This is a genomic window from Streptomyces sp. NPDC107559 (genome assembly GCF_055657365.1).
In genome coordinates, this window is record NZ_JBVKBD010000005.1 from 55,558 (window position 1) to 167,657 (window position 112,100).

The 112,100-nt window shown below is 70.3% G+C and carries 107 protein-coding genes (2 of these 107 only partly in view); 73 read left to right on the forward strand and 34 right to left on the reverse strand.

Features of this window, described 5'->3' with window-relative positions:
• From resB to ACZ7OY_RS17290, 3 genes are all read left to right on the forward strand, one after another.
• A protein-coding gene (gene resB, locus ACZ7OY_RS17280; protein ID WP_471912155.1) for a cytochrome c biogenesis protein ResB crosses the window boundary here: on the forward strand, positions 1-504 show its end. Its footprint begins 1,215 nt before the window's first position; 504 of the gene's 1,719 nt are visible here — the last part of the coding sequence; its start codon lies off the left edge, out of view; the stop codon is at positions 502-504.
• Positions 501-1,580: a c-type cytochrome biogenesis protein CcsB gene (ccsB, locus tag ACZ7OY_RS17285; protein WP_471912156.1), complete on the forward strand. Its 1,080-nt coding sequence runs from the start codon at positions 501-503 to the stop codon at positions 1,578-1,580. The genes resB and ccsB overlap by 4 nt, the downstream gene beginning before the upstream one ends.
• A 219-nt stretch (positions 1,581-1,799) precedes the next feature.
• A complete protein-coding gene (locus tag ACZ7OY_RS17290; RefSeq protein WP_471912157.1) occupies positions 1,800-2,201 on the forward strand; it encodes an SRPBCC domain-containing protein in 402 nt (133 codons plus the stop codon).
• Positions 2,202-2,462: 261 nt separating this feature from the next.
• Here the strand turns inward: ACZ7OY_RS17290 and ACZ7OY_RS17295 are convergent, their stop codons facing one another.
• Positions 2,463-3,437: an isopenicillin N synthase family dioxygenase gene (locus ACZ7OY_RS17295; protein ID WP_471912158.1), complete on the reverse strand. Its 975-nt coding sequence runs from the start codon at positions 3,435-3,437 to the stop codon at positions 2,463-2,465.
• Entirely contained in the window at positions 3,430-3,879 is a 450-nt protein-coding gene (locus ACZ7OY_RS17300) for a nucleoside deaminase (protein WP_471912441.1), read from the reverse strand. Before ACZ7OY_RS17300 ends, ACZ7OY_RS17295 begins: the two co-directional genes overlap by 8 nt.
• Positions 3,880-4,129: 250 nt before the next feature.
• Between ACZ7OY_RS17300 and ACZ7OY_RS17305 the strand changes: the two genes are divergently transcribed.
• Entirely contained in the window at positions 4,130-4,897 is a 768-nt protein-coding gene (locus ACZ7OY_RS17305; RefSeq protein ID WP_471912159.1) for a CDP-alcohol phosphatidyltransferase family protein, read from the forward strand.
• Between the two features lie 45 nt (positions 4,898-4,942).
• Here the strand turns inward: ACZ7OY_RS17305 and ACZ7OY_RS17310 are convergent, their stop codons facing one another.
• Together ACZ7OY_RS17310 and ACZ7OY_RS17315 are read right to left on the reverse strand one after the other, a co-directional pair.
• Entirely contained in the window at positions 4,943-5,395 is a 453-nt protein-coding gene (locus ACZ7OY_RS17310; protein WP_471912160.1) for a hypothetical protein, read from the reverse strand.
• A 10-nt stretch (positions 5,396-5,405) separates the two neighbouring features.
• Positions 5,406-5,804 carry a PLD nuclease N-terminal domain-containing protein gene (locus ACZ7OY_RS17315; protein WP_471912161.1) on the reverse strand — a complete coding sequence of 133 codons (399 nt, stop codon included), beginning with the start codon at positions 5,802-5,804 and terminating at the stop codon, positions 5,406-5,408.
• An 88-nt stretch (positions 5,805-5,892) separates the two neighbouring features.
• Between ACZ7OY_RS17315 and ACZ7OY_RS17320 the strand changes: the two genes are divergently transcribed.
• The 8 genes from ACZ7OY_RS17320 (at position 5,893) to ACZ7OY_RS17355 (ending at position 12,695) form a co-directional block, all read left to right on the forward strand.
• Entirely contained in the window at positions 5,893-7,344 is a 1,452-nt protein-coding gene (locus ACZ7OY_RS17320) for a menaquinone biosynthesis decarboxylase (RefSeq protein WP_152892284.1), read from the forward strand.
• Entirely contained in the window at positions 7,341-8,243 is a 903-nt protein-coding gene (gene mqnP / locus ACZ7OY_RS17325) for a menaquinone biosynthesis prenyltransferase MqnP (protein WP_384727270.1), read from the forward strand. The genes ACZ7OY_RS17320 and mqnP overlap by 4 nt, the downstream gene beginning before the upstream one ends.
• A gap of 142 nt (positions 8,244-8,385) precedes the next feature.
• Complete coding sequence (locus ACZ7OY_RS17330) at positions 8,386-9,033, forward strand: UbiX family flavin prenyltransferase (RefSeq protein WP_351615538.1); 648 nt, start codon at positions 8,386-8,388, stop codon at positions 9,031-9,033.
• A 92-nt stretch (positions 9,034-9,125) separates the two neighbouring features.
• A complete protein-coding gene (locus ACZ7OY_RS17335; protein ID WP_152892286.1) occupies positions 9,126-9,581 on the forward strand; it encodes an Lrp/AsnC family transcriptional regulator in 456 nt (151 codons plus the stop codon).
• A gap of 60 nt (positions 9,582-9,641) precedes the next feature.
• Entirely contained in the window at positions 9,642-10,805 is a 1,164-nt protein-coding gene (mqnE, locus tag ACZ7OY_RS17340; protein ID WP_351143161.1) for an aminofutalosine synthase MqnE, read from the forward strand.
• Between the two features lie 87 nt (positions 10,806-10,892).
• On the forward strand, positions 10,893-11,417 hold the full coding sequence (locus ACZ7OY_RS17345; RefSeq protein ID WP_471912162.1) for a GNAT family N-acetyltransferase: 525 nt from the start codon (positions 10,893-10,895) through the stop codon (positions 11,415-11,417).
• A gap of 99 nt (positions 11,418-11,516) precedes the next feature.
• A complete protein-coding gene (locus tag ACZ7OY_RS17350; protein ID WP_471912163.1) occupies positions 11,517-11,840 on the forward strand; it encodes a DUF4229 domain-containing protein in 324 nt (107 codons plus the stop codon).
• A gap of 99 nt (positions 11,841-11,939) precedes the next feature.
• On the forward strand, positions 11,940-12,695 hold the full coding sequence (locus ACZ7OY_RS17355) for a TetR/AcrR family transcriptional regulator (RefSeq protein WP_471912164.1): 756 nt from the start codon (positions 11,940-11,942) through the stop codon (positions 12,693-12,695).
• On the opposite strand, the gene ACZ7OY_RS17360 is transcribed toward ACZ7OY_RS17355, so the two are convergent.
• The gene (locus ACZ7OY_RS17360; protein ID WP_471912165.1) at positions 12,692-13,597 is read right to left on the reverse strand and encodes a MaoC family dehydratase; all 906 of its coding nucleotides are present in this window, start codon (positions 13,595-13,597) and stop codon (positions 12,692-12,694) included. The genes ACZ7OY_RS17355 and ACZ7OY_RS17360 overlap by 4 nt on opposite strands.
• A gap of 348 nt (positions 13,598-13,945) precedes the next feature.
• Here ACZ7OY_RS17360 and ACZ7OY_RS17365 point away from each other — a divergent pair, with 348 nt between their 5' ends.
• On the forward strand, positions 13,946-15,868 hold the full coding sequence (locus ACZ7OY_RS17365) for an AMP-dependent synthetase/ligase (RefSeq protein ID WP_471912166.1): 1,923 nt from the start codon (positions 13,946-13,948) through the stop codon (positions 15,866-15,868).
• Between the two features lie 9 nt (positions 15,869-15,877).
• Here the strand turns inward: ACZ7OY_RS17365 and ACZ7OY_RS17370 are convergent, their stop codons facing one another.
• Positions 15,878-16,597, reverse strand: a complete 720-nt coding sequence (locus ACZ7OY_RS17370) for a class I SAM-dependent DNA methyltransferase (RefSeq protein ID WP_471912167.1) — start codon at positions 16,595-16,597, stop codon at positions 15,878-15,880.
• A 169-nt stretch (positions 16,598-16,766) separates the two neighbouring features.
• The gene (locus ACZ7OY_RS17375) at positions 16,767-16,970 is read right to left on the reverse strand and encodes a cold-shock protein (protein WP_037627265.1); all 204 of its coding nucleotides are present in this window, start codon (positions 16,968-16,970) and stop codon (positions 16,767-16,769) included.
• A 297-nt stretch (positions 16,971-17,267) separates the two neighbouring features.
• On the opposite strand from ACZ7OY_RS17375, the gene ACZ7OY_RS17380 reads away from it, so the two are divergent.
• From ACZ7OY_RS17380 to ACZ7OY_RS17390, 3 genes are all read left to right on the forward strand, one after another.
• Positions 17,268-18,116, forward strand: coding sequence for a menaquinone biosynthetic enzyme MqnA/MqnD family protein (locus tag ACZ7OY_RS17380; RefSeq protein ID WP_471912168.1), 849 nt, complete (start codon positions 17,268-17,270; stop codon positions 18,114-18,116).
• Positions 18,117-18,310: 194 nt separating this feature from the next.
• Positions 18,311-20,092, forward strand: a complete 1,782-nt coding sequence (locus ACZ7OY_RS17385) for a serine/threonine-protein kinase (protein WP_471912169.1) — start codon at positions 18,311-18,313, stop codon at positions 20,090-20,092.
• A gap of 96 nt (positions 20,093-20,188) precedes the next feature.
• Entirely contained in the window at positions 20,189-24,844 is a 4,656-nt protein-coding gene (locus ACZ7OY_RS17390) for an FtsK/SpoIIIE domain-containing protein (RefSeq protein WP_471912170.1), read from the forward strand.
• A 121-nt stretch (positions 24,845-24,965) separates the two neighbouring features.
• Here the strand turns inward: ACZ7OY_RS17390 and ACZ7OY_RS17395 are convergent, their stop codons facing one another.
• Positions 24,966-25,226 carry a WXG100 family type VII secretion target gene (locus ACZ7OY_RS17395; RefSeq protein ID WP_152885541.1) on the reverse strand — a complete coding sequence of 87 codons (261 nt, stop codon included), beginning with the start codon at positions 25,224-25,226 and terminating at the stop codon, positions 24,966-24,968.
• A 228-nt stretch (positions 25,227-25,454) separates the two neighbouring features.
• Here ACZ7OY_RS17395 and ACZ7OY_RS17400 point away from each other — a divergent pair, with 228 nt between their 5' ends.
• From ACZ7OY_RS17400 to ACZ7OY_RS17415, 4 genes are read left to right on the forward strand one after another with little or no spacing between them, the layout of a single operon-like run.
• Positions 25,455-25,715, forward strand: coding sequence for a hypothetical protein (locus tag ACZ7OY_RS17400; RefSeq protein WP_385522212.1), 261 nt, complete (start codon positions 25,455-25,457; stop codon positions 25,713-25,715).
• A 49-nt stretch (positions 25,716-25,764) separates the two neighbouring features.
• Positions 25,765-26,604 (forward strand): hypothetical protein, encoded by an 840-nt coding sequence (locus ACZ7OY_RS17405; RefSeq protein WP_471912171.1) that lies wholly within the window; start codon positions 25,765-25,767, stop codon positions 26,602-26,604.
• Positions 26,605-26,627: 23 nt separating this feature from the next.
• Entirely contained in the window at positions 26,628-28,079 is a 1,452-nt protein-coding gene (locus tag ACZ7OY_RS17410; protein ID WP_471912172.1) for a PE-PGRS family protein, read from the forward strand.
• 14 nt (positions 28,080-28,093) lie between these two features.
• The gene (locus ACZ7OY_RS17415; RefSeq protein ID WP_471912173.1) at positions 28,094-28,693 is read left to right on the forward strand and encodes a hypothetical protein; all 600 of its coding nucleotides are present in this window, start codon (positions 28,094-28,096) and stop codon (positions 28,691-28,693) included.
• A 7-nt stretch (positions 28,694-28,700) separates the two neighbouring features.
• On the opposite strand, the gene ACZ7OY_RS17420 is transcribed toward ACZ7OY_RS17415, so the two are convergent.
• From ACZ7OY_RS17420 to ACZ7OY_RS17460, 9 genes are all read right to left on the reverse strand, one after another.
• Positions 28,701-30,092, reverse strand: coding sequence for a PE-PGRS family protein (locus tag ACZ7OY_RS17420; protein WP_471912442.1), 1,392 nt, complete (start codon positions 30,090-30,092; stop codon positions 28,701-28,703).
• Between the two features lie 199 nt (positions 30,093-30,291).
• Positions 30,292-30,984, reverse strand: a complete 693-nt coding sequence (locus ACZ7OY_RS17425) for a hypothetical protein (protein WP_471912174.1) — start codon at positions 30,982-30,984, stop codon at positions 30,292-30,294.
• A gap of 203 nt (positions 30,985-31,187) precedes the next feature.
• Positions 31,188-32,618 carry a PE-PGRS family protein gene (locus ACZ7OY_RS17430; protein ID WP_471912175.1) on the reverse strand — a complete coding sequence of 477 codons (1,431 nt, stop codon included), beginning with the start codon at positions 32,616-32,618 and terminating at the stop codon, positions 31,188-31,190.
• A 136-nt stretch (positions 32,619-32,754) separates the two neighbouring features.
• Positions 32,755-33,165 (reverse strand): hypothetical protein, encoded by a 411-nt coding sequence (locus tag ACZ7OY_RS17435; RefSeq protein ID WP_471912176.1) that lies wholly within the window; start codon positions 33,163-33,165, stop codon positions 32,755-32,757.
• A 475-nt stretch (positions 33,166-33,640) separates the two neighbouring features.
• A complete protein-coding gene (locus tag ACZ7OY_RS17440) occupies positions 33,641-34,402 on the reverse strand; it encodes a hypothetical protein (protein WP_471912177.1) in 762 nt (253 codons plus the stop codon).
• Entirely contained in the window at positions 34,383-34,727 is a 345-nt protein-coding gene (locus tag ACZ7OY_RS17445; protein ID WP_471912178.1) for a hypothetical protein, read from the reverse strand. Before ACZ7OY_RS17445 ends, ACZ7OY_RS17440 begins: the two co-directional genes overlap by 20 nt.
• A 19-nt stretch (positions 34,728-34,746) precedes the next feature.
• Positions 34,747-36,246 carry a C2 family cysteine protease gene (locus tag ACZ7OY_RS17450; protein WP_471912179.1) on the reverse strand — a complete coding sequence of 500 codons (1,500 nt, stop codon included), beginning with the start codon at positions 36,244-36,246 and terminating at the stop codon, positions 34,747-34,749.
• Complete coding sequence (locus ACZ7OY_RS17455; protein WP_471912180.1) at positions 36,246-36,614, reverse strand: hypothetical protein; 369 nt, start codon at positions 36,612-36,614, stop codon at positions 36,246-36,248. The genes ACZ7OY_RS17450 and ACZ7OY_RS17455 overlap by 1 nt, the downstream gene beginning before the upstream one ends.
• Before the next feature lie 87 nt (positions 36,615-36,701).
• Positions 36,702-37,199: a hypothetical protein gene (locus ACZ7OY_RS17460; protein WP_471912181.1), complete on the reverse strand. Its 498-nt coding sequence runs from the start codon at positions 37,197-37,199 to the stop codon at positions 36,702-36,704.
• A 142-nt stretch (positions 37,200-37,341) separates the two neighbouring features.
• On the opposite strand from ACZ7OY_RS17460, the gene ACZ7OY_RS17465 reads away from it, so the two are divergent.
• The 3 genes from ACZ7OY_RS17465 (at position 37,342) to ACZ7OY_RS17475 (ending at position 40,404) form a co-directional block, all read left to right on the forward strand.
• On the forward strand, positions 37,342-37,674 hold the full coding sequence (locus ACZ7OY_RS17465) for a hypothetical protein (protein ID WP_471912182.1): 333 nt from the start codon (positions 37,342-37,344) through the stop codon (positions 37,672-37,674).
• 71 nt (positions 37,675-37,745) lie between these two features.
• Positions 37,746-39,749: a hypothetical protein gene (locus ACZ7OY_RS17470; RefSeq protein ID WP_471912183.1), complete on the forward strand. Its 2,004-nt coding sequence runs from the start codon at positions 37,746-37,748 to the stop codon at positions 39,747-39,749.
• Positions 39,750-39,765: 16 nt separating this feature from the next.
• Complete coding sequence (locus tag ACZ7OY_RS17475) at positions 39,766-40,404, forward strand: hypothetical protein (protein WP_471912184.1); 639 nt, start codon at positions 39,766-39,768, stop codon at positions 40,402-40,404.
• A gap of 81 nt (positions 40,405-40,485) precedes the next feature.
• Here the strand turns inward: ACZ7OY_RS17475 and ACZ7OY_RS17480 are convergent, their stop codons facing one another.
• Together ACZ7OY_RS17480 and ACZ7OY_RS17485 are read right to left on the reverse strand one after the other, a co-directional pair.
• A complete protein-coding gene (locus ACZ7OY_RS17480) occupies positions 40,486-41,571 on the reverse strand; it encodes a hypothetical protein (protein WP_471912185.1) in 1,086 nt (361 codons plus the stop codon).
• On the reverse strand, positions 41,568-42,239 hold the full coding sequence (locus tag ACZ7OY_RS17485) for a hypothetical protein (RefSeq protein WP_471912186.1): 672 nt from the start codon (positions 42,237-42,239) through the stop codon (positions 41,568-41,570). The genes ACZ7OY_RS17480 and ACZ7OY_RS17485 overlap by 4 nt, the downstream gene beginning before the upstream one ends.
• A gap of 626 nt (positions 42,240-42,865) precedes the next feature.
• Here ACZ7OY_RS17485 and ACZ7OY_RS17490 point away from each other — a divergent pair.
• From ACZ7OY_RS17490 to ACZ7OY_RS17520, 7 genes are all read left to right on the forward strand, one after another.
• The gene (locus tag ACZ7OY_RS17490) at positions 42,866-42,997 is read left to right on the forward strand and encodes a hypothetical protein (RefSeq protein WP_471912187.1); all 132 of its coding nucleotides are present in this window, start codon (positions 42,866-42,868) and stop codon (positions 42,995-42,997) included.
• Positions 42,998-43,395: 398 nt separating this feature from the next.
• Positions 43,396-43,977, forward strand: a complete 582-nt coding sequence (locus ACZ7OY_RS17495) for a hypothetical protein (protein ID WP_384731385.1) — start codon at positions 43,396-43,398, stop codon at positions 43,975-43,977.
• Positions 43,978-43,998: 21 nt separating this feature from the next.
• Positions 43,999-44,802 (forward strand): hypothetical protein, encoded by an 804-nt coding sequence (locus ACZ7OY_RS17500; protein ID WP_384731387.1) that lies wholly within the window; start codon positions 43,999-44,001, stop codon positions 44,800-44,802.
• Positions 44,803-44,861: 59 nt separating this feature from the next.
• Positions 44,862-46,103, forward strand: coding sequence for a mucin-2 (locus ACZ7OY_RS17505; RefSeq protein WP_471912188.1), 1,242 nt, complete (start codon positions 44,862-44,864; stop codon positions 46,101-46,103).
• Between the two features lie 67 nt (positions 46,104-46,170).
• Entirely contained in the window at positions 46,171-46,710 is a 540-nt protein-coding gene (locus ACZ7OY_RS17510; protein ID WP_471912189.1) for a hypothetical protein, read from the forward strand.
• Between the two features lie 171 nt (positions 46,711-46,881).
• Positions 46,882-47,550, forward strand: a complete 669-nt coding sequence (locus tag ACZ7OY_RS17515; protein ID WP_471912190.1) for a hypothetical protein — start codon at positions 46,882-46,884, stop codon at positions 47,548-47,550.
• A 71-nt stretch (positions 47,551-47,621) separates the two neighbouring features.
• Positions 47,622-48,596, forward strand: a complete 975-nt coding sequence (locus tag ACZ7OY_RS17520) for a hypothetical protein (protein WP_471912191.1) — start codon at positions 47,622-47,624, stop codon at positions 48,594-48,596.
• A 94-nt stretch (positions 48,597-48,690) separates the two neighbouring features.
• On the opposite strand, the gene ACZ7OY_RS17525 is transcribed toward ACZ7OY_RS17520, so the two are convergent.
• Positions 48,691-49,593 (reverse strand): RpnC/YadD family protein, encoded by a 903-nt coding sequence (locus ACZ7OY_RS17525; protein WP_471912192.1) that lies wholly within the window; start codon positions 49,591-49,593, stop codon positions 48,691-48,693.
• A 514-nt stretch (positions 49,594-50,107) separates the two neighbouring features.
• On the opposite strand from ACZ7OY_RS17525, the gene ACZ7OY_RS17530 reads away from it, so the two are divergent.
• The 14 genes from ACZ7OY_RS17530 to ACZ7OY_RS17595 all read left to right on the forward strand — a co-directional run bounded on the left by ACZ7OY_RS17530 (position 50,108) and on the right by ACZ7OY_RS17595 (position 63,297).
• Positions 50,108-50,821 (forward strand): hypothetical protein, encoded by a 714-nt coding sequence (locus ACZ7OY_RS17530; protein WP_471912193.1) that lies wholly within the window; start codon positions 50,108-50,110, stop codon positions 50,819-50,821.
• A 16-nt stretch (positions 50,822-50,837) separates the two neighbouring features.
• Complete coding sequence (locus ACZ7OY_RS17535; protein WP_384725656.1) at positions 50,838-51,686, forward strand: hypothetical protein; 849 nt, start codon at positions 50,838-50,840, stop codon at positions 51,684-51,686.
• Positions 51,683-52,990 carry a CpaF family protein gene (locus tag ACZ7OY_RS17540; RefSeq protein ID WP_351606781.1) on the forward strand — a complete coding sequence of 436 codons (1,308 nt, stop codon included), beginning with the start codon at positions 51,683-51,685 and terminating at the stop codon, positions 52,988-52,990. Before ACZ7OY_RS17535 ends, ACZ7OY_RS17540 begins: the two co-directional genes overlap by 4 nt.
• 5 nt (positions 52,991-52,995) lie before the next feature.
• Complete coding sequence (locus ACZ7OY_RS17545) at positions 52,996-54,033, forward strand: type II secretion system F family protein (RefSeq protein ID WP_471912194.1); 1,038 nt, start codon at positions 52,996-52,998, stop codon at positions 54,031-54,033.
• Positions 54,030-54,950 carry a type II secretion system F family protein gene (locus ACZ7OY_RS17550; protein WP_471912195.1) on the forward strand — a complete coding sequence of 307 codons (921 nt, stop codon included), beginning with the start codon at positions 54,030-54,032 and terminating at the stop codon, positions 54,948-54,950. The genes ACZ7OY_RS17545 and ACZ7OY_RS17550 overlap by 4 nt, the downstream gene beginning before the upstream one ends.
• 89 nt (positions 54,951-55,039) lie before the next feature.
• The gene (locus ACZ7OY_RS17555) at positions 55,040-55,291 is read left to right on the forward strand and encodes a hypothetical protein (protein ID WP_471912196.1); all 252 of its coding nucleotides are present in this window, start codon (positions 55,040-55,042) and stop codon (positions 55,289-55,291) included.
• A gap of 93 nt (positions 55,292-55,384) precedes the next feature.
• The gene (locus ACZ7OY_RS17560) at positions 55,385-55,804 is read left to right on the forward strand and encodes a TadE family protein (protein ID WP_351606803.1); all 420 of its coding nucleotides are present in this window, start codon (positions 55,385-55,387) and stop codon (positions 55,802-55,804) included.
• 117 nt (positions 55,805-55,921) lie between these two features.
• Complete coding sequence (locus ACZ7OY_RS17565) at positions 55,922-56,356, forward strand: TadE/TadG family type IV pilus assembly protein (protein ID WP_471912443.1); 435 nt, start codon at positions 55,922-55,924, stop codon at positions 56,354-56,356.
• Between the two features lie 44 nt (positions 56,357-56,400).
• Complete coding sequence (locus ACZ7OY_RS17570; RefSeq protein WP_471912197.1) at positions 56,401-56,859, forward strand: TadE/TadG family type IV pilus assembly protein; 459 nt, start codon at positions 56,401-56,403, stop codon at positions 56,857-56,859.
• 47 nt (positions 56,860-56,906) lie between these two features.
• Entirely contained in the window at positions 56,907-57,443 is a 537-nt protein-coding gene (locus ACZ7OY_RS17575; protein ID WP_471912198.1) for a hypothetical protein, read from the forward strand.
• Positions 57,444-57,535: 92 nt separating this feature from the next.
• Positions 57,536-60,511: a BTAD domain-containing putative transcriptional regulator gene (locus ACZ7OY_RS17580; RefSeq protein ID WP_471912199.1), complete on the forward strand. Its 2,976-nt coding sequence runs from the start codon at positions 57,536-57,538 to the stop codon at positions 60,509-60,511.
• On the forward strand, positions 60,508-61,242 hold the full coding sequence (locus tag ACZ7OY_RS17585) for a prepilin peptidase (RefSeq protein ID WP_471912200.1): 735 nt from the start codon (positions 60,508-60,510) through the stop codon (positions 61,240-61,242). Before ACZ7OY_RS17580 ends, ACZ7OY_RS17585 begins: the two co-directional genes overlap by 4 nt.
• A 191-nt stretch (positions 61,243-61,433) precedes the next feature.
• Positions 61,434-62,648 carry a cyclic dehypoxanthinyl futalosine synthase gene (gene mqnC, locus ACZ7OY_RS17590; protein ID WP_471912201.1) on the forward strand — a complete coding sequence of 405 codons (1,215 nt, stop codon included), beginning with the start codon at positions 61,434-61,436 and terminating at the stop codon, positions 62,646-62,648.
• A gap of 7 nt (positions 62,649-62,655) precedes the next feature.
• Positions 62,656-63,297 (forward strand): amidohydrolase family protein, encoded by a 642-nt coding sequence (locus ACZ7OY_RS17595; RefSeq protein WP_471912202.1) that lies wholly within the window; start codon positions 62,656-62,658, stop codon positions 63,295-63,297.
• 56 nt (positions 63,298-63,353) lie between these two features.
• Here the strand turns inward: ACZ7OY_RS17595 and ACZ7OY_RS17600 are convergent, their stop codons facing one another.
• On the reverse strand, positions 63,354-64,406 hold the full coding sequence (locus ACZ7OY_RS17600) for a chitinase (RefSeq protein WP_471912203.1): 1,053 nt from the start codon (positions 64,404-64,406) through the stop codon (positions 63,354-63,356).
• 308 nt (positions 64,407-64,714) lie between these two features.
• Here ACZ7OY_RS17600 and ACZ7OY_RS17605 point away from each other — a divergent pair, with 308 nt between their 5' ends.
• The 4 genes from ACZ7OY_RS17605 to ACZ7OY_RS17620 are packed head-to-tail and all read left to right on the forward strand — an operon-like array spanning position 64,715 to position 69,596.
• Positions 64,715-65,116 carry a hypothetical protein gene (locus tag ACZ7OY_RS17605; protein ID WP_471912204.1) on the forward strand — a complete coding sequence of 134 codons (402 nt, stop codon included), beginning with the start codon at positions 64,715-64,717 and terminating at the stop codon, positions 65,114-65,116.
• 19 nt (positions 65,117-65,135) lie between these two features.
• Positions 65,136-67,478, forward strand: coding sequence for a bifunctional polysaccharide deacetylase/glycosyltransferase family 2 protein (locus tag ACZ7OY_RS17610; protein ID WP_471912205.1), 2,343 nt, complete (start codon positions 65,136-65,138; stop codon positions 67,476-67,478).
• Positions 67,475-68,842, forward strand: coding sequence for an acyltransferase family protein (locus tag ACZ7OY_RS17615; RefSeq protein WP_471912206.1), 1,368 nt, complete (start codon positions 67,475-67,477; stop codon positions 68,840-68,842). The genes ACZ7OY_RS17610 and ACZ7OY_RS17615 overlap by 4 nt, the downstream gene beginning before the upstream one ends.
• A gap of 58 nt (positions 68,843-68,900) precedes the next feature.
• Positions 68,901-69,596, forward strand: coding sequence for a demethylmenaquinone methyltransferase (locus ACZ7OY_RS17620; protein WP_471912207.1), 696 nt, complete (start codon positions 68,901-68,903; stop codon positions 69,594-69,596).
• Positions 69,597-69,652: 56 nt separating this feature from the next.
• Here the strand turns inward: ACZ7OY_RS17620 and ACZ7OY_RS17625 are convergent, their stop codons facing one another.
• Positions 69,653-69,991 (reverse strand): PASTA domain-containing protein, encoded by a 339-nt coding sequence (locus ACZ7OY_RS17625; protein ID WP_385522133.1) that lies wholly within the window; start codon positions 69,989-69,991, stop codon positions 69,653-69,655.
• A 113-nt stretch (positions 69,992-70,104) separates the two neighbouring features.
• Positions 70,105-70,611, reverse strand: a complete 507-nt coding sequence (locus ACZ7OY_RS17630; protein ID WP_471912208.1) for a GNAT family N-acetyltransferase — start codon at positions 70,609-70,611, stop codon at positions 70,105-70,107.
• Between the two features lie 47 nt (positions 70,612-70,658).
• Between ACZ7OY_RS17630 and ACZ7OY_RS17635 the strand changes: the two genes are divergently transcribed.
• On the forward strand, positions 70,659-71,996 hold the full coding sequence (locus ACZ7OY_RS17635; RefSeq protein ID WP_471912209.1) for a geranylgeranyl reductase family protein: 1,338 nt from the start codon (positions 70,659-70,661) through the stop codon (positions 71,994-71,996).
• Between the two features lie 131 nt (positions 71,997-72,127).
• On the opposite strand, the gene ACZ7OY_RS17640 is transcribed toward ACZ7OY_RS17635, so the two are convergent.
• Entirely contained in the window at positions 72,128-72,928 is an 801-nt protein-coding gene (locus ACZ7OY_RS17640) for a C40 family peptidase (RefSeq protein WP_471912210.1), read from the reverse strand.
• Between the two features lie 789 nt (positions 72,929-73,717).
• Here ACZ7OY_RS17640 and ACZ7OY_RS17645 point away from each other — a divergent pair.
• Genes ACZ7OY_RS17645 through nuoN form a run of 14 tightly spaced genes read left to right on the forward strand, consistent with a single transcriptional unit; the run spans position 73,718 to position 89,714 of the window.
• Positions 73,718-74,077, forward strand: a complete 360-nt coding sequence (locus ACZ7OY_RS17645; protein WP_007383963.1) for an NADH-quinone oxidoreductase subunit A — start codon at positions 73,718-73,720, stop codon at positions 74,075-74,077.
• Positions 74,078-74,090: 13 nt separating this feature from the next.
• A complete protein-coding gene (locus ACZ7OY_RS17650; protein ID WP_152885510.1) occupies positions 74,091-74,645 on the forward strand; it encodes a NuoB/complex I 20 kDa subunit family protein in 555 nt (184 codons plus the stop codon).
• A complete protein-coding gene (locus ACZ7OY_RS17655) occupies positions 74,642-75,388 on the forward strand; it encodes an NADH-quinone oxidoreductase subunit C (protein ID WP_384725692.1) in 747 nt (248 codons plus the stop codon). The genes ACZ7OY_RS17650 and ACZ7OY_RS17655 overlap by 4 nt, the downstream gene beginning before the upstream one ends.
• Positions 75,385-76,725 (forward strand): NADH-quinone oxidoreductase subunit D, encoded by a 1,341-nt coding sequence (locus ACZ7OY_RS17660; RefSeq protein WP_351607667.1) that lies wholly within the window; start codon positions 75,385-75,387, stop codon positions 76,723-76,725. Before ACZ7OY_RS17655 ends, ACZ7OY_RS17660 begins: the two co-directional genes overlap by 4 nt.
• Positions 76,722-77,594, forward strand: coding sequence for an NADH-quinone oxidoreductase subunit NuoE (gene nuoE, locus ACZ7OY_RS17665; RefSeq protein WP_384725694.1), 873 nt, complete (start codon positions 76,722-76,724; stop codon positions 77,592-77,594). Before ACZ7OY_RS17660 ends, nuoE begins: the two co-directional genes overlap by 4 nt.
• Positions 77,594-78,940, forward strand: coding sequence for an NADH-quinone oxidoreductase subunit NuoF (nuoF, locus tag ACZ7OY_RS17670; RefSeq protein ID WP_471912211.1), 1,347 nt, complete (start codon positions 77,594-77,596; stop codon positions 78,938-78,940). Before nuoE ends, nuoF begins: the two co-directional genes overlap by 1 nt.
• Positions 78,937-81,441, forward strand: a complete 2,505-nt coding sequence (locus ACZ7OY_RS17675; protein ID WP_471912212.1) for an NADH-quinone oxidoreductase subunit G — start codon at positions 78,937-78,939, stop codon at positions 81,439-81,441. The genes nuoF and ACZ7OY_RS17675 overlap by 4 nt, the downstream gene beginning before the upstream one ends.
• Entirely contained in the window at positions 81,438-82,823 is a 1,386-nt protein-coding gene (gene nuoH, locus ACZ7OY_RS17680) for an NADH-quinone oxidoreductase subunit NuoH (protein ID WP_471912213.1), read from the forward strand. Before ACZ7OY_RS17675 ends, nuoH begins: the two co-directional genes overlap by 4 nt.
• Entirely contained in the window at positions 82,816-83,418 is a 603-nt protein-coding gene (nuoI, locus tag ACZ7OY_RS17685; RefSeq protein WP_471912214.1) for an NADH-quinone oxidoreductase subunit NuoI, read from the forward strand. The genes nuoH and nuoI overlap by 8 nt, the downstream gene beginning before the upstream one ends.
• Positions 83,415-84,257, forward strand: a complete 843-nt coding sequence (locus tag ACZ7OY_RS17690; protein WP_471912215.1) for an NADH-quinone oxidoreductase subunit J — start codon at positions 83,415-83,417, stop codon at positions 84,255-84,257. The genes nuoI and ACZ7OY_RS17690 overlap by 4 nt, the downstream gene beginning before the upstream one ends.
• The gene (gene nuoK / locus ACZ7OY_RS17695) at positions 84,254-84,553 is read left to right on the forward strand and encodes an NADH-quinone oxidoreductase subunit NuoK (RefSeq protein ID WP_009190046.1); all 300 of its coding nucleotides are present in this window, start codon (positions 84,254-84,256) and stop codon (positions 84,551-84,553) included. Before ACZ7OY_RS17690 ends, nuoK begins: the two co-directional genes overlap by 4 nt.
• A gap of 15 nt (positions 84,554-84,568) precedes the next feature.
• The gene (gene nuoL, locus ACZ7OY_RS17700; RefSeq protein WP_471912216.1) at positions 84,569-86,482 is read left to right on the forward strand and encodes an NADH-quinone oxidoreductase subunit L; all 1,914 of its coding nucleotides are present in this window, start codon (positions 84,569-84,571) and stop codon (positions 86,480-86,482) included.
• Positions 86,483-86,487: 5 nt separating this feature from the next.
• The gene (locus ACZ7OY_RS17705; RefSeq protein WP_471912217.1) at positions 86,488-88,059 is read left to right on the forward strand and encodes an NADH-quinone oxidoreductase subunit M; all 1,572 of its coding nucleotides are present in this window, start codon (positions 86,488-86,490) and stop codon (positions 88,057-88,059) included.
• Complete coding sequence (gene nuoN, locus ACZ7OY_RS17710) at positions 88,056-89,714, forward strand: NADH-quinone oxidoreductase subunit NuoN (RefSeq protein ID WP_384725709.1); 1,659 nt, start codon at positions 88,056-88,058, stop codon at positions 89,712-89,714. The genes ACZ7OY_RS17705 and nuoN overlap by 4 nt, the downstream gene beginning before the upstream one ends.
• Before the next feature lie 68 nt (positions 89,715-89,782).
• Here nuoN and ACZ7OY_RS17715 read toward each other — a convergent pair whose 3' ends face one another.
• Complete coding sequence (locus tag ACZ7OY_RS17715; RefSeq protein ID WP_471912218.1) at positions 89,783-90,382, reverse strand: Uma2 family endonuclease; 600 nt, start codon at positions 90,380-90,382, stop codon at positions 89,783-89,785.
• Between the two features lie 199 nt (positions 90,383-90,581).
• Here ACZ7OY_RS17715 and recQ point away from each other — a divergent pair, with 199 nt between their 5' ends.
• On the forward strand, positions 90,582-92,573 hold the full coding sequence (gene recQ / locus ACZ7OY_RS17720) for a DNA helicase RecQ (protein ID WP_471912219.1): 1,992 nt from the start codon (positions 90,582-90,584) through the stop codon (positions 92,571-92,573).
• A gap of 133 nt (positions 92,574-92,706) precedes the next feature.
• Here recQ and ACZ7OY_RS17725 read toward each other — a convergent pair whose 3' ends face one another.
• Both ACZ7OY_RS17725 and fahA read right to left on the reverse strand, forming a co-directional pair.
• Complete coding sequence (locus ACZ7OY_RS17725; protein WP_471912220.1) at positions 92,707-93,645, reverse strand: M56 family metallopeptidase; 939 nt, start codon at positions 93,643-93,645, stop codon at positions 92,707-92,709.
• Positions 93,646-93,903: 258 nt separating this feature from the next.
• Positions 93,904-95,124 (reverse strand): fumarylacetoacetase, encoded by a 1,221-nt coding sequence (gene fahA, locus ACZ7OY_RS17730; RefSeq protein WP_471912221.1) that lies wholly within the window; start codon positions 95,122-95,124, stop codon positions 93,904-93,906.
• A gap of 254 nt (positions 95,125-95,378) precedes the next feature.
• Between fahA and ACZ7OY_RS17735 the strand changes: the two genes are divergently transcribed.
• The 3 genes from ACZ7OY_RS17735 to ACZ7OY_RS17745 all read left to right on the forward strand — a co-directional run bounded on the left by ACZ7OY_RS17735 (position 95,379) and on the right by ACZ7OY_RS17745 (position 98,838).
• The gene (locus ACZ7OY_RS17735; protein ID WP_471912444.1) at positions 95,379-96,632 is read left to right on the forward strand and encodes a carboxylate--amine ligase; all 1,254 of its coding nucleotides are present in this window, start codon (positions 95,379-95,381) and stop codon (positions 96,630-96,632) included.
• 27 nt (positions 96,633-96,659) lie between these two features.
• A complete protein-coding gene (locus ACZ7OY_RS17740; RefSeq protein ID WP_471912222.1) occupies positions 96,660-97,874 on the forward strand; it encodes an FAD-dependent oxidoreductase in 1,215 nt (404 codons plus the stop codon).
• 148 nt (positions 97,875-98,022) lie between these two features.
• Positions 98,023-98,838 carry an HAD family hydrolase gene (locus ACZ7OY_RS17745; protein ID WP_471912223.1) on the forward strand — a complete coding sequence of 272 codons (816 nt, stop codon included), beginning with the start codon at positions 98,023-98,025 and terminating at the stop codon, positions 98,836-98,838.
• Between the two features lie 19 nt (positions 98,839-98,857).
• Here the strand turns inward: ACZ7OY_RS17745 and ACZ7OY_RS17750 are convergent, their stop codons facing one another.
• Entirely contained in the window at positions 98,858-99,331 is a 474-nt protein-coding gene (locus ACZ7OY_RS17750) for a transglycosylase SLT domain-containing protein (protein ID WP_471912224.1), read from the reverse strand.
• Positions 99,332-100,339: 1,008 nt separating this feature from the next.
• Here ACZ7OY_RS17750 and ACZ7OY_RS17755 point away from each other — a divergent pair.
• The 4 genes from ACZ7OY_RS17755 to ACZ7OY_RS17770 all read left to right on the forward strand — a co-directional run bounded on the left by ACZ7OY_RS17755 (position 100,340) and on the right by ACZ7OY_RS17770 (position 105,056).
• Complete coding sequence (locus ACZ7OY_RS17755; protein ID WP_351607318.1) at positions 100,340-101,350, forward strand: polyprenyl synthetase family protein; 1,011 nt, start codon at positions 100,340-100,342, stop codon at positions 101,348-101,350.
• Positions 101,351-101,682: 332 nt separating this feature from the next.
• The gene (locus ACZ7OY_RS17760) at positions 101,683-102,987 is read left to right on the forward strand and encodes a LolA family protein (RefSeq protein ID WP_471912225.1); all 1,305 of its coding nucleotides are present in this window, start codon (positions 101,683-101,685) and stop codon (positions 102,985-102,987) included.
• A gap of 181 nt (positions 102,988-103,168) precedes the next feature.
• Complete coding sequence (locus tag ACZ7OY_RS17765) at positions 103,169-104,173, forward strand: ABC transporter ATP-binding protein (RefSeq protein ID WP_471912226.1); 1,005 nt, start codon at positions 103,169-103,171, stop codon at positions 104,171-104,173.
• Positions 104,160-105,056, forward strand: a complete 897-nt coding sequence (locus ACZ7OY_RS17770) for an ABC transporter permease (protein ID WP_471912227.1) — start codon at positions 104,160-104,162, stop codon at positions 105,054-105,056. Before ACZ7OY_RS17765 ends, ACZ7OY_RS17770 begins: the two co-directional genes overlap by 14 nt.
• Before the next feature lie 19 nt (positions 105,057-105,075).
• Here ACZ7OY_RS17770 and ACZ7OY_RS17775 read toward each other — a convergent pair whose 3' ends face one another.
• Positions 105,076-105,690, reverse strand: a complete 615-nt coding sequence (locus tag ACZ7OY_RS17775) for a flavodoxin family protein (protein ID WP_471912228.1) — start codon at positions 105,688-105,690, stop codon at positions 105,076-105,078.
• A 60-nt stretch (positions 105,691-105,750) separates the two neighbouring features.
• Positions 105,751-106,296, reverse strand: a complete 546-nt coding sequence (locus ACZ7OY_RS17780) for a DUF6668 family protein (RefSeq protein ID WP_471912229.1) — start codon at positions 106,294-106,296, stop codon at positions 105,751-105,753.
• Between the two features lie 307 nt (positions 106,297-106,603).
• Here ACZ7OY_RS17780 and ACZ7OY_RS17785 point away from each other — a divergent pair, with 307 nt between their 5' ends.
• Positions 106,604-108,058 (forward strand): tetratricopeptide repeat protein, encoded by a 1,455-nt coding sequence (locus ACZ7OY_RS17785; protein WP_471912230.1) that lies wholly within the window; start codon positions 106,604-106,606, stop codon positions 108,056-108,058.
• Positions 108,059-108,125: 67 nt separating this feature from the next.
• On the opposite strand, the gene ACZ7OY_RS17790 is transcribed toward ACZ7OY_RS17785, so the two are convergent.
• The 3 genes from ACZ7OY_RS17790 to ACZ7OY_RS17800 all read right to left on the reverse strand — a co-directional run bounded on the left by ACZ7OY_RS17790 (position 108,126) and on the right by ACZ7OY_RS17800 (position 110,794).
• Positions 108,126-108,596, reverse strand: coding sequence for a VOC family protein (locus tag ACZ7OY_RS17790; RefSeq protein ID WP_471912231.1), 471 nt, complete (start codon positions 108,594-108,596; stop codon positions 108,126-108,128).
• A gap of 102 nt (positions 108,597-108,698) precedes the next feature.
• Complete coding sequence (rarD, locus tag ACZ7OY_RS17795; RefSeq protein WP_471912232.1) at positions 108,699-109,805, reverse strand: EamA family transporter RarD; 1,107 nt, start codon at positions 109,803-109,805, stop codon at positions 108,699-108,701.
• Between the two features lie 134 nt (positions 109,806-109,939).
• On the reverse strand, positions 109,940-110,794 hold the full coding sequence (locus ACZ7OY_RS17800) for an NAD(P)H-binding protein (protein ID WP_471912233.1): 855 nt from the start codon (positions 110,792-110,794) through the stop codon (positions 109,940-109,942).
• Between the two features lie 192 nt (positions 110,795-110,986).
• On the opposite strand from ACZ7OY_RS17800, the gene ACZ7OY_RS17805 reads away from it, so the two are divergent.
• The gene (locus tag ACZ7OY_RS17805; RefSeq protein ID WP_384730714.1) at positions 110,987-111,322 is read left to right on the forward strand and encodes a winged helix-turn-helix transcriptional regulator; all 336 of its coding nucleotides are present in this window, start codon (positions 110,987-110,989) and stop codon (positions 111,320-111,322) included.
• Positions 111,323-111,355: 33 nt separating this feature from the next.
• Here ACZ7OY_RS17805 and ACZ7OY_RS17810 read toward each other — a convergent pair whose 3' ends face one another.
• Positions 111,356-112,100, reverse strand: the 3' portion of a protein-coding gene (locus ACZ7OY_RS17810) for a 2-oxoacid:ferredoxin oxidoreductase subunit beta (protein WP_471912234.1). Its footprint extends 335 nt past the window's final position; the window shows 745 of its 1,080 coding nt (coding positions 336-1,080); its start codon lies beyond the right edge, outside the window — the gene reads right to left on this strand; its stop codon occupies positions 111,356-111,358.

A 112,100-nucleotide genomic window follows, 5' to 3' on the forward strand; every position in this document is an offset into this window, starting at 1 on the left:
GCGCCGTACCACGGCGACCTCGGGGTCGACTCGGGCATCCCGCAGAGCGTGTACCAGCTCGACAAGACCCACATGAAGTACTTCAAGGACGCCAAGAAGCAGCAGCTGCGGCAGAACCTGAAGCCCGGCGAGACCATGACCCTGCCGAACGGCGCCGGTTCGATCACCTACGACGGCACCAAGGAGTGGGCGAACTTCCAGGTCACGCAGCAGCCCGGCAGCGGCTGGGCCCTGGCCGGCGCGACCGCCGCGATCTTCGGTCTGGCGGGCTCCCTGTTCATCCAGCGCCGCCGGGTGTGGGTCCGCGCCACGCGCGGCGCGGACGGGGTGACCGTCGTCGAGATGGGCGGCCTGGGCCGCAGCGAGTCCGCCAAGCTGCCCGAGGAGCTCGGCGACCTCGCCGGGACCCTGTACGACCAGGCCCCCGGGGCCCCCGACCCCGACGACCCGTCCGAATCCCCCGACACCCCAGCCGTACCTGCCGAAGGGGCTGAGAAGAAGTGACTCTCGCCACCGCGACCAACGAACACCTCGCGAACATCAGCAACACGCTGATCTACTCGGCGATGGCCGTCTACACCCTGGCCTTCTTCGCGTACATCGCCGAATGGCTCTTCGGCAGCCGCAGCAAGGTCGGCCGCACCGCCGCCGCGCTGACCTCCGCGCCGGCCGCCAAGAACGGGCCGGCCGTCACCGTGCAGACGGCCGGCGGCACCGCGGTGCTGGAGCGGCCGAAGGTCGTCGTGCGGTCCGCCACCGGCGCCCGCGACGTGCCGGACGGGCCGGGCGCGCACGGCGGCGACGTACAGGGCGACCTGTACGGGCGGATCGCCATCTCGCTCACCGTGCTCGCCTTCCTCGTCGAGCTGGGCGGCGTGATCGCCCGCGCGGCCTCGGTGGAGCGGGCGCCGTGGGGCAACATGTACGAGTTCAACATCACCTTCTCCACGGTCGCCGTCGGCGTGTACCTCGTGCTGCTCGCGCTGAAGAAGAACGTCCGCTGGCTCGGCCTGTTCCTGATCACCACGGTCCTGCTCGACCTCGGTGTCGCCGTCACGGTGCTGTACACCGCCAGCGACCAGCTGGTGCCCGCGCTGCACTCGTACTGGCTGTACATCCACGTGTCGACGGCGATCCTGTGCGGCGCGGTCTTCTACGTCGGCGCGGTCGGCACGATCCTCTACCTCTTCAAGGACTCCTACGAGAACAAGCTCGCCGAGGGCGGCAAGCCCGGCCGCTTCGCGACCTCGTTCCTGGAGCGGCTGCCCGCCTCGGCGTCCCTCGACAAGTTCTCCTACCGCGTCAACGCGGCCGTCTTCCCGCTGTGGACGTTCACGATCATCGCGGGCGCCATCTGGGCGGGCGACGCCTGGGGCCGCTACTGGGGCTGGGACCCCAAGGAGACCTGGGCGTTCATCACCTGGGTCGCCTACGCCTGCTACCTGCACGCCCGCGCCACGGCCGGCTGGAAGGGCCGCAAGGCCGCCTACATCGCCCTGATCGCCTTCGGCTGCTGGCTCTTCAACTACTACGGGGTCAACATCTTCGTCTCCGGCAAGCACTCGTACGCGGGCGTCTGACGCCCGCGCCCCAGAGGCCGGTTCCGGTGACCCAGGTCACAGGAGCCGGCCTTTGCCGTGCGGACAGGCGGAGGGGTGTGGACATGAATCCGCGAAGACGCATCCGCGCGGGGGGCCACGACGCCTTCGGTGAACCCTTCGACGCGTACGCACGCTCCGTCTGCAACCTCGGCAGCCGTAGCGCGTGCGGGGCTTTCGCCCAGGGGTCACGCTGGTGTCATGACCGGTTCCGTCGAGCAGGGCACCAGCGTGACGCACGGGAACGCGCACATCCTTCACTTCCTGGTGCGGCTGCCGGTGCCGGTGGAGCGGGTCTGGCCGGCGCTGGCCGGGGCGGAGGGGCTCGCGGGCTGGTTCACCGAGGCCGAGGTGCTCGAACCCCGCCTCGACGGGAAAGTCGCCCTGCGCGGGCTGGGCAGCGGGCGGGTCACTGCGTGGGACGTGGAGCGGGTCGCCGAGTACACGGTGGAGGGCGGCGGCCGGATCCGCTTCCATCTGGAGCGGGACGGGGACACCGGGACCTGTCTGCGGTTCCGGCACGAGTTCCGCGGGGAGGGCGGGACCGAGGCGTCCTGGCGGGCCAGATTCGAACGAATGGTCGAAATTCTCGACGGGGCCTAGGGCGGCGACAGGCACTTCCTCCCGGGGGCTTCCGGTGTGTGCCGCGGCCGCCCCTGCTCGCCGGCCCCCTCCTGATGGGCCTTGTGCAGTTCGGCGAGCACCGCGCTCCTGCCCGGTCCGCGCCCGCCGGCGAGCACCGCGCTCCTGCCCGGTCCGCGCCCGCCGGCGAGCACCGCGCTCCTGCCCGGTCCGCGCCCGCCGGAGAGCACCACGAAGGGCAGCCCCCGGCGTCCTCTCCCTCGAGCGGTCGGACCCCGTCGGTCAGTCCACGGTGATCGAGTCCAGCTTCCCCCGCAGATAGACATGCGAGTCCACGGGCTCGTACGTCACCCGTCCCACCGGGGCCGGGACCGACTCGACGAGGGTGCCCGGGGTGCACTCGCCGAAGTAGACCAGCGACATCAGCTCCTCGGCGGGCGCGTCCGAGGGCGGCGGAAGTACCCGGTGGCGGCCCGAGCGCCACCGGTCCCCGGTCCAACGGGCCATCAGATCGCCGATGTTGATGGTGAAGGCGGTCGGGTCGTGCGGCGCGTCCTCCCAGCCGCCCTCGTCCGTCCAGACCTGGAGACCGCCCTTGCCGGCCTGCCGGTCCAGGATGGTGACCGTCCCGAAGTCGGTGTGGGGACCGATGCGGAACTGCCCCGGCCGGGGCTCGCCGGTCACCTCGGTGCCGGGATACCAGTTGATGTTGAAGCCGTACGTGGGATGCGCCATGTGCCGGGTGAAGAAGTCCGGTTCGAGGCCCAGGGCCTCGCCGAGCAGGGTGAGCAGATGGTTCTCCAGCTCCGCCATCCGCGCCAGGTACTCCTCGCACGGCGCCCGCAGCCCGGGCACCTCCTCGGGCCATACGTTGGGCGCGTACCACTCCGCGTTGACGGCCGGGTCCTCGAACGGTTCGTGGGTCGCGAACGTCAGCGACTCCTTGAGGTCCGGCGGGGTCTCGGTGCCCTCCGCGTACCCGTTGGCCTCCGCTCCGGGGCCCAGCCAGCCCCGGCCGCCGACCTTGGCCTCGTAGCGCCGCTTGGTCTTTTCGTCCAGTGCGAAGAAGACGCGGGCCGCCGCCCGGATGCCCGAGCGCAGCGCGGGGTCCACTCCGTGGCCGGTGACGAGAAGGAATCCCGCAGACTGGAGGGCCTGGTCGACGGTACGGGCGATGCCCGCGCGGGCCCCGGGATCGCCGTCGAGCCAGGGTGCGAGGTCGACGGTCGGGATGCGGGGGACCTTGGACTCACTCACCGATGTCCTCGTTCCACAGTTCCGGGCTGCTCTTGATGAAGTCGCGCATCAGTCCGATGCACTCGGGGTCGTCCAGGAGCACGATCTCCACGCCGTGCTCCGCCAGCCAGTCATGGCCGCCGTGGAAGGTGACCGCCTCGCCGACGATCACCCGCGAGATACCGAACTGGCGGACGAGCCCGCTGCAGTACCAGCACGGCGAGAGCGTGGTCACCATCGTCGTCCCGCGGTACGACCGCTGCCGTCCGGCCGCCCGGAACGCGGCCGTCTCCGCGTGCGCCGAGGGGTCGCCGTCCTGGACGCGCCGGTTGTGGCCGCGGCCCAGGACGGACCCGTCGGCGCCGTAGAGGGCGGCGCCGATCGGGATGCCGCCCTGGGCGAGACCGGCGCGCGCCTCGGCGAGGGCGGTGGCGAGCCAGGCGCGGGCGGACGAGGGGTCCATGCGTTCTGCGGACGACGGGTCCACAGGTTCGGCGGACGACGGGTCCATGCGTTCACTCTGCCGGGGATCCATCGCTCCACTCTGCTGGGACCGGGACGCCGGGGCAACGACCGGGAAGCCCCCGCCGGACGGATGGCGCGCGCTTGCACGCCCGGTGCCACCTAGGTAAAGCCCGCGAGAACCCGGTCTGTACCCTGGCCCGATCATTGCCGCGTCAGCGGCAGTTGGGCCCGGTCGGAAGGGAAGTTCCATGGTTGCTGCGCCGGTTCTGGAGGAGCTGCGCGAGGTCTGCCAGCCGCAGGCCAAGCTGGCGAGCCGCAACGGCGAGCACTGGGCGGGCCGGCTGTACATGCGCAGGATCTCGCTGCGGCTGACCCGCCAGCTGGTGCGCACCCCCGTCACCCCGGACCAGCTCACCTGGACGATGGTGGTGTGCGGGGTCGCCGCCGGCGCGGCGCTGATGATCCCCGGCCTGACCGGCGCGGTCCTCGCGGTGGTCCTGATGCAGCTCTTCCTGCTCTTCGACTGTGCCGACGGCGAGGTCGCCCGCTGGAAGGGCCAGAACAGTGCGACCGGCATCTACGTCGACCGGCTCGGCGCCTATCTGGCGGACGCGGCACTGTTCGCGGGCGCCGGCTACCGCGCCGCCGAGTCGGGGTTCGGCGGCTGGCTCTCGGTCGGCATAGCCGCCGCCCTCGGCGTCGTCCTGCTGAAGGCCTCGACCGACCTGGTGGACGTGGCACGCGCCCGGCGCGGGCTGGCCGTCGCCGACGACGAGGCGACCCGGCCGCGCTCGCAGGGCGTGGCCACCGTCCGCCGTCTGGCCGCCGCCTTCAAGATCCACCGGGTCACCAACGGCATCGAGGCGTCCCTGGTCCTGCTGGCCGCGGCCGTCGCCGACGCCGCGACGGGCGGGATCGAACCGACCCGCTGGGCGCTCGGCGCGCTCGCCGTCATCACCTGGGTGATGGTCCCGGCCCACCTGCTGTCGATCCTGTCGTCGTCCCGGCTGCGCTGACCTGGGCGGGACCCGCGGGCCGGGCGGCGCGGGCGCCCGGCCGGGTCACACGTCGAAGGGCGAGAACTCGACGACCGCGGTCGAGGCGTCGGCGTACCGCACGCCGATGTCGATCGCCACCGCCCCGCCCTCGGCGGGCGGGGTCAGCTCGATGTGCGCGCAGACGTCGGTCGCCGGCTCCCCGTCGCACTCCTGCGCCGTGAGCCGGGTGCCGGGATAGGACTCCTTCAGCCAGGCGTCCAGCTTCGGCCGCGCGATCGTGAACCGCACCGTGTACTGGGTGTCCAGCCAGCTCAGCGCGGTGCACTTCGCGTCGTGGGCCCCCTCGGGCAGCCCGTCGCGGTCCACGAAGCGCATGGCGTCCTCGCACGGGACACTCTGCTCCTGGGCCATGGGGTCACTCCGGAGAGCCGCGGCGAACGACCAGGCCCCCCAGCCCAGGAAGGCCACCGGCAACGCCACGACGGCGACGAGCGCCCACTTCCGTACCCTGCTCACCCGCTGCCCGTCAGGACTCGTCGTCGGACCGGGTCTGCTCCTCGCGCCGGCGCAGTTCCTCCTCGCGCCTGCGCAGATCGGCCTCCCAGTCCTTCAGCAGCGCCTCGTCCTTGCGGTTCTCGGCCTTGATGGACTTGAGGAACTCGGGGTTGTCGTCGGGCGCCACGAACGTCGTCCGGTGGTTGCGGTGCCATTCCGAAGGGGTGGAGCCGTCGGCGGGCACCCGGCGGTTGCGGCCCGCGACCAGCCAGGCGATCGGACCGACCAGCACCTCGCCGAAGAGCAGGATGATGATGACCCAGACCACCTTGGGCAGGCCCCTGACCTCTTCCTCGGGTGTGTTCAGGCAGTCGATGAAGGCGTAGATCCACAGGGCCAGCACCAGCAGGAACGGCAGATACCTGAGCATGGTCGAACGATCCCCCAGTGAGCGACGGCGGGGCGGCACGGGGCCCCGGTGACGGGGTCAGAGTAGCCCGTGCCGGATACTGGACCGCATGGCTTACGACGATCTTCGCTCCCTGCTCAGGGCCCTGGAGCGCGAGGGAGACCTCAAGCGCGTCAAGGCCGAGGTCGACCCGTATCTGGAGGTCGGGGAGATCGTCGACCGGGTCCAGAAGGCGGGCGGCCCGGCGCTGCTCTTCGAGAACGTGAAGGGCTCCGACATGCCCCTCGCGATGAACGTCTTCGGCACCGACCGGCGGCTGCTGAAGGCGCTCGGCCTCAAGTCGTACGGCGAGATCTCCGACAAGATCGGCGGCCTGCTGCGGCCCGAGCTGCCGCACGGGTTCGTCGGGGTGCGCGAGGCGTTCGGCAAGCTCGGCGCGATGACGCACGTACCGCCGAAGAAGGTCAAGGACGCCCCCGTGCAGGAGGTCGTCCTGCACGGCGACGACGTCGACCTCGACCGGCTGCCCGCGCTCTTCACCTGGCCGCAGGACGGCGGCTCCTTCTTCAACCTGGGGCTGACCCACACCAAGGACCCGGAGAGCGGGATCCGCAACCTGGGTCTCTACCGCCTCCAGCGCCACGACCGGCGCACGATCGGCATGCACTGGCAGATCCACAAGGACAGCCGCAACCACTACCAGGTGGCGGCCCGGCGCGGCGAGCGGCTGCCGGTCGCGATCGCGTTCGGCTGCCCGCCGGCCGTGACGTACGCGTCCACGGCTCCGCTGCCCGGTGACATCGACGAGTACCTCTTCGCCGGGTTCATCGCGGGCAAGCGGATCGAGATGGTCGACTGCAAGACGGTCCCGCTCCAGGTCCCGGCGCAGGCCGAGGTCGTCCTGGAGGGCTGGCTGGAGCCGGGCGAGATGCTCCCCGAGGGCCCCTTCGGCGACCACACCGGCTTCTACACCCCGCAGGAGCCCTTCCCCGCGCTGAAGATCGACTGCGTGACGATGCGCAAGCGGCCGCTGCTCCAGTCGATCGTCGTGGGGCGGCCCCCGACGGAGGACGGGCCGCTCGGCCGTGCGACGGAACGCTTCTTCCTGCCCCTGCTGAAGATCATCGTCCCGGACATCGTGGACTACCACCTGCCCGAGGCGGGCGGCTTCCACAACTGCGCGATCGTCTCGATCGACAAGAAGTACCCCAAGCACGCCCAGAAGGTGATGCACGCCGTCTGGGGCGCGCACATGATGTCCCTGACCAAGCTGATCGTGGTCGTCGACTCCGACTGCGATGTGCACGACCTGCACGAGGTCGCCTGGCGGGCGCTGGGCAACACCGACTACGCCCGTGACCTCACGGTCGCCGAGGGTCCCGTCGACCACCTCGACCACGCCTCCTACCAGCAGTTCTGGGGCGGCAAGGCGGGCATCGACGCGACCCGGAAGTGGCCCGAGGAGGGCTACACGAGGGATGGCGGATGGCCGGAGATGGTCCTGTCGGACCCCGATACGGCGGCCCTGGTGGACCGCCGCTGGAAGGAATACGGACTGTGAGCAGCGCCTCCGCGGCGATCCCGCAGCCGGGACGCACCAAGGCGTTCCTGCGCCTGGTGATGATCGAGCACTCGGTCTTCGCCCTGCCCTTCGCCTACATCGCCGCACTGACCGCGATGTTCGAGCTGGACGGGAACATCCACTGGGGCCGGCTGCTGCTGGTCACCGTCTGCATGGTGGGCCTGCGCACCTTCGCCATGGCGGTCAACCGGATCATCGACCGCGAGATCGACGCCCGTAACCCCAGGACCGCCCACCGCGAGCTGGTGACCGGCGCGATGTCGGTGCGGCACGCCTGGACGGGCGCCCTGATCGCCCTGGTCGTCTTCCTCGGCTCGGCGGCCCTGCTCAACCCGCTCTGCCTGGCCCTGGCGCCCATCGCGGTGATCCCGATGGTGGTCTACCCCTACGGCAAGCGGTTCACGAACTTCCCGCAGGCCATCCTGGGCCTGGCCCAGGCGATGGGCCCGGTCGGCGGCTGGCTGGCGATCACCGGCGAGTGGTCCTGGGACGCGGTGATCCTCGGTCTCGCCGTCGGCATCTGGATCGGCGGCTTCGACCTGATCTACGCCTGCCAGGACGTCGAGACCGATCGGGAGATCGGCGTCAGGTCGGTCCCGGCCCGCTTCGGCATCCCGGCCGCGATCTGGGGCGCGCGCGCCTGCCACGCGATCACGACGGCACTGTTCGTCTGGTACGCGCTGGCCACGGACGCGGGCGCGTTCTTCTGGCTGGGCCTGGTGATCGTCGCGGGCGCGTTCCTCTACGAGCACACCATCGTCCGGCCGAACGACCTGTCCCGGCTGAACCGGGCGTTCTTCTCGGTCAACGGCTTCATCGGCATCGCCCTGTTCGTGTGCGCGCTCCTCGATCTCCTGGTCCGGGGTCTGACCGTCTGAGTCCGAGCACGGTGCGGCCCGGCCCGGCGATCGCACGATCGGCACCCGCCGCCTGCGGTGGATCCGGAGGTGGCGGACCGGTCCTGAGCACCAACCGTTCCACCGGTACGCTCAAGGTGTGAACGCAGGAGAAACACAGCGCGTGCCTTGGATCGTGGGGGTGTCAGGGGCGTCCGGTACGCCGTATGCCGCCGCCGTCCTGCGTGCGCTGCTCGCCGCGGGCGAGAGCGTCGACCTGGTCGTCAGCCGGGCCTCCCGGCTCACCCTGCTGGACGAGACCGGTATCTCCTTCCGGGACGCGCACTGGCGCGACGACCTGCGGGACTGGCTGGCGCTCGGCGCGGACGGCAAGCCGGACACCTTCGCGACGGACCTCGGCGGGGTGCGCTACTGGAACGCCGGAGACCTGGCCGCGGGCCCGTCCTCGGGGTCGTACCCGGCGAAGGGGATGCTGATCGTGCCGGCCTCGACGGCGTGTGTCGCGGGGGTCGCGCTCGGTCTGTCGAAGGACCTGCTCCAGCGGGTGGCGAGCGTCACGCTCAAGGAGCGCCGCCGCCTGGTCGTGGCCGTCAGGGAGACCCCGCTGAACGGCCAGACCCTGCGGCACCTGGTCGCCCTGGACGACGCGGGCGCCAGTGTCGTACCGGCCTCCCCGGCGTTCTACGCGGGCGCCACCCACATCCAGGACCTGGTGGACTTCGTGGCCGGCCGGGTCCTCGACGCGGCGGGCGTCGGGCACACCCTCTACCGCCGTTGGCAGGGCGAGCTCGGCGGTTCCCGCCCGGCCTGAGCGGCCCACGGCGGCCAGGCAGTACCAGCACCATCCTCGACTTCAGGAGGTCCGGGCCCGCCCGGACCCATTCAGCGGAAGGCTTCGATCGCATGGACGCGGTGGACAGGCAGCTCATCCAGGCCCTGAGGGAGAACGGCCGGGCCTCCTACGCGGAGCTGGGGCGCCTCGTCGGCCTGTCGGGACCCAGCGTCACCGACCGCATCAACCGGCTGGAGGCGGCCGGTGTCATCACCGGATACCGAGCCACCGTGAACGCCGCCAGCCTCGGCCTCGGCGTCATCGCACTGATCGGCATCTCGCTGTCCGACGCGGCCGACCACGAGGACGTGGCCCGGCGGCTGAAGGACCTCGGCGAGATCGAGGACTGCTGGTTCATCGCGGGCGACGACTCGTTCATGCTCAAGGTGCGCGCCAGTGACGTGGACGGCCTGGAGCGGATCATCCGCCGGCTCAGCGGGACCAAGGGCGTCTCCCGGACCCGGACCACCATCGTGCTGTCCACGAAGTGGGAGAACCGGGTGGGTGAGCTGCCGGAAGAGGTCTAGGACCTCGGGCGTACGGTTGGCAGGGTTCGTCGGCAGGTCGAAAGGGAGAGGCAGAAACACATGGACGTCGGGCTCAAGCGCGAGCTGGAGGACAAGGTCCGGGCCGGTGAGCGGCTCACCCGTGAGGACGGCATCGCGCTGTACGAGTCGGACGACCTGGCGTGGCTCGGCGGTCTCGCGCACGAGGTGCGCACCCGCAAGAACGGCGACGTCGTGCACTTCAACGTCAACCGTCATCTCAACATGACGAACGTGTGCACCGCGTCCTGCGCGTACTGCTCCTTCCAGCGCAAGCCGGGCGAGAAGGACGCGTACACGATGCGCATCGAGGAGGCCGTCCGCCTCGCCAAGGCGATGGAGGGCGAGAACCTCACCGAGCTGCACATCGTCAACGGGCTGCACCCGAACCTGCCGTGGCGGTACTACCCGCGCTCCCTGCGCGAGTTGAAGGCCGCCCTGCCGGACGTCTCGCTCAAGGCCTTCACGGCGACCGAGATCCACCACTTCGAGACCATCTCCGGGCTGACCGCCTCCGAGATCCTCGACGAGCTCATCGACGCCGGTCTGGAGTCCCTGACCGGCGGCGGCGCCGAGATCTTCGACTGGGAGGTCCGGCAGCACATCGTCGACCACCGCACCCACTGGGAGGACTGGTCGCGCATCCACCGGCTCGCGCACGAGAAGGGTCTGAAGACCCCGTGCACGATGCTGTACGGGCACATCGAGGAGCCCCGCCACCGGGTCGACCACGTGCTGCGGCTGCGTGAGCTCCAGGACGAGACCGGCGGCTTCCAGGTCTTCATCCCGCTGCGCTACCAGCACGACTTCGTGGACATGAAGGACGGCAAGGTCCGCAACCGCCTCCAGGCGCGCACCCAGATGGCCACCGGTGCCGAGGCGCTGAAGACGTTCGCGGTCTCCCGGCTGCTGTTCGACAACGTGCCGCACGTGAAGGTCTTCTGGGTGATGCACGGTGTGCAGACCGCCCAGCTCGCCCTGCAGCACGGCGCGGACGACATGGACGGCTCGGTCGTCGAGTACAAGATCACCCATGACGCCGACAACTACGGCACGCCGAACAAGCTCACCCGGGACGACCTGCTCGACCTGATCCGTGACGCGGGCTTCCGCCCGGTGGAGCGCAACACGCGCTACGAGATCATCCGCGAGTACGACGGACCGGACCCGGCGCGCCGCGAGTCCCCCCAGCCGATGCGGGTCTGAGACGGTTCCGTGCCGCGGCGGGACGAGGTGGCCGGGGCGGGGCATGCGGCAGTCCGGGTGACGTCATGTAATGCGTACACTCCAGGCATGCCCCTTACCTTCACTCTCGATCCCGCCGTCGATCCCGCCCTGCGCGACGGCGTCCTCGACCTGTGGACCGAAGTCTCCAACGCGGGCGGCTCCGTCGGCTTCGTGCCGCCCGTGGTGCGCGAGGACATACGCCCGGAGCTCGTCAAGCACTTCGTGGCCATGGCCGAGGGCCGTACCCGGCTGCTGGTCGGGCGCGACGAGCGAGGGGGCGTCGCCGCGGCCGCGTTCCTCACCTTCAACACCCACCGGCTGATGAAGCACTGGGTGTGGCTGTACACGGTGATGGTGCACCCGCGGCACCAGGGCAAGGGGTACGGCCGCGACCTGCTCGCGGCCGCCGCGGACTCGGCCCGCACCTTCGCCGGCATCGACGCGATCCGGCTCACCTGCCGCGGCGGCAACGGCCTGGAGCGGTTCTACGGCTCCTGCGGCTACAAGGAGGTCGGGCGGGTGCCCGGCGCGATCCGGGTGGCACCGGGGGACGACCGCGACGACATCACCATGCTGCTGCCCCTGCTGTGACTGCCCGGCCCCGCCGGTGGGGCCGGGGACCCGGCATGCTTCACTGGACGATGCCCTATGGGACGTTCGGAAGTATTCGAGACGGAAGAGTGGATTGAGATGCTCCGCTACACGCTGATGCGCCTCGGCATTTTCGCGGGCTGCTTCGTGGTCGTCTGGGGCCTCGTCTACGCCGGTGTCGTCCCGCACGGCCTCGGCGGCTCCAACATCATGTGGGTCGCCCTGCTGTCCCTGGTGGTCTCGGCGCCCATCAGCTTCGTGGTGCTGCGCAAGGAGCGCGACCGTGCCTCCGTCCAGGTCGCCGGACGGGTGGACCGGATGAAGGCCAACCTCGAGTCCAGCCGGTCCCAGGAGGACGACGCGGTGGACGCCGTGGCGGACGTCACGCAGGACGCCTCCGGCGCACAGCGCCAGGCCTCCTAGGACAGGTCCTGGGCAGTTCGCTGCTCGGCGAGCCGTTTGCCGGGCGACCCGGGTGTCGCGTCCCACGGGACGGCCGCGGCGCCCAACTATCCTTTCCCCATGGGTGCCGTGAAGACCAAGCGGATGCCGCGTGCGGTCCGTGAGCAGCAGATGCTGGACGCCGCTGTGCGGATCTTCGGCCAACGGGGCTACATGGCCGCGTCGATGGACGAGATCGCCGAAGTCGCCGGTGTGTCAAAGCCGTTGGTCTATCTGTACCTGAACTCCAAGGAAGACCTCTTCACCGCCTGCATCCGCCGCGAGGCCGCCGCGCTCACCGAGGCCGTGCAGTCCGGGGTGCGGCCGGGGCTCGGCGCGGACCGTCAGCTCTGGGACGGGCTGCGGGCGTTCTTCACCCACACCGCGCAGCACCCCGACGCCTGGTCCGTGCTGCACCTCCAGGCCCGTACGCACGGGGAGCGGTTCGCCGCCGAGGTCACGGCGATGCGCGAGGAGATCGTCGCGTTCGTGACCCGGCTGATCGAGGCCGCCGCGCGGGAGGCCCGTCCGGGGTCTCTTGGCTGCGCCGGGGCGAGCGGCCGCCGCCGGACTCCCGACGGGCCGGACCTCGACGGGCGGGACCGCGTCGGGCCGGAGCCCGCCCCCGGCCCCGATCTGCCCGAGCGCGAGGCGGCCGGGCTCGCCGAGGCCCTGGTCGGAGCCGCCGAGTCCCTGGCGGCCTGGGCCAACACCACCGAGGGTGTCTCGGCCCGGCAGGCCGCGGCCACCCTGATGAACTTCGCCTGGGCGGGCCTGGGCAACCTGATGGAGGGGCGCCCGTGGTCGCCCACGGACCCCGACCACCCGGGGCACTAGCTCCCGTCCGGGCCGGGCGTCAGCGGGTCCACCTGCCCGCGCACGTGGACGCGCCCGTCCGCTCCCCTCAGTCCGAAGTGTCCGCCCGCCGCCGCGTATTGCACGGTCCCGGGCAGCAGCACCGGTGACCGGAACTCCGCCCGCACCCGGGCGGAGGGCGCGGTGCCGTGTGCGGCGAGACAGCGGGCCACCGTCCACATGCCGTGCGCGACGGTGCGCGGGAAGCCGAACAGGCGGGCGGTGAGCGGGTGCAGATGGATGGGGTTGCGGTCGCCGGAGGCGGCACCGTAGCGCCGCCCCAGATCGGCGGCGAGGCGCCACTCGGCGACCACGGGGAGCGGATCCGGGCCCGGCTCGCCGTCGGCCGGCCGTGACGCGGAGGTGGAGCCGGCCGTGCGGTGCCGCGCCAGATACGTGCTGCGCGACTCCCAGACGACGGCGCCGCCGGCCCGTGCCTCGGTCACCACGGTGGCCTCGGTGCCGCGTCGGTGCGGCGCCAATCCCGCGATGTGCGCGCTGAGTTCGTAGGCGCCCGTGACGGGCAGCGCGGTGTGCCGGACGATCTCGATCGAGGTGTGGACCAGACCCGGCAGCGGCAGCGGGAAGTCCCGGCCGCTCATCAGCCGCATCGCCAGCGGGAAGCCCAGGACGTGCGGGTAGGTGATCGGCAGCGCGTCCTCGCCGGTGGCGAAGCCGCACACCCGCTCGTACGCGGTCAGTCGTACGAGGTCGACGCGCAGGTCCGGCAGCACCAGGCGGGTGCGCGGGAACGCGGCGTCGGGGGCCGGGCGCCGGAAGGCGGAGCGCAGGGTGCCGCGGGCCAGCAGCGGGGTGAGCGCGGGGGCGCGGGTGAGGAGCAGGCCGGGCGCGGGGCCGGCGGCGCGCGCGGTGCGGTCGGTCATGTCTCCCACTCCCCGGCCGGGTCCAAAATGCTTACTCTGGAGTAAGGTTACCGCAGGTAAGTCTAGGTCGGGAGGGGGAAGAGGGATGGGGCGAGACCCTTGGGTCCGACGCCGGACCCGCCGTCGCGCACGGGACGTGAACGTTCCTCACGTCATCGCCGATGTTGCACACCCCTGGCCCCGGACCGACCCGTAACCGGCACAGCCTCATCACAGGAGCCTCGTACGCTTCCTGCCTGACCGCCGGTAACCTCCTCTTCGCGGGCCCTCGCCGGTGACCGCCTCGGCGCGCGAGGCACGTACCAACGCAAGCGGCAGCCCCACCGCCGCACGCCACAGGAGCCGCCCGTGTCCACTGCCTTTCCGACCTCCGCCGCGTTCGCCGACGCCGCAGGGCCGCTGCTCGTGGAGCCCGAGACACGGCGGCTGAACGGTGCCGTACGGGAGGCCTGCGTACCGCCGTTCGCCCCGCCGGTGACCCACGGGTCCCTCGCCGACCTGCCCTTCGAGAACGCGGAGGCGGCACCGGACGCCGTCGTCCTCAGCCGCCGGGCCGGGGGCGACGGGCCCTGGCGGGACGTGACCGCGGCCGGGTTCGCCGCCGAGGTGCAGGCGGTGGCCAAGGGGCTGATCGCCGAGGGCCTGGTGCCGGGCGACCGGATCGCCGTCATGTCCCGGACCCGCTACGAGTGGACCCTGCTCGACTTCGCCGCCTGGGCCGCCGGCCTGGTCACCGTCCCCGTCTACCCCACCTCGTCCGTCTTCCAGACCCGGTGGATCCTCCAGGACTCCGGCGCGGTCGCCCTGGTCGCCGAGACCGCCGCCCAGGCGGCCGCGCTCGGCCCGGAACTGGAGCGGCTGCCCGACCTCAAGCACCTGTGGGTGATCGACAAGGGCCATCTGGACCGCCTGGTGGAACTCGGCGAGGAGGTGCCGGACCAGGAGGTGGCCGTACGGCGGGGGGTGCTCGTCCCCGACACCCTGGCCACCCTGATCTACACCTCCGGCACGACCGGGCGGCCCAAGGGCTGCGTCCTGACCCACGGCAACTTCTTCGCCGAGGTCGACAACGCCATCGAACTGCTCCACCCGATCTTCCGGGCCGGGATGAAGGAGGAGGTCTCCGTCCTGCTCTTCCTGCCCATGTCCCATGTCTTCGGCCGCATGGTGGCGATCGCCTGCGTCCGCGCCCGGGTGCGCCTCGGCCACGCGCCGAGCCTGAAGCCGCAGGACCTGCTGCCGGACCTGGCCGAGTTCCGGCCGACCTGCCTGCTGGCGATCCCGTACATGCTGGAGAAGATCTTCAACACCGCCCGGGCGCGGGCGGAGGCGGGCGGCCGGCTGTCCTCGTTCGACCGCGCGGCGGCCGTGGCCCGCCGCTACGGCGAGGCCCTGGAGGCCAGACAGACCGGTACCGGCCCCGGCCCGTCGACCGCGCTGAAGACGGCCCGCGCCTTCTACGACCCCTTGGTCTACCGCCGCATCCGCAACGCCATGGGCGGCCGCGTGCGCTACGCCATCTGCGGCGGCTCCCCGCTGGGCCGCCGCCTGGCCGCGTTCTACGCGGGTGCCGGCATCGAGATCTTCGAGGGCTACGGGCTGACCGAGACCACCGGGGCGTCGACGGTGACCCCGCCCCTCAGACCCCGGCTGGGCACCGTCGGCTGGCCGTTGCCCGGCACCCGCATCCGGGTCGCCGCCGACGGCGAGATCCTCCTCGGCGGCGACCACGTGCTGCGCGGCTACTGGGACCCGGCGGCCGGCGGCGTCGTCCCCGCGGCCCCGGACGGCTGGCTCGCCACCGGCGACATCGGCGAACTCGACGACGACGGCTACCTCACCATCACCGGCCGCAAGAAGGAGCTGCTGATCACCGCGGGCGGCAAGAGCGTGGCCCCCGCCCCCATGGAGAACTGGCTGCGCTCGCACCCCCTGATCTCGCACTGCATGCTCCTGGGCGACGCCCGTCCCTACGTCACGGCGCTGATCACCCTCGACCAGGACGGCGTCGCCCACTGGCGCCGGATGAACGGCAAGCACCCGGTCCCGCCGGAACTCCTCGTCGACGACGACGAGTTGCGGGCGATCCTGCAACGCGCGCTGGACGAGGCGAACAGACTGGTCTCCCGGCCGGAATCCATCCGCCGCTTCGCCGTCCTGCCCGTCGACTTCACGGAGGAGGCAGGCCACCTCACCCCGTCGATGAAGCTCCGCCGCGAGGCGGTCATGCGGGACTTCGCCCGCGAGGTGGAGGGGCTGTATCCGGGCTGAGGGGCGCAGTCACTTCGAGGCGTTCGCCGCCATCTGGGGCTTGTCGGCGATGAGGAAGGCCTGCGGGACCAACTCCTGGAGGGCGGGGTCGGGCTCGCGTACCGTCCGCGAACGCAGTACGAAACCGGCGTCCGCCAGCAGCCCGGCGATCAGCTCGGGCCGCCGCCGCCGGAAGTCCAGCGACACCGGGTGACCCCAGGGCCGGTCGTGGTGGCGTGGCTCGTCGCCCACCTGGAAGGCGATCAGCAGATGCCCGCCGGGGGCCAGGACGCGGTGGAACTCCGCGAACAGGGCGGGGAGCCGGTCCAGCGGCGTGTGGATGGACGAGTACCAGGAGAGCGCCCCGGCGAGGGCGCCGTCGGGGAGGTCCAGGTCGAGCATCGAGCCCTGCTCGAAACGCAGTCCCGGGTTCTCCCGGCGGGCGATGGCGAGCATCGACTCCGACAGGTCGAGACCGGACATCGAGAGCCCCAGCCGGGCGAGGTGCCCCGTGGTCCGGCCGGGCCCGCAACCGAGGTCCACCACCGGACCGCGGTCGCCCACGAGCTCGGCGTACGCGCCGAGGATCGCCCGCTCCAGGGGCCGGCCGACGAGCTCCTCGCGGAAGCGGTCGGCGTAGTCCTCGGCGATGGCGTCGTAGAAGGTGCGGGTGGTGGCGAGGAAGTCGGTGTCGCTGCCGGTACCGGTCTCGCTGCCGGACACGGGGGGCGTGGTGGCTTCGGAGGTCATGGCCGGGGACCGTAGCGGGCGCCACTGACAACCGGACCGGCCGGCCGTGAAGGGTCGAGCCGGGTGCGCCCCGGGCAAAAGGCAGGAGCCCCGTCGCCGGATGGCGCGGGGCTCCTTGGGTACTGCTATCTGATCCGAATCAAAGCTTCGGGCTCGAAGAGCCTAAGGCTTAGAGCGGGGTGACGTTCTCCGCCTGCGGACCCTTCGGGCCCTGGGTCACGTCGAAGGAGACCGACTGGTTCTCCTCGAGCGAACGGAAACCGTTGGCGTTGATCGCGGAGTAGTGGACGAAGACGTCGGGGCCTCCGCCTTCCTGGGCGATGAAGCCAAAGCCCTTTTCGGCGTTGAACCACTTCACGGTTCCGGTAGCCATAAGCCCTCCTTGGGCCCAAAGGGTCGCCCTGCTCCAGAACCCTGCAAGTGTGAAAACTGTGCCGCACAACTGCATACGTCTGAAAACGACTAGAGCCCGCGGTCACATGCTCCGCAGGCTCTGTACTGCAAGGGAAACCAAACTGCAACTTGCGGCGAGCCTAGCACGCGGTAGGCCGAATGCAATAGAGGTCAAGATCACGTCACTCGGACGTTTGAAGCCGATCGGATGAGGTTGACAAATCGTCCTCGCGGGGGTGCCCGCTGTCCGGCTCGGTCCAGGGTCTAGCCTCCCGATGTGGACAATCCTCGCACCCGGCCGCGTGTCGGCCACATCCAGTTCCTCAACTGCCTGCCCCTGTACTGGGGGCTCGCGAGAACAGGCACGCTTCTCGACTTCGAGCTCACCAAGGACACCCCGGAGAAGCTCAGCGAGCAGCTGGTGCAGGGGGACCTCGACATCGGGCCCATCACCCTCGTCGAGTTCCTGAAGAACGCGGACGACCTGGTCGCCTTCCCCGACATCGCCGTCGGCTGCGACGGCCCGGTGATGTCCTGCGTGATCGTCTCCCAGGTGCCGCTGGACCGGCTCGACGGCCGCCGGGTCGCCCTCGGCTCGACCTCGCGCACCTCGGTCCGGCTGGCCCAGCTGCTCCTGGCCGACCGTTTCGGCGTCCAGCCGGAGTACTACACCTGCCCGCCCGACCTCAGCCTGATGATGCAGGAGGCGGAGGCCGCGGTCCTGATCGGCGACGCGGCGCTGCGCGCCAACCTGCTGGACGGCCCGCGCTACGGCCTCGCCGTGCACGACCTGGGCGCGCTGTGGAAGGAGTGGACGGGCCTGCCGTTCGTCTTCGCGGTCTGGGCGGCCCGGCGGGACTATCTGGAGCGCGAGCCGCTCATCACGCGCCAGGTGCACGAGGCGTTCCTCGCCTCCCGCAACCTCTCCCTGGAGGAGGTCGGCAAGGTCGCCGAGCAGGCGGCCCGCTGGGAGGCCTTCGACGAGCGCGTCCTGGAGCAGTACTTCACCACGCTCGACTTCCGCTTCGGCGACCCGCAGCTCGCGGCGGTCACGGAGTTCGCCCGCCGGGTCGGCCCGACGACCGGCTTCCCGGCGGACGTGAAGGTGGACCTCCTCCAGCCGTAGCGCCTGGCCGGCGGCAGGGGCCGCGGGCGGCGGCCGCACACCGGGGCTGTCCGGCGGACCGAGTCGCAGGAAAGCCTGTCCGGCGGATCGAGGCGCGGAAAGCAACGATGCCGTGCCAGGCCCCGCGTCCGGGGCCTGATCCGCCGGACAGGCCCTAATCTGCTGCTGTGTCCTACGGGGGAGAGGCGGACATCATGCAGCCGCTCGCAGCCGACGAGCCCACTGCCGTCGGGCCCTACCGCCTGCTCGGCCGGCTCGGATCCGGCGGGATGGGCCGGGTCTACCTGGGCCGCAGCGCCGGCGGCCGCACGGTCGCGGTCAAGATCGTGCACCCGCACCTCGCGCTCGACGAGGAGTTCCGTGCCCGCTTCCGGCGCGAGGTCGAGGCCGCCCGGCGGGTCGGCGGTGCCTGGACCGCCTCGGTGCTGGACGCCGACCCGTCCGCGCCGGTCCCCTGGGTGGCGACGGCGTACGCGGCGGGCCCGTCCCTGGCGGCCGCGGTGGCGGACGGCGGCCCGCTGCCCGAGCACTCCGTACGGGCGCTGACCGCGGGCCTCGCCGAGGCGCTGGCCGCCGTGCACGACCTGGGCCTGGTGCACCGGGACGTGAAACCGTCGAACGTCCTGCTCACCCTCGACGGCCCCCTGCTCATCGACTTCGGCATCGCCAGGGCGACCGACGGCACCGCCTCCCTGACCTCGACCGGCGTCTCCGTCGGCTCACCCGGCTACATGGCGCCCGAGCAGATCCTCGGCGGCGGCGTCACCGGCGCCGCCGACGTCTTCTCGCTGGGCGCGGTCCTGGCGTACGCGGCGACCGGCGAGCCGCCGTTCCCCGGGGACTCCTCGGCCGCGCTGCTCTACAAGGTCGTCCACGAGGAGCCGCAACTGGGCGGCCTGGAGGGCGACCTGCGCGCGACGGCGCAGGCGTGCCTGGCCAAGACGCCGGGCGAGCGTCCGGCACCCCGCGAGGTGGCCCGGCGGCTCGCACCGGACGGCGCGGCCCGGCTGATGGCGGGCGGCTGGCTGCCGGGCCCCCTGGTCGAACAGGTCAGCCGCAGCGCCGTACAGCTGCTGAACCTGGAGGCGGCCCAGGCCGCCGAAGCGGTCCCTTCGGGGCCGGTGGGCTTCAGCAGCGCGTCGGTGGAGGCGACGGCCGCGGCGGGCGGGTTCGGGCCGCCGCCCGTGATGCCGCCGTCCGTGACACCGTCGGACGAACGGACCCCGGCCGGGCCCGCCGCGCCGCCCCTGCCCGGACCGCGCGACGCCCACCCGCGGGACACCGCCCCCGCGGCCGCACCGGAACCGTCGTCCCCGGCCCGCCCCGGCAAGGTCTCCGTGACCGTGGCGGCGACGTCGACCCCGGGGGAGCGCGGCCGGGGACGGCGGGTCAGCTGCACGCTGGCCCTCGCGGTGGCCGGGGCGCTGGCCGCGGTGACGGTCGGCTCGGTGTTCGTCCTCGACCTGCTGCCGGACGGCGGCCACGGCTCGTCGGCGAGCAGCGACAGCTCCCGCTCGGCCGCCGCCACCGACCCCGCGACGCCGTCCACCGGCGCCTCGGCGCCCGCCAGCGGCCGCGCGACGCCATCGGCCGAACCGTCTGCCCCCGCCGGTTCGGCCACCGGCACCGTTCCCACCCGCTACCTCGGCACCTGGGAGGGCCAGGGCAGCGGTCTCGACGGCACCGTGCCCATGGGGACCTTCCGGCTCACCGTCCGACGAGCCTCCGTAGGACAGGAGTTGGGCAGGGTCCGGCAGACGGACCTGTTCGGCGGGGTGTGCAACGACATCCTCACCCTGAAGTCGGTGACGGCGACGGAGATCGTGGCGACCTCCGTGGGCGCCGAGGGCAACCACGACGGCTGCAACCCGGCCGCGCACACCGTCCGACTCGCCCGCACCGGCGACGACTTGACGTACACCTCGGACAGCTCGGCCGAGGGCAATCCGGTGGCCCGCATGTCGAAGGTCGGTTAGCCGAGCGGCTGTTGTCTCCGCGTTCCCCCGTCGCTCCCCGGCGCCCCGACTGTCACTACTGTGTCTGCGGAAGCGAACACGGGGAGGACGACCACGATGCGGATGCTGGTCACGCTTGTGCACGAAGGCGGTGCGCCGCAGGACGTCGTCGTCACTGCGGACGACACGGCCACGGCCGGCGACGTCGCCGAGGTGCTGGGGACGGCCGTGGGACGGGCCGCCCCGCCGGCGGGCGGTATGCCGGGCAACGTCGTACCCATGCGCGGTACGTCACTGGTCCCGCCGCCCGGCCAGGGGGCGGCGGGGACCGGGGCGCCGTCCCTGTGGGCGGACGGCATGCTGTGCGACCCGGCGGCCCCGGCGGCCGGGGTGCTGCGCGACGGGATGCGCATCTCCGTCGACGACGCGATAGGCCCGCTGCTGCGCAAGGGCGAGCCGGCCGGGCAGTACGAGCTGAGAGTGGCCGGCGGTCCCGCCGCCGGACGGGTGGTCCGGCTCGGCGTCGGCGTGGCCACGGTGGGCTCGGCGCCGACCTGTTCGCTGCCCCTGCCGGACCCCTCGCTGCCGCCGGTCGCGCTGCGGCTGACCGTCGACCTCCAGGGCAACACCACGCTCGCCGCGGAGGGCGGGGCCGAGGTCCTGCTCGACGACGAGCCGCTGACGGCCGGCGGCGCGGGAACGGCCGCAGCCGCCGGAAAACCGGGCAAGGCGGCCAAGGGGGCCAAGGGAGCCAAGGCGGGTGCCGTCGGCAGGGCGGGCGGTGCGGCCGGTACGCCGTGGCCGCTCGGCGGTGTCGTCCGGGTCGCCGACTCGCTGCTCGTGCTCGACCGGGTGGCCGAGCCCGACGCCCACCTCTCCGCGATGAGCGAGGGCGGCCTCGCCTACAACCGTCCGCCCCGGCTGAACCCGCTGCGGCCCCGGCGGCGCATCGTCGTACCGCTGCCGCCGTCGAAGAACGAGCGGGCGCGGTTCCAGTTCATCATGGCCTTCATCCCGATGCTCTTCGGGCTGACCATGTACTTCGTCACCAAGCAGATCTACATGCTGCTGTTCTGCGCGATGAGCCCGCTGATGATGATCGGCCAGTGGTTCAGCGAGAACCGCGAGGGCAAGAAGAAGCACAAGACCTCCCTCAAGCAGTACAAGAAGGACCTCGCCGAACACCAGGTGGAACTCGCCCAGTTGGCCAAGGAGGAGCAGCACGGCCGCCGCGAGGACAGCCCCGACCCGGCCGAACTCCTCCTCTTCGCCACCGGCCCGCGCCGCCGCCTGTGGGAGCGCCGCCTCACCGACCCGGACGTCATGCAACTGCGCGTCGGCGTCGGCGGCCTGCCCTCCGACGTCGAGATGGTCATGGGCCGCGGCGGCACCTCGTACGACGAGGAGACCCCCGAACCGCCGGTCCTGCCCGACGTCCCGGTCACCCTGCCCTTCGCCCGGCTCGGTGTCGTCGGCATCGCCGGCGACCGGGCCCGCGCCCTGTCCACCGCCCGCTGGCTGAGCGTGCAGGCCGCCGTCCTGCACAGCCCCCGCGACCTCTCCCTCGTCTCCCTGTCCGCCACCCCGGCCGCCGGCGCCGACTGGGACTGGGCGCACTGGCTGCCGCACACCGACCCCGACCAGGGCCAGGACTGTGTCGCGCTGGTCGGCTTCGACTCCGAGGGCATCACCCGCCGGGTCAACGAACTCCTCAACGAACTCGCCCGGCGCAAGGCCGCCCGCGAGCAGAACAACATGATGGGCCAGCTCTACCCGGACCCGAACATCCTCGTGATCCTCGACGGCGCCCGCCTGCTGCGCCGCGTCCCGGGCGTGCCCCAACTCCTCACCGAGGGACCGCAGAACGGCATCATCGCCCTGTGCATCGACGAGGACGAACGGCTGCTCCCGGAGGAGTGCAAGGCCGTCGTCGCCTGGTCCCCGGACGCCGCCCACCACGTCCGCGTACGCGGCTACGGCATGGAGGGCGTCGGCGACATCCTCGCCGACCAGGTCACCCCGGAGTGGTGCGAGCTGCTCGCCCGCTCCCTCGCGCCGGTGCGCGACGTCAGCCGTGACGACGCCGACAGCGCCCTGCCCACCGCCGCCCGGCTGCTGACCCTGATCGGCCTGCCCGACCCGACCGGCGCGGACGTGGAACGGATCTGGCGGGCGGGCGGCTCGACGACGTCCGCGCCGGTCGGCATCGCGGCCGACGGCCCCTTCGTCCTGGACATCCGCCGCGACGGCCCGCACGCGCTGGTCGCGGGCACGACGGGTGCCGGCAAGTCGGAACTCCTCCAGACGATCATCGCCTCGCTGGCCATGGCCAACCGGCCGGACGCCCTGAACTACGTCCTCATCGACTACAAGGGCGGCAGCGCCTTCATGGACTGCGCCCGTCTGCCGCACACCGTCGGCATGGTCAGCGACCTCGACGCCCACCTCACCGAACGGGCCCTGGCCTCGCTCGCCGCCGAACTCCACCGGCGCGAAAGGATTCTGTTCGACGCCGCCGCCAAGGACATCGAGGACTACAACGACACCCGCAAGCTCCGCCCCGAGCTGGAGCCCATGGCCCGACTGGTCCTGGTCATCGACGAGTTCGCGTCCCTGGTCAACGAACTCCCCGACTTCATCGTCGGCTTGGTCGACATCGCCCGCCGAGGCCGCTCCCTCGGGGTCCACCTGGTCCTGGCCACCCAGCGCCCGGCGGGTGTGGTGAGCGCGGACATCCGGGCCAACACCAACCTCCGTATCGCCCTGCGCGTCACGGACGCCGCCGAGTCGACGGACGTCATCGACGCCCCCGACTCCGGCGCGATCGCGAAGTCGACGCCCGGCCGCATGTACGTCCGCTCCGGCGCCCAGTCCCTGGTCGGCGTGCAGTCGGCCCGTATCGGTGGCCGCCGACCGGCCACCGGGCAGACGGGTCCGAAGGCGACGCTGATCCCGTTGCAGTGGAACTCCTACGCCCGCCCCCTGCCCAAGCGGGACGAGGCCGAGGACGACGGCACGATGGTCACCGACCTCGCGGTCCTGGTCGACGCGGTGCGCGACGGCGCGCAGCGGATGGGCTTCGGCGAGCAGCGCAGCCCCTGGCTGCCGCCGCTGGCTGAACTGGTGACCCTGGAGGAACTGGAGTCGTACGGCACACCGGGCGGTGCCGCCACGGGGGAGAGCGCCGGTGCCCCGGCGGGGCAGATCGCCGGTGGCCCGGCGGGGCAGATCGCCGGTGGCCCGGCGGGCGCGGACGTGGCCCCCATTCCGTACGGCCTGATCGACCTGCCCGCCAAGCAGAGCCGCAAGCCGCTGTCCCTGGACCTGGTGCACGGCGAGCACACCCTGCTCCTGGGCGGTGCCCGCTCGGGCCGCTCCACCGCCCTGCGCACCCTCGCGGGCTCCCTGGCCCGCTCGGCCTCCCCGCACGACGTGCACGTCTACGGCATCGACTGCGGCTCCAACGCCCTGCTGCCCCTGATGCGGCTGCCGCACGTCGGCGCCGTCGTCACCCGCGACGAGCCCGACCGGGTCCGCCGGCTCATCGACCGGCTGCTCGCGGAGATCGCCCGGCGTCAGCAACTCCTCGCGATGGAGGGCGCGTCGAGCGCCGCCGAACAGCGTGCCTCGGCCGCCCCGGAGGACCGCCTGCCCTGGATGGTGCTGCTCCTGGACAGCTGGGAGGGCTTCGCCTCCACCTTCGAGGCCTACAACTACGGCCAGTTGCTCGAAGCGGCCCAGCGGATCTTCCGGGAGGGCTCCGCGGTGGGCCTGAAGGTGGTCATGACGGCCGACCGCAGCGGCCTCAGCGGCCATGTCTCCTCCGCCTTCGCCGACCGGCTGGTCATGCGCTTCGCCGACTCCAACGACTACTCCACGGCCGGCCTCCAGGCCCGCGAGGTGCCGAAGAACATGCCTCCCGGCCGCGCCCTGCGCATCACCGACACCGGTGTGGACGAGACCCAGATCGGCCTGCTCGCGGCCGAACCGGCAGGCCAGGCCCAGGTCAGGGCGCTGCGTGAGATCGCCGAGGAGGCGCGCACCCGGTACGGCCGCATCCCGGCCGCCCGCCGGCCGCTGCGCGTGGACGCCCTGCCGACCCGGATCACGGCCACCGAGGCCCTCGCCCTGGACCCGGACTTCACCCCGCCGTCGCCCCTGTGGGCCCTCGTCGGCGTCGGCGGCGACGAACTCCACCCCATCGGCATCGACCTGGAGGAGAACGGCCCCGGCTTCGTCATCGCGGGACCCCCGAAGTCCGGCCGCTCCACCCTGCTGCTGGCCGCGACCGAGTCACTGCTGCGCTCGGGCACCCCGGTGGTCCTGGTCGCCCCGCGCCGCTCGCCGCTGCGCGACCTGGCGGGCCGTCAGGGCGTCCTCGGACTGCTCAACGCCGACAGCCGGGAGGACGACCTGGAGGAACTGACGGGCGCCGCCCCGAACGGCTCCTACGTCGTCGTGGTCGACGACGCCGAACTCCTCTACGACACCCGCCTCGACGAGGCCCTCGAAGCCGTCGTCCGCAAGGGTGCCGACGGCGGCATCGGCCTCCTCGCCGCCGGTGCGACCGACAGCCTCTCCGGCCAGTACCGCGGCTTCTCGGTCGAGGCCCGCAAGTCCCGCAACGGCCTGCTGCTGACCCCGCAGTCCCCTTCGGAGGGCGAGCTCTTCGGCATCCGGCTGCCGGCCAACAGCGGCGGCGGTCCGGCCGGCAGCGGCCTGTTCGTGTCCGGCGGCTCCTACATGCCGGTGCAGGGCGTCATGAACGGCTGAGTCGCCCGTCCCCCTTCGGGGTGATGTACGTCAGTGAACGACCGGGGCGCCCGGCCCGGGATCCGCAGATCCCCGGCCGGGCGCCCCGATGCATCGCGACAATCGCGCGGCTCGCCCGGAATCAGGTGGCGCGCTCGATGTTGTCGGCGCTGGTGTTCGCCGACTTGCTGGCGTCGTTCAGCGTGTCGACCCACTTCTCGAAGGTGGGCTTCACGTCGTGCCAGTCGTCACGGAAGCGATCGGCCTTCGGACCCTTCCAGAAGCCCGTGCTGTCGGCAGTGGCCGCCTGGAGGTCCTTGATCAGAGCCTGCAGGTCGTTGGCCTTGCGCGCATAGAGCTTGGAGAGTTCCCGGAGCCGTCCGAGATCTGCACCGCGATCCATAGCGAATCCTCCCCGTGTAGTCGTCAGAAACAAGCGGACTGTCCGTTTGCAACAGTGGACGCTACCGCACCATGCGCAGTTCCCGTCCAGAGCTGCCGAAGATGCGATCATCCGGTGAACGAACCGTGTTCACCCCGTTCATCCGGTTCATCCGGGCCAGGGGGTTCACTCGGAACGCCCGTGCCGCGCCAGTATGCTGGGGCCCTTGAGACACCGGGGGAGACTGCTATGGCGAATCCAGACATACAGGAACTCAACCAGCGGGCCAGTCAGTTGACGTCTCTGGCCGACCACATCGACTCGCTGGTCGACTCGGCCAGGAACCACAGCACGACGGGGATGAAGACCTGGTCCGGCCCGAACGCGGACGACGTGCGCGGCAGGCTCAAGACCTGGACCACGACGTGCGGGACGGTCGCCAAGGCGCTGCGTGACGAGGCGCATCGGTGCACGCAGGACGCCAACGACCTCAAGGACAACAAGAAGTAAGCGGTGAGAGCCGGCAACACCGCCGGTTTCACGGGAGGATTGCAGACCAGTGCCCTCGTACGACAGCTCCCGAGCCCGTTTCCGGCTGGCCGACCGCCATGTCGCCGTGTTCGCCCACCTCCTGGACGGCGAGACGCCTCCCGAGGAGCTGTGGGAGTCGCTGGTCGAGCTCCAGCGCGTCGGCCTGGTCGGCGAGGAGGGCGAACTGGCCCCGGTGCTGCGGGACCTGCTCGGCGCCCTCGCCGACCCGATGGTGATGATCCAGGTGGAGGTCACCGGCGAGCACGGCGCGGTGAACCACGGTGTGGTCGTGGGCCAGGACGCCGTCATCTCCCACGACGGCTGGCCGGGGGAGGAGGAGTCCGAGTACGTCTCCATCGAACCCAACACCCTCGTCTGGGAGTTGGCCCGCAAGGTCAACCTGCACCGGGGTGAGAAGCCGCAGGAGGGCGCCCCCGGGGTCCGCATCGAGACGACGATGGCCGCGCTGGACGCCGCGTTCGTCGCCCTGGACGAGCCGGGCCCGGACGACGAGGCCACCCTCGCCAACGTCGGCAAGGCCCTGGTGGACGCCGACGCGAGCCTCGCGTCCCCGGCCCTGGAGCAGTTCCGCGACCTGGTGGTCGCCCTCAACGCCACCTGGCGCGTCACCACCGCCTGGGACGGCCTCCACGACGGCAAGCGCTCCGCGATGATCCGCGCCCTCGCCGTCTGGGACTGCGGCCCCCTCGGCTACTGGATCCGCGAGAAGCCCGAGGAGCCCATCCTGCCCGGCCAGGTCGGCCCGGACAGCCCCCTCGTCCTCACCCTCTCCAACTCCGCAGAGGTCTGGGAGAAGCTCACCGACCTCCTCCCGGACAAGGAAGAACTCCTGATCGAAGCCGAGTAGCGATCCGCTGACGGCCACCGCACATGAGGAACGTCGACCCCGAGGACCTCGACCACCTCGCGAGACTGCTCGACGGCCGGGGCGGGGCACGGGACAGGCTCGACGAGGCCTTCACCCGCGCCGCGCGCCTGGGCGTCACCGCGGACCTGACCCCCCTCAAGCCCCTGCGCACCTGGCTCCCCGACACGGCCGCGGACCTGCGCCGACGGGCGGCCATCGCAAGACTGGAGGACGGAGACCTCACGGCGGGCCTGAGGTGGGCCGGGTTCGACGCCGGGGACATCGCCAGGGCGGCCGTCTACACCCAGGCCCCCGGAGTCCTCCTCCTGGCCAACGCCCTGGCGACCGACGACACCCCCGGCACGGACGCGTTCCGACGCCGGAGCGGGGAGTCCCTGGACGACTGGGTCGACCGCATGAGGGCCCACGGCATCGCCGGCATCCCGGCCCTCAAGCCGTACGAGCCGGAGATCGCCGAACTCCTCGGCGACATCAGTGACGTCAGGACCACGCTCCGGCACGGCGGCCTGGCCACCTTCCACGGGGTGAACCTGACGAAGGTCCTGGTGGGGAACTCCGTGACCCAGGGATACTTGAGCGGCCGAAAAATATGGGCCGCGGATCTCCTGAAGCGGCTGCCGGGGCGATACGCCTGGGCTCCCGGGAAGTTCACCGAATGGGGTAACAGGCTGGCCAAATGGGAGCCTCCGGTGCGATCTCTCTCCGCGCCGGGTTCATGGCTTCCGGGGAAGCTGGCGGGTTTCGCATCCCGTAACGGCACATACCAGGATGTCGCACGGGTCCCGTTCGTCAACAATCAGGTGGCCACCCGGGTGGGCGATGCCTTCGACGTCGTTCGACGCAGCCAGGTCATGAACAGTCGCATCCTGTTTGGAATGAGCGGGAACAAGCTCATTGACGGGCTGGTCGGATCGGACAGACTTGCGCGGATGTATGGCGGTTTGACGCATGCCGGAAAGATTCCGGGCCGGGCGGGAAACGCCAGTTACTGGAAGGTCGGCAAGAACGTCTACAACGACGCCCGTCTGTTCGGCAAGGGGCGCTTTGCCGCTGCTGGAGAAGGTTTCAGGGTGGCAGGCAGGATGGGCGGGGCCCTGCGAGCCGTCGGTGTTGTCGGTGGGGTGTTCGCCACGGCGTACAGCGGCGCGAACGTGTGGTCCCAGGGAGATCCGGGACGTCATTTCGGCAGCAGAACCGAAGGGGCCAAGTACGTCGGCGATGTGAGCGAGACCCTGTTCAACGCCTCGTTGACGGCTGCCACGGTCGCTCCCAATCCCTTCACCATCGGTGCTGTCGTGGTGACCGGAGGGGTGTACGCAGGTGCCAAGGTCGTCGAGCACTGGGACGGCATCAAGAAGGGTGCCGGGCAGGTCACCAAATGGGCCGGCGACAAGACCAAGGACTTGGGCAAGAGTGTCGCCAGGTCCAAGGCGAATCCCATGAACTGGTTCTAGCCTCAGGAAATCCCATGCCGAGCGGAGAGCGAATGACGAAGAGTTTCGAATTTGAGCTGGTGCCCGTTCATGACGGCCGGATCGCGAACGGGTATTCCGGTACCGTTGGCGAATTCGGCGGGGTGCGGGTGTACAGCCCGTCCGGAACGACCCTCGACGGCCCCCTGAGGCAAGCAGTCGTGCAGGGCGATCAGTTTCCGGAGACTCTGTTCAGCGGAGGCAGCGGTGTACTCCCCTCGCTGGACGGGGGATGGCTGAAGGTCGACCAGACGCTTGTCCGGATGGATCTCAAGGTCAAAGGGGTTCGCAAGGGATCCCGCCGGCTGGAGATGACGTACCGCGAGCGAAGCTACACCTACACGTCCTACGGGCCCATGAAACAGGCCCGGCTCAAGCGCGAGGGCGTGACCGTCACGATCGACCGGGGCCGCTACATCCCCAAGGTCGGCGGCACCCGGGCCGGCAAGGCCGAGGGCGAGGCCGACGCCACGGATCTCGCCATCGCGATCGTGCTGGAGGAGGTCGACAGGTCCGCCCTGACGACCAGCGGCGCCCTGCTGGCGATCCCGGCGAACTTCCTCTTCGGCCGGGGCCGGGACGAGGGGACACCGTGACCGCCGGTCAGAACCAGTTCATCGGATTCGCCTTCGACTTGGCGATGCTCTTGCCCAGGTCGCTCGCCTTGTTGCCCACCCAGTCGGCCGCCTTGCCGGCCCCCTTGGTGATGTCGTCCCAGTGCTCGACGACCTTGGCGCCGCCGTAGATGAGGCCCGTGCCGACGGCGAGGCCGATGGTGATCGGGTTGGGGGCGATCATGGCAGCGGTGAGGGACGCGTTGAAGCCGACCTCGGCGACGTCGGCGACGTACCCCGCGCCGTTGCGCTTGAAGGCCTCGATCGGGTTGCCCTGCGAGATGACGTTGGCGGCGCTGAACCCCGTCGACACCACACCGCCGACGATGCCCGCGCCACGCAGGAACCCGGCGGTCTTGGCGGCGGCGCCGAAACCGGCCCGCAGGGCGCCCGTGTCGCCCGCCGCGCTGGAGGCGTTGGAGAAGACCTTGACGAGGCTCGCGCCGCCGGCCCGGGTGACCGGCGTCCCCGCGTGGCTGAGCCCGCCGAACGTCTTGGCCACCTCGTCGGAACCGACCACGAAGTCGATGGCGTTGTTGAGACCGAAGCTGCGCATGAGGGGCGTGCTGCGCACCCAGTTGTACCCGTCGCCGATGAGGTCGGCGCGCACGCCGCCGGACATCGGGATACGGCTGGCGTTCTGGTACAGGGAGCTGCCGGAGGCCAACCGGCCGAGCTGGCCGGGCAGCCAACTGCCGGGAGCGCTCAGGGAGCGGATCTTCGGCGACCACTTGATGAGGCCGTTTCCGGCCGAGCGTATGAGTCCGTTGTCGGAGCCGCGCAGGACCACGCCGAGCCGGGTCTTCCAGGTGCGCAGGGCCCCGGCCTTCAGGGAGTTGCCCAGCAGCACCTTGGTGAGCGAGGCTCCCTGGATGGTGACGAACGCCGAGGCGGTGGTGACGGCACCCCAGTCGCCGAACAGGCCGATCATGGTGGCGATCGTCTCTTCGTGCGGCTTGAGCCCCGGTATCTCCGAGATCGCGTGCGCCTTGAGCCGGTCGAGGTAGTCGGCGAGGGACTCGTCAGGGCGGCGCTTGAAGACGTCGGTGCCCGGATCGTCGCTGGCCGCCACCGAGTTGGCGAGCAGCATCTCGTCGGGCGAGAGCCCCTTGTACGCCTCGATGTCCTTGGCGCTGAACCCCGCCCAGCGCAGCCCCGCCTCCGGATCCCCGCTCTCCAGCCGGGCGTAGATCGCCCGCTTGCGCAGATCGGGAGCCGTGTCCTTCACCCATGAACGCATGGGGTTGAGCGAGGCGAGCTTGCTGGAGACGCCGAGCCGCGAAGCCCGGGTGAACGCCTCGTCCAGCTTGTCCTGCACTCCACCGCGACCGTCCAGCAGTTTCGCGAGCTGGTCGAGATCGTCAGGATTGACGTTGCGCATCCCCATGCTTCATCCCCCTAGAGCACTCCCACACGGACCGGCGAGGACGGCCGCGAGTCGGCGCACCATGATACGGGCGGGGTGGTGAGGGTGCGGAGGATCAGATGTGCTGAAGCGATGCGCAAGCGAACACGCAACGCTGGCCGCCCAGTTGCCGCACCGCACTGCCCGCTGGCGTCCTGTGTTCCGCGAGTTGGGCTCAACGATCGCCGATGAGCGCGAACGCGAAGGCCAGACGCCGGTCCACCCAGCCGGCCCGGACGCTCATCCGCCCGTCGCCCTCCGAGACCATCACCACCTTGTCCTGCGAACGCCACTCCAGCGAGCGCGACTTGGCGAGCTGGTCGCCGCCTTCCGCGCCCAGGTCGCCGATGGCGTTGAACACACCCCCGAGGAACTTGCCCGCCACCCGGCCGGCGATCTCCTTGGCGTCCCCGCTCACCCACTCGTTGCGTCCCACGATCTCCGGGTGCCCCGGCTGGTCGATGCGCCAAGTGTGCTTGAACGGCCGGTGCTTGGGCGGTACGCGGGTGAGCGTCCCGATGGCCTGCCCGGCACCGTCACGCACCACATGCCGCAGTTCACCGTCGACGTCCACGGCCGGTTCGACGTAACAGAGCAGCTTCTGGGCGTAGATGTCCTCGTACAGCGTGTGTTCGGGGAGCGACGGCAGACCCGGCCGCTGGGTGTAGGTCATTCCGAGGAAGGCGCAGGGTGCGAGCACCCGCAGATCCTTGGACCCGCGGGCCACGCGCACGGCCGGCGGGCCGCCCGTGGCACGGCTGCGCTTGACCGTGACCGGTCGTTCCACCGAGGAGACGACGAACGTCTGGACGTCGGACCAGCCGACCTGTTCAACCGGCGGCTCCTGCGCCTTCTGCCTGCCGAACACCACAACACCCCTCCCTGCCCACGCCTCAAGCCCTGCCACCTCGACTGTACCCAGCCGCGCGTACGACGACAGGGCGCGGGGAGCCCCGGATCAGCCTGCGCGCAGGAGGGCGAACGCGAACGCCGGCCGGCGTTCGAACCATGCCGCCACGACCATGACCACTGCCGCGGATCCGGTCGGAGGGGGTGAGCGGGCGGCAGGCTTCAGAACCAGTTCATCGGATTCGCCTTCGACTTGGCGATGCTCTTGCCCAGGTCGCTCGCCTTGTTGCCCACCCAGTCGGCCGCCTTGCCGGCCCCCTTGGTGATGTCGTCCCAGTGCTCGACGACCTTGGCGCCGCCGTAGATCAGGCCCGTGCCGACGGCGAGGCCGATGGTGACCGGGTTGGGGGCGATCATGGCAGCGGTGAGGGACGCGTTGAAGCCGACCTCGGCGACATCGGCGACGTACCCCGCCCCGTTGCGCTTGAAGGCCTCGATCGGGTTGCCCTGCGAGATGACGTTGGCGGCGCTGAACCCCGTCGACACCACACCGCCGACGATGCCCGCGCCACGCAGGAACCCGGCGGTCTTGGCGGCGGCGCCGAAACCGGCCCGCAGGGCGCCCGTTCCGCGCGCGGCATTCGTGGCCTCTGCAAAAGAGTTGGCGAATCGCTGGCTGTTCGCGGCCTTGGTGAACACCTTGATGAGGCTGGCATTGCCGGCACGGGTGACGGGCTGGCCCGAGTGTGTGAAACCGGCGTACATCTTGGCGACGTCGTCCGACCCGACCACGAAGTCGACGGCGCTGTTGATGCCGGAGCTCTCCATGAATTCCGCTTCGCGGACCCAGTTGTACGCGTCGCCGAACAGGTCGCCGCGCACGCCGCTGGTCAGCGGAATACGGCTGGCGTTCCGGTAGAGGCTGCTGCCGGAGAACATCCGGCCGAGCTGGCCGGGCAGCCAGCTTCCGGGCGCGTTCAGGGAGCGGATCTTCGGCGTCCACTTGATGAGGCCGTTTCCGGCCGAGCGTATGAGTCCGTTGTCGGAGCCGCGCAGGACCACGCCGAGCCGGGTCTTCCAGGTGCGCAGGGCCCCGGCCTTCAGGGAGTTGCCCAGCAGCACCTTGGTGAGCGAGGTTCCCTGGATGGTGACGAACGCCGAGGCGGTGGTGACGGCACCCCAGTCGCCGAACAGGCCGATCATGGTGGCGATCGTCTCTTCGTGCGGCTTGAGCCCCGGTATCTCGGAGATCGCGTGTGCCTTGAGCCGGTCGAGGTAGTCGGCGAGGGATTCGTCCGGGCGGCGCTTGAAGACGTCGGCGCCCGGATCGTCGCTGGCCGCCACCGAGTTGGCGAGCAGCATCTCGTCGGGCGAGAGCCCCTTGTACGCCTCGATGTCCTTGGCGCTGAAGCCCGCCCAGCGCAGCCCCGCCTCCGGATCCCCGCTCTCCAGCCGGGCGTAGATCGCCCGCTTGCGCAGATCGGGGGCCGTGTCCTTCACCCATGAACGCATGGGGTTGAGCGAGGCGAGCTTGCTGGAGACGCCGAGCCGCGAAGCCCGGGTGAACGCCTCGTCCAGCTTGTCCTGCACACCACCGCGACCGTCCAGCAGCTTCGCCAGATGGTCCAAGTCATCTGGATTGACGTTTCTCATCACCATGCTTCATCCCCCGGAGAAGCTGTGGTCCTGGCTTCACATGACTGGTCGGGACCGATGTACAGGATACGGAACGGTGTTTTGACGCAGCACTGCATCACAGATGCTTCACGGCGAGGAGAGATGGAGGCCGTCAGCTCGTGCGCAGAAGGGCGTAGGCGAAGACGAGCCGACGGTCCAGCCATGCGGCCCTGACCAGGAATCTGCGGTCGCTCTCCGACGTCAGCACGAGCTCCCCGTCTGCCTTCCATTCCAGCACACGTGACTTGGCCGGCTGGTCACCGCCGTCGGCACCCATGTCGGCGACGGCTTGAACGACCCCCAACAGGACCTTGCCGGCGCCACGCTGGACCAGGTCCTTCGTACCGCCCTTCGCCCACTCCGCGCTGCTCACGATCTCGGCGCGCCCCGGCTGCCCGATCCGCCAGGTCGGCTTGAGGGCGTGCTTGAGCGGTGCGATGCGTCGAATCGTTCCGATGAGCTGCCCCTGTCCGTCCCGTACGTCATGACGGCGTTCGCCGCCATCTCCCTGCGGTTGCTCCACGGAGCACAGGAGCGTGTGACCAGCGGCGTCCTCGTACAGGCGCGGGCCGCCACCCATTGCCGGTGGCGGGAAGTACGCACAGGGGGCATTCACCCGCTGGGCGCCCGAGCCGTGAGGGACGCGGAAAGCGCGGATCCCGAGCACTGGGCGCCTGCGTTGACCACTTGCGGGGCGCTCCTCCTCGCTGACGGCGAACTCCCAGGCGTCAGCCCAGGGCACTGTGAGGACGGGAGGTTCATCGACGTTCTTGCCCTTGCCGAACACGAGTTCCTCTCCATGGCCGCTGTCGGGACGTGCCTAGACCCTAACGGCTCCGGAGGGGGGACATGGCGACCCGAGGCCGGCTCGGAACCGGCGCGACGGGCGAACTCGCACATGCGGGCGCCGAGTCTGTTCACCGCGTCACCGCAGACTCGTCCGTGCCGTCCGCCTCACCGTCCAACGCGCGCGACCATGGGGAAGGATGCACGTGCCCCTACTCGCGCAGCAACTTGACGGCCTTCTCGGTCAGCCCGGACACGGTGAACTGCACCCCCGCGAACTCGACGGTGTCACCGACCCGGACGTTCTCGTAGTCGGCCGTCGTCACCGCCGCGCAGACCCCCTGCACGCGCGCGGTGCCCGTCTTCGTGTCGACGTACGAGACCGTGAGGGACAGGCCGGTGGGGAAGCGCGACACACCGCCGTTGTCGAGGACCGACAAGGTGCCTCCACGCGGCGGGAAGCCCTTCGACGCCGTGGCCAGCACGGCTGGGTTGGTGGTGAAGCAGAAGCCGTCGTCCGCCTCCCCGCCGACCGGGCGCGGGGAACCGGGAGCCGCGGCCGCCGCGGCCCTGTCCCGCTCGGCCGCGGGCTCCAGCACGACCCGGTAGGAGCAGATCTGGCGAACGGTGTAGGCATGCCCGGAGACGGTGATCCGCTGTCCGGCCCTGACGGTCTGCTGCGTTCGGCCCGCCTCGTAGCGGGCCCCGTCGCCCAGTACGGCGGTACGGGTCGAGCCGTCGGCGTGTGCGGCCGCGTACCGCACGCCTCCGCCGCCGGGCAGCCTGAAGCCGCCGCCCCGCAGCACATGCAGTCCGCCCGCGGCCGGGGCCGCGCCCACGCACACCGGGCCGCTGTCCCGGGACGGTGCCGCCGTCGGTTCCCCGCTGCCGCGCGCTGCCCCGCCGCCGCAACCCGCGAGCAGCAGCACAGCGGCGGCGACCGCCCCGGCGCCGCTACCCGACGCCCTCCGCACCGGTCCCCTCCTCCCCGCCGGTACTCGCGCGCTCCAGCACCACACGGGTGCGGTAGTCGACCTCCGCGACCCGCCAGGTGTCTCCGGTGATCTCCACGAGGGAACCCGGGGTCAGGTCGTCGTAGTCCACGCCCGGCCCGTCCTCGCTGCTGACCTGGATCCGGCCGTGCACCGAGGGCCGGGCGAAGACCGTCGCCACGATCCGGTGCGTGCGTCCCTCGTGTTCGACGGTGTACGGAATGTGATAGCGGAGCACCCAGCGGCCGTCGAACTCGAAGGGGTACTTGACGTGCGGGTGCTCCGGCTGGAGCTCGGGCTCGGTCACTGCGCTCACCTGTCGGGCCTCAGGGGACATCGAACGCCTCGGGTCCCTGGAAGTACTTGTCGAACTGATCCTGCGTCACGGTGATCGGCGGATAACCCTTCACACCCCAGGGGTTACCCAGAATGATCTTCCCGTCGTCGGTGAAGCCGCGCACGTAGTAGGCGTGGTTGCTGTGATACGTGCTGCCCCATTCCGAGGGGTGGTTCTTGTCCAGGTCCTCGTCGTCCGGCGTGGAGACGGTGACGACCTTCCCGGAGTCGAAGGCCTTCTTCAGCGAGCCGATGTCCTTGTCGTCGTGTTTGCCGATGCCGAGGAAGCCGCCGGACTCCAGGTCGTCGCCCTCCTTGCCGGTCAGGTAGGGGGCGGACTTCTTCGGGTCGTCGCCCTCGATACCGCCGTAGCCGCGCTCGCCGTCGCCGTCGTCCGAGTAGACCAGCGCGAAGGCCTTCTCGTAGTACGCCGGCCAGGTCTCGCCGTTGCCGTACGTGCTGATCGGGTTGCCGTTCTGGTCGGTCGGCAGATCGGCGGTCATGGTGACCCACTGGTAGTTGCCGTTCTTGTCCCAGACCCGGACGCTGACGGTGCCGTTCGGGTTCTGCCTGATCCCGTCCTGGACGAACTTGGGGTCCTTCTGCGCCAGGCCGGCCAGCGAGGCGACGTACCAGCAGTCGCCGAACTGGTTCTGGTTGACGTCGTCGGCCGACACCCCGTCCTGGAACAGCGGGTCGGAGGGCGGCGCCCAGTGAATACCGTTGTTGGTCTGGCCGTTCTGGTTGTTGCCGCCGCTCTCGTACGCCCCCGTATTGGTGAACGTCGGCTGCGTGCCGGGGAAGGCCGCCTGGAACTTGCCCACGTTCTCCGGGCTGATCTTGGACAGCATCAGGCCCAGGGTGGCCCGCCGTCTGTCCTCGGGCAGACCGTTGTCGTCGAACGGGTTCCAGCCCGAGTCGTCGGTGCTGCTGACCAGCTGGTTGTAGAAGGCGAGGTCCTTCGGGGAGGCCTTCGTCATCAGCGCGTCCAGCTCGGCGCCGGTCAGACCGTCCAGCTCACCGGAGACCTTCTCCAGGTCGTCACGGTTGCCGTCCATCCCGAAGTCCTTGCCCTGGAGGGCCTGGAGATCGCGCAGCGCGTCGTCGATCTTCTGCGCGTCCGGCGCCGACTCGTCCAGGAAGACCATGGAGTCGTTGACCGGGTAGCCGCGTTTCTCCAGCTCCTGCAAGCCCTCCAGCTGCTTGATCCGGCGCTTCATCGACGTCTGGAGGTCGGACAGCTCGCCGCCCAGGGAACCGGGCAGCCGCCTTCGGCCGACACCGAAGATCGACGGCATCGGGATCACGTCGCCGACCAGGTCCTGGAGCTCGGGGTCCCGGGAGGCGTTCTGCCCCGAGGGCAGGTTCTGCTGGGCGGTGGTCAGGACGGTCGCGAGCCGGGAGTGCAGCTTCCCGGAGTTCCGGGAGAGCGCGTCCAGCTGGTTCGCGAGTGCCGTCAGCCCGGTCGCGTCGAAGCCCCTGAACGTCATCAGTGACCGCCTCCCGCAGCGGACTTGGCCTTGTCCTTCGCCTTGGCCTGCCGCTCCAGCTCGTCCGCCTGGGCCTCCCAGCGCGTGGCATCCGCCAGCAGCGCCGTACCCATCCGGTTCAGGCTGCGCTGCCGCTGCTGAAGGGCGGCGGTGGACTCGTCGGCGAACGGCCCCTGCCAGATCGCGCCCTTGTCGCCCCCGGTACGGAACGAGGCCGCGCGCGGCGTCGCCTTCCGCACCGCGTCGTCGAGATACGGCCCCAGCTCACGAGCGAGCGACCGCGCCTCCCGCGCGCACTCCCGCAACTTCTCCGCCCGCCGCTTCAGTTCGGCGCCGTCGCCCCCGCCACCGTCATCCGTGACCGCCATGTGCCACACCTCCCCCGTTGACCGCTTCCGCTCAGCTATGTCCGAAACTGATTACCGGCAACATCGCTGTGCAGCATACGAGGGGCCCTACGGTCCGGAAGCCCATCGGTGGGCAGCGCGGTCGACGGTTACAGGGTCACCGCATTTCGGCCAGCCCTGGGGGCGGGGATCGGTCCGGGCGCGGCGACTGCGATGACGTGCAGCCGCGATGACGACGAACGAGACCAGTGCCGCCAAGGCCAGCACGGCGGCCATCGTCAGCGGCAGTGCGACGGCGGCGTGGTGCTCGGTCACCCCTTCGGTGCGCTCGGCACCGTCCGGCGCGGAGTTGCCGTCCCCGTCCAGGGCAATCTCCCTCCACGGGCTGATCAACTCGTAGACCCCCTTCGCCAGGTACGAGCCGGCGTCCTGCGTCACCGCACGTCCCCACTTCACCGCGGCGAACAGAGCGCACACGAGCGCGAGGCCGAGCAGGGCGCCGGGGAGGGTGTACCAGGCGGCTTGCGGGTGTGCGGAAGGGGACGGGTTGCGCGGAGGGTGTGAGGCGGCGGGGTCACGGGGGTGGGGGCTGGGGTGCGGACGCATGGTCCGATTCTGGAAGAGCCCATGGGGGGTGTCCTGAGTACGGCTACTCATCGGGCTGAGCGATGGAATCCAGCACCGGCCGCCGATTTGCTGCCGCTCACACTTTCGGATCTGTAGGGTGCATGCGGTCGAGGGAGGGGTTATGGCAACCGACGGGGACAAGCTCAAGGTGGACAATCCTGAGCGGGAGCGGCTGAAGGGGCTGAAACGCGACCTTCAACGGGAACACGCTGATCTGGTAGGCGCATTGAAGCGAGCAGCCACGGACATCGGCAAAGGCGGCCGGGACTCCGCGAAGTCGTGGGTCGGCAGGAACGCCGACAAATGGCATGGCGACGTGGCAGGCCACCGCAAGACGGTGCGCGCCCGTATCGACAAGGTGCTTGAGGACATTCAGCGCGAAATCGACAGCATGCCGGAGAAGGTCACACCCGAGGAAGCCAGTTCGATGAACCGGAACAGACGCATGTACTGAGACGGGGATCGAGCCAGTAGCGGGATCTGAAAAGACCAGCGGTATCTGAAACGAACGGGGACTGGTAAGACATGCGACCGGATGACGGCGGTAGCAGCCCAGGCGTCTTCTCGGGCATCGACCCTGACTCTCTCAAGGGCACGATCGACTCCGTACAGCGGGACCAGCAGACGCTCCAGGACCGGGCTTCCTACTACAAGACGCAGCTCGCCTATTACGGCATCGGCGGCGACGAACTCGCGGACGTCCTGCACGTCGCGTCCTGGGCCAGGGACGAACTGCCCATGCTGAAGCGGCGCTACCACCTGGCCATGAACATGGACAACGACCCGTACCCCGGCTTCAAGGGCATGGTCCAGATCAACGAGGCGCGAGTGACCCGGGCCGCGAACGCCGAGGCGGCCAAGGACGCCAAGCGCGCGACCGAGCTCGCGAAGAAGGACCCCGAGGACCTCTCTCCCGAGGAGTTCGACGAGCTGAACGAACTCTTCGCCGAGAACTACGACGAATACCCCTTCGCGGAGAAGGTCGTAGGAGCCCTGGGTGCGAAGAAGACGCTGCGGCTCTGGGACGACATGAGCAACCTCGACCACCCTGCCGGTTACGGCGAGACCTCGGACTTCAAGCGCGCCGACGACCTCGACGAGATGCAGAAGAACCTGAGCCTTACGGTCGCCGCCGCCACCAACTCCGATTCGCCGGCGATGACGAAGTGGAAGAAGGACCTGGTCGCGATCGGCGACGATCCGATCCGGGACGCCGGTCCTTCTCCCTACGGCGGCAACGGCGGCCCCGAGGGCTTCATCGTCATGAGCAACCTCATGCGCTACGGCGACTACGACGACAAGTTCCTCGAGAACTACGGAACGGCGCTCATCAAGGAAGACAAGCGGGTCATGGAGGGCGCCGACAAGCTCTACGGATCCGGCTGGGGAACCGAGGACACGGTCAACCACCTGGGCAACGACCAGGGCAACGACCCCCTCACCGGTTACATGAAGGCCCTCGCCAACAGCCCCGACGCGGCGACCGCGTTCTTCACCGCCAAGCAGAAGGGCGACGACGGCAAGACGGAGCCGAACGCGAACTTCAAGTACCTCTTCGAAGACCGCAAGTGGCCCGACGACAGCATGCCGGGCAAGGAAAGCGTGACCGGTCTGAACTCGATGGGCCATGCCCTGGAGGCGGCCACCACCGGCCACCGCCCGGGTGAGCAGGCGACGGCCGAGGACATCAAGCACTCGAAGGAACAGGCTGGTTTGTTCAGCGCCCTCGTGAAGTCGGTTTCCGAGGATCAGGACCGTTTGCAGGAACACGCGTTCCTGTCGGACAGCTTCGCCAATATTTCGGCCGAGTACATGCCGGATCTGCAACGCAGCCTCGATTCAGACCCCATGTACAAGGACAAACTCTACCCGACTTCGGGGGTCGCAGCCCCTGTCGAAATGTACGATGCGACGCGGTTCCTATACGCGATATCCCGCAACAAGGAAGGGTACGACCGACTCAACGTCTCTGAGCATGTATACGCTGCTGCGTTGATGGAAGAGCACGCAAAACACCCCGATGCTTACCCGCAGTCGACCGATGACACCATCGGCAAAATCGCCTACCAAACCGGCCTTTTTCAGGGTGTAATCGCTAACGGTCAGAAATTCCAAGCCGATAAGGTAAATGCTGACGCGAACGCAAGAGACGGCGCCTGGAAGGAGCATGCGAGCCTGTGGGGTGGTTCCTTGGTCGGTAGCACGGTATCCGTCGCAACCGGATCGTTCACGGGCCCCGCTGGCGTCTATACAGGCGGTCTGGTTGGCACAGCTGCGGGCGAGATCTTCAACGGCATTCTTGACGGCTTCGACGGCGACGGATCAGAGGAGAAGGAGCAGGTCTACCACAACGTAAGGCGCATGGATAAACTCCAGCACTCAGTGTCCCTGACGACCGAGAGGTCCGTCAAAGCCGCCACCGGTGACGATGCAGCCACATCCAAGGCGGGCGATCAGGCAGGCAAGGGATTCAGCGATGCCGACGCCCTGATTAACAACAGCAACGCCGACATGCAGCCGCCCGCCTAGTGCGAGAGCGATTGGAGTGCCCATCTTGACGGAGCTAACGAAACGCAGACTTCTGCGAAACCCGTACATCTATGGCGTGGTGGTCGCGATTGCGGCCGGCGCTGTGCTTACAGCCTACTTCCTCGGAGCCTTCGAAAAGCGCGGATATATCCGTGCCGACGACGTCTGCCTGCATGTTCCAGACCGGCAGGAAGCCGCCAAGATCTTCAATTCCGTGCTGCCCAAGGCCGCCGAATATCACTTCATCGAAACGTGGAGGCCAGACCGAGACTGGGAGTTCAGGAGCGTGTGCGGAGTTAAAGGCGAGAAGGATGAGGCACTCTTCTACCTTCAAGCCGTTGTGGGCTCCGCCAGGCCGTGGCAGCAGTGGGCCAAGACGGAGATCCCGCCCAACTCTGGAGGAGAGACTACCTATTTCAACGCAGGTCTCAAGGGCGTCTCCAACGCGGAGGTGGCCGCGATCTGGGTCCCCTGCTACGCGCACGAGAAGACAAGCAAGCAGCCTTGGAACATGACCGTCTTCGCACATGCCCTGAAGCCACTTGAGGTCTCCGACAAAGAAGCCCGGCAGACCCTCATCGACCTGACAACCTCCTTCGCTCGCCAGGCCCACAAGGATGCCAAGTGTGACCTCCCGTCCAAGCTTCCGGACTGAATCCTGCCTATTCACTATTCAGCCACCGGTTCGAGGGCGCCGCGGTTCGGCGGAGCCCCCACGCGGTCCCTCTCGGCTCCATCACCTGTTGACGGACTGGATCTCCTGGACGACGACATCCTGGTCGTTGCCGAAAGTGCCGTTGGGAAGGTCGCCGCCCGCGCCGCCGGTGCCGGTCCAGGTGATCTCCCAGGTGATGGTGGCCCGGAGCTTGTAGGTGCCGTCGCCGGAGGAGCGCAGGTACCTGAGACCGCACGGCGGGGTCTCGTCGGACTTGCCCTTGGCGTAGGGCTCGCCGATGGAGCCGTCGGCACTGATGGTGCACTCGCCGGAGGCCGGGTAGGTGTCGGCGTCCTTGGTGCCCGGCTCCAGCTTGAGGGACACCGGCTTGGCGGTGGTCGTGGCCTGGATGTTGAAGCCGGGGACGTTGACGGCCGCCGTGGCCTGGACCTCGTCGAAGACGGCCTTGTCGAGCCACGCCCACGTCGGCAGGTTCACTTTGGTGGTGGCCTCGGGAGCGAGCGTGACCTCAGTGTCGGGAAGCTCCATGTGCTGGTACGCGAGGCCGGCGAGGATCTCCGGGTTGATGGCCTCTTCGTACTGCGGCGGTGGGGCTTCGCCGTTGTCGACCCAGAAGGGGATGTCGTTGCACGAGCTCCGCTTGAGCACGTCGGGCTCGTTGGGGTTTTCGACACCGGCCCAGAACATTCCCTCGCCGTCCTTCTCGACGTTGTAGTCCTTGTAGCCGGGGGTGTCGGTCCAGCCGTACTCGTCCTCGTAGTGGCGCTGCAACTCGCCGATCGCCGTGCCCGCGGTTCCACCCATGCCGGGTGTGTTCTGGGCGCTGTCGATCTCCTCGGACATCTTCTTCTTGAAGTCCTTGGCGCCGAGGTAGGGGGCATACCAGCAGGGTGGTGGTGTCCAGTTGACGTCGGAGGACGTCACGTTGCCGATGCTGCCGTTCTTGGCGACGGATCCGGAGTACTGGATCTTTGCGGAGGCGTAGATGCCGGTGTCGTCGCTGCCGCCCGTCTTCTCTGTGCTGGCTCCCTGGGCATTGCCCTTCTGCTCTGCCGCGTAGGCCGGTTCCGCGAGGACGAGGACGCCGAAGGCCAGCGTCAGGGCAGCCGTGCTGGTGCTGAGGGCTGTACGCAGTGATCCATTCACTGGCACTTCTCCGCCTTCGTCTCGACGTATACCTTGGATGCCTGCCACAGACCCTCACCCGTGGGGTACTTGACCATGACAATCTTGAAGTAGTCGAAGTCCGCTGTGCTGGGCTTGGTCTTCACAACCTCCCCGGTCTTGACCTCTTTGCCGTAGAACTTGCTCGAGTCCACGCAGAACGCGACCTCTACCGAGTTGCCGTTCGAGGCGGACCTGGTGGTGGCCTGGTAGTGGCGTCGGGTGCCGGTGGCCGTCCAGCCGTCGTCGACCCTGCTGTCGATCTGGGTCTTCGCGTAGGTCAGCCCCTCGCCCGTGGAGTAGGCGGTCACGGCCGCGTCCTTGGACGTACGCTTGTCGACGCCGTGGTAGATGGCACGGACGAAGTTCGCGGCGTCATCCATCGCGGCCGCTTCGTTCTTGTCCTTCGGCTTGTCCCAGTCGAAGACCAGGTTCATGTCCTTGGGTAGCGACACATCCACACCGTCCGGCTTGTCCTCTGCCAGTGCTCCCGAGGCCGATGCCGACTCCTTCGGCGTCGCCGATCCCTGGTCGGCGCCGGCGATCTTGTCGTTGTCGCTGGCTTCGTCGTCCCCACTGCCGCAGGCCGTCAGCAGCAGGACTGCGGTCGCGGCGAACGCGGTAGCAACGGGCAAAGTGCGGCGCTTCACAGTGGGCTCCCCGTGAGACAAAGGTTCAGTCAGTAGCACAGACGGTATCTGTGGGGTTCCTGGTTTCGCCACCGCGAACTCCCACATGAGTGAGGGCGATTCGGGGCGTATTGGGTTCACGTCGGCGTGGGCTGTGGCCTGATCGTGCCCAAGGAGGCGACAGTCCCGGACGCTTGACCTGGCGCGTCGGGGGCCGTCGTTGTTGCGGGATTCCGTTTGCTTGTCGCAGCGCTTTGCGCCTCGGGCACGCGTACCGCGGATACGCCGACGCTACGGCAGCAAGGGCTCCGCCCAGAGTCAGAGCGGAGCGGTCGACTACCTCGAAGATCAAGCCGAGGGCGAGATCGACGGCTTCCACTGCGCCGACCGCAGTGCAGATGCGTGCGGATCTGTCACGCGGCGATTCCGTCGAGCCGGGACCGACCGTGATCTCCACGCCGTCACGCACTAGCCTCGCCGTTTCACTTGGATCCGACCGCTGTTGAGGCGGAAACACGAAAGTGCCCTCCCCCATTTATTCGACCTGTGCCGGCGCGGGTGGTGGCGATGGGTATCTCCGTGTGTCGGCCTCGCAACTGCCGCCTCCGTTGTCGCGCGCCGGGTGCCGGAGCGAGGGTGCGGTGAGGGTGACAGCAACCGGCAAAGGGTGGCGCCTCGCGGCGAGTTCTCCGTACGGCGCGAATGCTGTTGAGATCGTCGACGGTATCGGCGTGATCGAGGTGTTCACCAGGCTTGCGCTCGCCGATATGATCCGCTAAGTCCGCATTTGGCGCAACAAAGGGATCTGGCTCGGGCGTGCCGTTGTGTAGATCTTGGGATCTTCTTGACCTTGGGGGGGCGGGGTGACGGCCCTGGTGGTGGCGCCAGACCGCTTCGCGGCCGCTGTCGATGCAAGTGGCCCGGAGGGTGAGCGAGAGGGGCTCGGGATGGTGGGGTGGTGCGGTGGTGAGGGGGTCGCGTGAGGGTCGCTATACGTATTGATTACTGTGGCTTTACTGTGGCTTGATGGGAGGCTGCGGCCTGTGCTGCGGTTGCTTACCAGGGGTTCGGGAGTCTTTTCCGGTAAGTCCTTTTCGGGCGCTTCGGCGAGTACGGCGCCGTGTGCCGTATGTCCGCAGTGCGGCCAGGTCGGGAAGAAACGAGAGGCGTCGGGCGTATGAGCGGAGTTTCCTTCGAGCTTCAGCGTGCTGCGGCGTCCGCCAAGGGGCCTCGGGGTGAGGGCTTCTCGTGGGTGGGGCAGGTGGACGGGCTCGGGCGTATCGAGCTGGCCTTCCCCACCGAGCACAGCGACTATCCCGCCGAGTACTGCGAAGTGGCGGTAAGTGGGGAGAGCTTCCCGCTCACCACCTACCTCGGACTGCGGTACCTGCGGCGTCCGTTGCTCGCCAGGGGCGAGTTGCGGGTCGACTGGGATCCCGCGGAGCTCAGCCGGAATGTCTGGTGGCCCGGACGGAAGGGGCGCGCCCTGCGGATCCGGGTCAAGGGCCGGACGTACACCTACGCGCAGCTGGGCAACAAGCGCAGTCACGAGCTGGTCCGGTCCGGTGCCGGTGTGCGGATGGGGCGTTCGAGCTGGACGAATCCGCGGACCATCACAGGCACCTGCCTCGGTGAGGCCGACGCCCTCGACATCAGCCTCGCGCTCGTCCTCGAGGGCGTGTACACCCGCAACCTCTCGACGTCCGGCGCGCTGGTGTCGCTGCCCGGGCGATTCCTCAATCGGTTCAACGATCTCTAGTTTTCAGGGGGACACGACAGAATGCCTTCCCTAGATGCGGCCCGGCGCCGGCTGAGGCTGTCCGATTCCCACGTCAGCGTGCTCGGTCTGCTGGTGGAGGAAGGGCAGGTCCCGGCCGAGCTGGACCAGGCGCACAACGAGTTGCGCGAGGCGGGGATCCTCGATGCCGAGGGCAAGATCTCGGCCGACCTCTATCCGCTCGTCGCCACGCTGATGGAGCCGCGGGTCATCGCCCGGGTCGAGATGACCGGTCCGCAGGGCGTCACGAGCAGCGGTGCCGTCGTCGGCGACGACTTCATCTTCACGCACGAGAACTGGCCCGGCGAGGCAGAGTCGGAGTATGTCCCCGCGGAGCCGGAGACCCTGGTCTGGGCTCTGGCCCGGATGGTTGACCTGCACCGGGACTTCACCGCCGAGGTCGACTCCGGCGAGGTCATCGCCTCGACCATGGGCACCCTCGACGACGTACTCGAGCGCATGGAAGCCGGCGAGTACGAGGAGCCGGAGGCCGTCGCCGAGGCGGCCGGAGCGCCCGTACGGCTGGCCGAGGTGCTGGCCCAGCTGAACTGCATGTGGCGGATCACCGTGGCCTGGCAGGGAGAGGGCCCCACGCGCCGGAGTGGCGGGCTTGCCGTCTCCGCGCTCGCGGTCTGGGACTGCGGGCTCGAGGGGTACTGGCTGCGGGAGCTGCCCGCCGAGCCCGTCATCGAGGGTCAGGTGGATGCCGGCAGTGAGCTGCGGGTGCGGCGGACCTCGGCGAAGGAGCTCTGGCGGATGGTCACGGATCTGCTTCCGGACGGGCGGCAGCTCTCCGAGGCTCCCTGAGGCTCCGCCTCCGGCAGTCGGTCCTTGTACACAGCGCAGCAGTTGATCACGGGGAAAAAATGAGCGACAGTTCCAAGCGCATGGGCAATCCGTCGGACATCGAGCACCTGGCCAAACTGCTCGACGGCAGAGGGAACCTGCGCGACCGGCTGGACGAGGCCTTCACCCGGGCGACCAACCTCGGTGTGCGGGACAAGCTGAGCTCTCTCAAGCCGATGATGCACTGGACTGACGACACCGCCATCGACCTGCGGCGGCGTGCGGCGATCCTGCGGGCCGAGGACGGTGATCCGCGTGCGGCCGCGTTGTACGCCGGCTTCAAGCCGGAGGACCTCAAGGGCGCGACCCTCCCGCCGGAGGCCATGCTCATCGCGAACGCCTCCGTTGCGGGCGGCGACAAGTTCGACGCGGCGTGGCTGAAGCGCAAGCCGGGCGAGACGTACCAGGACTGGCTGCAACGCATTCCGGGTGACGCCGTTGCCAAGATCAGCGGCAACGAGAACCTCGGCGAGGTCGTCGGCGACTACATCAACATCACCGCCCTCGCCTCGACCGTTCCGGGCGCCTTCAAGATGGCCGCCTCGGGAACCATGCACCTCATCAAGTACTTCAAGAACGGCACCTTTCTGAAGGCGCCCGGCACGACCCTCGCCCAGATCCTCAAGGGCCGTGCCCCTTCCTACATTCCGGCCCGAATAGCCAGGCTCGGCGCGGGCATCGGCGCGCGCACCCCCTCCGCCATCCTCAGCGCCCTCGGCGGATCCGACAGTCTCGCCCAGATCCACGGCGGAAAGCTGTGGGCCTGGGAGGCCAACATCCTCAAGGTCGGCAAGAACGCCGGCGCCGCCTCGCGGGTCGTCGGCGCGAGCCGGTTCGGAGCCTTCGCCTCCGGGGCGGGGGCCGCGCTGCGCACCGCCGGCTGGTGGCGTGCGGCGGGCATCGGCGGCAGCATCGTGGCCACGGGTGTCGGCGCGTTCGACGTCTGGCAGGAGGGCAACCCTGTCGAGGCCTTCAAGCGGGACAAGGCCGGCTATGTCGCGAAGGTGTCCGGCGTGGCCTTCAACGCCTCGCTCACCGCCGCCATGATCGCGCCCAACCCCGTCACGATCGGCGCGGCCGTCGTCACCGGCGCGGTCTACGGCGTCGCCACCATCGTCGACAACTGGGACACCGTGAAGAAGTTCCCCGGCAAGGTCGCCGACGCCGGAGCCTGGGCGGGCAAGAAGATCGGCGAGGGGGCCGGGAAACTCGCGGACGGGGCGAAGAGCTTCGGAAAGGCCATCGGCGGGCTCTTCGGCTAGGACGGGTGAGAGAAGCATGAACGGGTTCACGTTCGAGCTTCAACGGTTCACGAACACGGTGACCTCGATGAATCAACGTCATGTGTCCTTCTGGCGTGGCGATGTGGGTCGGCTGGGCCTCGTGGAACTCGTTGTTCCCGCCCTGGAGGTCGTTTCCACCGCCGATCGCAGCCATCTCGACGGCGCGATGGTGACCGGCGAGAACATCCCCGTCTCCACCTTCACGGGGCTGCCGTACGGTGGACGGCCCCGTCTCGCCCGGGGGCGCGTCAGCGTCGCCGGGCAGGATGCGGCCTTCACCTGGAAGACCCTGAGGACGAGCAGAGGCGCCCGGGCCCTGAGGATCTGGGCCGTAGGGCGCGAGTACCGGTACCGGGAGGCCGGAAACCGGCGGCATCACGTGCTGGAGCGCGCCGAGTCCCAGCTCGCCGTGGCGCGTTCCGGTTGGGCGGATCCCAAGAACATCTCCGGTACGGCGCAGGGAGCCGTCGACTCCGTGGACATCAGCCTCGCCATTCTGTTCGAGGGTGTGTACACGCGGAACCTGTCACTGCGCGGGACGCTCATCTCGGCGCCGGGTCGGCTCATGGACCGGCTGGGCGATTAGCGGCTCTTCGATTCTTTGCCGGTGCAGCGGGGTGTTCGTGGGGGGTTGTGTGAAGGGGGCTTCACGAACTTCACAGTGTCGCATCAGTCCACCCGTGAACTTGGTACTCGATTCGTCGCACGTGGGATCATCCCTGGGCAAGCCGATCACCTATCTCTGAGGACGAGCGCCATGCTGACCATGCGACAGAAGACCGCTGCGGCTGGTCTTCTTGCTGCCGTCGCCTTCTCTGTGACCGGTTGCAGCAGCGATTCGGGCGGCGGCTCGGCCAACGACAAGATCAAGGGGGCCGGTTCGGAGGAGAGCGCCTCCGCCTCGCCCTCCGCCTCGGCTTCCGCCGCGGCCGAGAAGAACGCGCCCAAGTTCGCCTTCCCGGCGGACGTCAAGGCGACGGTCGAGCGGGACACGAGCGGGGATGCCGTCAAGGACGCGGTGCTGCGGGACGTGGCGTACTCCGCGCAGGCCAACATCGAGGCCTTTGCGCAGGGCAGGGGCCAGAGCGCCAATCTGAACCGCTACTTCTCCGGATCCGCCTACACCTACTGGGCCAAGCAGGTCGCGGACTTCAAGAAGGACGGGCTCACCCTCACCGGGGAGTACCGGTACTACGACTTCAAGGTGACGGACGTCGCCAACGGCAGGTCCGCTGCCGTCACTTACTGCGAGGACCAGAGCAAGGCGTTCAGCAAGGAGATCAAGACAAAGAAGGTGCTGCGCACCTCGCCGAGCAACAACAGCTACGTCCTGTACACGCTCCAGGCGTCGAAGGACTCCGCCGGCGACTGGCAGGTGACGCGGCAGAGCTGGAAGAAGGGGGACCCCTCGTGTGTGCGGACATAGTTGATATAGCTGACAGGGCTGATGGGGGTAGACCGACACGTAGGGCCGGTCGGCCGGTTGCCTGTGCGCTTGTGGCCGCCGGACTGGTCGTGGCGCTGGGGATGACCGCGCCGGCGTACGCGGACGACACCCGCGGCGGTGGCGGTACCGGGAACACCGACACCGGTACCGACTCCGGTGCCGACTCCGGCGGTGGCACCATCGGTGCCCATATCCAGATCAGGCAGAGCAAGCCCGGCTCGGGTGGTGACAGCACCACCGCCACCTCCTCGAACGCCAACTGGAAGCCCCCGGTGTGCTGGTACGAGCCGATGTACACCTCGGACGAGTACGAGGAGTTCATCAAGTCCGCGTACAACGGCGCGCAGGAGCCCGCGGCGAGCTATGCCAAGAAGCGGGACGAGGAGAAGTACCACAAGGGCGACGACGGCCTGTGGTGGCAGGTGAAGTTCCGCAACGACGACTACACCACCGCCTGTCCGGTCACGACCGACAACTGGGAGATCTGGGTCCCGCCGGCCGATCCGGCGCCCGATCCCAACAAGCTGACGCCGGAGATCCTCTCCCAACTGGCCTACAACTCGACCAAGCTGCCGAAGCCGCCCGTGGTGCTCAGCCCGGGTGCGGACCGGCTCGTGGTGAACCTCGGTACGCGGGTGAAGTTCGAAGGAGACTTCGACCGGGTCTGGACGACTGCGCGGATCGACTACAAGGGCGTTGCGATGGCGGCGACCACGGTCGCGACGCCCGTGGCGCTCAAGGTTGACGCCGGAACCGCCGACGCCGACCCGCAGACCTGCACGTACGACCTGGTCAAGGGCAAGGACGGCTATACGGTCGACAGCGCGGATGCGGGCTGCAATGTCACGTACCGGCGCTCGTCCGGCACCGGCACCTACCCGTTCAAGGCCTCCATCACCTGGAAGGTCACCTGGACCGACTCGGACGACCCGAACGGGCCGGCGCGTCAGCCGGGGCTGCCCGACGGACTGTCGACGATCGAGCAGAACGTGACCGTGCACGAGATCCAGGCCGTCAACCGGTAGAGGATGCGGACAGCGCGTGGCCTCTTCGCCTTCGGTGAGGAGGCCCGTCCGTGTGAGTGCCGCGTTCGAGTCGCCGGTGCTGGGCCGACCGGGGTCAGGCCGGGCCCTCGGTGAACAGGTCCTCGGCGACCGTCGCGGTGAGGGCGTTGGTGAGCCACGTCCCGAGTGTGTCGAGGTCCGTGCACCTGGTGATCCGCTCACGGGCGTGCTCGGGGACCTCGATGCCGCGCGTGGCGAGGATGAGGAGGATGTCCTCGGCCCGGCCTTCGGATCGGCCTTCCGATCGGCCTTCCGCCCGGCCTTCGGCTCGCAGGCGCTCAGAGGTCTCCGAGCGGAAGAAGGAGAGATCGACGGACATCAGTTGCCTCCAGGTCTCGGCCGCGGGGGCGGTTCCCAGGCCGAGTTCGGTGAGCTCGGCGAAGATCCTCGCGGTCTCCTCGTCGATGGTCTTCAGAGCGGTGGCCAGGGCCTTCAGTATGGCAGGAGCATTCGGGTCCTTACCATGCGTGACCGCGCTCAAAGTAGCGAGCGGGATATCCCGGGCGGCGGCGGACGGATCGGTGATGGCGGGCACGTTGTGCGGCCCGAGGACGAGTGCCCGCAGGGTGAGTGCGGGCCATTGGGAGGGGCCGATGGTGAAGGGTTTCGCCGCCCACTCGGCTGTCGTCCTGTCCTGACAGGTGACGAGGAGGACTGGGGGGAGGCGGTACTTCGCGTGCAGGTGTGCCACGTAGTAGGCCCAGGCGGCGGGTTTGCCGGGGTCTTTCTTCCCCTGCGCCTCGACGATCAGCAGGTGACTCTCGCCCGACGTCGTGTCGATCTTCAGGAGGGTGTCCACCCGCCGTTCCGTGGGTCTGGTCTCGGTGAGATCCGTGGGCATCAGGGACACGGCGACGGGGTCGGGAAAGGGCAGGTCGAGGGCCCGGAAGGTCCGGGCGAAGACTCCCGGGTCTTCCTGGAAGATGCGGTGCATCGCCTCGTGGGATGAGCTGACCATGTGGGGGACGGTAGGGCGGTGGACTCCGGATGGTCCGGCATATGCCCGGGGCTCACCCGATGAGGTGAGTTGGAGTGGGGTGGGTGGTGGGTCGTGGGTCATGGGTCGTGGGTGAATCGTGCAGGGGTTATGACCGGGTGGTGACAAAGGGTCTGCAGGCTTGTGAGATCCGCAATATGACGGAGTGGCAGTACAGCTGATTCACAGGCGCACATGGGGCTGGAGTTGTTCGTCGTACGGGCGCAACTGGGTTGACAGTAAAGGCAGTTGCAGTCGGATAACGCCGGAGTGCGGTGCGCTTCGCGGGTCTCGGTTCGCCTTGAGGGGCTTATGCGCGGCTGATACCGTGCGAACGCTTGACACTCGGCACACGACTCCGCGTCGGCCAACTGCCCGCCCGGGGGACCGATGTCCGGCGCGTCCCACATAACGGGACGGCGGGGTGAGTGTCCGGATTTGCGATGAATGCAAAGACGTTGGCAGACGATTTCTTGGGTGTACGGGGAGCGGTGGCGTGAAGATCCAGGAGCGTACGGGGGCGGGCACGGGTCGTCCCGCGGTACCGACTCAGCCGTCGGTCGGTGACCGGCTTCCGACGCCGCCGCGCGAGCGCAAGCCCGCGCTGGCCGCGCTGGCGGTGCTGCTGATCCTGGTCGGGGCGCTCGGCGCGACCATGCTCGTGCTCCAGGCCGGGGACCGCATCGAGGTCGTGAAGATCACGGCGGAGATCCCGGCCGGCGGTTCGGTGTCGAAGTCCAACACGACGTCCGTGCTGGTCGCCGAGGACGCCGGTATCAACTATGTGCCGTGGAGCCAGCTGAAGCAGCTGTCGAAGCTGAAGGCCGTCAGCACCATCCCCAAGGGCGTGGTGGCCGTCGGGGAGATGTTCGGCGACGGAAGCAAGCTCGAAGCCGGCAAGGCGACCGTCGGTCTCTCCCTCAAGGAGGGCCAGTACCCGTCCAATCTGGAGTCCGGGGACATCGTGGCGGCGTACCGCGTCGGCTCCCGCACCAGCTCGGGTTCGGGTGCGAGCGGTTCGGCCACGGACGACAACGCGTTGCTGGTCGACAAGGCGCGGGTCAGCTACGTGCAGCCGTCCAAGAGCGACGACGTGATCAGCAGCACCAGCCTCCCGGTCACGCTGGTCGTGGACAACGACAAGGCCGCCGCGCTGGCCCAGGCCGCGTCCAACGGCGAAGTGGCCCTCGTTCTCGTCCCCAGTAGCTGAAGGCGGCTTCGGACCCATGGCTCTCATCGCTCTGGCCGCCGACAAGGGTTCCCCCGGCGTCACCACCGCGGCCGTCGCCCTCGCGGCGGTCTGGCCGCGGCGTTCCCTGCTGGTCGAGGCCGACCCGGCGGGCGGCGACCTCGTGTACCGCAGTGCCGCCGCGCACGGCGGGCAGCTCAACCCGAACATAGGCATGCTGTCGATCGCCGCGACCGCCCGCCGTGGTCTCGTACCGGATCAACTCTGGGACCACGTGCAGCCGTTGAGCGGCGGTCTGGAGGTGGTGGTCGGGCTCGGGATCGCCGAGCAGGCCGCCGGTCTGGCGGGGCTGTGGCCGACGCTGGGCCAGGCTTTCGCCGCGCTCGCCGACTCCCCGAACGCGCCCGCCGACGTGATCGCCGACTGCGGACGCATCAGCGGTGACACCCCGGCGGTGGAGCTGTTCACGCACGCTGCGCTGGTGCTGCTGATCTCCCGTACCGAGCCCGAGGCCATCGCCCGGGTCCGGGACCGGGCCGCCGCCCTGTCGGCGAAGCTGCACGGCGGTCCGCGCGGTGCCGCGAGCCTGGGCAACCCGGTGATCGGTGTCGTGCTGGTCGCCGACCCGTCCGACGCGGGGAAGCTGGTCAACCAGGTCAACGACATGCTCGTGCACGCCCAGACCGGCGCCCGGGTGGTCGGCACGATCGCCGACGACACAGCGGGTGCCGAGCAGCTGGCGGGCCGCAGGCGCGGCCGGCTCGACAAGTCGCTGCTGATCCGTTCGGCCCGCAAGGTCGCCGCGGACCTGTACCAGCAGTACGGCGCCGCGTGGTCCGTACCGCAGCAGGGTCCGGTCACCGGCCATGCGGGAGCCGGCCGATGACCGCTGTCGACCACCAGCTGGTCAAGCGGTTCCGGCAGGACGCCGGTGACCGCATCGCCGAGCAGCGCCGCCTCGACCAGGTCTCCGGCGTCACGCCGATGTCCAACGAGGACGAACGTCACTACGCGCGCGCCGTCATAGCCCAGATCCTGGAGGACCACGCCCGCACCGAGATCAACGCGGGCCGTACGCCGCTGGACGCGGAGACCGAGGAGCAGTACGCGGCCGCCGTGCACGCCGCGTTGTTCGGCGTCGGCCGGCTCCAGCCGCTGCTGGACGACGCCGAGGTCGAGAACATCGACATCAACGGCTGCGACCAGGTGTTCGTCGGGTACGCGGACGGGCGCGAGGTCAAGGGTGACCCGGTCGCCGAGACCGACGAGGAGCTCATCGAGCTCATCCAGGTCCTGGGCGCGTACTCGGGTCTGTCGTCGCGGCCGTTCGACTCCGCGAACCCCCAGCTCGACCTGCGGCTGCCGGACGGTTCGCGCCTTTCGGCCGTCATGGACGTGGCCCGCCGCCCCGCCCTCTCCATCCGCCGGGCCCGCATGGGCAAGGTGTTCATCTCCGACCTGGTCGGCAACGGCACCATCGCCCCGGAACTCGGACACTTCCTGGCCTGCGCCGTGCGCGCCCGCAAGAACATCATGATCGCGGGGGCCACGAACGCCGGCAAGACGACGCTGCTGCGCGCCCTCGCCAACGAGATCCCGCCACAGGAGCGGCTCATCACCGTCGAGCGCGCACTGGAGCTCGGCCTCGACACGTTCCCCGAACTCCACCCCAACGTGGTGGCGTTCGAGGAGCGGCTGCCCAACTCCGAGGGCCAGGGCGCGATCGCGATGGCCGAGCTGGTGCGCCGGTCGCTGCGTATGAACCCCTCCCGCGTCATCGTGGGCGAGGTGCTCGGCGACGAGATCGTGACGATGCTCAACGCGATGTCGCAGGGCAACGACGGTTCGCTGTCCACGATCCACGCCAACAGCTCGCACGAGGTCTTCAACCGCATCTCGACCTACGCCCTCCAGGCGTCCGAGCGACTGCCCATCGAGGCCAGCCAGATGCTGATCGCGGGCGCGGTGAACTTCGTCGTCTTCATCCAGCGGCGCAACAACTACCAGAGCGGCGGCCGCCTCCAGCGCGTGGTGACCTCCGTACGCGAGGTCAACGGCGTCGACGGCCGCGTGCTGTCCAGCGAGGTGTTCGCCGAGGCGCCGGACGGCCGGGTCGTCCCGCACGCCCCCATAGCCTGCCTGGAGGAACTGATCGCCTACGGCTACCAGCCCCACGGAAGCTGGGGGTGAGCGCGATGACGACCTACACGGCGCTCGGCTCGCTCGGCTCCCTGGGCGGACTGTTCTCCACCACCGTCATGTACGCGATCGGCTCCGGCGTCGCGGTCGGCGGCGGACTCGCGCTGCTCGTCGTCGCGATCCGCGGACTGCCCGCCAAGCCCGCGCACGAGAAGCAGAAGGCCGGTGAGCGGGCGAGCGAGCTGATCCGGTTCGCCGGACAGCGCGGTTCGCTCGCGGCCGTGATCGGCCTGGTCGTACTGCTGCTGACCCGCTGGGCGGTGGCCGGTGTCGCGGCCGGTGTGCTCGTCTTCTTCTGGGACCGCCTGTTCGGCGGCGCCGGCGAGGAGCGGACCGCGATGCGCCGGGTGGAGGCCCTCGCCTCCTGGACGGAGTCGCTGCGGGACACCATCGCCGGCGCGGTCGGCCTGGAGCAGGCCATCCCGGCCTCGGCACGCGCTGCGGCCCCGGTGCTGCGCCCCCATCTGGACGCCCTGGTGGACCGGCTGCGCGCGCGCACCCCGCTGCCCGACGCGCTCCAGATCCTCGCCGACGAGATCGACGACGCCTCCGCGGACATCATCGTCGCGGCGCTGATCCTCAACGCGCGGCTGCGCGGCCCGGGTCTGCGCCAGGTGCTGGGCGCACTGGCGAAGTCGGCGCGCGAGGAGGTCGACATGCGTCAGCGTGTGATGGCCCAGCGTGCCTCGACGCGCCGTTCGGTGCAGATCGTCGTGGCGGTCTCGGTCGCCTTCGTGCTGGGCCTGGCCGTCTTCAACCGGGACTTCGTGGAGCCGTACGGCACCGCCGTCGGCCAGCTGGTCCTCGCCGTCGTCTGCGGCCTGTTCGCGCTGGGCTTCTGGTGGCTGCGCAAGCTGTCCACCATCGAGACGCCGGAGCGCTTCCTGGTGCGCGACGAGTCCGCGGTGCAGTTCGTACGACCCCGGATGCCGGCCCCGCAGTCGGGCCAGGGCGGGCCGGGCCAGCCGCTGCCGGGGCAGGTCCCGCCGGGCCAGTCCCCGCCGCTTCGTCCGGAGGAAGGGGTACGCCGGTGAACCTGACGATGCCGATCACGGTCGGCGCGGTCCTGGGCCTGGGCGTCTACGCCCTCATCCGTGCCCTGATGCCGTCCAGGCGCAGCGCCGTCGCGCAGGTCGCGCGGATCGACGCGCTGCGGGCGCGCGGCACGGCGTACGAGTCGTCCCGCCAGACCCAGGAGAGCGGACGCCTCGGCACCCTGCGCGCCCGGGTCGGCGTCCGCGTCTCCGACTTCTACCTCCAGCAGGGCTGGGAGCAGCGGTCGCTGCGCGCGGACCTCGCCGTACTGGACCGCAGCTGGGAGAACTTCCTGGCCACCAAGGTGCTGCTGGCGGCGGCGGGGCTGTTCTTCGGGCCGTTCCTGTTCGCCATCGTGTGGCAGCTCGGCTTCGGCTCCGGCCCGGTCATCCCGGTCTGGCTGGCGCTGCTGTGCGGGGCGCTGTTCTTCTTCCTGCCGGACCTGGAGGTGCGCCGGGACGCCACCGAGAAGCGCCGCGACCTGCGCCGGGTGATCGGTGCCTACCTCGACCTGGTGTCGATGAGCCTGGCCGGCGGCCGGGGTCTGCCCGAGGCGCTGATGGCGGCGGCGGAGGTGTCCGACGGCTGGGCGACGCAGCGCATCCGCAACGCCCTCGCCGACGCCCGTATCACCGGCATCAGCCAGTGGCAGGCGCTCGGGCAGCTGGGCGAGGAGATCGGTGTGGAGGAACTCAAGGACCTCTCCGCCTCCCTCGCCCTGGTCGCGGACGACGGCGCGAAGGTGCGCGAGTCGCTGGCCTCGCGCGCCGAGACCATGCGGCACCGCGAGCTCGCCGAGATCGAGGGCAGCGCGGGCGAGAAGTCGCAGTCGATGCTCGTCGCCCAACTGCTGCTGTGCGCCGGGTTCCTGGTGTTCCTGATCTTCCCCGCGGCGATGCGGGTGTTCCAGGTGTGACACAGAGCTGACACCGTTTACAGAACCGCCGCGCTTAGCCTCAACTGGCCACACCCGCAGTGAAATCGCATTCGAGAGGACAACTCATCATGAACGGACGGAACTTCACCACGGGGATCCCGGCCGTGGACTTCCTGGTCACCTTCTTCCAGGCCCGCGTCGAGCGCGTCCGCTCCGGCGAACTGGACCGGGGTGCCTCCGCGGTCGAGTGGGTCATCATCTCCGCGGTCGTCGTGGCGATCGTCGGCGTGGTCGCGGCGATCATCAACGCCGCGCTCAGTGACGGTGCCAACAAGGTCGGCGACTGCATCAAGGGTGCGAACGCCAGCGGCACCTGCTGACCGGACGCAGGGGGTCCGGGGTTCGCGATGCGGGGATACGGGGTGACGGGGTTGCTCGTGGGCGTAGGCAGAGGGATACGCCGCAGGGTGGCGATGACGCGTGAGGCGGCATCCACCCGCGGCGACTCCGGCATGACGGCGATCGAGTTCGTGCTGCTCACTCCCGTCCTCTTCTTCATGATCTTCGCAACGGTGCAGTTCGCGCTGTACTTCTTCGCCGACCACGTGGCCCAGGCCGCCGCCCAGGCCGGGGCCCGCAAGGCCCGTGCCACCGCCGACGAGCACCCCGGCGAGTGGCGGGGCGAGGCGCGGGGCGTGGTGGACACCTACATCAGACAGCTCGGCCCGCAGCTCGTGCTCTCGCCCGACGTGTCGCTGCTCCAGCCGGAGCAGAACACCGTGGGCGTGGAGATCACGGCCCGGGTGCCGACGGTGTTCCCGGGGCTGGACCTGACGGTGCACGCGCAGTCGTCGGGACCGGTGGAGCGCTTCGTGCGGGACGGGGGGAACTAGATGGGCTCCTCGGTTCTCCGGCCGGGCAGGCGCCGTACGCAGGTCGCGCGGGGCACGTGGGGTACGCGGGTCGCGCAGGACATGCGGGACGTGCAGGACATGCGGGACGTTCAGGACATGTGGGGTGCGCCGGTCACGCCCGACGCGCCGGACGCGCGGGCCGGCGATCGCGGTCTGTCCACCGTCGAGGTCGTGATCCTGGCCCCGGTGATGATCCTGTTCATCCTGGTGCTGGTGGCCTTCGGGCAGCTGGTCGACGGCCGGGGCGCGCTCGACGGCGCGGCCCGGGACGCCGCCCGCGCGGGGTCGATCCAGAAGGACCACGGGACGGCCATGGCCGAGGCGCGCAGGGCCGCCGAGGCCGACCTGACGGACGTGTGCTCCGGCCCGGTGTCGGTGACCCAGACCAGCGCGGGCTTCGAGCCCGACACCATTTTCACGGTCCGGGTGAGCTGCGAGGTGCGCGGCCTGGCGATGCTGGGCCTGGACGTGCCGACCACGCTGACGGCGAGCTTCAGCTCACCCCTGGACCCGTTCCGGAGGACGGCGTGAGACTCACCCCTGGACCCGTTCCCGAGAGCGGTGTGAGAGGCCTCGTGCGCACAGGCCGCGGCTGGTGGGCCGCCAGGCGCCCGCGGCTGGACGACCGCGGCTCCGGAGCCGGCGCGGTCATTATCTTCGCCCTGGTCTTCCTGTCGCTGTCGGCCTTCGTCATCGACGGCGGCCTGTCCATCTCCAAGCGGGAACGGGCCGCCGACATCGCGGAACAGGCGGCCCGGTTCGCCGCCCAGGACATAGACCGCGGGTCCCTCTACGAGAACGAGAACGGCCCCGCGCCGATCAACTTCCAGAACTGCGACACACGGGTCAAGACCTTCGCCCGCGAGATGGACATGACCGGCGCGGACATCGCCGCCAGCCACTGTGTCGCGGCCGATGCCCAACGGGTGCAGGTCGAGATCCAGTTGACGTACTCGCCGGTCTTCACCGGAATGTTCTACGGCGGGAACGTGGTCGTCCACGGCCAGGCGGTGGCGGAGAACGAGGTCGGCTGACCGGCCCCGCCCCGCCGAGCAGCAGAAGCAGAGGAACGGAATCCCCCATGCGGTACGAAGAGAAGATCCCCAAGACATGGCTGACCGTCACCACGGTCCTCTACGTCGTCGGCATCGCCTGGATGGCCGTGGGCAGCCTGCCCGACGACCTCGGACTGTGGCTCGCGATGTCGGCGATGTTCCTGGTGCTGGTCTGGGTGCCCTTCAACGCGGTCCCGCTGTCGAAGTACGTCTACAACCGCATCCGGATCGACGGCGAGACCCTGCGGGTCGGCCGGGAGCGGATCGCGCTCGCCGACCTCGACCCCGCGTCCGTGCGGGCGGCCGCCGGGCAGCCGCAGCCGGGCCTGGTCCAGCGCCACGTGGCCGCCGCGGGCACCCTCGACGTCCCGGTGCCGGGCCTGCGCGCCGCCGATCTCGGCAACCCCCGTCTGGTGGGCGGCGGTTGGTCCGTCCCGATGGGCATGGACGGTGCGGTGCTCGCGACGCGGGGCGGTGAGGCGCTGATGATCCCGACCCGGGACCGTGCGGCGTTCCTCACCGCGCTCGGCGCGGCGCTCGGTGCCGACCAGGACAGGTCCTAGGGCGTTGTCGCCGCCCTTACCCGGTGTCAGCGGCAGTCCATAAGATTCAACGTAGTTCACCCCCGTCTCCACACCACCCCAGGACACCCGCCATGGCGCGACGCAGTACTCCAAGCTCCACGGGAAGCCCGGCCGGCCCGCGGAACCGCACTCCGCAGCCCGTGCGGCTGCGGCGGCGTACGTTCGGGGACTTCGTGAAGGCGTTCTTCGCCTTCGTCGCCCTGCTCGCGCTGGTCGTCGGCGTGCCCGGGGCGCTGGCCGTGGAGGTCGGGTGGCCGCTGCCCAGCGAGGCACCGAGCCTCGACTGGTTGCAGCAGGAGATAACCGTCACGACGTTCCTGCACATCCTGACCGTCGTGGTCTGGCTGGCCTGGGCGCAGTTCACCGCGTGCGTGCTCGTCGAGGTGAAGGCGGCGGTGTCGGGTGTGGGCGTGCCGGGGCGGGTGCCCGGCTCCGGGCCCAGCCAGCTGCTCGCCCGCCAGCTCGTCGCCGCGCTGCTGCTCGTCGGCGCCACGGCCGCCAGCTTCACCCCGGGCCTCTCGCAGCTCGGGCACGGCATCGAGGGCAACCAGAAGGGGACCGTGGCCGCCGCGCAGGCGACGCCCGGACTGTTCGCGCAGCAGCAGGAGCAGGCCGCGTCCACCGCCGCCGCCCTGGCCGAGCAGGCTTCCCACGCGCAGGCCGACGCCGACAGCGGTACGGCCAAGGCGGGCGCCACGAAGTTCTACCGGATCCAGCCTCCCGAGGGGCGCCACCACGACTCCCTGTGGGAGGTCGCTCAGCGTCACCTCGGCGACGGCCGCCGGTACAAGGAGATCTACCAGCTCAACAAGGACCGTGTGCAGCCGGACGGTTCGCGGCTGTCCGAGGCCAGTCTCATCAGGCCCGGCTGGATCATGGAGATGCCGGGGGACGCGCGGGGCGGTGACCTCGTGGAGATGCCGGACGCCGGGGCGGCGGTCTCGCCCGAGGTCCAGCAGCAGATCCACGACTACGCGAAGTCCGGCGACCACGCGAAGTCCGGGGACCAGGCACAGGGCGGGGACCAGGCACAAGGCGGGGAGCACGGGCCGGGGGCCGGTGGCTCCCAGGTGTCGCTGCCCGCGCAGCGGTCCGCGGGCGACGGCGCGCAGCAGCACGGGCAGACGCCCTCCGCCGACTCCGCCGACTCCGGCGACCAGGCCTTCGGACTGCCCGAGGCACTGCTCGGCGCGCCGCTGCTCGCCGCCGGTCTGCTCGGCGCGCTCGGCCGCCGGCGCCGGCAGGCGCTGTGGCAGTCGGCCATCGGGGCCGTCGGCGGCCGCCGCGGCATGGAGCCGCCGACCCCGACCGGCGACGCCCTGGACGTCCAGGACGCGCTGCTCGTCGGCGCCGACCCCGAGGGCGTACGGCTCCTCGACCGCTCGCTGCGCGGGCTGTCCGCGGCCCTCGCCGACGAGTCGCGCGCCCTGCCCACCGTGTACGCGGCCTGGCTCAGCAACGGTGACCTGCACCTCCAGCTCGCCCAGCCCGCGGGCAAGCCGCCCGCGCCGTGGCAGCTCGGCCAGGACCAGACCTTCTGGGTGCTGACCCGCGCCGACGCCGCGCGGTACGACGACCTCGACACCGCCGCCCCCTACCCCGGCCTGGTCAGCCTCGGCACCATGGACGACTCGCGGCTGCTGCTCAACCTGGAGGCCGTGCCCGGCATCGTCTCCCTGAGCGGCCGCGAGACCGACCGGGCCGCCGTGTTCGCCTCCGTCGCCGCCGAACTCGCCACCAACGGCTGGTCGGACCGGATGACCATCACGCTCGTCGGGTTCGGCGAGGACCTCACTCCGCTCGCGCCCAACCGGCTGCGTCACCTCGACGGCATCGAGGCGCTCGTCGAGGCCATGGAGGCGGAGACCCGGCAGCGCCGGGGCGCGCTCGGTGCCGCCGGGCACGACTCCGTCCTCACCGGGCGCACCGGCCCTGCCCAGCACACCCGTTGGGCTCCGCACCTGGTGCTGCTCGCCGCCCAGCCGTCCGTCGAGGACGCCGTCAAGCTGGCCGAACTGGCCGCCGACGCAAGCCGGCTGGGCATCGGCTATCTCGTCGGCACCGAGACCGGCCATCTGCCCGGTGCCGCCTGGGAGATGGAGATCAGCGGCGACGGCACCCTGCGCGCCCCGCTGCTCGGCCTGGAACTGGCCGCGCAGATGCTGCCGGTGGCCCAACAGCAGGCCGTCGTCGAGCTGTTCGTGCAGGCGGACCCCGAGCACGGCCCGGACGGGCCGACGACGACCCCGCCGTTCCTGGTCGACATCAGCGAGCAGGGCCGCCCGGCCGTGTACGCCCGCCTCGTGGGCTCGTACGAGATCATCGGTCTGGACGCCCCCGAGGACGAGCGCAGCGCGCTGCTGCACGAGGCGCTGGCCCTGTTGCTGCTGCACCGCGAGGGTGTGCACCCGCGGGTGCTGTCCTCCGCGCTGTGGCCGCGCGGGGTCACCGACGACGTGCGCGACGCGCTGATCGAGCGGCTGCGGGCCTGGCTCGGCACCGATCCGGACGGCTCGCCCCGGCTCACCGCCGACGCGACCGGTCGGCTCACCCTCGCCCGGTCCGTCGTCTCCGACCTGGACGTGCTGCGCTCCCTCTACCACGAGGCCACCCAGGGCAAGGGCGTCGACAGCCGGGTCGTGCGCGGCCGACTGCTCACGGACGCGCTGGTGCTGGTGCGCGGTCCGCTGCTCGCCGACCGGGCCGAGGGCCGCTACCGCTGGCTCACCCACGAGATCGTCGACGCCCAGCTGCCGCTGCTCGTCGCCGACATCGGGCTCGCGCTGTCCGAGTTCCACCTGGAGAAGGGCCGCGCGGAGAAGGCCATCGAGGCGCTGGACGCGGCCGTGCGGACCGCCTCGGCCGACGAGCGGCTCTGGCACGAGCTGCTGCGCGCCACGCACGCCGCCGGGGACACGGACCGGCTCACCGCGCTCGCCGCCGACCTCGTCGGGCGCAGCGGCGCGCGCGGTCTGCCGCCGCGCACCGAGGCGCTGCTCGACGAGCTGCTGCCGAGCTGGCGCGACGGCGTCGCCGCGGCGGGATGAGCACCACCGCGCTGGTCCTCGTCGCCGCCCTGTGGGGTGCGGCGACGGGGGCGCTGCTGCCCCGCGCCGCCCATCGCTTCTCCGTGCCGTCGGGTGAACCGTGGCGCCGGGAGTGTCCGGGCGGGCATCCGCTGCGCGGCTGGACCGGACGGGCGCGGTGCGCGCGCTGCCCGGGCGCCGAGGCCCGGTACGGGCCCGGCCCCGTGCTCCTGTCCCTGTCCACCGCCGCTGTCTGTGCCGCCCTCGCGGCCGCCACCGGCACCCGGCCCGAGCTCGCCGTCTGGCTGCTGCTGGCGCCGGTAGGGGTGCTGCTGGCGGTGGTCGACTTCCGGGTGCAGCGGCTGCCCGACGTCCTGACCCTGTCGCTCGCCGCCGCCGCCCTCGCCCTGCTCGGCGCGGCCGCCCTCGCGCCCGAGCACGCGGGCACCTGGCTCACCGCGCTGTACGGCGCCCTCGCCCTGGGCGGCGGCTACTTCGTGCTGTTCCTCGTGAACCCGGCCGGCATGGGCTTCGGCGATGTGAAGCTGGCGCTCGGCGCCGGGGCGGTCCTCGGCTGGTACGGCTGGCCGACGGTGCTGCTCGGCACCTTCGCCGGGTTCCTGTTCGGGGCCGTGTACGGGGGTGCCCTCGTCGTCGCGCGGCGCGCCGGGCGCAAGACGTCCATCGCGTTCGGGCCGTTCCTGATCGCGGGAGCGTTCACCGGGCTGCTGATCGGCGCGTACACGGCTTGAGGGCGAGTGCGTACACGGCTTGAGGGCGAGTGCGTGCGCGTACCGCCCTCGCGGCCACCGTCCTTCGCGGCGGGGCGCGGCTGCGTACGGCTGCGCGCGGCCCCGTACCGGACGGGTGCGGCCAGGGCGGGAAAGGGCCTGGCGTAGGCTGGTTCGGTCCGTCCACAACCCGTGACGAAGGGGATGCTCCGGTGACCGAGAAGGCCGAGCCCACGTCTTTTGATGTCACAGCCGTGCTCGACCGTGCGGCGGCGGGCGGACGCATCACGCCCGAGGAGGCGCTCGTCCTCTACCGCGACGCCCCGCTGCACGCGCTGGGCGCCGCCGCCGACGCCGTACGCCGCCGCCGGTACGCCGGCACCGAGCACATCGCGACGTACATCATCGAGCGCAACATCAACTACACGAACGTGTGCGTCACGGCGTGCCGGTTCTGCGCTTTCTACGCGGCCCCCAAGGACACCGACAAGGGCTGGACCCGCGACCTCGACGACATCCTGCGCCGCTGCGCGGAGACCGTCGAACTGGGCGGCACCCAGATCATGTTCCAGGGCGGCCACCACCCGGACTACGGCGTCGAGTACTACGAGAAGCACTTCTCGGCCATCAAGAAGGAGTTCCCGCAGCTCGTCATCCACAGCCTGGGGGCGAGCGAGGTCGAGCACATGGCCCGGATCTCGAAGGTGTCGGTCGAGGAGGCCATCACCCGCATCCACCAGGCCGGACTCGACTCCTTCGCGGGCGCCGGCGCCGAACTGCTCCCGGAGCGGCCGCGCAAGGCCATCGCCCCGCTGAAGGAGAGCGGCGAGCGCTGGCTGGAGATCATGGAGACCGCGCACAAGCTGGGCGTCGAGTCCACGTCCACGATGCTCATGGGCACCGGCGAGACCAACGCCGAGCGCATCGAGCACCTGCGGATGATCCGTGACGTCCAGGACCGTACGGGCGGCTTCCGGGCCTTCATCCCGTACACCTACCAGCCCGAGAACAACCACCTGAAGGGCCGCACCCAGGCCACGCTCTTCGAGTACCTGCGGATGATCGCCATCGCGCGGCTGTTCATGGACAACGTCGCCCACATCCAGGGCTCGTGGCTGACCACCGGCAAGGAGGTCGGCCAACTGTCCCTGCACTACGGCGCGGACGACCTCGGTTCGATCATGCTGGAGGAGAACGTCGTCTCCTCCGCCGGTGCCAAGCACCGCTCGAACCGCCTGGAGATCATCGACCTGATCCGCAAGGCGGGCCGGGTCCCGGCCCAGCGGACCACGACGTACGAGCACATCGTGGTGCACGACGACCCGGCGAACGACCCCGTGGACGAGCGCGTCATGTCGCACATCTCCTCCACGGCGATCGAGGGCGGCACGGCACATCCCGAGCTGAAGCTGCTCGCCTCCAACTGACCCGCACGTGCTGACGATCCACGCCGCCGATCTGCTGGTCCCGGGGGACCGGCGGCCCGCCCTGCCGGACGGCGCGGTGCTCGTCGACGGCCGGGAGCTGGCGGCCGTCGGCCCGTACGCGGAGCTGGCGGCCGGGCACCCGACGGCCCGCGTCCGCCGCTGGCCGGGACTGCTCATGCCGGGACTGCTGAATCCGTACGGGCCCGAACTGCTGGAGCGGGCCTACCATCCCGACCCGCGCGAGGCCGACGAACTGGGCACCGAGCCGCTCACCGGCGAGGCGCTGGCCGCGCTGGCGCCCACCGACACCCGCTGGGGTGCGAGCGCCCGGCGCGGCGTGCAGCGGATGCTGGCGCACGGAACCGTCGCGGTGGCGGGGGCGTTGACCCGGCCCGCCGTGCTGGACGCGGTGCGCCGGGCGGGGCTGCTCACCGTGCCGCGCCCGGCGCCTCCCGCCGGGGCGCCCTCCCTGGATCCGCTGGCCTGCGCCGGGAGTGCGGCGGAAGCCCGTGTGGGGCCACTGCTGCCCGCCGGTGTCGCGACGTTCGCCGTCTTCGACGTCCCGGACGAGGCCGCGCTGCTGGAGCGCGGGGCCGGGACCTGTGTGGCGACCGTCGTCGCGGGACGGCTGGTACACCGGCGCAGGTGACCTCCGGCGCCCCGGATGGCGCCCACGCCGGTGATCCCGGACCCAGCCCTCAGCCCTCAGCCCGAGAACGCCTCCGCGAACGCCCCCGAACTCTGCTTCACCCCGCTGCAGTCGGTCGCCGCGTCGTCCTGCGCGGCCCGGCCGTCCTCGCACTGCTGGTCGCGGAAGGTGGACCACATGGACACCCAGGCGATCTGCTTCTCCTCGGCGAACGTCCGCACCTGGGCCGCGTCCGACAGCGAGAACGTCTCGTTGGCGACGTCGTTCACGCCGAGCATCGAGGTCAGGGCCATCCCCCGCCAGGCGGCCGCGTCGGACAGCCCGAACACCTCCTTCAGCTGGGTGTGGGTGGCCTTGGCCGAGGTGAGGGCGTAGTCGCCCATGTCGGCGGTGTACGACTCGCCGTAGTTCATCGTCATGATGTTCACGACGGAGACCTGGACGTCGTACTTGTTCGCGGACTTCAGCAGCGCCAGGCCGTCGGCGTCGAGGCCGCTCGGCATGACCGGGAGGGTGAAGGACACCCGCAGGCCGGGCCGGTCCTTCTGCAGCTCGGCGATCGCCCGGGAGCGCAGGGCGACCGAGCCGGAGTCGGCCAGCTGGGTGCCCTCGACGTCGAAGTCGGCCAGGGTCGCCCCCGCCGCGTCCAGCGCCTGGCCGTAGGCGTCCGCCAGCTTCGAGGCGCTGTCGCAGACCGACGCCAGTTCCTTGCCGGAGGCCCCGCCGAAGGAGACGCGCACGCGCGCGCCGGACTTCGTCAGCTTCGCGATCCGGGACTTCACCGCCGGGTCCCCGATGGCCGTGGTGCCGTTCCACTTCGGCGTACAGCTGCTGCCGTCCGAGATCACGAAGGCCAGGTTGTACGTCGTCGGGGAGCCGGCCGAGTCGTTGGCGGAGGCCTCTTCGGCGCTGACGTACGGCTCGTACGACGGGGTCTGTGCGTCACCCCCCGAACCCTTGTCCGAAGTGGCCGCCGAGGGGGAGGAGTCGGACTGTCGCGGCGCCGCGGGTGCCGCGTCCGACGTGCCGCCGGACCCCGCGGAGCAGCCCGCCGTGGCCATGGCAAACAGGCAGGCCAGCCCGGCCATCGGCCGCAGAAAACTCCTCATTGCGTATGCACCCGCTCTCGTGATTTCTGTCTCAGGATGGAAACAAAGCGTGATTGCCGTATGGAAATGTCTCACATCACGCTGTGGTCTTACGCGCACAGTGATCTCACAGGAATTTCATGGAAAGGTCTGGGCAAGCTCCGCGAAACGCCCGTACGAAAGGGGCATTCGAGTCACCCGGACGGATGTAGGGGAGCGCTTGGATTTACGAGTTCTCTTGGCGAAAAGACAGGTTGGAGTGCCTCTCATGGTGGGCTCATAGGGAAGCCAAAGGGGTTGGCACATAAAGCGTCCCTAATATCCGTGGAATGCATTCAGAGACTGCCATCGAAAGTCGTGGCGCCAACCGTGGTCGCCGTCGCAAACGCGGCAACGCCTCCGCCGAGGGGCCCGTGTTCGTTGACAACTCAGGACGCAGATCGAAGCTGCTGCGTCGGATCGGCATCCTCCTCGGCGTGGTCTGCCTCGCGTACGCGGGCGTGCTCGGCGCCGCCTTCATGGGGTGGGGCACCTCGCTGAACCCGTCCTCGCTGCTGCCGTTCGGGGGTACCGCGCAGGGCGTGCAGGGTCCCGGCGGTCTGCGGCCGGACGGCGGCGTCGGCAACCGGATCGACCGCCCCGTCGGCACCCCGTCGGCACTGCCCTCGGGCGCCGCCGACCCGTCCGCGTCCGCGGACCCGACCTCGTCCGCCGTCGCGGCCGCCAACTGACGGGAACGCAGCCAGCCTCATGACGATCACGACTTCCCCCCGCGGCCGGCGCCGCGCCCCCACCCGGATCGAGCGGGCGGCCGGCCGGGCCGCGGCGCTCCAGAAACCCCGCGTCATCCTCGCGCTGCTGCTCCTGCTCGCCCTGACGTGCGTGATGCTGCTCGACGGCTATCTGCGCGCCGAGGTCGGCGGCGACGAGCGGGTGCGTGACGGGGCGAGCGCCAGCAAGGTCCCCGAGAAGATCCTCGACGGCGGCCCCATCCTCACCTTCCGGGGCGGGCAGGCCACGAGCGTCTCGGTGCCCGACAAGACGATCGCCCTCACCTTCGACGACGGCCCGAACCCCACCTGGACGCCCCAGGTCCTGAAGATCCTTCAGGAGAACGACGTGCCCGGCACGTTCTTCCTGGTCGGCTCGATGGTCTCGCGCTATCCGGGCATCGTGAAGACCATGGTCGATCAGGGCAACGAGGTCGGAATCCATACTTTCACCCATGTCGACCTTTCGTACCAGAGTGGCACCCGGGTCGACCGGGAAATGGAACAGACGCAACTCGCCCTGGCGGGTGCGGCCGGCATCACGACGACGTTGTTCCGCGCGCCGTACTCCTCCGAGACGGACGCGATCGACAACTACAGCTGGCCGGTCTACAAGAGGCTCGGCGAGGACGGCTACACCAGCGTCTTCGTCGACACCGACAGCGACGACTGGAAGCGGCCGGGCGTCTCGAAGATCATCCAGTGGGCGACGCCGAGCGGCACCGACGGCGCGTCGGTCCTGTTCCACGACGCGGGTGGCGAGCGCTCCCAGACGATCGAGGCGCTGCCGAAGTACATCAAGAAGATGAAGGCGAAGGGCTACACCTTCACCACCATCAGCGGCGTCATGCAGCAGGACGCCGCGGCGGGGCGGGGGACGACCGCGGGAGCCGGTGCGGGCCGGGAGCAGGCGGCGGGTGCCGCGCAGGCCGGAGCGACCGGTGGGCAGCCGGCCGGGAACCTGCCGAACGGCGACGCCGGCACCACCGGCTCCGGCAGCACCACCACCGGTCTCCAGGCGGCGCACCGGGAAGCCACCGGCGCCACCCTCTACGAGGGCAAGGCCCTGATCGTGGCGGTGGCCGTCGCCGAGTGGACGGTGCCCGTGCTCTCGGTCGGGCTCATGGTCGTGGGCGTCGCCGTCATGGGCCGTTTCGGGATGATGCTGATCCTCGCCCGCCGGCACTACCGGCAGCGCAACAGACGCCGGTTCGGCTGGGGGCCCACGGTGACCCGGCCGGTGAGCGTGATCGTCCCGGCGTACAACGAGAAGGAGTGCATCGCCAACACGCTGAAGTCGCTGGCACAGAGCACCCATCCGATCGAGATCATCGTCGTCGACGACGGTTCCACGGACGGCACCTCCGAGATCGCCCGCGCCGCCGCCGAGTCGCTCGGCATGACGAACGTCCGGGTGGTCCGCCAGGAGAACGCGGGCAAGCCTGCCGCCCTCAACAACGGTGTGCGCAGCGCCAGTCACGACATCGTGGTGATGATGGACGGCGACACCGTCTTCGAGCCGGACGCCGTGCACCAGCTCGTCCAGCCCTTCGCCGACCCGGCGGTCGGCGCGGTCGCGGGCAACGCCAAGGTCGGCAACCGCGACACGGTCATCGGCGCCTGGCAGCACATCGAGTACGTGATGGGCTTCAACCTCGACCGCCGCATGTACGACCTGCTGCGCTGCATGCCCACCATCCCCGGCGCGATCGGCGCGTTCCGCAGGGACGCCGTGCTGGAGGTCGGCGGGATGAGCGAGGACACCCTCGCCGAGGACACCGACATCACCATCGCCATGCACCGCGCCGGCTGGCGGGTCGTCTATCAGGAGCACGCCAAGGCCTGGACGGAGGCGCCCGGTTCGCTCAAGCAGCTGTGGTCCCAGCGCTACCGCTGGTCGTACGGCACCATGCAGGCGCTGTGGAAGCACCGCAAGTCCCTGACGGACAAGGGGCCGTCGGGCCGCTTCGGCAGGGTCGGCATGCCGCTGGTGGTGATCTTCCAGATCGTCACCCCGGTCTTCGCGCCGCTCATCGACGTGTTCACCGCCTACTCGATGATCTTCATCGACTTCCGGGCGGCCCTGCTGGCCTGGCTGGCGGTGCTGGCGGTCCAGCTGACGTGCGCGGCGTACGCGTTCCGTCTCGACCGGGAGAAGTACCGCTACCTGCTGATGATGCCGCTCCAGCAGCTGGCCTACCGCCAGATGATGTACCTCGTCCTCATCCACTCCTGCATCACCGCCCTGACCGGCGGCCGGCTGCGGTGGCAGAAGCTCAAGCGCACCGGCGAGGTCGGCACCCCGGCGGGGGTCGGCCGATGAGCTGGGGAGCGGAGCAGCAGCCGTACCGTCAGGGGTATCCGCAGCAGGGGTACGGGCAGCAGCCGCAGCAGCAGCCCGGGTACGGCTACGGGTACGAGCAGGGCTACGGGCAGGGTTACGGCTACGGCGGTCAGGAGCCGCAGCAGCAGTACGTACGGCAGCCGTACGCCCAGCCGCACACGGGGTACGGGCCGCAGCAGCCGGCGGCCGACCCGACGGCGCCGCCGCCCCCGGTGGAGTCCGGGCCCGAGCCCGAGGCGGACGTGGCGCCGGAGACCGCTGCCGAGGCCCCCGCTGTCGCGGAGGAGCCGCCCCCGCCCGCGCCGAGGCCGGCCGGCCGCGACCGTTACTTCGACACCCTGCGCGCCGTGGCGCTGGTGCGCGTGGTCACCTATCACACCTTCGGGTGGGCCTGGGCGGGGATGGTCTTCCCCTCGATGGGGATCATGTTCGGTCTGGCCGGCACCCTGATGGCGAAGTCCCTGGAGCGCCCCGCGCCCAAGGTGGTGAGGAGCCGGCTGCGCAGGCTGCTGCCGCCGTTCTGGTTCTGGGGCTTCTTCGTGGTCCTCGCGATGCTGGTCCACGACTGGATGCCGGGCTGGCAGATCGTCTACTGGATCGTGCCGCTGGGCGACCCGCCGGGCAACGCCTGGGGCACGCAGGCCTGGGAGATCCTCTGGTACCTGCGGACGTATCTGTGGTTCGTCCTGCTCTCCCCGCTGCTGCTGAAGGTGTTCCGGCTGGCCCCGGTACCGGTCCTGCTGGCCTCCCTCGCCCCGATCGCGGTCCTCCAGCTCGTCTGGACACCGCCCGACGGCCGGTTCGGCAGCGCCCTGTGGGACCTGGCGACGTACCTGTTCTGCTGGATCCTCGGCTTCGCGCACCGCGACGGCGTGCTCCAGCGGCTGCGGCCGGCCGTGGTCGTCGTGCTCTCGCTCGCCGCGATCGGCTTCGGCGGCTGGTACGCCTTCGCGCACCAGGGCGAGTTCGGCACCTACGACCTGGACGAGATACCGCTCGCCCAGGCCTTCTGGTCGGCCGGGTTCGTGACGTTGCTGATGTACTTCAAGGCGCGCTTCGAGGTCGACTTCGCCGGCCTCGCCCGGTTCCGGCGGCTGGACCGGATCGTGACCGTCTTCAACGCCCGCGCGGTGACGATCTACCTGTGGCACGAGATAGCGCTGATCCTCGCCGTCCCGCTGATAGACCGGTTCTGGGACGTGCCCGCGTTCGAGAAGTGGCTGCCGCTGGAGAGCCAGTGGTTCATGTTCGGCGTCGGCTGGATCCTGATAGCGCTCTTCGTGCTGCTCTGCGGGTGGGTCGAGGACGTGGCGGCGAGGAAGAGGCCGAGGCTGCTGCCGTGACACGTCGGAGGGTGGGCCGGGCGCGGGTGTGTCCGGCCCGTACTGCCACAATGGGCCGGTGACCCGCGCATCCTTGGACAAGCAGCCGCACGAAGTCGCCTCGATGTTCGACAACGTGGCGGAACGGTACGACCTCACCAACGACGTGCTGTCCCTCGGCCAGGACCGGCGCTGGCGCAAGGAGGTCGCCAGGGCGGTGGACGCCCGCCCCGCCCAGAAGGTCCTCGACCTGGCCGCCGGTACGGCGACGTCGTCGCTGCCCTTCGCCCGCACCGGCGCCTACGTCGTCCCCTGCGACTTCTCCCTCGGCATGCTCCAGGTCGGCAAGAAGCGCAACGCCTGGCTGCCGTTCACGGCCGGCGACGCGACCCGGCTGCCCTTCAAGGACGACACCTTCGACGCCGTCACGATCTCCTTCGGACTGCGCAACGTGCAGGACACCGACGCCGCCCTGCGCGAGATGTACCGGGTGACCAAGCCCGGTGGCCGCGTGGTGATCTGCGAGTTCTCCCACCCGACCTGGGCGCCGTTCCGTACGGTCTACACCGAGTACCTGATGCGGGCGCTGCCGCCGGTCGCCCGCGCGGTCTCCTCCAACCCCGACGCGTACGTCTACCTCGCCGAGTCCATCCGTGCCTGGCCCGACCAGTCCGGGCTCGCCGCGCGGCTGCGCGGGGCCGGCTGGTCGCAGGTCGCCTGGCGCAACCTGAGCGGTGGCATCGTCGCGCTGCACCGGGGCTTCAAGCAGGCCTGAGGCGGGCGGCCGCTCCCGCCGGGCCGCACGCCACCATGGCGCATCCCGCCCGGCTGCTACCTGGTCACCTCGAAGGCGCCGCCCGGCTCGCCCAACTCGCGCTGCATCCCGCCCCCGGTGGGGTTCGGGATCCGCGGCTCGCGCACGCCCGCGCCTCCGCCGCCCTCGCCCTCGCCGAGGTCGAACCACACGGTCACGACGACGCCGCGCGGCACCTCGACACCGGGCGGCGGGTACTGCCGTACGACGTAGTCGACGACGGTGCGATGGAATTCGGGCCGGTCGGGTGCGGCCAGCAGCAATCCGTGGGCCACGGCGGCCTCGCGGGCGTCCACGGCCATGAGGCCGACGAGCTTGGGCACGCGCACTTCGGGTGTTTTGGGTGTTAAGCGCACAGATGTCACCCCCAGCGGTACTGGCAGAGTAACCGCCCGAGGGTGCCGTCCGGAAGCGTCAAGTGGCTTTCTGTAACGAATACTTACTTAGCGTTACCTGTCGCCACCGGGGCTCACAGCGCGAGCCGGTAGCAGTGCCCCTCCTTCTTCGAGGTCGGGGTCGTGAACACCTCGGCGAGGCTCATGCCCAGCCGCCGGGTGACCGCGATCGACCGGGCGTTCTGGGAGAGCACCATCGCCACCACGTTCGGCACCCCCGCCGCACGCACCCGCTCCAGCGTCATCTGCGCGGCCGCGGTCACGTACCCCTTGCCCCAGTGCTCCCGGCCGAGCCGCCAGCCGATCTCGATCTCGCCCTTCGGCCCCCACTCCTGCGGCCACGGCTGAGCCCCGGTGAAGCCGATGACCCGGCCGGATTCGTCCAGCATCGTCCACAGGCAGAAGCCGCGTTCGGCGTCGTGCCGGCGCTGGCGGGCCGTGAGTTCCTCGTAGACGTACAACTCCGAGGATCTGCCGCCGTGGAACTCCATGACATCGGGGTCGTCGAAGATCCGATGCCAGGCGACGGCGTCCTCGTCGGTGGGGACACGCAGGTGTACGACGGGCAGAGGTCGGTTCACGGGGCAGCCCTTCAGCCGGGTGATCAATTCTGCTGAATAGACTGCCCATGTCCAGTGCCGGTCGGCACGCAGATTTTGAACCTTGGGGAGATCCCGCCGTGACCGAGCCACTCTCCGACAACACCGCCGATGTGATCGTCGTGGGCGCGGGGCCGGCCGGCTCCGCCACCGCCTACCATCTGGCCCAGGCCGGCCTCGACGTACTCCTGCTGGAGAAGACCGAGTTCCCGCGCGAGAAGGTCTGCGGCGACGGACTCACGCCGCGCGCCGTCAAGCAACTCGTCGGGATGGGCATCGACATCTCGGAGGAGGCCGGCTGGCTCCGCAACAAGGGGCTCAGGATCATCGGCGGAGGCGTCCGCCTCCAGCTCGACTGGCCGGAACTCGCCTCCTTCCCCGACTACGGGCTCGTCCGCAAGCGCGACGACTTCGACGAGCAACTCGCCCGCCAGGCCCAGAAGGCGGGCGCCCGCCTGTTCGAGCGCTGCAACGTCTCCGGCCCGGTCGTCGACGACCGCACCGGCCGGATCATCGGCGTGACGGCCAAGCTCGGCGAGGAGAAGCGGGAGGTCACCTTCCACGCCCCGCTGGTGGTGGCCGCGGACGGCAACTCCACCCGGCTGTCCCTGGCGATGGGACTGCACCGCCGCGAGGACCGCCCGATGGGCGTCGCGGTGCGCACGTACTTCACCTCGCCGCGCCACGAGGACGACTACCTGGAGTCCTGGCTGGAACTGTGGGACCGCCGCGGTCCCGGCGAGGACCGGCTGCTGCCCGGCTACGGCTGGATCTTCGGCATGGGCGACGGCACGTCGAACGTCGGTCTGGGCGTGCTCAACACCTCGGACTCCTTCAAGGAACTCGACTGGCGCGAGGTCCTCAAGGCCTGGTGCGCGTCGATGCCCGAGGACTGGGGCTACACCCCGGACAACATGACCGGCCCGATCCGCGGCGCGGCCCTGCCCATGGCCTTCAACCGCCAGCCCCACTACACCAAGGGCCTGCTCCTCGTCGGCGACGCCGGCGGCCTGGTGAACCCCTTCAACGGGGAGGGCATCGCCTACGCCATGGAGTCCGGCCAGATCGCGGCCGACGTCATCGTCCAGGCCCACGCCCGCTCCACCCCCGGGCAGCGCGAGATCGCCCTCCAGCACTACCCGCGCGTCCTCAAGGACACCTACGGCGGCTACTACACGCTGGGCCGCGCCTTCGTGAAGCTCATCGGCAACCCGAAGGTCATGAAGATCGCGGCCCAGCGCGGTCTGACCCACCCGATGCTGATGAAGTTCACTCTCAAGCTCCTCGCCAACCTCACCGACCCGACCGGCGGCGACGCGATGGACCGCATCATCAACGGCCTGAGCAAGGTGGCCCCGAAGGCCTGACCCGGGGGAGAGGGGTCCCGGCCGAGGGCCGGGGCCCCTTCACACGCCGGCGCGCGGTACGGACATGCCGGAAGGGCCGCTGCCCCCGAGCGGCTGCGGCCCTTCACCCCGTACGGCTGTGCGTGCCCGCGTCAGAGCATGCGCACCGCGCCGCTCGGCGGGTCGTACGACAGGGGCTTCATCACGACGCCCGTGGACGGGTTCTGCGCGCCGACGAACATGCCGTCACCGACGTACACCGCCACGTGGTACGCGCTGCCCGCGCTGCCCCAGTACAGGATGTCGCCCGGCTGGAGGTTGCTCAGCGAGACCTGGGTGCCGGCGACCGACTGGTCCTGGGAGACGCGCGGCAGGTCGATGCCGACCTGCTTGAAGGCGGCCTGCACCAGACCCGAGCAGTCCCACGAGTTGGGGCCGGTGCCGCCGGAGACGTAGGCGTCGCCGATCTGGGCCTTGACGAAGGCGATGACGGCCGCGGCCGAACCGGTCGCCGTCGACGTGCTCGCCTGCGTGGCCGTGGAGGCGCTGAGCGTGTCCCGCGCCGAGTCGCGCGAAGCGCGCTCCGCGGCGGCCTTGCGGGCCGTCTCGGCAGCCTTCTTCCTGGCCGCCTCGGCCTTCTGCTTCGCCTGGGCCAGGTCCGCCTTGGCCTGCTTCGCGGCACTCGCCGCGGCAGCGTCACGCTCGGCCTGGAGCTGGTAGTCCGCGGCGGCCTGCTGCGTGGCGTCCGCGGACTGGGCGATCTGGGCGACCAGGTCGCCGGTGAGGGTGGGCATTTCGAAGGTCTGCGTCACCGGCTCGGCCGCGTTGGCCGCGCCCGATGCCGCGACGGCCAGGGTGCCGAGGACGCCGCCGGCGACTCCGGCCCGCATCGCGATCGTCGACGCGCTGCGGCGGGGCTTCCGGTGGCTGCGTATGTGAGCGGTGTGGGACATGGGTACTAGCGGTATCAGGGGCTCCTCCATACCTTCAAGCAACGTGTGCTGCGCCACAATTGTTCAACGGGTCCCCTCAATACCGTTCGCGCCACTCCTTATTGACGCCGTAACGGACATTGTGGACACAGGTGATCAAGCCTGTGATCACGGTCTTTCGCGGTTACGTCCGAATTGCCCGCGACCTACCATCGCCGAAGACCGTTGGCCAAGCCCGGTTCTCATGGATCTTTCATGAATGTGGTGGAGGTCACGGAACGGTCACCGGGGCGGCCGCGTCTCGCGCGGGCACGGCTTCCCCGTGCGCCGGGCGGCGCTCTCCGTACGTCGACGGTTCGCGCCCGGATGAGCTCGTGAACGCATGCACGCGTCCACATCGCGTGACGCAGCTCCCCTGATGTGTGAATGACGCCCTTTATCAAGGGGCCGGACCCGGCGCCAATTTGCATGCAAGGGAAGCCTCTTGATATTGAGACGCCCTCGATCACCTGCGCAGATGCGGGAAAATGTCACCTCTGGTGACCACTCGGACGCTTCACGTGTGAAGATCACCGCTCATCCGACTTCATGATCCTTCGTCAGGTGGTGGAGATCACAAAGCTTGTGCAATACCCCGTGTCGCAGATCACAGACCGGCAGGCATAGGATGCGAGGCGGTTGGGCTTGTGACCTGCTTCACATGTTCGCGATCTTCGCCCGGACGAGCGAGGTTCGCGGGACAGGTGAGGCGGGTTCCCGGGCCCGACGCAACCGCCACCAGTCAGTGCCGACTGAGAGGAGCGAGGAGCGGTGAACGCGTATGCGCCCATCCTCGTACTGGGAGCCCTCGGGGCAGGCTTTGCGATCTTCTCCGTGGTCATGGCCACGCTGATCGGTCCGAAGCGGTACAACCGGGCCAAGCTCGAGGCCTACGAGTGCGGCATCGAGCCGACCCCCACGCCGGCCGGCGGCGGGCGCTTCCCCATCAAGTACTACCTGACGGCGATGCTCTTCATCGTCTTCGACATCGAGATCGTCTTCCTCTACCCGTGGGCCGTCACCTTCGACGCCCTGGGTGTGTTCGGGCTCGTGGAGATGCTGCTCTTCGTGCTCACCGTCTTCGTCGCCTACGCGTATGTGTGGCGGCGCGGCGGCCTGGAATGGGACTGAGGGGCCAAGGGACATGGGACTCGAAGAAAAGCTGCCGAGCGGATTCCTGCTGACCACCGTCGAGCAGGCCGCGGGCTGGGTACGCAAGGCGTCCGTCTTCCCGGCCACGTTCGGCCTGGCCTGCTGCGCCATCGAGATGATGACCACCGGTGCCGGCCGATACGACCTGGCGCGCTTCGGCATGGAGGTCTTCCGGGGCTCTCCGCGCCAGGCGGACCTGATGATCGTCGCCGGCCGGGTGAGCCAGAAGATGGCGCCGGTGCTGCGGCAGGTCTACGACCAGATGCCGAACCCCAAGTGGGTCATCTCCATGGGGGTCTGCGCCTCCTCCGGCGGCATGTTCAACAACTACGCGATCGTCCAGGGTGTCGATCACATCGTCCCCGTCGACATCTATCTGCCCGGCTGCCCGCCGCGGCCGGAGATGCTGATGGACGCGATCCTCAAGCTCCACCAGAAGATCCAGACCTCCAAGCTCGGCGTGAACGCGCGGGAAGCGGCCCGGGAGGCGGAGGAAGCGGCGCTCAAGGCCCTGCCCACGATCGAGATGAAGGGGCTGCTGCGATGAGCGACGCGAACGGCCACGGCGACGGGGTGAACCCCGAGAAGGACCTGGCCGCCGACAACCTTCCCGGCCAGCGCGGCCAGGGCGGTGAGCAGATCCGCGTGCAGCGCGGCATGTTCGGCGCCGACAACGGCGGCGACACCAGCGGCTACGGCGGCCTGGTCCGCTCGGTCAGGCTCCCGGGACCGGCGAACCGCCCCTACGGCGGCTGGTTCGACGAGGTCGCCGACGAGCTGGAGGGCGCCCTGGAGGAGCAGGGACTCCTGCCCGGCAACGCCATCGAGAAGACGATCGTCGACCGCGGCGAACTGACCTTCCACATCGAGCGCGAGCACCTGGTGCGCGTCGCCCGCACCCTGCGCGACGACCCGGCCCTGCGCTTCGAGCTCTGCACCGGCGTGAGCGGGGTCCACTACCCGAGCGACAAGGGCCGTGAGCTGCACGCCGTCTACCACCTGCGCTCGATCACCCACAACAGGCTGATCCGCCTGGAGGTCAGCGCCCCGGACAGCGACCCGCGCATCCCGACCCTGGTCCCCGTCTACCCGACGAACGACTGGCACGAGCGCGAGGCCTACGACTTCTTCGGGATCGTCTTCGACGGTCACCCGGCCCTGACGCGGATCATGATGCCGGACGACTGGCAGGGCCACCCGCAGCGCAAGGACTACCCCCTCGGCGGCATCCCCGTCGAGTACAAGGGCGCCCAGATCCCGGCTCCGGACCAGCGGAGGTCGTACTCGTGAGCACGCAGTCAGCATCCGCGGCGTCGGCCGCATCGGCGCGCGAGACCACCGAGGGCACCGTATATACGGTCACCGGTGGCGACTGGGACGAGGTCGTCCAGTCCGCGGCCCGCGCCGACGACGAACGCATCGTCGTCAACATGGGTCCTCAGCACCCGTCCACCCATGGAGTGCTTCGCCTGATCCTGGAGATCGACGGCGAGACGGTCACCGAGGCCCGCTGCGGCATCGGCTACCTGCACACCGGCATCGAGAAGAACCTCGAGTTCCGGACGTGGACGCAGGGCACCACCTTCGTGACGCGCATGGACTACCTGACGTCCTTCTTCAACGAGACCGCCTACTGTCTCGCCGTCGAGAAGCTCCTCGGCATCGAGGACCAGATCACCGAGCGCGCCAAGATCATCCGGGTCCTCCTGATGGAGCTGAACCGGCTGTCCTCCCATCTGGTGTGCATCGCCACCGGAGGCATGGAGCTCGGCGCCACCACGATCATGATCTACGGATTCCGTGATCGTGAAATGATTCTCGACATCTACGAGCTCATCACGGGCCTGCGGATGAACCACGCGTACATCCGCCCCGGCGGACTCGCCCAGGACCTGCCGCCCGGCGCGGTGGACCAGATCCGCGAGTTCGTGAAGAAGATGAGGAAGAACCTCCCGGAGTACGACAAGCTCGCCACCGGGAACCCCATCTTCAAGGCCCGTATGCAGGACATCGGCTATCTCGACCTGGCCGGCTGCATGGCCCTCGGCGCCACCGGCCCGATCCTGCGCTCCACCGGTCTGCCGCACGACCTGCGCAAGGCGCAGCCGTACTGCGACTACGAGACGTACGACTTCGAGATCCCGACCGCCGACTCCTGCGACGCCTACGGCCGCTTCCTGGTCCGGCTGGAGGAGATGCGCCAGTCGCTCTCGATCGTCGAGCAGTGCCTGGACCGGTTGCAGCCCGGCCCGGTCATGGTCGCCGACAAGAAGATCGCCTGGCCCGCCCAGCTCGCCCTGGGGCCGGACGGACTGGGCAACTCCCTCGACCACATCAAGAAGATCATGGGCACCTCCATGGAGGCCCTGATCCACCACTTCAAGCTGGTCACCGAGGGCTTCCGGGTACCGCCGGGACAGGCGTACGCGGCCGTCGAGTCGCCCAAGGGAGAGCTCGGGGTGCATGTCGTGTCCGACGGCGGCACCCGTCCCTACCGGGTCCACTTCCGTGACCCGTCCTTCACCAACCTTCAGGCCATGGCGGCGATGTGCGAGGGCGGCCAGGTCGCCGACGTCATCGTCGCCGTCGCGTCCATCGACCCCGTGATGGGAGGCGTCGACCGGTGACCACCAGTTCTTCGGAGCGAGGCGTCAGCCTGGGCATGCCCGAACTGCCCGCGCCCGGCTACCCGGACGACGTCCGGGCCCGGCTGGAGGCCGACGCCCGCGAGATCATCGCGCGCTACCCGGACTCCCGGTCGGCCCTTCTGCCGTTGCTGCATCTCGTGCAGTCGGAGGAAGGACACGTCACGCGCACCGGGATGCAGTTCTGCGCGGACGTGCTGGACCTGACCACTGCCGAGGTCACCGCGGTCGCGACCTTCTACACGATGTACCGGCGCAGGCCGAGCGGCGATTACCAGGTGGGCGTCTGCACCAACACCCTGTGTGCGGTGATGGGCGGCGACGCGATCTTCGAGACCCTCCAGGAGCACCTGGGCGTCGGCAACGGCCAGACCACCGAGGACGGCAAGGTCACCCTGGAGCACATCGAGTGCAACGCGGCCTGCGACTTCGCGCCGGTCGTGATGGTCAACTGGGAGTTCTTCGACAACCAGACCCCGGGCAGCGCCAAGCGTCTCGTCGACGACCTGCGCGAGGGACGGCCGGTCGTGCCCACGCGCGGGGCGCCGCTGTGCACCTTCAAGGAGACCGCGCGGATCCTGGCGGGCTTCCCCGACGAGCGGGAGGGGGCCGTCGAGGCCGGCGGCAGTGCGGGACCCGCGTCGCTGGTGGGCCTGCGCCTGGCCAGGGGAGAGGCCGCACCCGCGCGCGTGGTCCATCCGCGCGACGGCGGTCCGCACGACGAGCCGCGGGACAGGGCCGTGCACGAGCCCTCGCCCACCGAGCACCTGAGCTCGCACGACGCGCCGCAGGCCACATCGGCCTCCGACCCGTCCCACCCGGCAGGGCCTGCCGCCGAGGAGGGGGAGTGATGACCTTGGCACCCGAGCTGAAAGACATGAGCCCCGAGAAGCTGCTCGCGCCCGTGCTGTCGGCCTTCTGGGACGAGGACGGGTCCTGGACGCTGGACGTCTACCGAAGGCACGAGGGATACGAGGGGCTGCGCAAGGCGCTCGCGATGTCCCCGGACGACCTGATCGCGTACGTCAAGGACTCCGGTCTGCGCGGCCGCGGCGGCGCGGGATTCCCGACGGGAATGAAATGGCAGTTCATTCCCCAGGGTGATGGAAAGCCGCATTATCTGGTTGTCAACGCCGACGAGTCGGAGCCGGGAACCTGCAAGGACATCCCGCTCCTCTTCGCGAACCCGCACAGCCTCATCGAGGGCATCGTGATCGCGTGTTACGCCATCAGGTCGTCGCATGCCTTCATCTATCTGCGTGGTGAAGTCGTACCGGTGCTGCGGCGGTTGCACGAGGCCGTGCGTGAGGCCTACGCGGCCGGCTACCTCGGCGAGAACATCCTGGGCAGCGGCCTCGACCTCGAACTCACCGTGCACGCGGGCGCGGGCGCGTACATCTGCGGTGAGGAGACCGCACTGCTCGACTCGCTCGAAGGCCGCCGTGGTCAGCCGCGGCTGCGTCCCCCCTTCCCTGCGGTCGCGGGCCTCTATGCGTGCCCGACTGTGGTGAACAACGTCGAGTCGATCGCGTCGGTTCCCGCGATCCTGCAAAAGGGCAAGGAATGGTTCAGGTCGATGGGCAGCGAGAAGTCCCCGGGCTTCACGCTCTACTCGCTCAGCGGCCATGTCGCCAGCCCCGGCCAGTACGAGGCCCCGCTCGGCATCACGCTGCGTCAGCTCCTGGAGATGAGCGGCGGGATGCGCCCGGGGCACCGGCTGAAGTTCTGGACGCCCGGCGGCTCCTCGACTCCGATGTTCACCGACGAGCACCTCGACGTCCCTCTTGATTACGAAGGAGTGGGCGCCGCGGGTTCCATGCTCGGCACAAAGGCTCTCCAGTGCTTCGACGAGACGACCTGTGTCGTGCGAGCCGTGACGCGCTGGACCGAGTTCTACGCCCACGAGTCCTGCGGCAAGTGCACGCCGTGCCGCGAAGGCACCTACTGGCTGGTGCAGCTGCTGCGCGACATCGAAGCGGGCAAGGGCGTCATGTCCGACCTCGACAAGCTGAACGACATCGCCGACAACATCAACGGCAAGTCGTTCTGCGCCCTCGGCGACGGCGCCGCCTCGCCGATCTTCTCCTCGCTCAAGTACTTCCGCTCGGAGTACGAGCAGCACATCACGGGCCGTGGCTGCCCCTTCGACCCGGCCAGGTCGACGGCCTGGGCCGACCGTACGGAGGTGAACGCATGACCGTGACCACCAGCGCTCCCTCCGGAGGGGGAGAGGCGGCACTCCCGCCGGAGGACCTCGTCTCGCTGACCATCGACGGAGTGGAGATCAGCGTGCCCAAGGGCACCTTGGTCATCCGGGCCGCCGAGCAGCTCGGCGTCGAGATCCCGCGCTTCTGCGACCATCCCCTCCTGGATCCGGCCGGCGCCTGTCGGCAGTGCATCGTCGAGGTCGAGGGCCAGCGCAAGCCGATGGCGTCCTGCACGATCACGTGCACGGACGGGATGGTGGTGAAGACCCACCTCACCTCGCCCGCCGCCGAGAAGGCCCAGCACGGTGTGATGGAGCTGCTCCTCATCAACCACCCGCTGGACTGCCCGGTCTGCGACAAGGGCGGCGAGTGCCCCCTGCAGAACCAGGCGATGTCGCACGGCAACGCCGAGTCCCGCTTCGAGGGCCGCAAGCGTACGTACGAGAAGCCCGTCCCGATCTCCACGCAGGTGCTGCTGGACCGCGAGCGGTGCGTGCTGTGCGCGCGCTGCACCCGCTTCTCCAACCAGATCGCCGGCGACCCGATGATCGAGCTGCTCGAACGGGGTGCGCTCCAGCAGGTCGGCACCGGCGAGGGCGACCCGTTCGAGTCGTACTTCTCCGGGAACACCATCCAGATCTGCCCGGTCGGGGCGCTGACCTCGGCGGCGTACCGATTCCGCTCCCGCCCCTTCGACCTGGTCTCCTCGCACTCCGTGTGCGAGCACTGCTCCGGCGGCTGCGCGACGCGCACCGACCACCGGCGCGGCAAGGTCATGCGGCGCCTCGCGGCCCCCGACCCGGAGGTCAACGAGGAGTGGATGTGCGACAAGGGGCGCTTCGCGTTCCGGTACGCGCAGACCCGGGACCGGATCGAGACGCCGCTGGTGCGCAACGCCGCCGGTGTCCTGGAGCCGGCGTCCTGGCCGGAGGCGCTGGAGGCGGCGGCCCAGGGACTGGCCGCGGCCCGCTCCCGGGCAGGTGTGCTCGCCGGCGGCCGTCTCACCGTCGAGGACGCCTACGCCTACAGCAAGTTCGCGCGCGTGGCGCTCGACACCAACGACATCGACTTCCGCGCGCGCGTGCACAGCGGCGAGGAGGCCGACTTCCTGGCCGCGCGGGTCGCGGGCCGCGGCCGTGACCTCGACGGTACGGGTGTCACGTACACGTCCCTGGAGAAGGCGCCCGCCGTCCTGCTGGTCGGGTTCGAGTCCGAGGAGGAGGCCCCCGGCGTCTTCCTGCGGCTGCGCAAGGCCTGGCGGACGCACGGGCAGAAGGTGTACGCGCTGGCGACGTACGCCACCCGCGGCCTGGAGAAGGCGGGCGGCACGCTGCTGCCGGCGGCTCCCGGGACCGAGACCGAGTGGCTGGACGCGCTGGCGAGCGGCGTGGGCCTGGAGGAGGGCGGCACCGTCGCCGCCGAGGCACTGCGCACCGAGGGTGCGGTGATCGTCGTCGGCGAGCGGCTGGCCTCGGTGGCGGGCGGACTGACCGCGGCCGTCCGGGCCGCCGGGGTGACCGGCGCGCAGCTGGTCTGGATCCCGCGCCGGGCGGGAGAGCGCGGCGCGGTCGAGGCGGGTGCGCTGCCGACCCTGCTGCCGGGCGGGCGCCCGGCCACCGACCCGCGCGCGCGTGAGGAGGTCGCGGCCGCCTGGGGCGTCGCCGAGCTTCCGCACCGCTTCGGCCGTGACACCGGGCAGATCGTCGAGGCCGCGGTCGCGGGCGAGCTCCAGGCGCTGGTGGTGGCGGGCGTGGAGGTCGCCGACCTGCCCGACCCGGCACGCGCGCGTGAGGCGCTCGCCGCGGTCGGCTTCCTGGTGTCGCTGGAGCTGCGGCCCAGCGAGGTCACCGGGTACGCGGACGTGGTGCTCCCGGTGGCGGCGGTCGCCGAGAAGGCGGGCAGCTTCCTCAACTGGGAGGGCAGGGTCCGCTCGTTCGAGGCCGCGCTCAAGCCCGACCAGCTCACCCGTCGGCTCGCTCCCGGCGACGCGCGCGTGCTGCACATGCTCGCCGACGCCATGGACGTCCACCTGGGCCTGCCGGACCTGCGCACCGCCCGTGCGGAGCTGGACCGGATCGGCGCGTGGGACGGGCCGCGGGCCTCGAACCCCTTGCAGACCGCGGGTGTGCTGCCGCGTCCGGCGGCCGGTGAGGCCGTGCTCGCCGGGCACCGGCTGCTGCTCGACCAGGGCGTCCTCCAGGAGGGCGACGACGCGCTCGCCGGCACCCGGCACCCGGCACACGCGCGTGTGTCGGCCGCCACGGCCGCCGAGGCGGGCGTCAAGGACGGAGACCTGCTGGCCGTGACCGGTACCGCCGGGACGGTCGAACTTCCGCTGGAGGTCACCGAGATGCCCGACCGGGTGGTCTGGCTCCCGCTGAACTCCGCCGGCGGAGGCGTCGCCTCCGACACCGGCGCGCAGCCCGGCTCCCTCGTCCGCATCGGCCCGGCGACGCTCGCCGCCGAAGCTCCCAAGGAGGTGGAGGCATGAGTCCGTACCTCGCCGCTGAAGACCTCTCGATGTTCGGCCACGACCCCTGGTGGCTGGTCGTCGTCAAGGCGGTGTTCTGCTTCGCCTTCCTGATGGTGACCGTGCTGTTCTCCATCGTCTGGGAGCGCAAGGTCGTCGCCTGGATGCAGCTGCGCATCGGCCCCAACCGGCACGGCCCCTGGGGCATGCTCCAGTCGCTCGCCGACGGCATCAAGCTGATGCTCAAGGAAGACGTCATCGTCAAGCGCGCGGACAAGGTGGTCTACGTCCTCGCACCGATCGTCGCGGCCATCCCGGCCTTCATGGCGATCGCGGTGATCCCCTTCGGACCGGCCGACAACGAGATCTCGATCTTCGGCACGCGCACCACGATGCAGCTCACCGACCTGCCGATCGCGATGCTCTACGTCCTCGCGGTCGCCTCGGTCGGCATCTACGGGATCGTGCTGGCGGGCTGGAGCTCCGGATCGACCTACCCGTTGCTCGGCGGCCTGCGCTCCTGCGCGCAGATGATCTCGTACGAGATCGCGATGGGCGCCGCGTTCGCGTCGGTGTTCCTCTACTCGGGGTCGATGTCGACCTCGACGATCGTGGAACAGCAGCACGACCGCTGGTACGTCCTGCTGCTGCCGGTCTCCTTCGTGATCTACATCGTCACGATGATCGGCGAGACCAACCGGGCCCCCTTCGACATGCCGGAGTCCGAGGGCGACCTGGTCGGCGGCTTCAACACCGAGTACTCGTCGATCAAGTTCGCGATGTTCATGCTCGCCGAGTACGTCAACATGGTGACGGTCTCGGCCGTGTCGACCACGCTGTTCCTGGGCGGCTGGCGGGCCCCGTGGCCCATCAGCACCTTCTGGGAGGGCGCGAACCACGGCTGGTGGCCGATGCTCTGGTTCGTGGTGAAGGTGCAGCTGCTGCTGTTCGGCTTCATCTGGCTGCGCGGCACACTGCCCCGGGTCCGCTACGACCAGCTGATGAAGCTCGGCTGGAAGGTCCTCATCCCGGTCTCCGTCGTCTGGCTGATGCTCGTGGCGACCGTGCGGACCCTGCGCAACGAGCACTACGACTTCGCCGACATCGCCCTGTACGTCGGCGGCGCCGTCCTCGTCCTGCTGCTGCTGTCCTTCGTCGCCGACCTCTTCCGCGACAAGGCGGAGAAGGTCGAGGAGGCCGGGCGGACCGCCGAGGAGGCGGCCGGCTTCGACCCGATGGCCGGTGGATTCCCCGTACCCCCGTTGCCGGGACAGGAGCTGCCGCCGGTGCCCCGGCGCCGCCCGCACCGCGAGCGGGAGTTGATTGTCAGTGGTGGGTCCGACACTGCGAGTGACGGATCGATCGGCGGATCTCGTGACGGAAAGGAGGCGTCCGATGACTGAGGAGCCCAAGGAGACCAAACCCGGTTTCCAGAACCCCGTGGCCGGCTTCGGTGTGACCTTCAAGGCCATGTTCAAGAAGCGGCTGACCGAGCAGTACCCGGAGCAGCAGAAGACCACCGCTCCGCGCTTCCACGGGCGGCACCAGCTCAACCGTCATCCGGACGGCCTGGAGAAGTGCGTCGGCTGCGAGCTGTGCGCCTGGGCCTGCCCCGCCGACGCCATCTATGTGGAGGGCGCCGACAACACGGACGAGGAGCGCTACTCGCCGGGCGAGCGGTACGGCCGCGTCTACCAGATCAACTACGCCCGCTGCATCCTGTGCGGCCTGTGCATCGAGGCGTGCCCCACGCGCGCGCTGACGATGACGAACGAGTTCGAGCTGGCCGACTCCAGCCGCGCGAACCTCATCTACACCAAGGAGCAGCTCCTCGCCGGACTCGACGAGGACATGGTCGACACCCCGCACGCCATCTACCCGGGGATGGACGAGCAGGACTACTACCGGGGACTGGTCACCGAGGCCGCTCCCGGCACGGAGCGCCAGGTCGCCGTCTCCAAGGGCGAGCAGCCCGGGGAGAAGGAGGTGAAGGCATGAGCGCGCAGCTCGCCTCCTATTCGACCTCCACCGGAGAGGCCTTCCAGTTCTGGGTCCTCGGCTCGGTCGCGCTGATCGGCGCCCTGTGCACCGTCTTCATGAAGAAGGCCGTGCACAGCGCGCTCTGCCTGGCCGGCACCATGATCATCCTGGCGGTGTTCTACCTCGCCAACGGCGCCTACTTCCTGGGCGTCGTGCAGATCGTCGTCTACACCGGCGCGATCATGATGCTGTTCCTGTTCGTGGTGATGCTCGTCGGCGTGACGGCGGCGGACTCCCTGAAGGAGACCATCAAGGGCCAGCGCTGGCTGGCCCTCGTCAGTGGTCTGGGCTTCGGCATCCTGCTGCTGGCCGGCATCGGCCACGCCTCCCTCACCGAGTTCGACGGCCTGGGACAGGCCAACGCGAACGGCAATGTGCAGGGGCTCGCCGCGCTGCTGTTCACCAAGTACGTCTTCGCCTTCGAGATCACCGGCGCGCTGCTGATCACGGCCGCCGTCGGCGCCATGGTGCTCACCCACCGCGAGCGCACCGAGCGCGCGAAGACGCAGCGCGAACTGGCCGAACAGCGGGTACGGGAGGGCAAGCACCTGCCGCCGCTGCCGGCGCCGGGTGTCTACGCCCGGCACAACGCCGTGGACATCGCGGGCCTGCTGCCCGACGGCACCCCGTCCGAGCTCACGGTCAGCAAGACGCTGCGCGAGCGCGGCCAGATCCGTGACGTGTCCACCGAGGCGCTCAACGACCTCCGCGCGCTGGAGCAGCGTGCCGAGGAGCGCCTGGAGCGGACGGAGGTCGAACCGGCGACCTTCCGGCGGACCGAGGAGGCGTCGAAGTGAACCCCGTGAACTACCTCTATCTCGCGGCCCTGCTGTTCACGATCGGCGCCACCGGCGTACTGATCCGGCGCAACGCCATCGTGGTCTTCATGTGCATCGAGCTGATGCTGAACGCCTGCAACCTCGCGTTCGTCGTCTTCTCCCGGATGCACGGCAATCTCGACGGCCAGATCATCGCCTTCTTCACGATGGTCGTCGCCGCAGCGGAGGTCGTGGTGGGTCTGGCGATCATCGTGTCGCTGTTCCGGTCCCGCCACTCGGCCTCGGTCGACGACGCCAGCCTGATGAAGCTGTAAGGGGTCGGAAGAATCGTGGAGAACCTGATCGCGCTGCTGATCGCGGCGCCTCTGCTCGGAGCGGCCGTCCTGCTGGTCGGCGGCCGGCGGCTGGACGCCGTCGGCCACTGGATCGGCACCGTCCTCGCGGCCGCCTCCTTCGCCGTCGGAGTCGTCCTCTTCGCCGGCCTGCTCGGCCGCGGCGCCGAGGACCGGACGCTGACCCAGCACCTGTACAGCTGGATCCCGGTCGAGGGCTTCCAGGCGGACGTGGCCTTCCGCCTGGACCAGCTGTCGATGACCTTCGTGCTGCTGATCACGGGCGTCGGCTCGCTGATCCACCTGTACTCGATCGGGTACATGGAGCACGACGAGCGGCGGCGCCGCTTCTTCGGCTATCTGAACCTGTTCCTGGCGGCAATGCTGCTGCTCGTCCTCGCCGACAACTACCTTCTGCTGTACGTCGGCTGGGAGGGCGTCGGCCTCGCCTCGTACCTCCTCATCGGCTTCTGGCAGCACAAGCCCAGCGCGGCCACCGCGGCCAAGAAGGCCTTCCTGGTCAACCGCGTCGGCGACATGGGTCTGTCGATCGCCATCATGCTGATGTTCACCACCTTCGGGACCTTCGCCTTCGGTCCGGTGCTCGGCAGCCAGGAACACCCCGGTCTCGCCGGTGGCGCGACCGGCGGGAAGCTCACCGCCATCGCCCTGATGCTGCTGCTCGCGGCCTGCGGCAAGTCCGCCCAGGTGCCGCTGCAGTCCTGGCTCGGGGACGCGATGGAGGGCCCGACCCCGGTCTCGGCCCTCATCCACGCCGCGACGATGGTGACCGCGGGCGTGTATCTGATCGTCCGGTCCGCGGCGATCTTCAACGGCAGTCCCGACGCGCAGCTCGTGGTCACCGTGGTCGGCGCCGTCACGCTCCTGTTCGGTGCGATCGTCGGTTGCGCGAAGGACGACATCAAGAAGGCGCTGGCCGGCTCGACCATGTCGCAGATCGGCTACATGGTGCTCGCCGCGGGCCTCGGCCCCATCGGCTACGTCTTCGCGATCATGCACCTGGTGACCCACGGCTTCTTCAAGGCCGGACTGTTCCTCGGCGCCGGTTCGGTCATGCACGGCATGAACGACGAGGTCGACATGCGCAGGTACGGCGGCCTCAGGAAGTACATGCCGATCACCTTCGCGACCTTCACCCTCGGCTACCTCGCCATCATCGGCTTCCCGGGCCTGTCCGGCTTCTTCTCCAAGGACAAGATCATCGAGGCGGCCTTCGCCAAGGGCGGCACCGAGGGCTGGATCCTCGGCGGCGCGGCCCTGCTCGGCGCGGCCATCACGGCGTTCTACATGACGCGCGTGATGCTGATGACGTTCTTCGGCGAGAAGCGCTGGCAGCCCGACGAGCACGGGCACGAGCCGCACCCGCACGAGTCGCCCAGGTCCATGACGATCCCGATGATCGTGCTGGCCTTCGGATCCGTCTTCGCGGGCGGCCTGTTCAGCATCGGCGACCGCTTCCTGAACTGGCTGGAGCCCGTCACCGGGCACGCCGAGGGCGACTCGCCCCTCAGCCCGACGACGGTCACCCTGGTCACCACGGCCCTGCTCGTCGTCGGTGTCGCCCTCGCGTACGCCCAGTACGGACGGCGCCCGGTCCCGGTCACCGCCCCGCGCGGGTCGCTGCTCACCCGGGCCGCCCGCCGGGACCTGTACCAGGACGACTTCAACCACGTCGTCCTCGTGCGGGGCGGGGAGCACCTGACGCGCTCCCTGGTGTACGTCGATCACACCCTGGTCGACGGTGTCGTCAACGGCACGGCGGCCTCGGTCGGCGGCCTCTCCGGACGGCTGCGCCGACTGCAGAACGGCTTCGCGCGGTCGTACGCGGTCTCGATGTTCGGCGGTGCGGCACTCCTCGTCGCCGCGACCCTGCTGATGAGGGCGGTCTGATACCGATGTCCTTTCCACTGCTGACAGCGACGGCGGCACTGCCGGCCGTCGGGGCGATCGCCACGGCCGCCGTGCCGGCCGCCCGGCGCAACGCCGCCAAGGCACTGGCGCTGCTCGTCTCGCTCGCCACCCTCGCTCTGGCGATCGTCGTCCTGGTCCGGTTCGACCCGGGCGGCGACCGGTACCAGCTCACCGAGTCCCACGCCTGGATCAAGGAGTTCGGGGTCAGGTACGAGCTGGGCGTGGACGGCATCGGGGTGGCGCTGATCGCGCTGACCGCCCTGCTGATCCCGTTCATCGTCCTCGCGGGCTGGCACGACGCCGACCCGCTGGAGACCGGAAGCCGCCGCTGGCGGCCGACACAGGGCTTCTTCGCCCTGATCCTGGCCGTCGAGGCGATGGTGATCCTCTCCTTCGAGGCCACCGACGTCTTCCTCTTCTACGTCTTCTTCGAAGCCATGCTGATCCCGATGTACTTCCTCATCGGCGGCTTCGGGGACCGTGCCCACGAGCACGGGGAGGCGGCCGCGTCCACGCAACGCTCGTACGCGGCGGTGAAGTTCCTCCTCTACAACCTGGTCGGCGGTCTGATCATGCTGGCCGCGGTGATCGGCCTCTACGTGGTGGCCGGCAACTTCAGCCTCCAGGAGATCGCGCAGGCGCGGGCGAACGGCTCGCTGCACATGGCGACCAGCACCGAACGCTGGCTGTTCCTGGGCTTCTTCTTCGCCTTCGCGGTGAAGGCCCCGCTGTGGCCGCTGCACACCTGGCTGCCCAACGCGATGGGGGAGGCCACCACTCCGGTCGCCGTCCTCATCACGGCGGTGGTCGACAAGGTGGGCACCTTCGCGATGCTCCGCTACTGCCTCCAGCTCTTCCCGGAGGCCTCGAAGTGGGCGACGCCCGCCATCCTCGTACTGGCGCTGATCAGCATCATCTACGGGGCACTGCTCGCCGTCGGGCAGCGTGACATCAAGCGGCTGGTGGCGTACGCGTCGATCTCGCACTTCGGGTTCATCGTCCTGGGCATCTTCGCGATGACCAGTCAGGGCCAGTCCGGCGCCACGCTCTACATGGTCAACCACGGGATCTCGACGGCCGCGCTGATGCTGGTCGCGGGCTTCCTGATCTCCCGGCGCGGCTCCCGGCTCATCGCCGACTACGGCGGTGTGCAGAAGGTGGCCCCGGTCCTCGCGGGCACCTTCCTGATCGGCGGTCTGGCGACCCTCTCCCTGCCGGGTCTGGCGCCCTTCGTCAGCGAGTTCCTGGTGCTGGTCGGCACGTTCGCGCGCTATCCGGCGATCGGCATCATCGCCACCTTCGGCATCGTCCTCGCCGCGCTCTACACCCTCGTCCTCTACCAGCGGACGATGACGGGCCCGGTGAAGGCGGAGGTCGAGGCGATGCCGGACCTCAGAGCCCGCGAACTCCTGGTCGTCGCGCCGCTGATCGTCCTGCTGATCTTCCTGGGTGTCTACCCGAAGCCCGTCACGGACATCGTCAACCCGGCGGTCAAGCAGACCCTGTCCGACGTCCAGAAGAAGGACCCCCAGCCCGAGGTGGAGGCGGCCAAGTGAGCGCAACAGCCGTCCACAGCCTGTGGACAACCGCGGCAACCGCGGCCGGCCCGATCTCGAAGATCGAAACGCCGAAGATCGAATACGGGCAGCTCTCGCCCACCCTGATCGTGGTGGGAGCCGCGATCGTCGGGGTGCTGGTCGAGGCGTTCGTGCCCCGCAAGTCCCGCTACTACGCACAGTTGTTCGTGTCGGCGGTGGCGCTCGTAGCCGCCTTCGCCGCGGTGATCGCACTCGCGGCCGGCGGCTACGGCACCACCAAGGCGCACATCGCGGCGATGGGCGCGATCGCGGTCGACGGACCGTCCCTGTTCCTCCAGGGCACGATCCTGCTGACCGGCCTGGTCGGCCTGTTCACCTTCGCCGAGCGCCGCCTCGACCCGCAGGCACACGGCAACCGGGTCGACTCGTTCGCGGCACAGGCCGCGTCCGTGCCCGGCAGCGACAGCGAGAAGGCGGCCGTGAAGGCCGGGTTCACCACCACCGAGGTCTTCCCGCTGCTGCTCTTCGCGGTCTCCGGCATGCTGGTCTTCCCCTCGGCCAACGACCTGCTGACGCTGTTCGTGGCCCTGGAGGTCTTCTCGCTGCCGCTGTACCTGCTCTGCGCGCTGGCCCGCCGCAAGCGGCTCATGTCGCAGGAGGCCGCCGTCAAGTACTTCCTGCTCGGCGCCTTCGCCTCCGCGTTCACCCTCTTCGGCATCGCCCTGCTGTACGGGTACGCGGGCTCGGTGTCGTACGCCACCATCGCGCAGGTCGTCGAGGGCCGGGTCACCAGCGTCGACCCGGCGCTCGCCGGCACCATGGGCAACGACGCGCTGCTGCTCGTCGGCACCGCACTGCTCGCCATGGGCCTGCTGTTCAAGGTGGGCGCGGTGCCGTTCCACATGTGGACGCCGGACGTGTACCAGGGCGCGCCGACACCGGTGACCGGATTCATGGCGGCGGCGACCAAGGTCGCGGCCTTCGGCGCGCTGCTGCGCCTGCTGTACGTCATCCTGCCCGGACTGCGCTGGGACTGGCGGCCGGTCATGTGGGGCGTCGCGATCATCACGATGCTGGGCGGCGCGATCGTCGCGATCACCCAGACCGACATCAAGCGGCTGCTGGCGTACTCCTCGATCGCGCACGCGGGATTCATCCTCGCCGGTGTCATCGCGACCACGCCGGACGGTGTGTCCTCGGTGCTGTTCTACCTGGGCGCGTACTCGTTCGTGACGATCGGCGCGTTCGCGGTCGTCACCCTCGTGCGCGACGCGGGCGGCGAGGCGACGCACCTGTCCAAGTGGGCGGGGCTCGGTCGCAGGTCGCCGCTGGTGGCGGCCGTGTTCGCGGTGTTCCTGCTGGCCTTCGCGGGCATCCCGCTGACCTCAGGCTTCGCCGGGAAGTTCGCGGTGTTCCGGGCGGCGGCGGAAGGCGGCGCGGCCCCGCTGGTCGTGGTCGGTGTGATCTCGTCGGCGATCGCGGCGTTCTTCTACATCCGGGTGATCGTGCTGATGTTCTTCAGCGAACCGAAGCCGGAGGGTCCGACGGTCGCGGTGCCGTCGCCGCTGACGATGACCGCGATCGCGGTCGGCGTGGCGGTGACCCTGGTGCTCGGTGTGGCACCGCAGTACTTCCTGGACCTGGCGAGCCAGGCGGGAGTGTTCGTGCGCTGACACGATCCGCGCCGGCACGACGGCGGCCCGGCACCCTCCGAGGGTGCCGGGCCGCCGTGCGTCGTGGGCTACTCGCCGCCGCGCCGTGACTTGATTCCGGTGAGGTCGAGGTCCATGGGGAAGGGCACGCTGACCTTCATCCGCTCACGGAAGATGCCCACGCTGGTGTACGCGCCGGTCGTCGGCTCCAGCTCGAAGGCGTGTACCGCGGCCCGGCCCTTCTCGTTCTCCACCCGCCAGTAGTGCGCGATGCCCGCACGCGCGTACTTCAGGGGCTTGGTCTCGCGGTCGCGGGAGACGGATTCGGCGGAGACGACCTCGATGGCCAGGGTGACCGCGTCGGCCGGGTAGCGCGTCTGCTCCGGATCGTCCACCACATCCGCCCGTACGACGATCACGTCCGGTTCGGGGCGGTTCTGCTGGTCGATGTCGATGGTGAACTCCCGGACGACCTCGAATTCCGCGGGTGCCAGCGACTGGAGCTGCCAATTGAAGAAATCCACAGCACGCGTGTGGAAAAGGGTCTGCGGACTCACGAAGACCAGGCTCCCGTCGATCAGCTCCGTGTGCGGAGGAAGATTCGGGAGGCGGTCCAGGTCGTCGGCGGTCCAGCCGCCCTCGGGCGGGATCGGCCAGCTGGACGCGGACGCCTTCGGTGCGACGCTCATCAGTGCTCCCATGGGACGGAGTCTCGCCGGTGCTTTCAGACTATCGACGGAAATCGGGCGGGTCTGCCGCGAACGTGTGAACGGTGATCGTGTCCATGGCGGCCGCCGACGGTGCCGGTCTGTGGATAACTCCGAGGCTGTCGGTGCGGACCCCTATCGTGGAAGCAGTGGCCGAGGGACGACGTACGAGAGCAGGGCGATGGGCGCGACGGGCGGGATCAGTGAGATGCCAGACGTGACGGACAGCGAGGCACTGGCCACGCTGCACCGGGTATTCGGGTACGGGGCCTTCCGCGGCGAGCAGGAAGCGATCGTCGACCACGTGGTCGACGGCGGGGACGCCGTCGTGCTGATGCCGACCGGCGGTGGCAAGTCGCTGTGCTACCAGATCCCGTCCCTGGTCAGACCCGGTACGGGCATCGTCGTCTCCCCGCTGATCGCGCTGATGCAGGACCAGGTGGACGCCCTGCGGGCCCTGGGTGTGCGCGCGGGCTTCATGAACTCCACGCAGGGCTTCGACGAGCGGCGGACGGTCGAGGCCGAGTTCCTCGCCGGTGAGCTCGACATGCTGTACCTGGCGCCGGAGAGGCTGCGCCTGGACTCCACCCTGAACCTGCTCTCCCGCGGCAAGATCGCGCTCTTCGCGATCGACGAGGCGCACTGTGTGTCCCAGTGGGGCCACGACTTCCGTCCCGACTATCTCGCCCTGTCCCTGCTCGGCGAGCGCTGGCCGGACGTCCCGCGGATCGCCCTCACGGCCACGGCCACCCGCGCGACCCACCAGGAGATCACCCAGCGGCTGAACATGCCGACGGCCCGGCACTTCGAGGCGAGCTTCGACCGGCCGAACATCCAGTACCGGATCGTGCCCAAGGCCGATCCCAAGAAGCAGCTGCTCAGCTTCCTGCGCGAGGAACACGCGGGCGACGCGGGCATCGTGTACTGCCTCTCGCGCAACTCGGTCGAGAAGACGGCGGAGTTCCTGACCCGCAACGGCGTCGAGGCGGTGCCCTACCACGCGGGCCTGGACGCGGGCACGCGCGCGGCGCACCAGTCGCGGTTCCTGCGGGAGGACGGGCTGGTCGTGGTGGCGACCATCGCCTTCGGCATGGGTATCGACAAGCCCGACGTGCGGTTCGTCGCCCACCTCGACCTGCCCAAGTCGGTCGAGGGCTACTACCAGGAGACGGGCCGCGCCGGCCGTGACGGAATGCCCTCGACGGCCTGGATGGCGTACGGGCTCAACGACGTCGTTCAGCAGCGCAAGCTGATCCAGTCGGGCGAGGGCGACGAGACGTTCCGCCGCCGGGCCGCCTCGCACCTGGACTCGATGCTGGCGCTGTGCGAGACCGCCCGCTGCCGCCGCGGACAGCTCCTCGCCTACTTCGGGCAGGAACCGGCCCCGGCGGGCTGCGGCAACTGCGACACCTGCCTCACCCCGCCCGAGACCTGGGACGGCACGGTCGCGGCCCAGAAGGTGCTGTCGACGGTGGTGCGGCTGCAGCGCGAGCGCGGGCAGAAGTTCGGCGCGGTGCAGATCGTCGACATCCTGATGGGCCGGCGCACCGCCAAGGTGATCCAGTTCGACCACGACCAGCTGTCCGTGTTCGGCATCGGCGAGGATCTGGCCGAGGGCGAGTGGCGTGGAGTCGTGCGGCAGCTGCTGGCGCAGGGACTGCTCGCGGTCGAGGGGGACTACGGCACGCTGGTGCTGACCGAGGACAGCGGCGCGGTGCTGCGGCGCGAGCGTGAGGTGGCGCTGCGCAAGGAACCGAAGAAGCCCGCGGCCGCGCGGACCGGCTCCTCCGGCCGGGGTGAACGCAAGCCCAGGGCCGCCGCGGCCGAGCTGCCCGAGGAACTGCTGCCCGCCTTCGAGGCACTGCGCGCCTGGCGTGCCGAGCAGGCTCGTGAGCAGGGAGTTCCGGCGTACGTCATCTTCCACGACGCCACGCTCCGGGAGATCGTCACCGTGTGGCCCACCTCCGTGGCACAGCTCGGCGGGGTCGGCGGGGTCGGCGAGAAGAAGCTGGCGACGTACGGGGAGGGTGTGATCGCGGTCCTGGCCGCCCAGGACGGGACGCCGAAGGCGGAGCCGGCCCCGGCGGGCGCCGGCGACCTGTCCGACGCGGGTCCGGACGCCGACCACTGGCCCGAGATGGACGCCGAGCCGGAGCCCGACGACTGGATGTAGCCCGAGCGGCCCGAGCGGCCCGAGCGGCCCGAGCGGCCCGAGCGGCCCGAGGGGCCCGAGCGGCCCGAGGGGGCGGGGGCGCCGGGCGCGGTCGGCTCGGTGCTACCGGCTCCGTGCCGCCGCCCCCGTGCCGTCAGCTCAGTGCCGTCAGCGCCGGTGCGAAGGTGATCAGCAGCGGGAGAAGCGGGACCAGCGCGGCCACCGTCGTCGTCAGGGCACGGTCCCTGCGGCCCAGGCGCGGCGGCGGCGCGAGCAGGCGGTCGACCCGCTCGCCCAGGAGACGGTGACTGGAGGCGCAGGAGAGCACTCCGCGGTGCTGGTTGAGTTCGATGAGGGCCAGTGCGGTGGTCAGATGGCCGCAGCGGCGGGAGGCGGTGTCGTCGGCGGCGAGCTCCACCAGCCGGTGGGTCTGTTCGCAGAAGTGGGTGAACAGGGGGACCCGCGGGAAGCCGGTGGCCAGGGCCGTGGACAGATGCAGCAGCCAGTCGTGGTGGGCGCGGGCGTGGTCGCGCTCATGGGTGAGGACGGCGTCGAGCTGGTGCGCGGTGAGCCGGTGCAGGGCTCCCGTGGTGACGACCAGCTGGGGCGGGTGACCGGGCAGCCACCAGGCGTCGGGGTACTCGTCCTCCAGCACCAGCAGCGGCCCCCGGGCGCCGGGCAGACCGGGCGGCAGATCGGGGGCGCGTTCGCGCAGCTGGGCGCGGGCCAGGCCGCGGCTGCGCCGGGCCTCGACCAGTTCGCGGAGCAGCATCGCCGTGGTCCAGGCGGCCCCGCAGGCCAGCAGCAGGGTGAGGGCGGTCGCCCAGGGCGGGGCGCCGGACAGGTCGTACGCCTCGGTCACGGACGGCGGGGCGGGGGCGAAGACCTGGACGCGGACGGTGTGGAAGACGGCGGCGGCACTCAGCACCAGAGCCGTCAGGCAGCACAGCAGCACGGTGGCGACCAGGCACTGCCACACCCACAGCGCGACCACGGGTTCGCGCTCCGGCCAGACCGCGCGGGTCAGCGCGCGGGGGATCGGTACGGCGGCGGCCAGGGCGACAGCGCTCAACAGGAGCAGGCAGACGGTCATGCCACGGGCTCCGGATCCTGATCGGAGGGGGGTGGATGTCAGGGGCGGTCGGGCACGCGCGTCGTCCGGCGCGTCGTGCGTCCACCGCCAGTATGGGGCGCCGGGCGCCGGAAGAGGGGTCCTTCGACCGCGGAGACCGAGGCCGGTCGTAGCTCCCCCGGCCCCGGCCTGCCCCGGCTCCGGCCTCCCCGGCCCCGGCCTGCCCCGGCTTTGGCGTCCCGTGCCGTCACCGGTACGGACAGTGCGTACCCGTGCCGGTCAGTCGCGCGGCACCACGCGGCCGGTGACTTCCCCGAGGCCCACCCGCAGCCCGTTCGGACCCGGCGCCCACGCGGTCATCGTCACCACGTCGCCGTCCTCCAGGAACGCCCGCTTGCCGTCGGGGAGTTCGAGGGGGTCGCGGCCGTTCCAGGTCAGCTCCAGCAGAGAGCCGCGCTGGCGTTCGGCGGGACCGCTGACCGTGCCCGACCCGTACAGGTCGCCCGTGCGCAGCGAGGCGCCATTCACGGTCATGTGGGCGAGCTGCTGGGCGGCGGTCCAGTACATGCCGGAGAACGGCGGCTCGGACACGACATGGCCGTTGATCGCGACGGAGATGCGCAGGTCGTAGCCGCCGGGCTCCTCGCCCGCGTCGTCCAGGTAGGGCAGCAGGGCGTGCGTGCGGGCCGGCGGTGCCACCCGCGCGTCGTCCAGCGCGTCCAGCGGTGTGATCCACGCCGACACCGAGGTGGCGAAGGACTTGCCGAGGAAGGGGCCGAGCGGGACGTACTCCCAGGCCTGGATGTCGCGTGCGGACCAGTCGTTCAGCAGGCACAGGCCGAAGACGTGCTCCTGGAAGTCGCCGAGCGCCACCGGGCGGCCCAGCTCCGAGGGCGTCCCCACCACGAAGCCGACCTCGGCCTCGATGTCCAGCCGGACCGACGGGCCGAAGACCGGGGTCTCGTCGGTGGGCGCCTTGCGCTGGCCCGACGGCCGCACGACGTCCGTCCCCGAGACCACGACCGTGCCGGACCGCCCGTGGTAACCGATGGGCAGGTGCTTCCAGTTCGGGGTCAGGGAGTCCGCCGCGTCCGGGCGGAAGATCTGCCCGACGTTGCGGGCGTGGTTCTCCGAGGCGTAGAAGTCCACGTAGTCGGCGACCTCGAAGGGCAGATGCAGGGTCACCGACGACAGGGGGTGGAAGAACGGCTCGACGACCTGCCGGTGGGCCGGCACGGTCACCCACCCGGTCAGCGCGCGCCGTACGTCGGACCACACGGTGCGGCCGGCCGCCAGCAGCGGGTTGAGGGTGGGCCGGGCGAGCACGGAGGCGTACGGCGAGCCGAGCGCCCGGGCCGCGGCCCCCGCGTCGAGGACGTGGTCGCCGAGCCGGACACCGACCCTGCGCTCGGCGGAGTCCGAACCCGCGGGGGAGAAGACGCCGTACGGCAGGTTGTGCGGCCCGAAGGGATCGCCCTCGGGGACGTCGAAGGGGGGCATGGGTGCTGCCTCACTCTCGGATGCGTGCGGTGCTTTCCGTCTGTTCTTGCCACACGATGCGTTCCATGTGGCCGCGCCACACGTTACGGCCGAGTTGCCTGTCTTGGGCAGTGTCTAAAGAGTTTGCAATGCCCCTTTTGGGGTTGTCGGAGTGGTCAATTCCGGCTTAGCGTCTTTTTCAGGACACGGGCGGGGTGGGTCCGGTCCGTGGAGGGGGACACGTGGGGGGACCCGTGGCCGGGAGCGACGGCAGCGTGCCTTTACAGGCCGACGGCGGCGTGCCGGGCCTGATCGTCAAGTTCGGCGACTATCCGCTGCACCACGGCGGGGTCGGAGCGATCCGCAGTCTGGGCCGCCTGGGCGTCCCGATGTACGCGATAACCGAGGACCGTTACACACCCGCGGCGGCCTCCCGCTATCTGGAGCGGGCGTTCGTCTGGCCGACCACCGGCACCGAGGAGCCGGAGTGCCTGGTGGAGGGGCTGCTGCGGATCGGCCGCCGGATCGGCCGTCCCGCCGTGCTCGTCCCCACCGACGAGGAGGCCGCCGTCCTGATCGCCGAGCATCAGGAGGCGCTCGGCGACAGCTTCCTCTTCCCGCGGGTCGATCCGGAGCTGCCGCGTCGGCTGGCCAGCAAGCAGGGCCTGCACGAACTGTGCGTGGAACACGGCATCCCGAGCCCGTCGGCGGCCTTCCCGCAGACCTACGACGACATCGTCGCCTTCGCCGAGAAGGCCCGCTTCCCGTTGGTGGCCAAGAACCGTGAGGCGTTCGTGCGCCGGGAACGGCCGGCGGTGAACGGGACGACGAGGATCGCCACCCGCGAGGGCCTGCTCGCGCTCGCCCGCGACTGGGCCGGCCGTCCCGGCGACCCCGGGGTGATTCTCCAGGAGTACCTGCCGAGGGAGGAGGCCGAGGACTGGATCGTGCACGCCTACTTCGACCGGGACTCGACCCCGCTGGCGATGTTCACCGGAGTGAAGGTCCGCTCCTGGCCGCCGCACGCGGGGATGACGGCGAATGCGTACGTAGTCGACAATCCGGAACTCGCGGACCTCGCCGCACGTTTCATCAAACAGATCGGCTTCACCGGAATCATCGACCTCGACCTGCGCTTCGACCGGCGCGACGGACAGTACAAACTCCTCGACTTCAACCCGCGCATGGGCGCCCAGTTCCGGCTCTTCGAGAGCGGGTCGAGGGTGGACGTCGTGCGCGCCATGCATCTGGATCTGACCGGGCGTGCCGTTCCGGAGGGGGAACAGCGGGCCGGCCACCGGTATCTCGTGGAGAACATCGACCTGCCCGCCCTGCTCGCCTACCGCCGCAGCGGCTATACGACGCCGCACGCACCGGCGCGGGCGAGCGGCACGGAGCTGGCCTGGCTGGCGGGTGACGACCTGTGGCCGTTCTTCACGATGCTCGCGCGCTTCGTGCGGCCGGGCGCGAAGCACCTGTACCAGCTGTGGCGCACCAACCGCCGCGGCGGCAGCACCACCACGAAGTGACGAAGTGACGTCCTGGGGAGGGACTTCGTGAGTCAACCCGTAGCAGTCATCGGTGCCGGACCCTTCGGCCTGTCGACCGCCGCCCATCTGCGGGCGCGCGGTGTCCCCGTCCGCGTCTTCGGCGATCCCATGGTCAGCTGGCGCGACCACATGCCCGCGGGCATGCTGCTGAAGTCGACGCCCGTGGCCTCCAGCATCGACGCGCCGCAGACCGGCCACACTCTCGCCGACTACTGCGACGCGGCCGGCATACGCCGGCTCGTGACGGACGAGGACATCATCCCCGCCGAGACCTTCATCGCCTATGGCGAGTGGTTCCAGCAGCGGCTGGTGCCGCGGCTGGAGCGGGTGCGGGTGGTCTCCGTCGAGCGCAGGGCCGGGAAACCCCACGGCTCGGGCTTCGAACTGAAACTGGACTCGGGTGAGTTGTTCACCGCCCGCGCGGTCGTCGTGGCCACGGGCCTGGCCGGACTGTCCCATCTGCCCCCCGAGCTGACCGTCGCCGGGGCGGACGGACCCTCGCCGGCCGGTCCGGTCTCCCACAGCTCCCAGCACCACGACCTCGGCCGCTTCTCCGGCAGGGAACTCATCGTGGTCGGCGCGGGCCAGTCCGCGCTGGAGACGGCGGCGCTCGCGGCGGAGGCGGGCGCGCAGGTGCACGTGGTCGCGCGCGGCCGTGGCCGGGTGGCCTTCGGCGCACCCCCGTGGAAGCAGCCCAGGCTGCGCCCCGAGTCCCCCTTCGGCCGCGCCTGGTCGCTGTGGGCGCTCAGCTACTACCCGCACCCCTACCGGCACCTGCCGGCCCGGACCCGCCACTACCTGGTCCGTCGTGTGCTCGGTCCGCTCGGCGCCTGGTGGCTGCGCGACCGCTTCGAGGGAAAGGTGCAGGTCAGCGAGGTCGAACGGATCGTCGAGGCGGGCGCGGCGGACGACCGGGCGACGCTGACCGTCGCCCCGCACTCGGGCGGCACCCACCGGCTGTCCGCCCACCACGTCATAGCGGCGACCGGCTACCGGGTGGACATGGCGGCGATGGACTTCCTGGGCCACCGGCTGCGTGCCGAACTCGTGGTCAGCCGAGGCACTCCCAGGCTCGGCGCGGGATATGTGTCGTCCGTGCCCGGTCTGTACTTCACCGGCCTGCCGGCGGCGGCCTCGTACGGCCCGGTCATGCGGTTCGTGTGCGGTACCGAGTTCGCCTCCCCGCGGCTGGCGAAGCACCTGACCGCGGCCCACGGCTGAGCTGGGGACGAAAAGGTCAACGGGGGCCGTCCCGGGAGCCGTCGGAGACCGCGGGGCTGCCCGCCGACGCCATCAAGGAGCCCGCAGGCGCCACTTGGGGCCGAAACGGGGGTGAGTCGCGAGGGCGCGGGGTCCGTATTCTCTGATCATGGCCGCTCCCCTCGCATTCTCACTCGTCGCCACCGATCTGGACGGCTCGTTGCTGCGCGGCGACGACACGCTCTCCGACCGGACCCTGGACGCACTCGCGCGGGTGACCCGGGCCGGTGCCCGGCACCTCGTGGTGACGGGCCGCCCGGCGCCGAGGGTGCGGCCGCTGTTCGACGTCATCGGCTGCGCCGGGCTCGCGGTGTGCGGGCAGGGCGCGCAGTTGTACGACGCCGGCGCGGACCGGCTGCTGTGGTCGGTCACCCTCGACCGGGAGCTGGCCGCAACCGCCCTCGGCAAGATCGAGGCCGAGGTGGGACAGGTGTACGCGGCCGTCGACCAGGACGGGGTCGACGGCCTCACGCTCATCGAGCCGGGCTATCTGATGCCGCACCCGACCCTGCCCGCGGTGCGGGTCGGGCGGCGCGACGATCTGTGGTGCGAGCCCATCAGCAAGGTGCTGCTGCGCCATCCCGCCCTGTCCGACGACGAGTTGGCGGCGACGGCCCGCTCGGTGGTGGGCTCGCTGGCGACGGTCACCATGTCGGGACCGGGGACCGTGGAACTCCAGCCGTGCGGCATCACCAAGGCGACCGGCCTGGCGCTGGCCGCCGAGCACCTAGGCCTGCGCGCCGAACACGCCCTGGCCTTCGGGGACATGCCCAACGACATCCCCATGTTCGACTGGGCCGCCCACGGTGTGGCGATGGCCAACGCCCATCCCGAACTCAAGTCCGTGGCCGACGAGATCACCCTGTCGAACGAGGACGACGGCATCGCCGTCGTCCTCGAGAGACTCTTTCCCGCAGAGGACTGACCGTCCCGGGCGGGGCCGGTCAGTAGGCGCTGAACACGCGGTCGATCGAGCCGTACCGCGCGGCGGCGTAGTTGCAGGCGGCCGTGATGTTCGCGACCGGGTCGTATATGTCGAACGAGGTGCCGCCCACGTGGTAGCGGGCGAAGGTCGGGTCGATGACCTGGAGCAGGCCCTTGGACGGGATGCCCTTGGCCGCGTTGGAGTCCCAGAGGTTGATGGCGCGCGGGTTTCCGGAGGACTCGCGCATCACGTTGCGGTAGATCCCGTTGTAGGTGCCCGGGATGTGGTGCTGGGCCATGACCGCCAGCGACTGCCGGATCCAGCCGTCGAGGTTCTTGGTGTACTTCGGGGTCGCGGTCACGGGCGTGGTGGTGGTGGCCGCGGAGGCGCCGGTGGCGCCGAGGAGCGGCAGGGCGAGCACGGCGGCGCCGGTACCGGCGACGGCGAGGGTGCGGACGAAACGGGCGCGACGGCTCTTGCCGGCAGCGTGCATGGCGTGATTCCTCTCCGGTGCCTACGAGGTGAGCTGTCGGGTTCGGGCCGGGAGGTGCCCGTCCGCGCCGCCCTGTGGCGACGCGGCTCAACCCCTAGCCGTTCCGGGTGCGATGTCCGGTCCGGCGGCTTACCTGGGTCCCCCGCTCCTGCCGTGCGAGTGTGTTCGTCGGTGGTGGTGAAGGGCGGCGGCAGGATTAGGCGTCCGCCCGACTCGCCGGGAACGTATGCGAGAGCACATGTCCGAAACAAGCGACTGGTTCACACCTCGCCCTATTTGACCTTGGTCTGAGGCATTTGGGGTGCTTGATCCTTTGCGGTTGCCAAGGCTCAACTCGCTTGCCACGGAAGGGTGGCGAGGGTGGGTGGCCGTTGCATCCGTTTTTGGGCCCGAGTGAGCCAATTCACTGTTTACGGAATCGGCATCATTTAGCACCAAGTGGAATTCTGCAATTAATAGCGACGAATCGGACATAAGGGTGCGTAAGGCGTGTTTCTGTCGTGCCTGACGGTCCGTCGCCGTGCCTGCCGTGCCTGCCGCGCCTGCCGCGCCCGCCGTGCCCGCCGTGCCCGCCGTGCCCGCCGTGCCCGTCGTACGTGTCGGGAGGAAGGTGGCCGGATTCGGACGGCCCGGTCGCCTCGTGCGGCGGCCCGGCGGAGGGGTGGGGTGTCGCGGGGCGTGTCGCGCGCGGCGGGGGCGTGAACCCGGTCGGGTGCTTTCGCCCGGCCGGGCCGGGGTGGCGGGAGGCGGCGGTACGTGCGGCCCGGGGTGCGGATCGCCGCTCTCCGGCAGGCCGACAGGCATCGCCGTATCAGCAGAAAACGGCCGAAGGTCATCCTTGTCGTCTGATCGGAAACATCACGGGCATGATCCGGTACCGCCTGGCCGGTAACCGTGGGGGCTATCGGTGATCGAAACGTGACCGGATACGCTGACTTGAGGTGGTGGCAGCGACCTATCGACAAACCGCGCAAGCGCCAGTGGACACCAGCAGACAGGAGACCCCTCGTGACCGTCGTCGGGCCGTTCGGGCTGAGCGTGCGGGACCAGGCTCTGGAAGCCGATGTCCAGGCCGGATTGGCGGCTGTCGAGGAAGGCTTGCTCGAGGCCACCAAGAGCGAGGTCCCCTTCATCACAGAGGCCGCCCAGCATCTGGTGCGGGCGGGCGGGAAGCGTTTCCGGCCACTGCTCGTGATGCTCGCGGCGCAGTTCGGGGACCGGTACGCACCGGGGATCGTGCCGTCGGCGGTGGTGGTGGAGCTGACCCACCTCGCCACGCTGTACCACGACGACGTCATGGACGAGGCCGAGGTGCGGCGCGGGGTGGACAGCGCGAACACCCGCTGGGGCAACGCCGTCGCGGTCCTCACCGGTGACTTCCTGTTCGCGCGGGCGTCGCACATCCTGGCCGACCTCGGGCCCGAGGCGGTGCGGGTGCAGGCGGAGGCGTTCGAGCGGCTGGTGACCGGCCAGATCCTGGAGACGGCAGGACCGCAGGACGGGCGCGACCCGGTCGAGCACTACCTGGACGTCCTGGGCGGCAAGACCGGATCGCTGGTGGCGGTGTCGTGCCGGTTCGGGGCGATGATGTCCGGCGCGGACGAGACGGTCGTGGACGTGCTGACGCAGTACGGGGAGCGGCTGGGAGTCGCCTTCCAGCTGGCCGACGACGTGCTGGACATCGCGTCGGAGTCCCGCGAGTCGGGCAAGACGCCCGGGACGGACCTGCGCGAGGGCATCCCCACGCTTCCGGTGCTGCGGCTGCGGGAGCGGGCGGCACGGCTGGGACTGGCGGAGGACATCGCGCTGTGCGAGCTGCTGGACTCCGACCTGACCGACGACGCGAAGCTGGCGCAGGCGCTGGCGGCACTGCGCGAGCACCCCGCGCTGGAGCAGGCACGCAAGGACACCGTGCGGTACGCGCAGGACGCGCGCGCCGCGCTGGCGCCGCTGCGGGAGTGCGACGCGAAGCGGGCGCTGGTGGAGCTGTGCGACGCGGTGGTGCACCGGGCGGGCTAGGCCCTGCCGGACCGGCCCTTACGGGCAGGCTCCGGGACTTCGTCCGGCTGCCCCGCCGTGGGAGCCGGACGGCAGTGTCGATCGGACGAGTGCGGTGCCGTGCGCGACCCCTACGGGTCGGGCGCGGCACCGCCTCTTTGTGTCATACCCCAGCAGTACGCGGAGTTGATCCCGCGGTCTGACGCTTCGACAGCACCGATTTGGTGAGATGGACACCACGGAAAACACCACTCCTCACCGATTCGGGTGAGAATGGCGGCTCAGGGTGGGACCACAAGTGCGAGGACGCGCCGAGACGGACAGCCGCCGCCGACCACGGAGGTAGGGCACACATGGCACCGTACGAATCCGACGACAGCACGACCGGTGCGACCGGTACGACCGGCGGGGAGGCCGACGACCTGCGCTCCGGGCGTCGTACGGCCGCTCGGTACGTCGTTCCGGTCGCGGTGGTGGGGGTGGCCGCGGCGACCATCGGGCTCGTCCCGGCGCTCGCCTCCTCCGGGGACCCCGACCTTCCGAAGATCACCGCGCAGCAACTCATCGACAGGATCGCCCAGTCGGACGTGGAGCAGCTGTCCGGCACGGTGAAGATCACCACGGACCTGGGGCTCCCCGATCTCGGCGGGCTGGAGAGCGGTCTCCTGTCGGGCGCCACGGGCTCCGCCGGCGACGGGTCGAGCGCGGACCCGTCCGCCAGGCTGACCGAACTCGCCTCCGGCACGCACACCCTGCGGGTCGCGACCGACGGCCCGGACCGGCAGAAGCTCTCGCTGCTGGAGAGCGCCGCCGAGTACAGCGTCATCCACGACGGCAAGGACGTCTGGGGCTACGACAGCAAGTCCAACGAGGTCTACCACTCGACCGCGGACGACAGCGCGGCCAAGGACGACAGCCGCGAGGAGCCGGTGCCGGCCACCCCCAAGGGCCTCACCGAGGAGGCCCTGAAGTCGGTCGACGACACCACGTCCGTGACCGTCGACGGCACCATGCAGGTCGCCGGGCGGGACGCGTACAAGCTGCTCGTCAAGCCCAAGCAGTCCGGCAGCACGGTCGGCACGATCAGCGTGGCCGTGGACGCCAAGACCGGGCTGCCGCTGAAGTTCACGCTGACCCCGGCCGGTGGCGGCGCGGCGGTCGTGGACGCGGGCTTCACCCGGATCAGCTTCGCCAAGCCCGCCGCGTCGACCTTCGACTTCACCCCGCCCAAGGGGGCCAAGGTCACCGAGGACGGCGACCACGGGCAGGGCCTGGAGAGCGGTAAGTCCCGGGACGACAGCGCGCAGGGCGACAAGGGCGCGCAGGGCCTCGAAGGCTTCCCGGGCTTCTCGGGCCTCGCGGGCTCCGAGGGTCCCGGCGACGCCAAGGTCATCGGCGAGGGCTGGACCTCCATCGCCACCTTCGACTCCGGCAGCAAGAACGGTCTGCCCGCCGGTTCCGCCGACGGCGCCGCCGGTCCGGCCGGCGACCTCGGCGGCTTCCTCGGCTCGCTCGGCGACAAGGTCACCGGCAAGTTCGGTTCGGGCACGGTCTTCTCCACCCGTCTGGTGAACGCCCTGATCACGGACGACGGCAAGGTGTACGTCGGCGCGGTCACCAAGGGCGCGCTGGTCAAGGCTGCCGACGCCGATCACTGAGGCTGCCAGCTCCGATCACTGAGGCTGCCAGCTCCGATCACTGAGGCTGCCAGCTCCGATCACTGAGGCTGCCAGCTCCGATCATCGAGGCTGCCGGCTCCGATCACCGAGGCGGTCGGCTCCGGTCACCGAGGCGGTCGGCTCCGGTCACCGAGGCGGGTACGACGAAACGAGGGAGCCGATGGACGAGCCGTCCGCCACGCAACCGCCCCCGCGGGACGCGGATGCCGACGCCGGTGCCGATGCGCATGCCGGTGCCGGGGTCATCGACACCCGCGGCCTGACCAAGCGCTACCGCGGCGGACAGCTCGCCGTGGACGGTCTCGACCTGACCGTCCCGGCGGGCAGCGTCTTCGGCTTCCTCGGCCCGAACGGCTCCGGCAAGACCACCACCATCCGCATGCTGATGGGCCTGATCGCGCCCACCTCGGGCACGGCGCGGGTGCTGGGGCAGACCATGCCCCAGGCCTCGCGCGCCGTGCTTCCCCAGGTCGGCGCCCTCATCGAGGGCCCCGCCCTCTACGGCTTCCTCTCCGGACGCGACAACCTGACGAGGTACGACGCCGCCGACCCGACGGCCGACCCGCGCACCCGGCGCACCCGCGTCGCGCAGGCGCTGGACCGGGTGGGCCTGTCGGCCGCGGCGGGCAAGAAGGCGAGGGCCTACTCCCTCGGCATGAAACAGCGGCTCGGTCTGGCGGCCGCGCTCCTCCAGCCGCGCCGGCTGCTCGTCCTGGACGAGCCGACCAACGGTCTCGACCCGCAGGGCATGCGGGAGATCCGGGCCCTGGTGCGGGAACTGGCCTCCGACGGCACGACCGTCTTCCTCTCCTCGCACCTGCTCGACGAGATCGAGCAGGTGTGCACGCATGCCGCGGTGATGGCGCAGGGGCGGCTCGTCACCCAGGGAGCGGTCTCCGACCTGGCCGCGGGGGCGCGCGGCCGGCTGGTGGTGACCACGCCCGACCCGGGCGACGCGGCCCGGGTGCTGAAGGAGCAGGGCGTCGGCGACATCGTCGTGGCGGAGGACCGGGTGACCGGCGAACCACCGGAGAGGGATCTCGCCGAGGTGAACGCGGCACTGGTGACCGCCGGTGTCCGGGTGCGTGGCTTCGGGGTCGAACGGGCCTCGCTGGAGGACGCGTTCGTGGCCCTGACGGGGGAGGGGTTCGATGTCGCGGGTTGAGGCGGCCGTCCCGGCCGGCGCGGTGGACGTACCCCGGCGGCCCGGCCCGTTGTGGACCTTCGGGCTGCTGGGCAGCGAACTGGTGACCACCTTCCGGCGCTGGCGCACGCTCGCCCTGCTGGGTGTGCTGGCGGCCGTGCCGGTCCTGGTCGGGATCGCGGTCAGGATCGAGACCGGCGACGGGTCCCCGGCCGGGCGCGGAGGCGGCGGCGGGCCGGCGTTCATCTCGCAGATCACCAACAACGGTCTGTTCCTGGTGTTCACGGCGCTGGCCGCGACGCTTCCGTTCTTCCTGCCGATGGCGATCGGGGTGGTCGCGGGCGACGCGATCGCGGGCGAGGCGAACGCCGGGACGCTCCGCTACCTCCTGGTGGCGCCCGCCGGCCGCACCCGCCTGCTGCTCACCAAGTACGCGACCACGATCGCCTTCTGCCTGGTGGCCACGCTCGTCGTCGCCACCTCGGCGATGGTGGTCGGCGCCCTGCTCTTCCCGCTCGGTGACCTGACGACGATCTCCGGCACCCGGATCACGTTCGCCGAGGGCCTGGGCCGGGCGGTGCTGATCGCCCTGGTCGTCGCCGCCTCACTGGTCGGCGTCGCGGCGCTCGGCCTGTTCGTGTCGACCCTGACCGGCAGCGGTATCGCGGCCATGGCGACGACCGTGGGCCTGCTGATCACCGTTCAGATCCTCGACCAGATCCCGCAGCTGCACGCGATCCAGCCTTACCTGTTCTCGCACTACTGGCTGTCCTTCGCCGACCTCATGCGCGAACCGGTCTACTGGGACGACCTGGTGAAGAACCTCGGCCTCCAGGGGCTGTACGCGGCGGTGTTCGGCACCGCAGCGTGGGCCCGCTTCACGACGAAGGACATCAGCACCTAGCCCGTTGGGCCATGGCGCGTCACGCGTCCTCGAAGGGGAAGCGGGCGAGCGGCGCCTCGCGAGCGAAGAACGTCTTCGCGCGCGTCAGCGCCGCGGTGTCCTTCAGTACGTCGCCGCGGTCGCTGCCGTTGCCGAGCAGGACCCCGCCGAACCGCATCTTCAGGTACGCGGCCGCGTTGTTGAGCGTGCCGATCAGCGGGTCGGCGACGGCCGGCTCGGCGTCCGCGAGCGCGGTGACCCCCCAGAGCGTGCGTCCGGCCAGGGTCGCCCGGAAGTCGATGCCGGGGGTGCGCAGCCAGCCCGACCAGTGGTCCAGGTAGCGCTTGGTGGGGCCGGACACCGAGTACCAGTACAGCGGCGACGCGATCACGATGTCCGTCGCGGCGAGCGTGGCGTCGAGCAGCGCCGCCGCGTCGGCCTCGGTCCCGCCGTCGGCCAGGGTGCCGTCGGCGCCGGGACGGGGGCGGCCGCCGGGGTGCCGCCGGTCCTCGAAGTCCGCCAGCGGCCGTTCGAGGAGGCTGAACCACTCCTGCTCCACGTCCGCGGGCAGTTGCTCGGCGGCCCGGCGGGCCAGCAGTTCGGTGTTGCCCTCGGTGCGGCTGCTGCCCAGTACGAACAGGAAACGGCGGCCCATTGCTCCCCCAGGAGAGTCGGCTGACGACAAGTGCATGCGCCTGCAATGAATGCGTCTACATTACATGCACGTGCAACTGTACTCCGTCAGCCGGATCAGTGTCCGGGTCTCCCGCGGCGGTTCCCCGCCCAGGTCGCCGACGCGCCAGGCGGGCACCCAGGGCACGCGGTGCACGTCGATGACCGACTCGATCCGGGCGACCCGCTGGGCGAGGGGTCGCGGCAGCCGGCCCGGCGCGTCCGCGACGAGCACGACGGAGTCCAGGTCGAGCCCCACGGGAGCCTCCCCGAGACGGAAGACCTCCAGGGTGCGCAGTACGGCGTCCAGCCCCGCCGCATGGGTCCGGGCGACCAGCAGCACCGACGACGGATCGTCCGGGCCGGGCCAGTCGCGCCCGCAGTCCCGGCCGCCGTAGACCGCGGCGAGCGTGGAGGTGCCCGCGCCACCGTGCGTGGCCACCCAGGAGAAGCGCCGGTGGGTGCCGTGGACGTGTCCGGGCCCGTATCCCTCCTGCGGGTCCCGCGAGTCCCGCACGTCCGCCTCCGGCGGGCTCACCGGACCCCGGATCCAGATCTCCGGCCCCTGCCGTGCGCCGCCGTTCGGCATCCCCGTGCTCCTCACTCGTCGGTCTCGGTCTCGGTCTCGGTCTCGGTCGCTCGCCGGTCTCGGTCGTCGTGGCTCCGCCCGTGACGCGTCCGGCACCGTGGGCGGGGTCCTGGGACGAGTCTGTGACGTCGTGGTGACGCATGCACCGTAAGTGGGCGGAGAGACTCGACAGTATGTGCACGACTGGATCCTGCCGCCGGGGGAGCGGTGGTCCGGCGTCGGGAAGGAGCACCATGGAAGCTGCGGAACCCACGGCACCGGCCCGCGCCGCCCGCCGACTCCCCGACGCATCCGAGTGAGGGAAGCGATGTCTCGACTCAGCCGCGAGAAGAAGCGCGAAGAGAAGCGCTCCGCGCGCTCCGCGGACCCCGCGTCGCCCGTGGTGGCGCCCTTGGACGTCCGGGTGCCGGCGTCCGGACCGGGCCTGGGTGGGGCGTCGATCGGCGGCGTACCGGTTCTCCCGGCGCCCGGCGAGGAGGTCCAGCACGCCGTGCTGAGCCATCTCCACCGCATCGCCCTCGCCACCGGACACCCGGTGGTCGCCATGGTCCAGGACGATCGCATCGGTTACGTCGTCCCCCTTCGAGTGGATCTGGACGGCGCCAGCCACTTCGCGGGGGAGCCCGCCCGCACCGCACCGCCGAAGGACGTCCCCGCGCCCGCCCCCGAGCCTCCGGCTGCCCCGGCCCCTGCCGCTCGGGTCGTCCCGGCTGCCCCGGCCGCCCCCGTCACCCCGGCCTGGCAGCCGGAGGACGCCGTGCCGGTCCGTCAGGAGCAGCCGACCCATCTCCTGCGCGCGCTGCCGGACCACGCACCGCAGACGGACCAGCCGGACCCGACGCAGCCGGGGCCCCGCTCGCACCCGCAGTCGCCGCCGCGACTGGACGACCCGGCTCCCACCTTCCGTCTCCGCGTGGTGTCGGAGCCGCCGCCGGCGACGCCCTACGGCACCGCCGTGGCCCCGACGGGCGAGTTCGGCCCGCCGCCCGCCATGGACGGACCCCCGGCCACCGCACCCGCGCCGGGCCCCTCGCCCCTCCCCGGGCCGCTGACCTCCTTGCCGGCTCCGGCCCCCGCGGCCCTGCCGCCCGCCGCGGAACCCCCGAGCCCCGCCGCCGAGCCCCGCGGCCCCGCCCCCGCATCCGCTTTCGGGACGCCCCTCGGCGGTGCGCCGGAACCGCACCTCGACCCCTACGCCGTTCCCGACCCCGACCCCAAACCGACCCCTGCCCGGGGCTTCGACGCGGTTGCCGAGGCCGTACTCGGGGACGAACCGGCGACCGGATCCGCGGACGCCCCCGCCCTCCTCGCCGAGCCGATCGCGCGGATCAGCGGTGCGGTGAAGGCGGGGCAGATCGATGTGGCGGCGGCGCTGGCCGAGCGGACCGTGGCCGAGGCGTCGGGAACGCTCGGACCGGAACACCCCGAGGTGCTCCGGCTGCTCGAACTCACGGCGTACATCGCCTACCTCGCGGGCGACCCGCTCCGCGCCTTCCACCTCTCCCTCGACCTCTCCCGGGTCCATCGCCGGGCCGGGGACGCGGAGGCCGCCTACGGCAATGTCCAGAGCGCGGCCGCGGCCTGGCGGGCGGTGCGTGAGCCCGTACAGGGCCTGCGGCTGGGACAGGAGCTGCTCGGGCTGTGGACCGAGCTCACGTTCGAGGACGGGCCGGCCGCCGAGGACCTCGGTCCGCTGGAGTCCGCCCGTGCCCGGATGAACCGCCTCGCCGAACGGGCGGCCCGCAACCCGGACGCCCGATAGCCGGACGCCCGACGGTCGGACGCCCGACAGTCGGACGACCGTCGGTGCGGCGGGAGGCGGGCCGGTGTCACTGCACGCAGAACTCGTTGCCCTCCGGGTCGGCCATGACCACCCAGGTGCCGCCCGGCTCGTCGACCTCGCGCAGCACGCTCGCCCCCAGCTTCAGCAGACGCTGCACCTCCTCGGCCCGCCGGTCCCGGCCCGGGTGCAGGTCCAGGTGCAGCCGGTTCTTGCCGGACTTCGTCTCCGGCACGCGCTGGAACAGCAGTCGCCGCCCGCGTCCGGTCCCGCTGTCCTCGTCGTACGGATCCTCCGGATGGCGTACGGCGATCAGGTCCCGGAAGGCGGGACGGCCGTGGAACTCCACGGTGGCCGTGCCCGGCAGGGCACCGGCCTCCAGCAGCCGCTCGACGAGGGCGCTGTTGTCCTCGACCGTGTAGTGGAGCGCGGCGGACCAGAAGTCGGCCTGGGTGTGCGGGTCGAGCGCGTCGATGACGAGTTTCCAGTGCAGCGGGGCGGGAGCGGTCGTCTGCGTCATGCTTACCACTTATAACGGCACCTGCGGCCCGGCGCCCGGTGCCGTCGCACAATGGCGCGCCCGCGACTGCTGCCGGTCAGGCGTCCACGGGGGTGGTGCCGGTCAGGCGTCCACGGGGGCAGTGCCGGACGCGGCGGCCCCGGGCACAACGGTCCCCGTCCCGGCCTCGGCTCCGGCATCCGCTCCGGCCTCGGGTTCGGCGACGGCTGCCGTGACGGTTCCGGATCCGGCCACGACGACGCTCGCTCCGGCTGCCGCTCCGGCCGCCGTCCCCGTTCCGGTTCCCGCCCCCGCCGGGATCCCGGCCCTGAGCCGCGCGGTGCGGTGCGCGGTACGCAGCGCGTTCCAGGTGAGCAGGGCCAGGGCCAGCCAGACCAGCGCGAAGCCGGCCCAGCGCTCGGGCGGCATGGCCTCGCCGAAGTACAGGACGCCGAGCAGGAACTGGAAGACCGGGGCCATGTACTGGAGCAGGCCCAGCGTGGACAGGGGCACCCGGATCGCGGCCGCGCCGAAGCACACGAGGGGCAGCGCGGTGACGATGCCGGTCGAGGCGAGCAGGGCGGAGTGCCCCGCGCCCTCGCTCGTGAAGGTGGACTCGCCGTGCGCCGACAGCCACAGCAGATAGCCGAGCGCGGGCAGGAACTGGATCGCGGTCTCGGCGGCCAGCGACTCGACACCGCCGAGGTTGACCTTCTTCTTGATCAGCCCGTAGGTGGCGAAGGAGAAGGCGAGCGTGAGGGAGATCCAGGGCGGGCTGCCGAAGCCGACGGTGAGGACCAGGACGGCGGCGGCGCCGATGCCGACGGCCGCCCACTGCACGGGCCGCAGCCGTTCCTTCAGCAGCAGTACGCCCATCGCGATGGTGACCAGCGGGTTGATGAAGTAGCCCAGCGAGGCCTCGACCACGTGCCCGCTGTTCACGGCCCAGATGTAGATGCCCCAGTTCACGGTGATGACCGCGGCGGCCAGGACGACCAGCGCCAGCCTGCGCGGCTGGCGCAGCAGCTCGCCGGCCCAGGCCCAGCGTCGTACGAAGACCAGTGCGACGGCGACGAAGGCCAGGGACCAGGCCATCCGGTGGGCGAGTATCTCCACCGAGCCGGCGGGCTTCAGCAGGGGCCAGAAGAGGGGGACGAGCCCCCACATCCCGTAGGCCGCGAAGCCGTTCAGCAGACCGACCCGCTGCTCGCCCCTCGACTGTTCGGCCACGGGCCCCTCCTTCTCGCTCGTACACGCGAGCGCGTGTACGCAGAAGGTAGCGCCGACCGCCTCCGCCTGTCATGCCCGTATCGCCATACGGTCATGACGGGGGCGGAGGTGCGGTCGGGGGCGCGGTGTCGCGGTCAGTCCTTGAGCGCGGCGGCGACGGCCTCGGCCAGCGGGGTGGCCGGGCGGCCGGTCAGCCAGGAGAGGTCGCCGGAGGTGACGGCCAGCTCGCCCTTCTCGATGGACGCGTCCACCCCGGCCAGGATCGCGACGAACGGCCCCGGGAGCCCGGCCCCGGTGAGGATCTCGCCGTAGGTCTCGGCGGAGACGGGGGTGTAGGTGATCTCCCTGCCGGTCTGCCGGCTCAGCTCCGCCGCGTAGTCGGCGAAGCCCCAGGTCTCGTCGCCGCCCAGCTCGTACGTCGCGTTCTCGTGTCCCTCGCCGGTCAGCACGGCCACGGCGGCGGCCGCGTAGTCGGCGCGCGACGCGGAGGTCAGCCGGCCCTCGCCGGCCGCCTGGACGACGGCGGAGTGCTCCAGCACCGGGGCCAGGTTCTCGGTGTAGTTCTCGTGGTACCAGCCGTTGCGCAGCAGGACGTAGGGCAGGCCGGAGGCGAGCAGGACCTGCTCGGTGGCGCGGTGGTCGTCGGCGAGTGCCGCGGTCAGGCTGCCGGGGGCGCTGGTGTAGGCGAGCAGGGCGACACCGGCCGCGGCGGCCGCGTCGATGACGACCTGGTGCTGCCGGACGCGGCCCTTGTCGAACTCGTTGCCGGAGATCAGCAGCACCTTGTCGCCGGCCGCGAAGAGGCCGTCGAAGGTCTCGGGCGCGTTGTAGTCGGCGACCGCGAGCCGTACGCCCCGGGCGGCGAAGTCGGCGCCCTTCGCCTCGTCGCGTACGACGGCGGTGATCTGTTCGGCCGGGACCTTCTCCAGCAGCTGCTCCACGACGTGGCGGCCGAGGTGTCCGGTGGCTCCGGTGACGACGATGCTCATGATCTGGATCTCCTTGTGGGGTGCGATGTCGTCAACCCTAGAAGGAGCGCTAACTCTGCGAAAGTACCCACTTTGAAGTAAGGTACCAACATGGCAGTAAGTGCAGTCGGTGCGGCAAGTGCAGTCGGTGCGGCGAGTACGGCAGGCGCGCCGAGCAGCCCCGGAAGCGGCAAGTACACCGTCACCGAGGAGATGTGTCCCTACCGGCTGGTCCTGGAGCACGTCACCAGCCGCTGGGGTGTGCTCGTCCTGATCGAGCTGCTGGACCGTCCGTACCGCTTCAGCGAGCTGCGCCGGGCGATCGGCCGGGTCAGCGAGAAGATGCTGACGCAGACGCTGCAGACCCTGGAGCGGGACGGTCTGGTGCACCGGGACGCCAAGCCGGTCATCCCGCCGCGCGTCGACTACTCCCTGACCGATCTGGGGCGCGAGGCCGCGGAGCAGGTGCGCTCGCTGGCGATGTGGACCCATCGGCGGATGGACGACGTGGAGAAGGCGCGCCGCGCCTACGACGAGGCCCGGACCTGACGGCCCGGGCCCGGTCGGGAATCCTCGGCCCGGTCAGCCGACGACGGTCCAGGTGTCGCCTCCCGCCAGCAGCGCCGCCAGGTCTCCCTTGCCGTTCTGCTCGATCGCCGTGTCCAGCTGGTCGGCCATCTGCGTGTCGTAGACCGGCCGCTCCACCGAGCGCAGCACACCGATCGGGGTGTGGTGCAGCGTGTCCGGGTCGGCCAGCCGGGAGAGGGCGAAGGCGGTGGTCGGGGACGCGAGGTGGGCGTCGTGGACCAGGATGTCCGCCTCGTTCTCCGGGGTCACGGTGACCACCGTCAGATCACCGGTGTGCCGGTCGCGTACGACACCGCGCGAACCGTCCGCCCCGAAGCGGATCGGCTGCCCGTGTTCGAGGCGGATCAGCGCCTCCTGGGCCGACTGCCGGTCCTTCAGGGCCTCGAAGGCGCCGTCGTTGAAGATGTTGCAGTTCTGGTAGATCTCCACCAGCGCCGTGCCGGGGTGCGCGGCGGCCTGCCGCAGCACCTCCGTCAGATGCTTGCGGTCGGAGTCGATCGTGCGGGCCACGAACGACGCCTCCGCGCCCAGGGCCAGGGACACCGGGTTGAAGGGGGCGTCCAGGGAGCCCATCGGCGTCGACTTGGTGATCTTGCCGACCTCGGACGTCGGGCTGTACTGGCCCTTGGTCAGGCCGTAGATCCGGTTGTTGAAGAGCAGGATCTTGAGGTTGACGTTGCGGCGCAGGGCGTGGATCAGGTGGTTGCCGCCGATCGACAGCGCGTCACCGTCACCCGTG

Excerpts from the sequence above, each read along its gene's own strand:
- ACZ7OY_RS17785 (WP_471912230.1), top strand. The coding sequence starts at position 106,604 with ATGTCTCGACTCAGCCGCGAGAAGAAGCGCGAAGAGAAGCGCTCCGCG.
- ACZ7OY_RS17585 (WP_471912200.1), top strand. The coding sequence starts at position 60,508 with ATGAGCACCACCGCGCTGGTCCTCGTCGCCGCCCTGTGGGGTGCGGCG.
- ACZ7OY_RS17650 (WP_152885510.1), top strand. The coding sequence starts at position 74,091 with ATGGGACTCGAAGAAAAGCTGCCGAGCGGATTCCTGCTGACCACCGTC.
- ACZ7OY_RS17560 (WP_351606803.1), top strand. The coding sequence starts at position 55,385 with ATGACGCGTGAGGCGGCATCCACCCGCGGCGACTCCGGCATGACGGCG.
- ACZ7OY_RS17290 (WP_471912157.1), top strand. The coding sequence starts at position 1,800 with ATGACCGGTTCCGTCGAGCAGGGCACCAGCGTGACGCACGGGAACGCG.
- ACZ7OY_RS17515 (WP_471912190.1), top strand. The coding sequence starts at position 46,882 with ATGCTGACCATGCGACAGAAGACCGCTGCGGCTGGTCTTCTTGCTGCC.
- ACZ7OY_RS17305 (WP_471912159.1), top strand. The coding sequence starts at position 4,130 with ATGGTTGCTGCGCCGGTTCTGGAGGAGCTGCGCGAGGTCTGCCAGCCG.
- ACZ7OY_RS17575 (WP_471912198.1), top strand. The coding sequence starts at position 56,907 with ATGCGGTACGAAGAGAAGATCCCCAAGACATGGCTGACCGTCACCACG.
- ACZ7OY_RS17335 (WP_152892286.1), top strand. The coding sequence starts at position 9,126 with ATGGACGCGGTGGACAGGCAGCTCATCCAGGCCCTGAGGGAGAACGGC.
- ACZ7OY_RS17390 (WP_471912170.1), top strand. The coding sequence starts at position 20,189 with ATGCGGATGCTGGTCACGCTTGTGCACGAAGGCGGTGCGCCGCAGGAC.
- ACZ7OY_RS17760 (WP_471912225.1), top strand. The coding sequence starts at position 101,683 with ATGGCACCGTACGAATCCGACGACAGCACGACCGGTGCGACCGGTACG.
- ACZ7OY_RS17500 (WP_384731387.1), top strand. The coding sequence starts at position 43,999 with ATGCCTTCCCTAGATGCGGCCCGGCGCCGGCTGAGGCTGTCCGATTCC.
- ACZ7OY_RS17355 (WP_471912164.1), top strand. The coding sequence starts at position 11,940 with ATGGGTGCCGTGAAGACCAAGCGGATGCCGCGTGCGGTCCGTGAGCAG.
- ACZ7OY_RS17725 (WP_471912220.1), bottom strand. The coding sequence starts at position 93,645 with ATGACCGTCTGCCTGCTCCTGTTGAGCGCTGTCGCCCTGGCCGCCGCC.
- ACZ7OY_RS17600 (WP_471912203.1), bottom strand. The coding sequence starts at position 64,406 with ATGAGGAGTTTTCTGCGGCCGATGGCCGGGCTGGCCTGCCTGTTTGCC.
- nuoH (WP_471912213.1), top strand. The coding sequence starts at position 81,438 with ATGAGTCCGTACCTCGCCGCTGAAGACCTCTCGATGTTCGGCCACGAC.
- ACZ7OY_RS17320 (WP_152892284.1), top strand. The coding sequence starts at position 5,893 with ATGGCTTACGACGATCTTCGCTCCCTGCTCAGGGCCCTGGAGCGCGAG.
- ACZ7OY_RS17455 (WP_471912180.1), bottom strand. The coding sequence starts at position 36,614 with ATGGCGGTCACGGATGACGGTGGCGGGGGCGACGGCGCCGAACTGAAG.
- ACZ7OY_RS17350 (WP_471912163.1), top strand. The coding sequence starts at position 11,517 with ATGCTCCGCTACACGCTGATGCGCCTCGGCATTTTCGCGGGCTGCTTC.
- ACZ7OY_RS17525 (WP_471912192.1), bottom strand. The coding sequence starts at position 49,593 with ATGGTCAGCTCATCCCACGAGGCGATGCACCGCATCTTCCAGGAAGAC.
- nuoI (WP_471912214.1), top strand. The coding sequence starts at position 82,816 with ATGACTGAGGAGCCCAAGGAGACCAAACCCGGTTTCCAGAACCCCGTG.
- ACZ7OY_RS17580 (WP_471912199.1), top strand. The coding sequence starts at position 57,536 with ATGGCGCGACGCAGTACTCCAAGCTCCACGGGAAGCCCGGCCGGCCCG.
- ACZ7OY_RS17565 (WP_471912443.1), top strand. The coding sequence starts at position 55,922 with ATGTGGGGTGCGCCGGTCACGCCCGACGCGCCGGACGCGCGGGCCGGC.
- ACZ7OY_RS17545 (WP_471912194.1), top strand. The coding sequence starts at position 52,996 with ATGACGACCTACACGGCGCTCGGCTCGCTCGGCTCCCTGGGCGGACTG.
- ACZ7OY_RS17510 (WP_471912189.1), top strand. The coding sequence starts at position 46,171 with ATGAATCAACGTCATGTGTCCTTCTGGCGTGGCGATGTGGGTCGGCTG.
- ACZ7OY_RS17315 (WP_471912161.1), bottom strand. The coding sequence starts at position 5,804 with ATGCTCAGGTATCTGCCGTTCCTGCTGGTGCTGGCCCTGTGGATCTAC.
- ACZ7OY_RS17780 (WP_471912229.1), bottom strand. The coding sequence starts at position 106,296 with ATGCCGAACGGCGGCGCACGGCAGGGGCCGGAGATCTGGATCCGGGGT.
- ACZ7OY_RS17750 (WP_471912224.1), bottom strand. The coding sequence starts at position 99,331 with ATGCACGCTGCCGGCAAGAGCCGTCGCGCCCGTTTCGTCCGCACCCTC.
- ACZ7OY_RS17770 (WP_471912227.1), top strand. The coding sequence starts at position 104,160 with ATGTCGCGGGTTGAGGCGGCCGTCCCGGCCGGCGCGGTGGACGTACCC.
- ACZ7OY_RS17415 (WP_471912173.1), top strand. The coding sequence starts at position 28,094 with ATGCCGAGCGGAGAGCGAATGACGAAGAGTTTCGAATTTGAGCTGGTG.
- ACZ7OY_RS17615 (WP_471912206.1), top strand. The coding sequence starts at position 67,475 with ATGAGCTGGGGAGCGGAGCAGCAGCCGTACCGTCAGGGGTATCCGCAG.
- ACZ7OY_RS17385 (WP_471912169.1), top strand. The coding sequence starts at position 18,311 with ATGCAGCCGCTCGCAGCCGACGAGCCCACTGCCGTCGGGCCCTACCGC.
- ACZ7OY_RS17460 (WP_471912181.1), bottom strand. The coding sequence starts at position 37,199 with ATGCGTCCGCACCCCAGCCCCCACCCCCGTGACCCCGCCGCCTCACAC.
- ACZ7OY_RS17805 (WP_384730714.1), top strand. The coding sequence starts at position 110,987 with ATGTGTCCCTACCGGCTGGTCCTGGAGCACGTCACCAGCCGCTGGGGT.
- ACZ7OY_RS17675 (WP_471912212.1), top strand. The coding sequence starts at position 78,937 with ATGACCGTGACCACCAGCGCTCCCTCCGGAGGGGGAGAGGCGGCACTC.
- ACZ7OY_RS17610 (WP_471912205.1), top strand. The coding sequence starts at position 65,136 with ATGACGATCACGACTTCCCCCCGCGGCCGGCGCCGCGCCCCCACCCGG.
- ACZ7OY_RS17495 (WP_384731385.1), top strand. The coding sequence starts at position 43,396 with ATGAGCGGAGTTTCCTTCGAGCTTCAGCGTGCTGCGGCGTCCGCCAAG.
- ACZ7OY_RS17470 (WP_471912183.1), top strand. The coding sequence starts at position 37,746 with ATGCGACCGGATGACGGCGGTAGCAGCCCAGGCGTCTTCTCGGGCATC.
- ACZ7OY_RS17535 (WP_384725656.1), top strand. The coding sequence starts at position 50,838 with ATGGCTCTCATCGCTCTGGCCGCCGACAAGGGTTCCCCCGGCGTCACC.
- ACZ7OY_RS17395 (WP_152885541.1), bottom strand. The coding sequence starts at position 25,226 with ATGGATCGCGGTGCAGATCTCGGACGGCTCCGGGAACTCTCCAAGCTC.
- ACZ7OY_RS17555 (WP_471912196.1), top strand. The coding sequence starts at position 55,040 with ATGAACGGACGGAACTTCACCACGGGGATCCCGGCCGTGGACTTCCTG.
- ACZ7OY_RS17745 (WP_471912223.1), top strand. The coding sequence starts at position 98,023 with ATGGCCGCTCCCCTCGCATTCTCACTCGTCGCCACCGATCTGGACGGC.
- ACZ7OY_RS17400 (WP_385522212.1), top strand. The coding sequence starts at position 25,455 with ATGGCGAATCCAGACATACAGGAACTCAACCAGCGGGCCAGTCAGTTG.
- ACZ7OY_RS17690 (WP_471912215.1), top strand. The coding sequence starts at position 83,415 with ATGAGCGCGCAGCTCGCCTCCTATTCGACCTCCACCGGAGAGGCCTTC.
- ACZ7OY_RS17790 (WP_471912231.1), bottom strand. The coding sequence starts at position 108,596 with ATGACGCAGACGACCGCTCCCGCCCCGCTGCACTGGAAACTCGTCATC.
- ACZ7OY_RS17465 (WP_471912182.1), top strand. The coding sequence starts at position 37,342 with ATGGCAACCGACGGGGACAAGCTCAAGGTGGACAATCCTGAGCGGGAG.
- ACZ7OY_RS17800 (WP_471912233.1), bottom strand. The coding sequence starts at position 110,794 with ATGAGCATCGTCGTCACCGGAGCCACCGGACACCTCGGCCGCCACGTC.
- recQ (WP_471912219.1), top strand. The coding sequence starts at position 90,582 with ATGGGCGCGACGGGCGGGATCAGTGAGATGCCAGACGTGACGGACAGC.
- ACZ7OY_RS17635 (WP_471912209.1), top strand. The coding sequence starts at position 70,659 with ATGTCCAGTGCCGGTCGGCACGCAGATTTTGAACCTTGGGGAGATCCC.
- ACZ7OY_RS17420 (WP_471912442.1), bottom strand. The coding sequence starts at position 30,092 with ATGCGCAACGTCAATCCTGACGATCTCGACCAGCTCGCGAAACTGCTG.
- ACZ7OY_RS17540 (WP_351606781.1), top strand. The coding sequence starts at position 51,683 with ATGACCGCTGTCGACCACCAGCTGGTCAAGCGGTTCCGGCAGGACGCC.
- ACZ7OY_RS17430 (WP_471912175.1), bottom strand. The coding sequence starts at position 32,618 with ATGAGAAACGTCAATCCAGATGACTTGGACCATCTGGCGAAGCTGCTG.
- ACZ7OY_RS17640 (WP_471912210.1), bottom strand. The coding sequence starts at position 72,928 with ATGTCCCACACCGCTCACATACGCAGCCACCGGAAGCCCCGCCGCAGC.
- ACZ7OY_RS17655 (WP_384725692.1), top strand. The coding sequence starts at position 74,642 with ATGAGCGACGCGAACGGCCACGGCGACGGGGTGAACCCCGAGAAGGAC.
- fahA (WP_471912221.1), bottom strand. The coding sequence starts at position 95,124 with ATGCCCCCCTTCGACGTCCCCGAGGGCGATCCCTTCGGGCCGCACAAC.
- ACZ7OY_RS17705 (WP_471912217.1), top strand. The coding sequence starts at position 86,488 with ATGTCCTTTCCACTGCTGACAGCGACGGCGGCACTGCCGGCCGTCGGG.
- ACZ7OY_RS17300 (WP_471912441.1), bottom strand. The coding sequence starts at position 3,879 with ATGGACCCCTCGTCCGCCCGCGCCTGGCTCGCCACCGCCCTCGCCGAG.
- ACZ7OY_RS17505 (WP_471912188.1), top strand. The coding sequence starts at position 44,862 with ATGAGCGACAGTTCCAAGCGCATGGGCAATCCGTCGGACATCGAGCAC.
- ACZ7OY_RS17775 (WP_471912228.1), bottom strand. The coding sequence starts at position 105,690 with ATGGGCCGCCGTTTCCTGTTCGTACTGGGCAGCAGCCGCACCGAGGGC.
- mqnE (WP_351143161.1), top strand. The coding sequence starts at position 9,642 with ATGGACGTCGGGCTCAAGCGCGAGCTGGAGGACAAGGTCCGGGCCGGT.
- ACZ7OY_RS17370 (WP_471912167.1), bottom strand. The coding sequence starts at position 16,597 with ATGACCTCCGAAGCCACCACGCCCCCCGTGTCCGGCAGCGAGACCGGT.
- ACZ7OY_RS17375 (WP_037627265.1), bottom strand. The coding sequence starts at position 16,970 with ATGGCTACCGGAACCGTGAAGTGGTTCAACGCCGAAAAGGGCTTTGGC.
- ACZ7OY_RS17715 (WP_471912218.1), bottom strand. The coding sequence starts at position 90,382 with ATGAGCGTCGCACCGAAGGCGTCCGCGTCCAGCTGGCCGATCCCGCCC.
- ACZ7OY_RS17450 (WP_471912179.1), bottom strand. The coding sequence starts at position 36,246 with ATGACGTTCAGGGGCTTCGACGCGACCGGGCTGACGGCACTCGCGAAC.
- ACZ7OY_RS17410 (WP_471912172.1), top strand. The coding sequence starts at position 26,628 with ATGAGGAACGTCGACCCCGAGGACCTCGACCACCTCGCGAGACTGCTC.
- ACZ7OY_RS17765 (WP_471912226.1), top strand. The coding sequence starts at position 103,169 with ATGGACGAGCCGTCCGCCACGCAACCGCCCCCGCGGGACGCGGATGCC.
- ACZ7OY_RS17345 (WP_471912162.1), top strand. The coding sequence starts at position 10,893 with ATGCCCCTTACCTTCACTCTCGATCCCGCCGTCGATCCCGCCCTGCGC.
- ACZ7OY_RS17605 (WP_471912204.1), top strand. The coding sequence starts at position 64,715 with ATGCATTCAGAGACTGCCATCGAAAGTCGTGGCGCCAACCGTGGTCGC.
- ACZ7OY_RS17360 (WP_471912165.1), bottom strand. The coding sequence starts at position 13,597 with ATGACCGACCGCACCGCGCGCGCCGCCGGCCCCGCGCCCGGCCTGCTC.
- nuoF (WP_471912211.1), top strand. The coding sequence starts at position 77,594 with ATGACCTTGGCACCCGAGCTGAAAGACATGAGCCCCGAGAAGCTGCTC.